The sequence below is a fragment of the Alicyclobacillus pomorum DSM 14955 genome, from assembly GCF_000472905.1.
GTDB classification, from domain to species: domain Bacteria; phylum Bacillota; class Bacilli; order Alicyclobacillales; family Alicyclobacillaceae; genus Alicyclobacillus_A; species Alicyclobacillus_A pomorum.
Genome location: NZ_AXAR01000007.1, coordinates 57672 through 173014 on the forward strand (window position 1 = coordinate 57672; position 115343 = coordinate 173014).

Annotated in this window: 103 protein-coding genes, 1 other RNA gene, 1 riboswitch and 2 other annotated features (1 of these 107 only partly in view); of the genes, 78 read left to right on the forward strand and 26 right to left on the reverse strand. The window is 56.5% G+C overall.

Features of this window, described 5'->3' with window-relative positions; all coding sequences use genetic code 11:
* The first annotated feature begins 110 nt into the window (after positions 1-110).
* A riboswitch (cyclic di-GMP riboswitch) is annotated at positions 111-203 on the forward strand.
* 241 nt (positions 204-444) lie between these two features.
* Complete coding sequence (locus tag YWK_RS20955; RefSeq protein WP_026964509.1) at positions 445-951, forward strand: DUF5317 domain-containing protein; 507 nt, start codon at positions 445-447, stop codon at positions 949-951.
* Positions 948-2651 (forward strand): PAS domain-containing sensor histidine kinase, encoded by a 1704-nt coding sequence (locus tag YWK_RS20960; RefSeq protein ID WP_051375400.1) that lies wholly within the window; start codon positions 948-950, stop codon positions 2649-2651. The genes YWK_RS20955 and YWK_RS20960 overlap by 4 nt, the downstream gene beginning before the upstream one ends.
* Here YWK_RS20960 and YWK_RS0108875 read toward each other — a convergent pair.
* Positions 2648-3130, reverse strand: a complete 483-nt coding sequence (locus tag YWK_RS0108875; protein ID WP_026964510.1) for an IDEAL domain-containing protein — start codon at positions 3128-3130, stop codon at positions 2648-2650. The genes YWK_RS20960 and YWK_RS0108875 overlap by 4 nt on opposite strands.
* A 209-nt stretch (positions 3131-3339) precedes the next feature.
* Positions 3340-3576: a binding site (T-box leader), on the forward strand.
* A gap of 71 nt (positions 3577-3647) precedes the next feature.
* Here YWK_RS0108875 and pheS point away from each other — a divergent pair.
* The 4 genes from pheS to YWK_RS19095 all read left to right on the forward strand — a co-directional run bounded on the left by pheS (position 3648) and on the right by YWK_RS19095 (position 8051).
* Positions 3648-4685 carry a phenylalanine--tRNA ligase subunit alpha gene (gene pheS / locus YWK_RS0108880; protein ID WP_026964511.1) on the forward strand — a complete coding sequence of 346 codons (1038 nt, stop codon included), beginning with the start codon at positions 3648-3650 and terminating at the stop codon, positions 4683-4685.
* A gap of 13 nt (positions 4686-4698) precedes the next feature.
* Positions 4699-7146 (forward strand): phenylalanine--tRNA ligase subunit beta, encoded by a 2448-nt coding sequence (gene pheT / locus YWK_RS0108885; RefSeq protein WP_026964512.1) that lies wholly within the window; start codon positions 4699-4701, stop codon positions 7144-7146.
* A 93-nt stretch (positions 7147-7239) separates the two neighbouring features.
* A complete protein-coding gene (locus YWK_RS0108890) occupies positions 7240-7509 on the forward strand; it encodes a cell division protein ZapA (protein ID WP_026964513.1) in 270 nt (89 codons plus the stop codon).
* A 29-nt stretch (positions 7510-7538) separates the two neighbouring features.
* On the forward strand, positions 7539-8051 hold the full coding sequence (locus YWK_RS19095) for a CvpA family protein (RefSeq protein WP_245578568.1): 513 nt from the start codon (positions 7539-7541) through the stop codon (positions 8049-8051).
* Between the two features lie 50 nt (positions 8052-8101).
* On the opposite strand, the gene YWK_RS0108900 is transcribed toward YWK_RS19095, so the two are convergent.
* Positions 8102-8446, reverse strand: coding sequence for a phage holin family protein (locus YWK_RS0108900; protein WP_026964514.1), 345 nt, complete (start codon positions 8444-8446; stop codon positions 8102-8104).
* Between the two features lie 113 nt (positions 8447-8559).
* Here YWK_RS0108900 and YWK_RS0108905 point away from each other — a divergent pair, with 113 nt between their 5' ends.
* Positions 8560-10896 carry an endonuclease MutS2 gene (locus YWK_RS0108905; RefSeq protein WP_026964515.1) on the forward strand — a complete coding sequence of 779 codons (2337 nt, stop codon included), beginning with the start codon at positions 8560-8562 and terminating at the stop codon, positions 10894-10896.
* Between the two features lie 68 nt (positions 10897-10964).
* Here YWK_RS0108905 and YWK_RS19100 read toward each other — a convergent pair whose 3' ends face one another.
* A complete protein-coding gene (locus YWK_RS19100) occupies positions 10965-13829 on the reverse strand; it encodes a transglycosylase domain-containing protein (protein ID WP_051375402.1) in 2865 nt (954 codons plus the stop codon).
* Between the two features lie 125 nt (positions 13830-13954).
* Positions 13955-14167, forward strand: a binding site (T-box leader).
* A 56-nt stretch (positions 14168-14223) separates the two neighbouring features.
* Between YWK_RS19100 and tyrS the strand changes: the two genes are divergently transcribed.
* The 19 genes from tyrS to yajC all read left to right on the forward strand — a co-directional run bounded on the left by tyrS (position 14224) and on the right by yajC (position 30936).
* Positions 14224-15480, forward strand: coding sequence for a tyrosine--tRNA ligase (tyrS, locus tag YWK_RS0108920; RefSeq protein ID WP_026964517.1), 1257 nt, complete (start codon positions 14224-14226; stop codon positions 15478-15480).
* 90 nt (positions 15481-15570) lie between these two features.
* Positions 15571-16290: a sporulation protein YunB gene (gene yunB / locus YWK_RS0108925; protein ID WP_026964518.1), complete on the forward strand. Its 720-nt coding sequence runs from the start codon at positions 15571-15573 to the stop codon at positions 16288-16290.
* Between the two features lie 124 nt (positions 16291-16414).
* A complete protein-coding gene (locus YWK_RS20965; protein ID WP_051375403.1) occupies positions 16415-17416 on the forward strand; it encodes a LysM peptidoglycan-binding domain-containing protein in 1002 nt (333 codons plus the stop codon).
* A complete protein-coding gene (locus YWK_RS0108935) occupies positions 17379-18371 on the forward strand; it encodes a phosphotransferase (RefSeq protein ID WP_169727161.1) in 993 nt (330 codons plus the stop codon). The genes YWK_RS20965 and YWK_RS0108935 overlap by 38 nt, the downstream gene beginning before the upstream one ends.
* Before the next feature lie 86 nt (positions 18372-18457).
* Positions 18458-19327 (forward strand): nitrilase-related carbon-nitrogen hydrolase, encoded by an 870-nt coding sequence (locus YWK_RS19110; RefSeq protein ID WP_051375430.1) that lies wholly within the window; start codon positions 18458-18460, stop codon positions 19325-19327.
* Entirely contained in the window at positions 19321-20175 is an 855-nt protein-coding gene (locus YWK_RS0108945; RefSeq protein ID WP_245578569.1) for an NAD+ synthase, read from the forward strand. The genes YWK_RS19110 and YWK_RS0108945 overlap by 7 nt, the downstream gene beginning before the upstream one ends.
* Positions 20176-20216: 41 nt before the next feature.
* Positions 20217-20948 (forward strand): YebC/PmpR family DNA-binding transcriptional regulator, encoded by a 732-nt coding sequence (locus tag YWK_RS0108950; protein WP_026964521.1) that lies wholly within the window; start codon positions 20217-20219, stop codon positions 20946-20948.
* A gap of 59 nt (positions 20949-21007) precedes the next feature.
* A complete protein-coding gene (locus tag YWK_RS0108955) occupies positions 21008-21385 on the forward strand; it encodes a hypothetical protein (protein ID WP_026964522.1) in 378 nt (125 codons plus the stop codon).
* A gap of 230 nt (positions 21386-21615) precedes the next feature.
* Positions 21616-22017 (forward strand): GntR family transcriptional regulator, encoded by a 402-nt coding sequence (locus tag YWK_RS0108960; protein WP_425387176.1) that lies wholly within the window; start codon positions 21616-21618, stop codon positions 22015-22017.
* A 223-nt stretch (positions 22018-22240) separates the two neighbouring features.
* Positions 22241-22522 (forward strand): DUF4162 domain-containing protein, encoded by a 282-nt coding sequence (locus tag YWK_RS0108970; RefSeq protein ID WP_084453593.1) that lies wholly within the window; start codon positions 22241-22243, stop codon positions 22520-22522.
* Positions 22523-22562: 40 nt separating this feature from the next.
* Positions 22563-23597: an ABC transporter permease gene (locus YWK_RS19115; protein WP_051375404.1), complete on the forward strand. Its 1035-nt coding sequence runs from the start codon at positions 22563-22565 to the stop codon at positions 23595-23597.
* Positions 23598-23773: 176 nt separating this feature from the next.
* Entirely contained in the window at positions 23774-24325 is a 552-nt protein-coding gene (gene ruvC / locus YWK_RS19120; protein ID WP_051375405.1) for a crossover junction endodeoxyribonuclease RuvC, read from the forward strand.
* A complete protein-coding gene (ruvA, locus tag YWK_RS0108985; RefSeq protein WP_026964526.1) occupies positions 24322-24936 on the forward strand; it encodes a Holliday junction branch migration protein RuvA in 615 nt (204 codons plus the stop codon). The genes ruvC and ruvA overlap by 4 nt, the downstream gene beginning before the upstream one ends.
* A 62-nt stretch (positions 24937-24998) precedes the next feature.
* On the forward strand, positions 24999-26015 hold the full coding sequence (ruvB, locus tag YWK_RS0108990) for a Holliday junction branch migration DNA helicase RuvB (RefSeq protein WP_026964527.1): 1017 nt from the start codon (positions 24999-25001) through the stop codon (positions 26013-26015).
* Positions 26016-26090: 75 nt separating this feature from the next.
* On the forward strand, positions 26091-26837 hold the full coding sequence (gene sigI, locus YWK_RS0108995) for an RNA polymerase sigma factor SigI (protein ID WP_035466550.1): 747 nt from the start codon (positions 26091-26093) through the stop codon (positions 26835-26837).
* A gap of 15 nt (positions 26838-26852) precedes the next feature.
* Positions 26853-28295: an anti-sigma factor domain-containing protein gene (locus tag YWK_RS0109000; RefSeq protein ID WP_026964529.1), complete on the forward strand. Its 1443-nt coding sequence runs from the start codon at positions 26853-26855 to the stop codon at positions 28293-28295.
* Positions 28296-28440: 145 nt separating this feature from the next.
* Positions 28441-29532 carry a tRNA preQ1(34) S-adenosylmethionine ribosyltransferase-isomerase QueA gene (gene queA, locus YWK_RS0109005; RefSeq protein WP_026964530.1) on the forward strand — a complete coding sequence of 364 codons (1092 nt, stop codon included), beginning with the start codon at positions 28441-28443 and terminating at the stop codon, positions 29530-29532.
* Positions 29533-29557: 25 nt separating this feature from the next.
* The gene (gene tgt / locus YWK_RS0109010) at positions 29558-30655 is read left to right on the forward strand and encodes a tRNA guanosine(34) transglycosylase Tgt (RefSeq protein WP_415782767.1); all 1098 of its coding nucleotides are present in this window, start codon (positions 29558-29560) and stop codon (positions 30653-30655) included.
* Between the two features lie 2 nt (positions 30656-30657).
* Positions 30658-30936: a preprotein translocase subunit YajC gene (gene yajC / locus YWK_RS19125; RefSeq protein WP_051375406.1), complete on the forward strand. Its 279-nt coding sequence runs from the start codon at positions 30658-30660 to the stop codon at positions 30934-30936.
* Positions 30937-31003: 67 nt separating this feature from the next.
* On the opposite strand, the gene YWK_RS0109020 is transcribed toward yajC, so the two are convergent.
* The gene (locus YWK_RS0109020; RefSeq protein ID WP_026964532.1) at positions 31004-31396 is read right to left on the reverse strand and encodes a TIGR04086 family membrane protein; all 393 of its coding nucleotides are present in this window, start codon (positions 31394-31396) and stop codon (positions 31004-31006) included.
* A 229-nt stretch (positions 31397-31625) separates the two neighbouring features.
* Between YWK_RS0109020 and YWK_RS19130 the strand changes: the two genes are divergently transcribed.
* Entirely contained in the window at positions 31626-32366 is a 741-nt protein-coding gene (locus tag YWK_RS19130) for a DUF421 domain-containing protein (RefSeq protein ID WP_245578570.1), read from the forward strand.
* On the opposite strand, the gene spoVB is transcribed toward YWK_RS19130, so the two are convergent.
* Positions 32358-33938 (reverse strand): stage V sporulation protein B, encoded by a 1581-nt coding sequence (gene spoVB, locus YWK_RS0109030; RefSeq protein WP_026964533.1) that lies wholly within the window; start codon positions 33936-33938, stop codon positions 32358-32360. The genes YWK_RS19130 and spoVB overlap by 9 nt on opposite strands.
* 158 nt (positions 33939-34096) lie before the next feature.
* Between spoVB and YWK_RS0109035 the strand changes: the two genes are divergently transcribed.
* The 9 genes from YWK_RS0109035 to YWK_RS0109070 all read left to right on the forward strand — a co-directional run bounded on the left by YWK_RS0109035 (position 34097) and on the right by YWK_RS0109070 (position 43800).
* Positions 34097-34357, forward strand: a complete 261-nt coding sequence (locus tag YWK_RS0109035) for a post-transcriptional regulator (RefSeq protein WP_245578571.1) — start codon at positions 34097-34099, stop codon at positions 34355-34357.
* Positions 34358-34479: 122 nt separating this feature from the next.
* Positions 34480-35769, forward strand: a complete 1290-nt coding sequence (gene secD / locus YWK_RS19135; RefSeq protein WP_051375407.1) for a protein translocase subunit SecD — start codon at positions 34480-34482, stop codon at positions 35767-35769.
* On the forward strand, positions 35766-36677 hold the full coding sequence (gene secF, locus YWK_RS19140; RefSeq protein WP_035466551.1) for a protein translocase subunit SecF: 912 nt from the start codon (positions 35766-35768) through the stop codon (positions 36675-36677). Before secD ends, secF begins: the two co-directional genes overlap by 4 nt.
* Before the next feature lie 99 nt (positions 36678-36776).
* A complete protein-coding gene (locus tag YWK_RS19145) occupies positions 36777-37718 on the forward strand; it encodes a cation diffusion facilitator family transporter (RefSeq protein ID WP_245578572.1) in 942 nt (313 codons plus the stop codon).
* Between the two features lie 38 nt (positions 37719-37756).
* Positions 37757-39700, forward strand: a complete 1944-nt coding sequence (recJ, locus tag YWK_RS0109050; RefSeq protein WP_169727162.1) for a single-stranded-DNA-specific exonuclease RecJ — start codon at positions 37757-37759, stop codon at positions 39698-39700.
* A 125-nt stretch (positions 39701-39825) separates the two neighbouring features.
* The gene (locus YWK_RS0109055; RefSeq protein ID WP_026964536.1) at positions 39826-40341 is read left to right on the forward strand and encodes an adenine phosphoribosyltransferase; all 516 of its coding nucleotides are present in this window, start codon (positions 39826-39828) and stop codon (positions 40339-40341) included.
* A gap of 63 nt (positions 40342-40404) precedes the next feature.
* A complete protein-coding gene (locus YWK_RS0109060; protein WP_026964537.1) occupies positions 40405-42561 on the forward strand; it encodes a RelA/SpoT family protein in 2157 nt (718 codons plus the stop codon).
* 69 nt (positions 42562-42630) lie between these two features.
* Positions 42631-43080, forward strand: coding sequence for a D-aminoacyl-tRNA deacylase (dtd, locus tag YWK_RS0109065; protein ID WP_026964538.1), 450 nt, complete (start codon positions 42631-42633; stop codon positions 43078-43080).
* Positions 43081-43170: 90 nt separating this feature from the next.
* Complete coding sequence (locus YWK_RS0109070) at positions 43171-43800, forward strand: MBL fold metallo-hydrolase (RefSeq protein WP_026964539.1); 630 nt, start codon at positions 43171-43173, stop codon at positions 43798-43800.
* A 1004-nt stretch (positions 43801-44804) separates the two neighbouring features.
* Here the strand turns inward: YWK_RS0109070 and YWK_RS0109090 are convergent.
* Positions 44805-45059: a hypothetical protein gene (locus tag YWK_RS0109090; RefSeq protein ID WP_026964540.1), complete on the reverse strand. Its 255-nt coding sequence runs from the start codon at positions 45057-45059 to the stop codon at positions 44805-44807.
* A gap of 169 nt (positions 45060-45228) precedes the next feature.
* Here YWK_RS0109090 and YWK_RS0109095 point away from each other — a divergent pair, with 169 nt between their 5' ends.
* Positions 45229-45714, forward strand: coding sequence for a hypothetical protein (locus tag YWK_RS0109095; protein WP_026964541.1), 486 nt, complete (start codon positions 45229-45231; stop codon positions 45712-45714).
* A 92-nt stretch (positions 45715-45806) separates the two neighbouring features.
* On the opposite strand, the gene YWK_RS20970 is transcribed toward YWK_RS0109095, so the two are convergent.
* Both YWK_RS20970 and YWK_RS0109105 read right to left on the reverse strand, forming a co-directional pair.
* Positions 45807-48710, reverse strand: coding sequence for a peptidase G2 autoproteolytic cleavage domain-containing protein (locus tag YWK_RS20970; protein WP_051375408.1), 2904 nt, complete (start codon positions 48708-48710; stop codon positions 45807-45809).
* A gap of 234 nt (positions 48711-48944) precedes the next feature.
* Complete coding sequence (locus YWK_RS0109105) at positions 48945-49607, reverse strand: FMN-dependent NADH-azoreductase (protein ID WP_026964542.1); 663 nt, start codon at positions 49605-49607, stop codon at positions 48945-48947.
* Positions 49608-49892: 285 nt separating this feature from the next.
* On the opposite strand from YWK_RS0109105, the gene YWK_RS19160 reads away from it, so the two are divergent.
* Entirely contained in the window at positions 49893-50135 is a 243-nt protein-coding gene (locus tag YWK_RS19160) for an aspartyl-phosphate phosphatase Spo0E family protein (protein ID WP_035466552.1), read from the forward strand.
* Positions 50136-50320: 185 nt separating this feature from the next.
* Here the strand turns inward: YWK_RS19160 and hemG are convergent, their stop codons facing one another.
* The 3 genes from hemG to hemE are packed head-to-tail and all read right to left on the reverse strand — an operon-like array spanning position 50321 to position 53747.
* Entirely contained in the window at positions 50321-51751 is a 1431-nt protein-coding gene (gene hemG, locus YWK_RS0109115; protein ID WP_026964543.1) for a protoporphyrinogen oxidase, read from the reverse strand.
* The gene (gene hemH / locus YWK_RS0109120) at positions 51748-52692 is read right to left on the reverse strand and encodes a ferrochelatase (RefSeq protein WP_026964544.1); all 945 of its coding nucleotides are present in this window, start codon (positions 52690-52692) and stop codon (positions 51748-51750) included. The genes hemG and hemH overlap by 4 nt, the downstream gene beginning before the upstream one ends.
* Complete coding sequence (hemE, locus tag YWK_RS0109125) at positions 52689-53747, reverse strand: uroporphyrinogen decarboxylase (RefSeq protein ID WP_026964545.1); 1059 nt, start codon at positions 53745-53747, stop codon at positions 52689-52691. The genes hemH and hemE overlap by 4 nt, the downstream gene beginning before the upstream one ends.
* A 309-nt stretch (positions 53748-54056) precedes the next feature.
* Between hemE and YWK_RS0109130 the strand changes: the two genes are divergently transcribed.
* Entirely contained in the window at positions 54057-54488 is a 432-nt protein-coding gene (locus YWK_RS0109130; RefSeq protein WP_026964546.1) for a BrxA/BrxB family bacilliredoxin, read from the forward strand.
* A gap of 199 nt (positions 54489-54687) precedes the next feature.
* Here the strand turns inward: YWK_RS0109130 and YWK_RS0109135 are convergent, their stop codons facing one another.
* The 4 genes from YWK_RS0109135 to YWK_RS19170 form a co-directional block, all read right to left on the reverse strand.
* Positions 54688-55383, reverse strand: coding sequence for a response regulator (locus YWK_RS0109135; protein WP_026964547.1), 696 nt, complete (start codon positions 55381-55383; stop codon positions 54688-54690).
* A 6-nt stretch (positions 55384-55389) separates the two neighbouring features.
* Complete coding sequence (locus tag YWK_RS19165) at positions 55390-57027, reverse strand: GAF domain-containing sensor histidine kinase (protein WP_051375409.1); 1638 nt, start codon at positions 57025-57027, stop codon at positions 55390-55392.
* A 108-nt stretch (positions 57028-57135) separates the two neighbouring features.
* Positions 57136-58203 (reverse strand): S-adenosylmethionine:tRNA ribosyltransferase-isomerase, encoded by a 1068-nt coding sequence (locus tag YWK_RS0109145; RefSeq protein WP_035466553.1) that lies wholly within the window; start codon positions 58201-58203, stop codon positions 57136-57138.
* A gap of 1 nt (position 58204) precedes the next feature.
* Complete coding sequence (locus tag YWK_RS19170) at positions 58205-58954, reverse strand: SDR family NAD(P)-dependent oxidoreductase (RefSeq protein WP_051375410.1); 750 nt, start codon at positions 58952-58954, stop codon at positions 58205-58207.
* A 165-nt stretch (positions 58955-59119) separates the two neighbouring features.
* Between YWK_RS19170 and YWK_RS0109155 the strand changes: the two genes are divergently transcribed.
* The 7 genes from YWK_RS0109155 to dusB all read left to right on the forward strand — a co-directional run bounded on the left by YWK_RS0109155 (position 59120) and on the right by dusB (position 65558).
* On the forward strand, positions 59120-60139 hold the full coding sequence (locus YWK_RS0109155) for an FUSC family protein (protein ID WP_026964549.1): 1020 nt from the start codon (positions 59120-59122) through the stop codon (positions 60137-60139).
* Positions 60140-60170: 31 nt separating this feature from the next.
* The gene (locus YWK_RS0109160; RefSeq protein WP_245578573.1) at positions 60171-60842 is read left to right on the forward strand and encodes a fumarylacetoacetate hydrolase family protein; all 672 of its coding nucleotides are present in this window, start codon (positions 60171-60173) and stop codon (positions 60840-60842) included.
* A gap of 17 nt (positions 60843-60859) precedes the next feature.
* Positions 60860-61546 carry a metal-dependent transcriptional regulator gene (locus YWK_RS19175; protein WP_035466555.1) on the forward strand — a complete coding sequence of 229 codons (687 nt, stop codon included), beginning with the start codon at positions 60860-60862 and terminating at the stop codon, positions 61544-61546.
* Between the two features lie 97 nt (positions 61547-61643).
* Positions 61644-62525, forward strand: coding sequence for a D-alanyl-D-alanine carboxypeptidase family protein (locus tag YWK_RS0109170; protein WP_026964551.1), 882 nt, complete (start codon positions 61644-61646; stop codon positions 62523-62525).
* Positions 62526-62692: 167 nt separating this feature from the next.
* Positions 62693-64048, forward strand: coding sequence for an amino acid permease (locus YWK_RS0109175; RefSeq protein WP_035466556.1), 1356 nt, complete (start codon positions 62693-62695; stop codon positions 64046-64048).
* A gap of 153 nt (positions 64049-64201) precedes the next feature.
* Positions 64202-64426 carry a TM2 domain-containing protein gene (locus YWK_RS0109180; RefSeq protein WP_026964553.1) on the forward strand — a complete coding sequence of 75 codons (225 nt, stop codon included), beginning with the start codon at positions 64202-64204 and terminating at the stop codon, positions 64424-64426.
* Between the two features lie 157 nt (positions 64427-64583).
* Entirely contained in the window at positions 64584-65558 is a 975-nt protein-coding gene (gene dusB / locus YWK_RS0109185) for a tRNA dihydrouridine synthase DusB (RefSeq protein WP_035466557.1), read from the forward strand.
* A gap of 111 nt (positions 65559-65669) precedes the next feature.
* Here the strand turns inward: dusB and YWK_RS0109190 are convergent, their stop codons facing one another.
* On the reverse strand, positions 65670-66896 hold the full coding sequence (locus YWK_RS0109190) for an MFS transporter (RefSeq protein ID WP_051375411.1): 1227 nt from the start codon (positions 66894-66896) through the stop codon (positions 65670-65672).
* Between the two features lie 114 nt (positions 66897-67010).
* Here YWK_RS0109190 and YWK_RS0109195 point away from each other — a divergent pair, with 114 nt between their 5' ends.
* The 9 genes from YWK_RS0109195 (at position 67011) to paaD (ending at position 82584) form a co-directional block, all read left to right on the forward strand.
* Positions 67011-68378, forward strand: coding sequence for a metallophosphoesterase family protein (locus YWK_RS0109195; RefSeq protein ID WP_026964556.1), 1368 nt, complete (start codon positions 67011-67013; stop codon positions 68376-68378).
* The gene (locus tag YWK_RS0109200) at positions 68375-71602 is read left to right on the forward strand and encodes an AAA family ATPase (RefSeq protein ID WP_026964557.1); all 3228 of its coding nucleotides are present in this window, start codon (positions 68375-68377) and stop codon (positions 71600-71602) included. The genes YWK_RS0109195 and YWK_RS0109200 overlap by 4 nt, the downstream gene beginning before the upstream one ends.
* A 2-nt stretch (positions 71603-71604) precedes the next feature.
* On the forward strand, positions 71605-75210 hold the full coding sequence (locus tag YWK_RS0109205; protein ID WP_026964558.1) for a PD-(D/E)XK nuclease family protein: 3606 nt from the start codon (positions 71605-71607) through the stop codon (positions 75208-75210).
* On the forward strand, positions 75207-79076 hold the full coding sequence (gene addA / locus YWK_RS0109210) for a helicase-exonuclease AddAB subunit AddA (protein WP_026964559.1): 3870 nt from the start codon (positions 75207-75209) through the stop codon (positions 79074-79076). Before YWK_RS0109205 ends, addA begins: the two co-directional genes overlap by 4 nt.
* A 233-nt stretch (positions 79077-79309) precedes the next feature.
* Positions 79310-79939 carry a TetR/AcrR family transcriptional regulator gene (locus tag YWK_RS0109215; protein WP_026964560.1) on the forward strand — a complete coding sequence of 210 codons (630 nt, stop codon included), beginning with the start codon at positions 79310-79312 and terminating at the stop codon, positions 79937-79939.
* The gene (gene paaA / locus YWK_RS0109220; RefSeq protein WP_026964561.1) at positions 79939-80880 is read left to right on the forward strand and encodes a 1,2-phenylacetyl-CoA epoxidase subunit PaaA; all 942 of its coding nucleotides are present in this window, start codon (positions 79939-79941) and stop codon (positions 80878-80880) included. The genes YWK_RS0109215 and paaA overlap by 1 nt, the downstream gene beginning before the upstream one ends.
* Before the next feature lie 13 nt (positions 80881-80893).
* Complete coding sequence (locus YWK_RS0109225; protein WP_026964562.1) at positions 80894-81247, forward strand: phenylacetic acid degradation protein; 354 nt, start codon at positions 80894-80896, stop codon at positions 81245-81247.
* A complete protein-coding gene (gene paaC, locus YWK_RS0109230; protein ID WP_245578574.1) occupies positions 81244-82044 on the forward strand; it encodes a 1,2-phenylacetyl-CoA epoxidase subunit PaaC in 801 nt (266 codons plus the stop codon). Before YWK_RS0109225 ends, paaC begins: the two co-directional genes overlap by 4 nt.
* Before the next feature lie 30 nt (positions 82045-82074).
* Positions 82075-82584: a 1,2-phenylacetyl-CoA epoxidase subunit PaaD gene (gene paaD / locus YWK_RS0109235; protein WP_026964564.1), complete on the forward strand. Its 510-nt coding sequence runs from the start codon at positions 82075-82077 to the stop codon at positions 82582-82584.
* Between the two features lie 51 nt (positions 82585-82635).
* Here paaD and galU read toward each other — a convergent pair whose 3' ends face one another.
* A complete protein-coding gene (gene galU, locus YWK_RS19180) occupies positions 82636-83547 on the reverse strand; it encodes a UTP--glucose-1-phosphate uridylyltransferase GalU (protein WP_281172241.1) in 912 nt (303 codons plus the stop codon).
* Positions 83548-83880: 333 nt separating this feature from the next.
* Here galU and YWK_RS19185 point away from each other — a divergent pair, with 333 nt between their 5' ends.
* A complete protein-coding gene (locus YWK_RS19185) occupies positions 83881-85116 on the forward strand; it encodes an MFS transporter (RefSeq protein WP_051375413.1) in 1236 nt (411 codons plus the stop codon).
* Between the two features lie 11 nt (positions 85117-85127).
* On the opposite strand, the gene YWK_RS20975 is transcribed toward YWK_RS19185, so the two are convergent.
* Entirely contained in the window at positions 85128-85556 is a 429-nt protein-coding gene (locus YWK_RS20975) for a DUF309 domain-containing protein (protein ID WP_051375414.1), read from the reverse strand.
* A 148-nt stretch (positions 85557-85704) separates the two neighbouring features.
* Here YWK_RS20975 and YWK_RS0109255 point away from each other — a divergent pair, with 148 nt between their 5' ends.
* From YWK_RS0109255 to YWK_RS0109270, 4 genes are all read left to right on the forward strand, one after another.
* Positions 85705-85992 (forward strand): hypothetical protein, encoded by a 288-nt coding sequence (locus YWK_RS0109255; RefSeq protein ID WP_026964565.1) that lies wholly within the window; start codon positions 85705-85707, stop codon positions 85990-85992.
* A gap of 167 nt (positions 85993-86159) precedes the next feature.
* Complete coding sequence (locus tag YWK_RS0109260; protein WP_245578575.1) at positions 86160-87647, forward strand: phosphoenolpyruvate carboxykinase (ATP); 1488 nt, start codon at positions 86160-86162, stop codon at positions 87645-87647.
* Positions 87648-87967: 320 nt separating this feature from the next.
* On the forward strand, positions 87968-88372 hold the full coding sequence (locus tag YWK_RS0109265; RefSeq protein ID WP_245578576.1) for a GntR family transcriptional regulator: 405 nt from the start codon (positions 87968-87970) through the stop codon (positions 88370-88372).
* Positions 88369-89007, forward strand: coding sequence for an ABC-2 transporter permease (locus YWK_RS0109270; RefSeq protein WP_026964568.1), 639 nt, complete (start codon positions 88369-88371; stop codon positions 89005-89007). Before YWK_RS0109265 ends, YWK_RS0109270 begins: the two co-directional genes overlap by 4 nt.
* A gap of 97 nt (positions 89008-89104) precedes the next feature.
* Here YWK_RS0109270 and YWK_RS19195 read toward each other — a convergent pair whose 3' ends face one another.
* The 4 genes from YWK_RS19195 to YWK_RS22760 all read right to left on the reverse strand — a co-directional run bounded on the left by YWK_RS19195 (position 89105) and on the right by YWK_RS22760 (position 92891).
* Entirely contained in the window at positions 89105-90052 is a 948-nt protein-coding gene (locus YWK_RS19195; protein ID WP_051375415.1) for a D-2-hydroxyacid dehydrogenase, read from the reverse strand.
* Between the two features lie 46 nt (positions 90053-90098).
* Positions 90099-91304 (reverse strand): molybdopterin molybdotransferase MoeA, encoded by a 1206-nt coding sequence (locus YWK_RS0109280; RefSeq protein WP_026964569.1) that lies wholly within the window; start codon positions 91302-91304, stop codon positions 90099-90101.
* A gap of 80 nt (positions 91305-91384) precedes the next feature.
* Positions 91385-92350, reverse strand: a complete 966-nt coding sequence (locus YWK_RS0109285) for an aldo/keto reductase family protein (protein ID WP_026964570.1) — start codon at positions 92348-92350, stop codon at positions 91385-91387.
* 82 nt (positions 92351-92432) lie between these two features.
* Positions 92433-92891, reverse strand: a complete 459-nt coding sequence (locus YWK_RS22760; protein ID WP_342664242.1) for a GNAT family N-acetyltransferase — start codon at positions 92889-92891, stop codon at positions 92433-92435.
* A gap of 365 nt (positions 92892-93256) precedes the next feature.
* Here YWK_RS22760 and YWK_RS19200 point away from each other — a divergent pair, with 365 nt between their 5' ends.
* A complete protein-coding gene (locus tag YWK_RS19200; protein WP_211231392.1) occupies positions 93257-93796 on the forward strand; it encodes a peptidylprolyl isomerase in 540 nt (179 codons plus the stop codon).
* A gap of 34 nt (positions 93797-93830) precedes the next feature.
* Here the strand turns inward: YWK_RS19200 and YWK_RS19205 are convergent, their stop codons facing one another.
* Complete coding sequence (locus tag YWK_RS19205) at positions 93831-94169, reverse strand: hypothetical protein (protein WP_051375416.1); 339 nt, start codon at positions 94167-94169, stop codon at positions 93831-93833.
* Between the two features lie 120 nt (positions 94170-94289).
* Here YWK_RS19205 and YWK_RS20980 point away from each other — a divergent pair, with 120 nt between their 5' ends.
* Genes YWK_RS20980 through YWK_RS0109315 form a run of 3 tightly spaced genes read left to right on the forward strand, consistent with a single transcriptional unit; the run spans position 94290 to position 97752 of the window.
* On the forward strand, positions 94290-95837 hold the full coding sequence (locus YWK_RS20980; protein WP_051375417.1) for a class I SAM-dependent methyltransferase: 1548 nt from the start codon (positions 94290-94292) through the stop codon (positions 95835-95837).
* Positions 95813-96580, forward strand: coding sequence for an SDR family oxidoreductase (locus YWK_RS0109310; protein WP_026964572.1), 768 nt, complete (start codon positions 95813-95815; stop codon positions 96578-96580). Before YWK_RS20980 ends, YWK_RS0109310 begins: the two co-directional genes overlap by 25 nt.
* A 14-nt stretch (positions 96581-96594) precedes the next feature.
* A complete protein-coding gene (locus tag YWK_RS0109315; protein ID WP_026964573.1) occupies positions 96595-97752 on the forward strand; it encodes an aminotransferase class V-fold PLP-dependent enzyme in 1158 nt (385 codons plus the stop codon).
* Between the two features lie 33 nt (positions 97753-97785).
* On the opposite strand, the gene YWK_RS21875 is transcribed toward YWK_RS0109315, so the two are convergent.
* The gene (locus tag YWK_RS21875) at positions 97786-97923 is read right to left on the reverse strand and encodes a hypothetical protein (RefSeq protein ID WP_156909102.1); all 138 of its coding nucleotides are present in this window, start codon (positions 97921-97923) and stop codon (positions 97786-97788) included.
* 170 nt (positions 97924-98093) lie between these two features.
* On the opposite strand from YWK_RS21875, the gene YWK_RS0109325 reads away from it, so the two are divergent.
* The gene (locus YWK_RS0109325; RefSeq protein ID WP_026964574.1) at positions 98094-99278 is read left to right on the forward strand and encodes an acetyl-CoA C-acetyltransferase; all 1185 of its coding nucleotides are present in this window, start codon (positions 98094-98096) and stop codon (positions 99276-99278) included.
* Between the two features lie 41 nt (positions 99279-99319).
* Here YWK_RS0109325 and YWK_RS0109330 read toward each other — a convergent pair whose 3' ends face one another.
* Entirely contained in the window at positions 99320-100891 is a 1572-nt protein-coding gene (locus tag YWK_RS0109330) for an RsmB/NOP family class I SAM-dependent RNA methyltransferase (RefSeq protein ID WP_051375418.1), read from the reverse strand.
* Positions 100892-100978: 87 nt separating this feature from the next.
* Between YWK_RS0109330 and queF the strand changes: the two genes are divergently transcribed.
* The 7 genes from queF (at position 100979) to trxA (ending at position 107759) form a co-directional block, all read left to right on the forward strand.
* Positions 100979-101347, forward strand: coding sequence for a preQ(1) synthase (gene queF / locus YWK_RS0109335; RefSeq protein WP_026964576.1), 369 nt, complete (start codon positions 100979-100981; stop codon positions 101345-101347).
* Positions 101348-101556: 209 nt separating this feature from the next.
* A complete protein-coding gene (locus YWK_RS0109340) occupies positions 101557-103581 on the forward strand; it encodes a hypothetical protein (protein ID WP_156909103.1) in 2025 nt (674 codons plus the stop codon).
* Positions 103578-104510, forward strand: a complete 933-nt coding sequence (locus YWK_RS0109345; RefSeq protein WP_026964578.1) for an ABC transporter ATP-binding protein — start codon at positions 103578-103580, stop codon at positions 104508-104510. The genes YWK_RS0109340 and YWK_RS0109345 overlap by 4 nt, the downstream gene beginning before the upstream one ends.
* Positions 104507-105346, forward strand: a complete 840-nt coding sequence (locus YWK_RS0109350; RefSeq protein WP_245578577.1) for an ABC transporter permease — start codon at positions 104507-104509, stop codon at positions 105344-105346. Before YWK_RS0109345 ends, YWK_RS0109350 begins: the two co-directional genes overlap by 4 nt.
* A gap of 20 nt (positions 105347-105366) precedes the next feature.
* Positions 105367-106137, forward strand: coding sequence for a hypothetical protein (locus YWK_RS0109355; RefSeq protein ID WP_026964580.1), 771 nt, complete (start codon positions 105367-105369; stop codon positions 106135-106137).
* A gap of 108 nt (positions 106138-106245) precedes the next feature.
* The gene (locus YWK_RS19215) at positions 106246-107343 is read left to right on the forward strand and encodes a sodium:calcium antiporter (RefSeq protein WP_245578578.1); all 1098 of its coding nucleotides are present in this window, start codon (positions 106246-106248) and stop codon (positions 107341-107343) included.
* A 98-nt stretch (positions 107344-107441) separates the two neighbouring features.
* Positions 107442-107759 carry a thioredoxin gene (gene trxA / locus YWK_RS0109365; protein ID WP_026964581.1) on the forward strand — a complete coding sequence of 106 codons (318 nt, stop codon included), beginning with the start codon at positions 107442-107444 and terminating at the stop codon, positions 107757-107759.
* Between the two features lie 52 nt (positions 107760-107811).
* Here the strand turns inward: trxA and YWK_RS0109370 are convergent, their stop codons facing one another.
* Positions 107812-109113, reverse strand: coding sequence for a glutamate-1-semialdehyde 2,1-aminomutase (locus YWK_RS0109370; RefSeq protein WP_026964582.1), 1302 nt, complete (start codon positions 109111-109113; stop codon positions 107812-107814).
* Between the two features lie 135 nt (positions 109114-109248).
* Between YWK_RS0109370 and YWK_RS22470 the strand changes: the two genes are divergently transcribed.
* The 6 genes from YWK_RS22470 to YWK_RS0109400 form a co-directional block, all read left to right on the forward strand.
* Positions 109249-109431, forward strand: coding sequence for a hypothetical protein (locus YWK_RS22470; RefSeq protein WP_026964583.1), 183 nt, complete (start codon positions 109249-109251; stop codon positions 109429-109431).
* A gap of 393 nt (positions 109432-109824) precedes the next feature.
* The gene (gene hisS / locus YWK_RS19220; protein WP_051375419.1) at positions 109825-111114 is read left to right on the forward strand and encodes a histidine--tRNA ligase; all 1290 of its coding nucleotides are present in this window, start codon (positions 109825-109827) and stop codon (positions 111112-111114) included.
* Between the two features lie 97 nt (positions 111115-111211).
* The gene (aspS, locus tag YWK_RS0109390; protein ID WP_026964584.1) at positions 111212-113014 is read left to right on the forward strand and encodes an aspartate--tRNA ligase; all 1803 of its coding nucleotides are present in this window, start codon (positions 111212-111214) and stop codon (positions 113012-113014) included.
* A gap of 104 nt (positions 113015-113118) precedes the next feature.
* Positions 113119-113327, forward strand: a non-coding RNA gene (gene ssrS, locus YWK_RS21465) — 6S RNA.
* 276 nt (positions 113328-113603) lie between these two features.
* Complete coding sequence (locus YWK_RS19225) at positions 113604-114962, forward strand: replication-associated recombination protein A (protein WP_084453602.1); 1359 nt, start codon at positions 113604-113606, stop codon at positions 114960-114962.
* Positions 114959-115343, forward strand: the 5' portion of a protein-coding gene (locus YWK_RS0109400) for an RrF2 family transcriptional regulator (protein WP_026964585.1). The gene runs 26 nt beyond the window's last position; the window shows 385 of its 411 coding nt (coding positions 1-385); the start codon lies at positions 114959-114961; its stop codon lies off the right edge, out of view. Before YWK_RS19225 ends, YWK_RS0109400 begins: the two co-directional genes overlap by 4 nt.

Consider the following 115343-nt stretch of genomic DNA (forward strand, 5'->3'; position numbering starts at 1 on the left):
ACAAAATTCGACATAGATCGCGAGAAACACGTGATATGATTTCTACAAAAATAGATGCATATACACCACCTAGACCAATATTCGACCGCACGAAGGTCGAATAGGAAGCTCACGCGAAAAGGCAAACTTCAGGAAACTGGAGGGCGCAAAACTACAGGGGCTAAGGTAAGTGTAGAAGCTTGCTATGCCAGCCAGCTACCGAAAGGAGGCCGTGGTCGTATGAAGAGGAACGCGCTGATGACGGCAGGGGTGATGGTCGCAATTGCCCTTGCTACCGTTGTGCAATGTCCTTGGTGGTAAAATTGTATAGGAGAACTAGGGTTGTATACCCTAGTTCTTTCTGTATGTGAGCGATTTGCAAAATGCCCCTACAGCAATTTAGTACAACTCCATGTGGCTTGCGTTTTGTAAATCGCTGGTATGTACATAGGGTGGTGACCCGCAATGATATATTTTGTTGCTTTGGGCCTCTGTTTTGCTGTCATCAGGGGAAAAGACATTCGGACGTTGTTGCAGGTCCATTTTGATTGGCCTTTCCTCTTGATAGGCAGTTTTCTCGTACAGGTTCTCCTATGGACAATGACCGTCTCCGGGAATCCTGTGCCGACATGGGTATTCGACGTAACCTTAATGGGTGTATTGGTTGGACTGTGGAGAAATCGTGGAATACCGGGGATGTGGACCATCCTGATTGGGACCTGTTTGAATTTCCTCGCGGTTGCGACGCACGGAGGATTCATGCCCGTGTCGTTGTCAGCTTGGCATGAGTCTGGCCACACCACTGTACAGTTGCAGGACTCGAGACATGTCATTGCATCTGATGGTGGGACGGATTGGTTGGGAGACTGGATCCCGCTGTTTCGTTACGTATTGAGTCCAGGTGATATTGTGGCTGGCGTTGGAATGGTGATGTTCATCCACAGAAATTCGTGTAAGAGGTATGTCGCATGAAAGACGTGAATCCCTTCACCCTGCCGTTGTTCTGCGTAGGGGTACTTTCTATTTTGAGCGCCGGGTTCTTCGTACACCACGAGAATTGGGCGGCGATTGGACTCGTGTGTGTCATTATTGTGGTGTTGGACCTTTTTCCCATTGAGCTACCGAATGGAGTGGGGTTCAGTGGCGGCATTGTAGGATTTATGTATTTGCTCTTGCAGTATGGTTTTTCAGCATCCGAACTCGGATTGATTGTCAGTACACTGGCTTCATTTATAAAACACAATCGGTGGCAGCTCGCCCGACTGAACTGGTATCGATTGATGTCGACCTTGGGCATGTTTAATCTTTGCCTCGCTGTGAGTTTCTTCGTATCACAGTACACGACGAGTGCCCCGACGATTCTCAGATCCTTGCTGGCTTTACTGAGTTTTGAAATCACAAACCTCGTGATGCTGTACGGGATTTTAAAATCGGTTAAAGATGACGCATGGGGAAAAGTACGTGATTTGGCAAGGACACAGTATTTACCGGATCTCATATTTGCTGTCATTCTGGCGAGATTCCTTAGTGTTAGCGGTAGCCATTTGTGGATTGAAGCCACGTTTAGCTTATTCTTTCTTGCCGTCATCTACATATTTTCTGTCCAGTATCGAAAGATGGCAAACAAGTACAAGGAGAGTGAAGAGAAGTATCGTCTCATTGCGGAAAATACGCTGGACGTCATTGTGGTGCTTGACGATAAAGGACGCGTCATTTATGCGTCTCCTTCTCATGTGTCCGTGTTTGGATGGGGCGGTGAAGAGTACCTGGGATCATTCCTTGTGGATTCCGTACACGAAGCGGATAGGGAAATGTTGGAGCAGCACTTCGAGGCGATGCGCAAGGAGATGACGCCGTTCCAGGTGCAGTTTCAATACAAGCATCGGGATAAGGACTGGGTTTTGGTGGAAGGCACGGGCTCACCGGTTGTGAAGGAGGCGGGTCAGCTCAACCGGGTGGTTATGGTGGTCCGCGACATCACTGAACGTGCCGAGACGGAAGAACTGTTGCGCAAGTCGGACAAACTGGCCGTCGTTGGGCAGTTAGCGGCCGGCGTGGCCCACGAGTTGCGCAATCCATTAACTGCCCTGAAGGGATTTTTGCAGTTGCTTGAGCAAAAGGCGGAGTCCGGATCTCAATACATAGACATCATGCGCAGCGAGCTGAACCGCATTGAGCTCATCATCGGGGAGTTCCTGATCTTGGCGAAACCGCACGTTGTGCAGTTTCAGCGCAGGAACCCACAGGTATTGTTGCAAAGTGTGATTGCACTCTTGGACACGCAGGCCATCCTGAATAACGTCCAGATTGTCACAACTGTGGATACGGACATCCCAGACATTCTGTGCGAAGAAAACCAATTAAAACAGGTGTTCATTAACATCCTCAAGAATGCCATCGAGGCAATGCCATCGGGCGGTCAGATTTCCATCGAGGTCAAACGAGACGCGTCACAAGGCGTTGTGATGCGCTTTCGAGATCAAGGTGTTGGCATCCCCGAAGAAAATCTCTCCAGAATCGGGGAGCCATTCTACACGACCAAGGAGTCGGGGACGGGACTTGGACTCATGATTAGTTACAGGATTATTCAGGCCCACAAGGGACACATGACGATTCACAGTCGAGTCAACCAAGGGACGACGGTTGAAATCTGCCTGCCGGAGGTGTCTTAACAGCCCTGCGGGTGACCGTCGGCGGATGAGTCGAGGTTTGTCAGGATACACTTCCGGTCAGGGTGAGACATGGTCAGTTGTCTCGGGTGCACGACCCGGTATGCGTTACGGATCTGTTCGTATTCCGGTTCATCGACGTGTACCCACATGGGCTGTGTCCGGTATCCAGCGCTGCGCAGGCGGTCGTAAAACGTGAAACCGTTTGCATCGCGCCACCCGCAGTCATCCCATTCGCCTTCAGGAATCGCAAACACGACATCTTCAGCGACCGACGGAAAGCGATAGACGGCCAAGCGATTTCCGCGCCGATCCCGGAGCACTAAATGTCTAGGGCCGCGCAGACGATTCTCGCCCCACTCATCATCCTTTGAAATCACGTAGTGCACCCAGTTTTCTGACGTCAGGTGTTGGAACATCTCTTTGTTGCGCGTGTCCAGTGCCCAGTCAATGAGTAGAGAGCGAATCAGTTCAAGTACCATCGGCGTTCACCTGCCTGTTTGGTTGTAATATTCAGATAGTTAGACACGGTGCACTGAAATTCCTTTACGCATGATTATGGTTTTTGTGATTAACATATGCAGGACAACACTGACTTGCCACTGGAGCCGGGCGGTGCCAGCGCGTTGAACAGCGCCTTGCTTGCACTCCCCGGACCGCATCCGCTATACTGTCCATACTGGGAATACTGACATCCGCAATGACGGGGAGAGTAGCCTGTCCCGCTGCTTACCAGGGAGGTCTGGCCAATGACTGAGAGCCGACCAAGGAGCGCCAGAGCGAAGTTCACCCCTGAGCCGCGCACCTGAGATGGATGGACGGTCCAGGTAGGGTGTGCCGGAGGAGCACGTTACGCTCGTAAAGTGGACAACGCCTAGCTATTGCGCGTTGTCAATAAGGGTGGTACCGCGAGCCATTCGTCCCTTGGACGAAGGCTTTTTTTGTTTTTATCGCAGGACGCGAATGGAAACAGGAGGTAGGGCAATGAACGTCGTCGACATTGAATCGACGCTGCAAACACTTCGCCACAAGGCCTTCGAAGAGCTGCGCAGCCTACAGGACGTGCGGGCGCTTGACGACTGGCGAGTGCAGTATCTGGGGAAGAAAAGCGAACTGACTCAGATCTCGCGACAAATGGGGGCTCTGAGTCCCGAAGAACGTCCAGTGGTCGGCGAGAAGGTCAATGAGGCGCGGGGCGCTTTGCAGCGTGCCTATGAGGAGATGCAAGCAGAACTAGCGCAGCGCGAGCTCAACAGGCGCTTTGCAGAGGAAACGATTGACGTGACGGTGCCAGGCCGCAGACATGCGCGTGGCTCCATGCATCCGTTGACGCAAATCATTCAGGAAATCGAGGAAGTCTTTCTGGGCATGGGCTACGAAGTCGTAGAGGGTCCAGAAATCGAGACGGACGAGTACAACTTTGAAAAGCTGAACTTGCCGAAGCACCATCCGGCACGGGACATGCAGGACACCTTCTACTTAACCGAAACACTGTTGCTGCGCACGCAGACATCGCCCATGCAGGTTCGCACGATGGAACGCATGCGGCCGCATGTGCCAGTCAAAGTGATTGTGCCCGGCAAAGTCTACCGACGAGACGAAGACGATGCCACTCACTCGCACATGTTCCACCAGATTGAAGGACTTGTTGTGGACGAAGGCGTCCGCATGAGCGACTTGAAGGGCACGCTGGAACACTTTGCGCGCGCCATTTTTGGAGCCAATCAGTCGGTGCGGCTGCGCCCTAGCTTCTTTCCGTTCACGGAGCCGAGCGCGGAGTTGGACATCCGGTGCACCAACTGTGGAGGATCTGGCTGCAGGATGTGCAAAGGTACTGGCTGGCTGGAGATTCTCGGCTGTGGGATGGTTCACCCGAAGGTGCTGGACGGTGCAGGGTACGATAGTCGCCGATACAGTGGCTTCGCATTTGGAATGGGACCGGAGCGCATTGCCATGTTGAAATATGGGATTGAAGACATCCGGCTGTTGTATCAGAACGACCTGCGGCTGTTGAGACAATTCAACAGGGTGCTGTGAGGAGGTACATCTTATGAAACTATCCTTTCAATGGATCAGCGATTATGTGGACCTCCACGACCTGACTCCGGAAACCCTCGCAGACAAGTTAACGGGCGCCGGTCTGGAAGTGGAGGCGATAACGCCGCGCAACCAAGGGGTCAGCGGCGTTGTTGTGGGGGAAGTGGTGGCCTGTGAACCCCACCCCAATGCGGATCGGCTGCGGGTGTGCCAGGTCAATGTCGGCGATGGACCACTGCGCACCATCGTCTGTGGTGCACCGAACGTGGCAGTCGGACAGAAGGTGCCGACTGCGCTGCCAGGCGCAAAGCTGCCTGGTGGATCCATTGGGGTGGCGAAGCTGCGCGGCATTGAATCATACGGCATGCTGTGTTCGGCGAAGGAAATCGGTCTGGAGACCAAGCTGTTACCCAAGGAGCAGACGGAAGGGTTGTACGTCCTGCCCGCCGACGCTCCCGTTGGCGCTGACATCGTGGAGTACCTCGGCCTGGACGATGTGGTGCTCGAAATTGGTCTCACGCCGAACCGCAGCGACTGCCTGTCCATACGCGGCTTTGCCTATGAAATTGCAGCCTTGTTAGACCGCCCCACGACGTTTCCAGAAGACGTCAGCCCGGAAACGAGCGGCGCGTCGCCCGTTCAGGTTCGGATTGATACGCCCCTGTGCCAGCGGTATGAGGCACAGGCCTTCACCGGTGTGAGAACAGGGCCTTCACCTTTATGGATGCAGATGCGTCTGATGGCCATGGGCATACGTCCCATCAGCCTGCCTGTCGACATCACGAACTATGTGATGTTGGAATGGGGGCAGCCGCTGCATGCATTTGACCTCGACGAAGCCCACGAACACACCATCGTTGTACGGCAAGGCCGTTCGGACGAAACTTTGGTGACGCTAGACGGAGAGTCGCGTGAGTTGACCGAGGACACGATTGTGATTGCGGACCCAGACCGCGCTATTGGCATCGCCGGTGTCATGGGCGGACAGAATTCAGAGATCACGGCGCAGACGAAGGCGGTGGTTCTGGAATCTGCAGCGTTTGACGCCATCTCGGTCCGCAAAACCGGGCAGCGGCTGGGGCTAAGATCCGAGGCGCAGCAGCGGTTTGAAAAAGGCATTGACCCGCAGGCGGTAACTGGGGCGATTGTCCGCGCGACGCAGTTGTTCCGGGACCTGGCGGGTGCAGAGGCGTGGGGCGGCGTGGTCCGCGCTACATTTCACGATGCCTATGCGCAGCCTACCGGCACGGTGGTTGAGTTTTCTCCGGAACGGTGTAATCGACTGCTGGGGACACAGCACAGCGAAGAGACGATGCGCGACGTGTTTCGTCGCCTCGGATTCACCGTCGAGTCCACAGAGGGGCAGGTCTGGCGGGTCCATGTTCCGCCGCGCAGGCCGGACATTTCACTGGAGGCTGACCTCGTGGAGGAGGTTGGACGTTTGGCGGGGTACGACCGTATTCCGACGACGCTGCCTGTGGGGCCAGTCACTGTGGGGGCACGCAATGCGTCGCAGACGCTTCGGAAACGCACGCGTGACGTGTTGATGAGCTGTGGCATGAGCGAAGTGGTCACGTATGCGCTCACCCATCCTTCGGATCTCGACAAGTTGCGCGTGTCCCCAGACTCACCGTATCGGCAAATGATACCGCTCCTGCATCCCATGTCGGAAGAGCGTGTGGCCCTGCGGACCCATTTGCTCCCAAGCCTGGCGCAAGTGGCAGCCTTCAACATGGCCCACGGGGTAGACGGTGGAGCCATTTTTGAAATTGGACGCGTCTACTGGCCGACGAAGTTGCCGTTGGAGGAGCAGCCCTGCGAGCGTACGCAGTGGGCAGGACTTTGGTTTGGCGAGACAGAGCCCGGCATCGGCGAGCGAGCCAGGCCGTACGACTTTTACGATGCCAAGGGCGTCGTGGAAACGTGGTTGCAGGCTTTAGGGTGGCAGGACGAAGTTCGCTTTGCGCCGGTGCAGTTGAGCTGGCTCCATCCAGGTCGCAGTGCTGAAGTGGTGCTGAACGGGCAGCGGATTGGTTCCATCGGTGAACTGCACCCTGAGACCGGGGCGGCGTTTGATCTCCATCGGGCCGTTTACGCAGAGTTTGACCTGGACGTGCTGGTTTCATTCCTCCAGACGTCGTGGAAGGTCCATCGCATGCCAAAATTCCCCGCCTCGCGCAGGGATTTGGCCGTGTTGGTCACGAAGGACGTACCGGTCCAAGCGTTACTGGACACCGCGCGCGAAGTCGCAGCCTGTGATGAGGAATCCATCCTGGAGGATTGCCGGATATTTGACATTTACACGGGGAAAGGCATTGCAGACGGGTACAAGAGTGTCGCTGTGGCGTTCCGCTATCGCGCCGACGACAGGACGCTGACGGACGACGAGGTCGTGCGGGTGGAACAGCGCATTTTGGACGCATGGACGAAGAAGTACGGAGCGGTGCTGAGGACGAACTAGGCACGCGTCCCGATTGCGAACCACGACGGTGAGGGCAGGATTTTTGGCGGCGAAGCAGAATAACCCATTGTGAGGTAAAGGGGGCTTCGCGGCATGAGCAGGGATGAAATCCACCGTGTTCGAGTGAACATTGCGGGCACGGAATACACACTGCGCGGTCGAGAGAAAGAACAGCGCCTGTTCGACATCGCCAAAATGGTGAATGACACGATGCAAACCGTGGTGCAGGCGAACCCCAATCTGGACACGAAACGGGTTGCGGTGCTGGCCGCTCTGAACCTAGCGGAAGAATTACTCAAACTTCGCGACCAGTACGACGCGCTGATGGAGCTTCTGGACGAGCAGACCAAGACGTCGTCCTAAAATGCTTGCTCCACATGGGAGTGTGACTGTTGGATTTACTGGATCTGATCTTTGTGGGCATCATCGTGCTGGGCGGTTGGAACGGGTACCGTACGGGACTGATTCGACAGATCATGCGGCTGTTCGGCGCAGTGATTGCGTACTTCCTGTCACTCTGGCTGAAGCCGTACGTTGCGCCGGCCGTGGCGACGCTTCTGCAACGTCACCAAACGGCTGTCCATACGCCAGGTGTGTTGGGGCTGTTTTTGGGGGATTTGTCGGGCGCTATCGCCTTCGGGCTTGTGTTCGTTGTGACATTTCTCCTGCTTCGGTACGCCATTGGATTGGTGGACGCACTGTTTCAATTGCCGATTTTGTCGACCGTGAACCGTTTGGCAGGATTGGTTGTTGGCTTGATTCTCGCCATCGTGTTCGTGTTCGTCGCCACGCTTGTGGCAGGGTACGTAAACAACGACTGGTTGCAGACTCAACTACATCACTCGTCCTTCGTCCATTGGCTGTCTGTACAGCAATGGTCTCAGTGGGGCGGACTATCCAAGTAAAAACACCGACAATCCGCCGTTAAAGGCGGATCGTCGGTGTTTTACTCTGTTTACCTCTGTCTCCCCCGTATTTCGGTGGGTACAAACAGGTCGATAATCCCAATAATTAGTGAAGCCAGTAATGCGCCGAGCACTGTCACGCGCATGCCTGGTACAAACAACCCAGCAACGTACAATACCACGGCCCCGGAAAGGAATCCCACGATTCCGCGACCGTAGGGAGAAATCCGAGGTCCAAACAGCGCTTCAATTGCCCATCCCAAGAGGGCAATTACGACCGCTGCGAACAGCGCTGTCCAGAATCCTGATACGCCGAAGCCGGGGACGAGGAAACCGACAAACATCAGAACCAAAGCAGACACCACGAAGCGAACGATGGTTCCCAAAATGTTCATTCTGCTCCTCCTTTCTGAGTGCTGATTGTAGCGTTACCGAAGCCGCAATGGATCATGTGGTACAATGTATGGGATTTGCACGTAGGAGCACAGGAAAAGGGTAGATGAGGTGCATGAACGCGCGCGTATTGGACGTGCTTGAATTTGACAAGGTGCAGAAACAACTGGAGAGATACGCGGCTTGTTCATTGGGTCGCGAACAAATCAGTCAATTAGCGCCATATTCTAACATGGAAGATGCCGAACGGGAACTTGAAATGGTGGATGAGGCACTTCGGTACCTTCATCGATTTGGCGGGTTGCCATTCGGCGGGATCACGGACATTCGCAACGCGCTCCACAAGGCTTCCATAGGCGGAGTCCTCGGAGCTGAGGAATTGAACGACATCGTCAACTTTATTGCAGGGGCGCGCAGAGCGCGCATGGCACTGGAAAGCGTTTCTGAAGAAGGCGAGTACCCTCGGCTCACGGAACACGTGCAGGCCATCTTCGACGCTCGACAGGTGGAAATCGAAATACGTCAGGCTGTCTCTGAAGATTCCACGATTCATGACCACGCAAGCCCGGAGTTGCGGCGAATTCGCACGTCGCTGCGCCAATTGGAAAGCCAGATGCGGCAACAGTTGGAACAGATGTTGCGAAGCCACCAACGATACTTGCAGGACCCGATTATTGCCGTGCGTGGCAACAGCCTGTGCTTGCCGGTGAAAGTCGAGTTTAAGAACCAGATTCCCGGTATCATTCACGATTATTCTGCGTCTGGTGCGACCGTCTTTATCGAACCACAGGTGGTTGTGGACAGTAGCGCCAAGGCGCGTGCCTTACGCGTGGAAGAAGAGCGGGAGATAGAGCGCATTTTGCAGCGGTTGTCCGGTCTGGTTGCAGGGGTTGCCGAGGAACTGTCGCACAATGTGACCCTGGTGAGCCACCTGGATCTTTGGTTTGCGAAAGCCGCGTATGCCAAGAACGAGCGTTGTGAACGCCCAACGCTTCGCGCCGATGGAGTCTGGTGTCTGCGGCAAGCGAGGCATCCACTCATTTCCCGAGACGTGGCGGTACCTGTGGACTTGACGCTCGGCAAAGACTTTCGAATGTTGATCATTACCGGCCCGAACACGGGCGGCAAAACGGTGACCTTAAAAACGGTCGGACTTCTCACGTTGCTGGCCATGGCGGGGTGCTTCATTCCGACTGGTCGGCCGAGTGACATCGGCTGGTGCGACAACATTTTTGCCGACATCGGTGATGAGCAGAGCATCGAACAGAGCCTGTCCACCTTTTCATCCCATATGCGCAATATCGTTGAAATGATGGAACAGGTGACGGGTGACAGTCTCGTCCTACTGGACGAATTGGGGGCGGGCACGGATCCTGCGGAAGGCGCAGCGTTGTCCATGGCAATTCTGGATCACTTAAAAGGTTGGGGCGCCAAAGTGGTGGCCACAACGCACTACGCCGAGTTAAAGGCGTACGCGTTTAAAGAACCGCAAGCGATGAATGCGAGTATGGAATTTGACGTTCAGACGTTGCGGCCGACCTACCGCTTGATGGTTGGCATCCCGGGTCGCTCGAATGCGCTCGCGATTGCTACGCGACTTGGGCTGTCTGAGCGGATTGTCCAACGCGCCAAAGCGTTGCTGACCTCGGAGGACTTACGGGTAGAGGACCTGATTGCCAAGATGGAACAGGCCCGGAGGGAAGCAGAGGAACTCCGGCAGCAAGCGCTGGAAGATCAACAGCGCGCAGAACAACTCCGCGCCAAGGTGGAGGCGGAGTGGGAGGAATTGACGCGGGAATCCGAGAAATTGCGGGAACGGGCTGTGCAAGACGCGCGCGACATTGTACGCAAAGCGGAGCGCGAGGCGGAACAGGTCATTCAGGAGCTTCGTCGGTTGCGCGATACTGCAAATGTGAAAGACCACCAGCTCGTCGAATTGCGCAAAGCACTTCACGAGGCGCTGCCGGACGATGCGCCGAAGCCACGGCGTAAGAGCTCGTCCAAGGAAGACATCCAGGTGGGGGCCGAGGTGCGCGTGCTGTCCCTCGGGCAAAAGGGAGAAGTCCTGGAGAAGAGTGACGACGGCACCGAGTACACGGTTCAGCTTGGGTTGTTGCGAATGAAGGTGGCGCGGTCCGACCTGCAACTGATTGGCCAGCCGAAGGCGAAACCAGCGACGCAGTCGTTCCGGCGCGGCATGCCGAAATCTATGCCGCTTCAGTTGGACATCCGGGGGGCGACGGTGGAAGAATCCATCCCGACCGTTGACAAGTTTCTCGACGACGCAGTGGTACATGGATTGGCTCGAGTCACGGTGATTCACGGAAAGGGTACGGGTGCTCTGAGAGACGGTATTCGCCGATACCTCGCTCGCCATCCACACGTGAAGTCGTGGTCGCCGGGAGGGCCTGGTGAAGGCGGAGACGGGGCCACAGTCGTCGAGTTAAAGTAGCACACAAAAAGGGCTGCCGCACGGCGCGGCAGCCCTTTTTGTGTGGATTCATTCACATCATACGGGAGTTATCCTCGAGCCCGCGACTGTTCTTCACTCGGCCACAGCATCTCCGGGAGACCGTTACCGTTTGCCGTTCCCGTACCGGGCGTGTTTCCGGTGCTGTTATTCGTACCACCTGGATTCCCCGGCTGGCCCGGTACTCCTGGCACACCGAACACGGTGACCGCGACGGGCTGAGAAGGCGGGGAGAATCCCGAGTTCGATGTGGCGTACACTTCGTAGTACAACGTGCTTGCTCCTGTCGGCAACTTGGAGTCTGTAAAATCCGTCTTCGCCATCGGGCCCGCGATATTCGAGAATGGGCCGTCTGGCGAGGTGGCGCGCCACACCGAATATCGTGTAGCTCCTTTCACGGCATCCCAAGACAGATGCACCTTGCCGGATGGATCCGCCATGGCCTGAATATGAGCCGGAGCTGGCAACGACTGTAACTGAGTCTTCGTCGAGGCCCGCAAAATGGTGCCACCACGTGGGTCTGGCTGTGACGGGAGATATTCTGCGCTGTCCGCCGTGACAACGCCAGGAGGCAGCGGTTCTGGAGGGACCAGGAACACCCCTTGCCGAATTTCTCCCGGCGGCGTGTTGGTTGTCGCTAGGTACTTCCTGCCGTTGACGACCGTATACAATGCGTTGACGTGCGTTTTACAGGGACTGGTTGGCTCCGTGCCCTGAATAAACAACTCAGAGTACACGTCGTTATCCGACTTGCAGAGACTCGTGGGCAGCTCCCCGGATTTGCTGCACACTGGCATGGTCGTGATACCAGGTGGCCTTTGCCAAGGCGTCGTCGGTGGATCTTTCTTGAGTATTGGATCCATCATCATGTTCCAGACTTTGAACTTGAGGTCGTACCAGTCCGGGCCGCCGTTGGATCCATTGGGGATGACTTCATTGTAGTCGTACCCCATCCACAGTCCCATCGTGTACTTCTGCGTGTACCCGATGAACCATCCGTCCCTGTGGTCGTCTGTGGTACCGGTTTTTCCGGAGATGTAATACCCCGGGAAGTGACTCCCGACAGCGGTAGCGGTGCCGTCTCTATCGTACAGCACCCCGTGTAGGATATCTGTCATGATGTATGCCGTCTGCGGCGAAAACACCTTTTGCGGCGTAACCGCCTTGTGTTGGTATAGAATCGTGCCATCCCTGTCTGTAACCTTCTGAATCATGTACGCCGGACGCCACACGCCTTGGTTTGCGAACACCGTGTAGGCGCTCGTCATCTGCTGCACTGTCAAGCCGTACGTCATACCGCCGATGGCAGCCGACAAATGCGATTCGTCATCTGGCGTCAGCGTCGTCTGCCCGCGCAGTGTCTTCGATTGTGGCGTAATGCCCATTCTGGCCATGTAGGGCCAGGCTGCTTTGGGCGTAATTTGCTGTAGCAGACGAACCGCCGGCAAGTTGCGCGACTGCACGAGAGCCCGCCGTGCTGTCATGATGCCTTCCCAGTCGGGTTCGGCGTCTCTCGGCGACCAAGCACCGCCTGCTCCAATCCACGTGTGGGGGGCGTCAAACAGCGGACTTGCAGCAGTGATATCACCCATGTCCAACGCCGGGCCGTAGTCGAGCAACGGCTTAATCGCTGACCCAGGTTTACGCGGAATATCCGAATGGTCCACGTACGCTCCGTTGTTGAAGTCGCGGCCGCCGCCGATGGCCAGAATGCCGCCTGATTGATTATCTATCAACGTGGCGCCAGCTTCGTACAAGTCCTGAAGCTGCTTGCCGTTCTTTCCTCGAATCGGTTGTCCGTTTGCCCCAACGGCGCCGACCGTACTGCCTTGAAACAGGGCGTTGTTCTTCAACACCTTGTCGATGGCATCCTGCGCTGACAAGTCGATGGTGGTGTAGATTTTGAATCCCGCCGTCGGCAGCGCTTTCTCGGCGTCGTCTACAGTGGCGTACTTACCGCTCTGCACCAGAGCCTGTGCCACCAATGGTTCCACGTTGTCCCGCATCACGTACGGATATGGAGTGGATTCAGGAGGGGGTTCCTTCAGCTCCTTGACTACGTCCACTTTCATAGCGGCATCGTACTGCGCTTTGGTGATCATTTTATCTTGCAACATCTGATCCAAGATGTAATGTTCGCGCTGGACTGTATTTTTTGGATTTAAGTACGGTGAAAACAAGGACGCGTTGTTTGGGATAGCAGCAAGAAACGCAGCTTCCGGCAGGGTAAGATACTTGACATCCTTATGGAACATAATGTCAGACGCTACTTTGACACCATACACGTTGTTGTTACCCATGCGACCCATGTAGACCCAATTCATGTAATCGGTCATGATTTCGTCCTTGGTCAGCATGTGGTTGACTTCTAGTGCCAAGGCAATTTCCTGGATTTTGCGCTTGGCCGTCCGCTCTTGTTCCGGGAACATTGCGAGTTTGACGGTTTGCTGCGTGATGGTACTGGCGCCGCTGAGAATGCGGTGGCCGAGCAGATCTTGAATCACGGCGCGTCCCATGGCCAGCGGGTTGACACCGATGTTGCTGTAAAATGTCTTGTCCTCCGCCGCAATGAACGCGTTGACAAGGAACGGAGAGACCTGCTTTACGGACTCAATCGGCTGTCGGTCACCGTTTGTGGAAAACCGCCCGATGACCTTTCCGTTCCTATCGTATACGACCGATGGTTCACTCATATTTGCAAACGTTTTGGCCGAGACCGAAGGCAGGCCTTTCAACATTGAGGTCACATAACCGACCGCTGCGCCAGCGACAACCGTAACGCACGCTCCTACACCCAGGGAGGTGTATCCAATCCAGCGCCATACAGGATGGCGGCGCTCGCGTTTTGCGTCTTTGGCACGGCGTGCATCCGCTTGCTCACCGCTGCGAGACGGCGGTTGTGTGTGGTTCCCCATTCGGTTCACTCCTCTCGAGGAAAAATTATATCATAAGGTACGATGACCAACTGCTTGTCACTTTGCGGCAACCTGGTCGTCGTTTGACGGTCAACCGTAGCGTTTGTTATACTGGCACAAATTCATACTGACCGAAGAAAAAGGTAAGTACGCGGACGGTGCGCGCATTCAGAGAGTCGGTGGTGGGTGTGAACCGACCGCGCGTCCGCGGAAGTTACGCCTTTGGAGGTGTGTCGGCGAGAGTCGGCACCGGAGGCCCCGTTATCGCCGTGAAAGTGGTTGTCGACGCTGCTCGGCAACAAGCAGGGTGGTACCGCGAGGCAAGCCTCGTCCCGCATGGGATGTGGCTTTTTTATTTGCACTTTGACGACACAAGAACAGGAGGAGATGTGACGTGGAAATTTTACAAGAACTGACATGGCGTGGGCTTGTTCATCAAGTGACAGACATGGAAGGTCTGGAGAAACAGTTGGCTAATCCGACCACGTTGTACGTTGGATTCGACCCGACCGCAGATAGCTTGCACATCGGAAGTTTGCTGCCCATCCTGACGCTGCGTCGGTTCCAACTGGCAGGACACCATCCCATCGCGCTGGTGGGCGGTGCGACAGGGTTGATTGGGGACCCGAGTGGAAAGGCGAGCGAACGGACGTTAAACGACCGGGAAACGGTGGAACAGTGGAGCCAGCGAATTCGCGAGCAACTCGAGCGCTTTCTCGACTTCGAAAACGTGCCAAATCCCGCAGTCATCGTGAACAACTACGACTGGACACACAGTCTTGACGTCATTTCCTTTTTGCGGGACATCGGGAAAAACTTTTCATTGAACTACATGCTGGCGAAGGAATCTGTGGAAACGCGCCTAGAACGCGGGATTTCGTTTACAGAATTCAGCTACATGATTCTGCAAGCGAACGACTTCTGGAATTTGTTCAAGACCAGGGGGTGTCGCCTAGAAATTGGCGGCAGTGACCAGTGGGGCAACATCACGGCAGGTCTTGAACTCGTCCGCAAGTTGTCCGGCGAAGAAGTGTACGGCCTAACGATACCTCTCGTGACGAAAGCCGATGGAACGAAGTTCGGCAAGACGGAAGGCGGCGCGATTTGGTTGGACAGGAACAAGACCACGCCGTATCAGTTTTACCAATTCTGGTTGAACGTGGACGACCGCGACGTCGTTCAGTACCTGAAGTACTTCACCTTTTTGTCTCAGGACGACATCGCCGATCTCGCGCACAAGGTCGAGACCAATCCAGGAGCCCGCGAGGCGCAGCGCACGCTGGCTCGTGAAGTCACTACACTGGTGCACGGGAAAGCAGATACAGACAGGGCGGAGCAGATTTCGAAGGCGTTGTTCAGCGGCGACATCCGCGAACTGTCGAAGGACGAAATTGCCATGGTCTTTCGGGACGTTCCCTCGACCGTCCTGGCGAAGTCCGCTGAACCGCTGTTGGTAGATCTCCTGATTCAAGTTGGCGCGTGCTCGTCCAAACGGCAGGCTCGTGAAGACATTGGCAATGGCGCCGTGTCGCTGAACGGAGTGCGCTGTACTGATGTCGAAAAAGTCGTGGGCGTGGAGGACAGAATCGAGGGAGAATACGTCGTGCTGCGGCGCGGCAAGAAAAAGTACTTCCTCGCCAAGTTCGAGTGACCGCGCTTCCTAGAGCCTTCCAAGCGTACACTCATCTCTTGTCCAGATTGTCCCCTCCTCTGCGTATACATGACAGAGGAGGGGATGTTTATGTCCGCCAAGGGATTTCAATCGGTGAGGTCTTCTCCTACGCAAGGACGGCGAAGTCCGCGTCGCCCACACTGGTCCTACGCGATTCTCCTGTCCATCCTGGCGTGCGCTTTGCTGATGCTGTACGCCCTCAATGTCAAGATTCGTCCAGCCATCGCCGCCGGTGCCAAGGCGGTGGCCACACGTGCCGCGAATGCCGCCTTGAACAAGGCAGTAACCGAGGAACTGGCGCGAAGCGCCGCGGCCGAGAACATCGTCCACTACAACATGAACCGCACTGGCGATTTGAAAGTGGCTGATTTTGATTTCGCCTACGTGACGAAAGTTCAGTCTGCCGCAACTCAATTGGCAGAAAATTACTTGGCGGATTTATCAGACGAAACACTGAGACTCCCGATTGCGCAAACGTTTGGTGGCGCCGTGTTTTCCACCCTGGGGCCTGCCATTCCCGTCCGAGTGAATCTGGTAGGTTCCGCGCATTCCTCCGTCAGCGTGGAATCCAAGTCCGTGGGTATCAATCAGACGGTGCATATCCTTTACTTGCAATTGAACGCCGAGGTGCAGGTTGTGGCTCCCCTTGTGGCGCAACCCGTATCCGTACAATCACGGGTGCCTCTGGCCTACGTGGTGTTCAACGGGCAGGTACCGAACACGTATTACGGTGGATGGTCGCAAAGTCCTACTTTGCCACCGACGTCTTCCGGGCAAGGCGGTCACTAGTATTCATGCGTGCTGACACGGTCTTGAAACGCCTATTTTTGTGCTTCAAATGGGCACTTTCTGGGCATCCGCATATACTGGCAGGGACGTTGCGCCACAGCGGGCGCCAAGGGAGGCAGGATGCATGAAGAAGTACATTGTTCGCGACGGCGATACGATGTGGACCATCAGCAAAGAGACAGGCGTGCGTTTAAACCTGTTGATGGCGGCCAATCCGCAGGTCACAGACCCGAATCGCCTGAGGCCGGGGAACGTCATTGTCATCCCGGAACTGTACAAAAAGACAGAGACCAAGCCATCCGGGGAACCTTCAAGACCTCCGACTCAACCAGCGCCGGCAGGCGCAGTGCCGCCATACTTTGGATTCGTCTGGCCTCATGTGGTCAAGGCGGGCGAGACGTGGGAATCCATCGCAGCCGGATACAACGCATCCGTAGCACAATTAAAGGAGCTCAATCCCAGTCAACCCGAGGGGCGGGTGCGCGAGGGGCAAGTCATTTACGTTCCCGGTGTCACATCACAGGGGACGCCTACTCCAGGCTCCGAGACACAAGCCATGCCTTCGCCTACGGGTCAGCCGTATGGGGCACCCGACCAGTATCCACCTGAGGACATGCAACCGTGGCCACCGGAGACATTTGGCTCGGGAGCCCAACCGTATCACCCGCCGACGGGTTACCCCCCGAATGCTATGCCGTATCCGCCTGGCGGAATGTACCCAGGACCGGGTGTCATGCCGCAACAGGGTACTGTTCCGCAACCGGGTTTCGAGCCGTACGGCCCGCATACACATTATCCGTACCGCACCCGTAAGGCGCCGAAGCTCATTCCAGGTGCGAACATGGTGAGGCCCGCGTACTCCGGCTACTGGGCATTCATTCCATACCAACCGCATCTGTACGGAATGCCCCCAGTGCCCATGGCACCCAGTCCACCGATGCACTTGCCAGCGGCTTGGTACAGCGACGGGAATGACAGTAGCTCGAGTTGGCGTGGTGGTGAAGACTCCGACTGGACTGTCATGGAGTGGGAAGAATCTGTTGCATCGCAGGAAAATCGAGCTTCCCGCTCTCATGTCGAGAAAGCGCATGATGAATCCCGAGAGACCCAACGCGACTCGGATTGACAAGCGGAAACTGGCCGCGGCACTGGAACGCTTTTACGGTCTTTCCGTCGTCCGTGTAGTCCAAATGCGCACGGTCTGCGGCGTCTTCACGACAACGGGCGAGCGGTGGATCTGGAAATGTGTTCGCCGACAGTCCGTCATTCCGCTGCGCCTACAGGTTCAGACCTCCGTCTCTGCGGCGTTGCAGGAACACGGCATTGTGGCGCCGATGCCCACGCGAAACCGTTACGGCGAATGGGTTACACAAATCGGGACTGACCTTGGCTACCTGCAGCCGTGGGTATCCGGCAGGCACGTGAATTTAGGAGACCCGTCGGAGCGGCTCAGAGCCGTAGCGACGTTAGCAGCGTTCCACAGTGTCGCAGGCCGTCTCCTGCTCCATCCGCGCCCTGAGTTGATGCGTCCACCACTGTGCGCGAAACTCGCGATGAAGCGAGATTTTCTCTACGCCAAATGGGACCAGGTCACAGTTTGTTGTCCGGAGGCGAAGAGTCAGGCAGAGGCGCTCTTCAGTGCAGCGGACCTTGCAGTGCATGCCGCCAGGCGCGTGCATATCCTTCGTTACGCACATCGCGACATGGCACCACACAACCTACTGTTGCAAGCGGACGGCAACGTGGCACTGATTGACTTCGATGAGGCAGGTTTTGACGATCCGCTCGTCGATATTTTGCAGTGTACAAATCATGGGATTCACTTCGGCGGTCTCGGTGCAGGTTACTTTTGCGACATCCTCGAAGCGTACCGGCGGAATTGCCCGATGGATGGAGAGCGCGAGCAGGCGCTGTGGGCGATGTTCGGCTTTCCTGAATTGCTGTATCGAGCAGTCTTGGAGTGGATGCGCGAAGGGCATGCCGATGGAGACCAGAGGCTGGAGGAAGCGTTGACGTTGGAGCGGATGCGGAGATTGGTGCTGACAGAGGAACGGACGCCGAACGGTGGGCACAGCCGATGACTGTGCCCATTTGCTTTCACCAAGCGGCAGGGTATACTGAGAGGCGGTGAAAATAACACGAAGAGGCCTCTGGGAGTGTGACGTACGTGACGCAGCAGGTGAGAGTGGCACTTGGACAAGTTCGGCCAGTGCTCGGCGACGTCAAGGCAAATCTGGACAAACACCTGACATGGGTCGAACAGGCTAAGGGAGAGGGCGCTTCTGTCGTCGTTTTTCCGGAGCTTGGACTGACCGGCTACCAAGTGCAGGATCTGACACTTGATGTCGCCCGTACGCTGAAAGACGCGGACATCCGCCAAATGGTGGATGCCAGCCGCGACATCGATATTACATTCAGTTTCGTGGAAGAATCGCAGGAACATCTTTTTTATGTATCCACAGTCTATGCGTCCGAGGGGGAAATTCGGCACGTGCACCGCAAGGTGTATTTGCCTACATACGGCATGTTCGATGAAGGACGTTATTTTGCGCGCGGCGACCGCTTTGACACAGTCCAGACGAAGTACGGGACAACCGGGATGTTAATCTGCGAGGACGCTTGGCACGTGTCCAGTCCGTACTTGTTGTCTTTGGCTGGATCGGACCTCTTGATTCTTCCGGCGGCCAGTCCTGCCCGCAGTGTGACCGAGCAAGACCAGTTCGGATCTCAAAAATTCTGGCAGGATTTGTTGCAGGTGTACGCGCAGCTGTTCGGCGTGTTTATTGTGTTTGTCAACCGCGTGGGGTTCGAAGACGGCATTAACTTTTTCGGGGGCTCTGGCGTAGTCAGTCCGACGGGCGAGTGGGTGGTGCACGCCCCGACTCTCGAGGAAACGCTTGTGGTGGGTGATCTGGATATGACACTCATCCGGCGCGCTCGCTTTACAACCCCGATTTTGCGGGACGAAAATAAGGACTTGGTCCTGCGTTCACTGAATCGACTGGTACATGGGCAGGAAGCGAGGGACGCGTGGTGAATACGGAGATTGCACGCCGCCTTCAGATCAATGAGAAACTGACGGCTGAAGTACTGACGGCGTTTATCCGGGAAGAGGTCGAGAAGGCAGGGTTTCAGAAGGTGGTTTTCGGCCTGTCCGGTGGCATCGACTCGGCGCTTGTGGCATATCTGGCTGTACGCGCTTTGGGATCGGAACGGTGTCACGCTGTGATGATGCCGTACACCACAAGTAACCCGAAAAGCTTATCCGACGCTCAGGCCGTGGTGGATGACTTAGGTTTGCAGGCACTGGTGGTTCCCATCAGTGCGCCTGTGGATGCGTTTTTTGCGGCGATGGACGAACGATTAGGGGTCCCGGCAACCCCTCTGCGACGAGGCAACCGCATGGCGCGCGAGCGAATGAGCACGTTGTTTGACCTGTCCGCCCACTTTTCTGCCTTGGTTCTTGGCACAAGTAACAAGACCGAGTTGTTGTTGGGGTACGGCACGCAGTTTGGCGATCTCGCGAGCGCACTCAACCCTATCGGCGACCTCTACAAGTCGCAGGTGCGACAGTTGTCGCGTTATCTGGGGGTTCCGCAGTCAATTCTCGAGAAGCCCCCAAGTGCCGACCTATGGCAAGATCAGACGGACGAAAAGGAGCTTGGTTTCACGTACGAGTTTGCCGACGAGGTGTTGTACCAACTTGTGGACCTTCGCTGCTCCGTCGACGATTTGATCCGCCAAGGGTACGACGCCGCCACGCTGCAAGCCATCGTCCGTCGCGTGGAGCGCAATCAATACAAGAGAAAGCCGCCCATTATTGCGAAGTTGTCGTCGCGTACGGTCGGCGTCGACTTTCGTTATTTACGCGACTGGGGGCAGTGAAGCGTACAGCATGGTTGATACAACACTGAGGGGGGAAATCCATGGCTGGGCATTCGAAATGGCACAACATCCAACGGCGAAAGGGAAAGCAGGACGCGATTCGCGGCCAGTTGTTCACGAAGTTGTCCCGAGATATCTACTTGGCTGCGAAGGAAGGCGGGGGGAATCCGGAGACCAACTTCCGGCTGAAGGTCGCCATTGAACGGGCAAGGCAAAACAATTTGCCTGCGGACAACATTGCTCGCACGATTGCGAAGGCGACGGGAACCCTGCAAGGTGTTTCGTACGAGGAATTGATGTACGAAGGGTACGGTCCGTACGGCGTGGCCATCATGCTGGATATTGTGACGGACAACCGCAATCGGACAGCGGCCGATGTACGTCACATTTTCTCCAAGCGGGGCGGAAACCTCGGTGAAGCCGGTTGTGTTTCGTGGATGTTCCACCGCATCGGCGCTATCACCATCCTGAAGGAAGGCTGTCCCATGAGCGGGGATGAATTGATGCTGCAGGCTTTGGAAGCCGGAGCAGATGACATCAAGGAAGACGAGGATTCCTACCTTGTCATTACGGCGCCAGAGGCATTCAAGTCAGTCCGGGACGCGTTGGAAGGTGCGGGCTTGACGTTGGAGGACGCGGAGTTGACGTACCAACCAGACAACTGGATGACGCTGGACGGCGAACAAGCAGAAGCAGTCATGGACCTGATAGAAGCGCTCGAGGCGCACGATGACGTGCAAAACGTCTATACGAACTTCGAGCCCGCAGACTGAATAACCGTAGATCCCGAGTGGCATGCTAGTCTCGACCAGGATGGAGAGGGTGAGGAAGCATGCCGAAGCGGACTCGGACATTTGCCAACTGTGCAGTAGGCGGCATAGCGACAGGGCTATTTCTTCTGTGTGGTGCACTGTTTTTGCCTCAAGTCGCATGTGCCGATACTCCGTCGGTATTCGACTTTGGCCAACCCGTCACAGCGCAGGCGTGGGCTACCGTGCAATCGCACCCTCAGCCGGCGGCGTTTGTCACGCTGTACCCGGATGGGAGAGGCAGTATTCAGGTGCGCCAGATTGCGGACGACACGCTCAACGCCTTCGCGACAGAATCCTCCAGTTGGCGGATGGACCATGGGCTGACGTGGTTTGTTCAGATGCCTGTGTATGTGAAAGAGGTCGCGCCGCTGCCGGGGTTTGGCGAAAGTTCAGTATAGCCCTACTGTGCATGTTGCGTGCCCGGATATCTTTATAGGAACAGATGTATCAAGCGATTCGTTTTGCACAATTTCATTGGAATGGTTCAGGCATTCGTTTCCGCGCGGAACGAATGCCTTTTTGGTGTGGAGGGAGAAATTTACGTGTAAGCCCTCTTGTATTAAGTGTATTACATGTTATGATACACTTAAATCACATGATACTCCTGGGTCTCTCGATGGGAGGGAGGATGTTGGATGAACGCCAAGTTGGCTCACTGCGCTTTCGCTTGGATCTCAGCCGGCCGATTTACGAGCAAATTCTGGAGCAAATGAGCAGCGCCATCGCCAGGGGAGACATTCCCCTCGGTGAAAAAATCCCGTCGGTTCGAGAAATGGCGCAAGCCCTGAGGGTAACGCCGAATACGGTCATGCACGCGTACCAGGAAATGGAACGAGAGGGCTTGACAGAGACGCGGCGAGGGCAGGGTACGTTTATCACCACGTCGCAGGAACGCGTGGAACAATTTCGGACAGAACTGGCTCACCGCGTGATGGAAGAGTTCTTGCAGAAGATGAAGAGCCTTGGCTACTCCTGGGAAGACATTCTGAAATACCTACAAGCGAAACGGGGAGGCGACAGTGACCCATGACAGACGCCGCAGTCATCTGCACGGAAGTCACGAAGCAATATGGGCAGAAATACGCCCTACAACAACTCAATCTCACCATTCCCAGCGGCCGTGACCGGTATTGTCGAACCGGACGGAGGCACGGCGCAGATGTTCGGTTTGAACGCGGCCACAGACAAAAACGTCATTCGCAGGCAAGTTGGGTACGTACCTCAGAGCATTACGTTGTACGAAAAGCTGAGCCATTGCCGAAGGGCCCTTAAAGGAGTTGCTGCAGCGCTTTGGCACCGAGTCGGTGTACGTGGAAGCCGACGGTTTCGAAACATTGCCGCCGTTTCCCGGCGCCAGAAAAACCTGTCGCCAGGGCAACGGCTGGGTGATTGAAACGGATGACGTGATGGATGCGATGCAACACATCTTGCACACAGCGTCGGAACACGGGGTGGAGATAGAAGCGCTGGAAATGGTTCGCCCCTCGCTGGAATCCGTGTTTCTCTCACTGACAGGAACAAGTTTGCGGGATTGACGTGACCGCTTTCTGGACCGAAGGAGGGTACTAAAGAGATGTGGAGCATCGTCCGCAAAGAGTTGAAATTGCTGTTGAAGGGAAAGGGAAACTTCTTTTTTCTCATCATCAGCCTATATTGTTTATCGTGTTGTTTGGCTCGGTCTTCTCCGGAGCTTCCAATTCGACGCTGACGGTCAACTATGTGGATCTGGATCAGTCCACTGTGTCCAGGAGCTTCTTGCAGGCAGTCGGCCACGTGAACGGATTCGCTTTGAAACCGGCTGCGTCGTCCTCGGTGGATGACGAGATTCAGAAGATCAAAGACGGGAAAATGGACTCGCTGGTTGTCATTCCGAAAGGCTTTGGCCAGGCCATTGCGTCCGGCCAACATCAAGCCAACATTCAATTTTACCGCGACGTCACGGCGAACACGGTATCCGGACCCATTGAATCGGTCTTGAATGCCGTCGCGAACGAATATCAGAAGCAGCACATTGCCAATGTACTGACTGCGGCGGGCAAGAGTCCGCAACAAGTACATGAGATCTTGCAACCCTCTGTGCTGATTCAGGAGATCCAGGAAAGTGGCGACAACGGGACGAAGGTGAGTATGCTGGACCAGGTCGTGCCTGGGTACACTGTGATGTTCGTCTTCTTCATTATTATGAGTATGATGCGAAGCTTTCTGGGAGAGAAAGAATCTGGAATGCTGGCGCGCTTGCGCAGTACACCGATGCGTCCCATCACGTATCTCCTCGGCATGTGGGTACCTGCCATTATCGCCGTTTTGATTCAGTGTGTCATTCTACTGGGGTTCGGACATTTTGTCTATGGGGTGAATCTCGGAGACTTGAGCGCCATCAGTCGCATCGTGCTCTGTCTGTCGATTTGCGGAACCGGCATCGGTTTGGCCGTTTCCATGTGGATACGCGGAAAAAACCAAGGCAGAGCCATCACGATGCTGATTACGTTGGGAGGCGCCGCGCTCGGCGGCGTGTGGCAGACGTCGGCTGTCCTGTTTGCGTTTGGCCTGGCTGGTCTGCTCGCCGCTTTCCTGCGCTTTCCTCATTTCCTGCGCACTGCCACCAACTGAAGTTTGCAAAATCAGCTCGCGACAAGGCATCCATTCTCCTTGGAATGGATGCTTTTGGTTTGAGAAGGGGGTTGAGCCATCCTCCACGGATGGCGCGTATGCCATTCCGTACTGGTCGTCAAGTAGGATTTCTTGATCCAAAACGCGAAGTCATATAGCCTAGGGAGGACCTACAGATGGACGAACAGCGCATCATTGGAATTGACCCTGGTATTGCACGAATGGGATACGGTATTGTTGCCGTTGCTGGAAATCACACGCAGGCTATTGATTACGGCTGTATTGAGACGCCGCCGGAATGGACGGTTGCACAGCGTCTACAAAAGATATATCAGGATTTGCGAAACATCGTGGTTGAATATCACCCGCACGTGATGGCGGTCGAAGAACTGTTTTTCAATCGAAATACAACCACGGCGTTCGTCGTCGGTCAAGCCCGAGGCGTTGCGCTGTTGGCAGGTGTAGAAGCAGGGCTGACGATGGCAGAGTACACGCCAATGCAGGTGAAAATGGCTGTAACAGGCTATGGAAAGGCGGATAAGAAACAGGTACAGGAAATGGTTCGAGTGTTACTCAACCTGGCCACCGTGCCGAAGCCGGATGACACAGCCGACGCGTTGGCCGTTGCGATAACGCATGCGCATTCGACGCCCATGTTAAACTTGGTAGAACGCGTGGCGTCTCCCCGGGCGCGCACGGTGAACTACGGAAGGGGTGTCAAGCCGTGATTGCGTTTTTGCGCGGCATCGCACATACGGTCGGGGAAGGGTACGTCGACGTCGACGTGCACGGTGTTGGCTATCGCGCCTTTGTGGCGCAAAACGTCGCAGACAGCCTGCAAAGCGGTCAGGAAGTGTTTTTGTTCACTTACCAGGCCGTGCGGGAAGACGCCATATTGCTGTACGGATTTCCCACCGAAGACGACCGGAACTGGTTTGAATTGTTGATTGGCGTATCGGGAATCGGTCCCAAAGGCGCCTTGCAAATTCTATCTGGCATCAGCGGGGCGGACTTTGCGGAAGCCATTTACGCGGAGGATGTCGACGCGCTCTGTCGATTGCCTGGCGTCGGGAAAAAGACGGCACAGCGTTTGGTCGTGGAACTCAAGGACAAATTGGAGGCTATGTGGCGCGTGTCAAGGACGACGTCTCGTAAACAGGTCGCTGCGTCCGCCGCGACGGAGGCGAGCCAGGTTGAACGAGATGTCGTTGAGGCATTGGTGAGCCTTGGCTATAATGAAAGGCAAGCTGTGGAGCAAGTGCGTCAAGTCCTCTCAGAAGCGCCATCCATCGCCGTTGAAGACGCGTTGCGACTGTGTTTACAGAGGATGTCTCGCTGACTTACACTGTCGAGAACTCACGGTTGGGATGACCCGAGGGCGCAAGATGGAGGGAATGACGTTTGACTGAACGAGTGATATCTGCGGACTGGAGTGGCGAGGACGCTGCGTTTGAATCCCTTCGGCCTCGCTTTTTGGACGATTACATCGGACAAGATAAAATCAAGGACAACTTGCGCGTCTTTATCGAGGCGGCCAAGGAGAGGTCCGAATCGCTGGACCACGTGTTACTGTACGGACCACCTGGGCTGGGCAAGACGTCGCTTTCGATGATTATTGCGAATGAACTTGGCGTACATATTCGTATTACGTCAGGGCCTGCCATTGAAAGACCGGGAGATCTTGCCGCGCTGTTGACGAACCTGCAGCCGGGCGACGTCCTGTTCATTGACGAAATTCACAGGTTGTCGCGGGCCGTGGAAGAAGTCCTGTATCCAGCCATGGAGGATTACGCCATTGATATTATGATTGGCAAGGGGCCGAGCGCGCGCTCCGTACGCTTGGACTTGCCGCCGTTTACGTTAATAGGCGCCACGACGCGAGCAGGTTTGCTGTCGGCGCCGCTGCGAGATCGGTTTGGTGTGATTGCACATTTAGACTATTACACCGTGGAAGATTTGACGAAAATTATTCGGCGCACTGGAGATATCCTGCGTCTTCCGATGGACGACGAAGCTGCGGCCGAAATTGCGCGCCGGTCGCGGGGGACGCCAAGAATTGCAAACCGCTTGCTGAAGCGCGTGCGCGACTTTGCCCAGGTGGAACGCGCCGCCGTTCTCACGAAAGAGATTGCTGCCCACGCGCTCAGCAAACTGAATGTGGACGACCTAGGACTGGATGAATTGGACTACAAAGTATTAATGACGATGATCCAGAAATTCGGAGGGGGTCCGGTGGGACTCGACACCTTGGCAGCTGCAGTCGGTGAAGAGTCTGGAACCATTGAAGATGTCTATGAACCCTATTTAATTCAAATGGGCTTGATACAGCGTACGCCGCGTGGCCGAATTGCCACCGTACGCGCCTATCAACACTTGAATTACCCTGTCCCAGAGCGGATTGGTGGAGATGTGGAATGAACATATGTCCCGCGCGGGCTGCGACCCCAAGAAACACTGCGTCGAGAACGAAAATAGTGGAGCGAGGTGGAATGCGTGCGTGGATTGCTCTTTCGCCGCAAGAACACCGAGGACAACCGTCAACTGGATAAGTTGCTTCAACGAGCGCAGGCGGGGGATGAGGACGCCCGCAACGCCTTGATTGAAACGTATTCTCCATTCGTGCTACGCATTGCCTCGCAGGCCTCGAGGCGGTACATTGAACGGGGACGGGATGACGAGTACAGTGTGGCTTTGCTTGCGATGAACGAAGCCATCGACAGGTACAATCCGGATCGGAACGTCAATTTCCTCGGATTTGCGGAAACCATCATCCGACGCCGTCTGATTGACCACTTCCGGACACAACGGACCCAGTCGAGGGCAGTGCCCTGGACCGAGTTCGATGTCGTCGACGATGAAGACAACGTGACGAACTACGTGGAAGTACAGACTTCCATCGCAGTTCACCAGCGGGCGGAAGAACAGGAGGCGCGCCGCCTGGAGATTGCGGAGTACGCGGAGCGTTTGCGAGACTACGGACTGTCGTTCAGCGAACTTGTGGATTTGTCGCCGAAACACGCCGATGCGCGTGCACACGCCATTCAGGTCGCGCGGATCGTCGCAGACGACGCAGAACTTCGTGAATACGTCCTCGAGAAAAAGGCGTTGCCCCTGAAAGCCTTGGAGGACCGCGTCGGCGTCTCGAGAAAGACGATGGAGCGCCAACGAAAGTACATCCTCGCCGTGGTCTTGCTGCTGTGCGGAGATTTTCAGCACCTGCAGTCATTCATTTCCGAGTAGAGAGGGGGGGCAAGGATGCGCCGTCGAGGGATTGTGATGGATTTGACGGTGGATTCCGCAGTCGTGTTATCTGCGGACGGAGAATTTTGCAGGTTGCCGCGCAGCGCCGACATGGCCGTGGGCAGTGAGGTTTCCTGGGAGTCCCACGATGTGGCCCCAAACCGTGGAGCGAGAGCGCGGCGCTGGGGATTTTCTGGAATCTGGTATCGCGTTGGCATCGCGGGTGCGGCAGCGTGTCTGGCGATTGCGGCCGGCGCGTGGTGGAGCGTCGGTGTGGAGCACCCGGTGGAAGCGTATGCGCGCGTTTCCATTGACATCAACCCGAGCGTCGCCGTCACCGTGAATTCGCAGATGGTGGTCATTGACGCGACGGGGATGAATGCAGATGGCCGACGATTGGTGTCCCAATTGAAATTGAAAGGTGAACCCTTAAAACGTGCTGTTTCGGACGTGCTGAATGCTGCTGCACAAGACGGCATGCTGCCGGACGCAGACACCATCCTGATTTCGGCAGCACCGGCGCAGTCGAATGCAAAGGTGGATCAGACGGCCGAGAAAATCGCGACGCAAGCCGAACAAGATGTGCAGTCGGCCATCTACAGCAATCCACTGGTGCAGAAACACCACCCGAAGGTGTATGCGCTGGGACTGTCGAGCATGATTTGGAGCGCGGCGAATCAGGCGAACATATCACCTGGGAAATTGGCCGCATACCTGATTGCGAGTACCGAAGGACAGTCGGTCAGTCTGAACCAGTTGCAGGGTGAAACACTCGGTAGCATCCTGTCGAGCACCAAGTCGAAATCAGCGATGCAGGTACTTCATGCGAACGATGTTGAACAAATTGAAAAATGGCTGAAACAACTGCCAGTTCCTACACCTTCGGTTGTCACAAGTAACGCAGTTCCGAGCCTAGGCCATGCGCCGAGCGAAAAGGTGTCCAGCAACCGACCTGCAATACCGAGCGCCTCGGAGCACAAGGGTTCATCTGCACAGACCGTCGTCGGAAATCATCTGAGCGTTGGTGGTCCATCCTCAAATCACACTGGCAAAGGTCCAGGAACTGGGACGGGCAACCAGGCTTCGAATAAGGCGCAAGACTCAGAGAACAGTGTTACCGTACATCTGGGGAACAGTGTGATCACTGTCCCCCTCGGTGTTCTCCTGCTGCCTAGCGTCAATTCACAGGCGCACGAGCAGACTGGTGGTTCGAAGAATGACGACAAGGGCAATCACCATGTCAACATGGACAGACCGTGGAATGATATCCGAGCGGACGATGAGAAAGAGACAGCAGCTTCTGCTGCCCTGGGTGGCCCAGGTTCGTCTGGAAACTCAAAGAAGCACGACAAGGAAAAGAAGTGTGGGCATTGCCACCCGTCAACAAATCACTCAAAAAGTGAATCAAAAAACGGTGGACTGCTCAGTGGACTATTCGGTTTATTACGGAATCATTAAGCTACTTATTCGATGAATACCAACGGACGCCAGCGAATGCAGGTGTCCGTTTTGCATGTGCGCACGGCACGAGCCGCTGATTTGGGACATTGTCTGTGTTCGCGTATAATAAGACCCGCACGTACAGATTGAAAGGTGAATGAGAGTGCTGGTTGAAGAATTTGATTACGACTTGCCGGAGGAATTGATTGCACAAACGCCTCTCGAACATCGAGAAGACTCGCGGTTAATGGTGGTCGATCCGGTCGCACACACCATGGTCCACAGCGAGTTTCGCCGTCTGCTGGACTACCTGCGTCCTGGAGATCTCCTTGTGTTCAACAATTCCAAGGTGATTCCCGCTCGACTTTACGGTAAAAAATCCGACACTGGAGCCAACGTAGAACTGCTGTTGACGCGCCCGCGCTCCGACGTGGAGTGGGAGGCCATGGCAAAACCTGCGAAACGCTTGAAACCGGGGACCAAGATTGTGTTCCGCAAACCTTCGGAGGACAACGTCGTGGGCGACGTTGAGTCGGAAAACGTCGCGGTGGTCACGGACGTACTCGACGGGGGATTGCGCCTTGTGCGTTTCGAAGTGTCCGGCTCCTTCGACGACTTTTTGCAAACATACGGAACCATGCCGCTTCCTCCATACATACAGACTCCCCTGAAAGAACCGTCGCGCTACCAAACGGTTTACGCGGAACCGGCTGGGTCTGTCGCCGCGCCGACCGCGGGCCTGCACTTTACCAAAGACTTATTGGCGAAAGTGCGCGAAGCAGGGGTGGAGACGCGCTTCGTGACCTTGCATGTGGGAATTGGCACGTTTCGTCCGGTGCAAGTGCAGGAAGTCGAGAAACACGTGATGCATACGGAAACCTACGAAGTGACCGAGGAGACCGCTCGTGCGGTGGCACAGGCAAAAGCGGACGGCCGTCGAGTGATAGCCGTAGGAACGACGGCGCTGCGCACGCTCGAGAGCGCCGGCCAGAGCGGTAAGGTCCTAGCGGGACGTGGCGAGACGGGGATCTTTATTTACCCTGGTTACAAGTTCAAAGTGGTGGATGCATTGATCACCAATTTTCACTTGCCGAAGTCCACGTTGATTATGTTGGTTGCCGCCATGATGGGAAAAGAATTTACGTTGGCTGCTTATCGCGAAGCAGTGGCGCAGCGTTATCGTTTCTTTAGCTTTGGAGACGCGATGTTCATCACCAGGAGGGCTGAACTTGTCACATCCGCCAGTTCGGTATGAGTTATTGCATCGATGCTCGAGAACCATGGCTCGGCGCGGACGCGTCCACACGCCGCACGGTACGATTGAAACCCCTGTATTCATGCCTGTGGGGACCCAGGCTACAGTAAAGACCATGGCACCGTGGGAGCTCGCCGAAATCGGGGCCGGCATCATCCTGTCCAACACGTACCATCTGCACTTGCGCCCGGGTGAAGAATTGGTGCGTGCAGCCGGTGGTCTGCACTCGTTTATGCAGTGGAACGGCGCCATTTTGACAGACAGCGGCGGGTTTCAGGTGTTCAGTCTGTCGGATTTGCGGAAAATTACGGACGAAGGGGTCCAGTTTCGCTCGCACCTAGACGGCAGTCCTCGTTTCTTCTCACCGGAGACGGTGATGCAAATCGAAAACGCGTTGGGCGCCGACATCATTATGGCGTTCGATGAGTGTCCACCGTATCCCGCGTCTCGAGAATACCTGGAAGTGTCGTTACGACGCACGCTCGACTGGGCAAAGCGTTGCAAGGCGGCGCATGCCCGGCCAGAGGAACAGGCGTTGTTTGGGATTGTCCAGGGCGGCGAATACCGAGATTTGCGCAAGGCGGCAGCCGAGGCGTTGGTGGACATGGACTTGCCGGGCTATGCTGTAGGAGGACTCAGCGTGGGCGAGCCCAAGCCGCTCATGTACGACATTCTCGAATTTACCACGCCGTTGCTCCCGGTTGACAAACCGCGTTACCTGATGGGGGTCGGCTCTCCCGATGACCTGTTTGAAGGCGTTGAACGGGGCATTGACATGTTCGACTGCGTGCTGCCAACTCGCATTGCACGGAACGGAACGGTGCTCACGTCACACGGCAAGCTGGTCATTCGCAACGCAACGTATGCCAACGATATGAGGCCGCTCGACGAAGACTGCGATTGCAGGGTTTGCCGGACGTTCACACGTGCGTACATCCGGCACTTAATCAAGGCTGAAGAAGTACTCGGCATCCGATTGACCACGTACCACAATTTGTACTTCTTGCTCAAGACCATGGAGCGGATTCGGGAGGCCATTGAACAGAACCGATTCCCGGAGTACAAACAGGAATTTTATGAACGGTACGGGTATAATGATAGAAACGCGGGAAAGGAAGTGTAAGTTTGGGCAACATTATACTGATTGTTGTTATGCTGGTGGTATTTTACGCGCTGCTCATTCTGCCTCAACGCAGGCAGCAGAAACAGCGTCAACAAATGATGCAAAGCATGGGCCCCGGCGCGAAAATCATGACCACCTCGGGGATTTACGGTCGCGTTGTGTCTGTGCAAGATGACATATTGCGCGTGAATGTGGCCGACGGCGTGGAATTGGAGATGGATCCGCGCGCAGTGATGCGAGTTATCGAGCCGGCTCCAGAGGCGGCCAAGTCAGAAGCGTAATTCTGAGCCCGCGCGAAGCGCGGGCCTTTTTGATGGAATGAATCGATGTGGATTGGGGCCTCGGTGCTCAGTCAGAGACGGTGTTGACGCCGATAATTCCTCCAAAACAGCCTATCAGGCACATCAGCAACAACCGAAACAGTCCACTTGGATCCATCGAGAACGTGGTAAATACGACAAGTCCGATACCAATCATGACGAGAGCGTACAACAGGCCAACCATTCCGCCGTAAAACCAGCCTCGTTCCGCAGCAGCACGGCTTCCGGAGATACCGCCGAGAAAGATGGCCAAACAGTGAATCACGTACGCCGCCACGAGTATGTGGCTGTCGCTTGGAGATCCATAATGAGCCCATACTGCGACACACAGGATGCCTACCAGAGCCAGAAACAAGCTCCAAGCCAGACCATAAAGGACGGGAAAGCGCCGGAGGACCCCCATTGTTCCGCGCAACGACATATCCAATGTACTCGCTCCTTTCACAACTGAAATCATTGAGCCCCTGCCTTTGCCTGTCTGACTTATTCATATTCTTGCATGGCCACTGCTATGAAATGATGTGATACAATGAATATACAAAACATTCCAAACATCCTATCGGAATCATGGTGCTGTATGACGCCTCAGAAGTCGTCGATGGTAAGTCAGCCCCCTTCCGGTCATACTATGGCCGGAAGGGGGCTACGTTGTGTTAAAGATACCAATCTGGGAGTTTTGCCTGCGCATTGTCATCCTCTACATCGTCGTCGGGATTGCCTTGCGCGTGATGGGAAAGCGCGAAATTGGACAACTTTCTGTATTCGACTTCGTCGTTTCGGTGATGATTGCGGAGCTGTCCACAGTACCGATGGAGGATACGGATCAACCCTTGATGCAGGCGCTGCTGTCTGTCGGCTCCCTGGTGGCCTTGCAAGTGTTGGTCGCGATAATACAGTTAAAGAGCCGCCGTTTCCGACACCTGATTGACGGTGAACCGACGATTCTTGTGGAACACGGTCAGATTCAGGACAAGGAAATGCGAAAGATGCGGTATACCGTCAACGACCTGATGATGCAACTGCGTGAAAAGGGCATCGCAAACGTAGCGGACGTGGAGTTTGCGATTCTCGAAACCTCAGGAAAACTCAGTGTGTTTCCAAAGGCGGAACGGAGACCCGTGACGCCGGCTGACCTCCACCAGAAAGTGTCTCCTGAGAGCATTCACATGCCTGTGATCAAGGACGGGCAACTGATTCAAAAGACGCTAGACCACTTGCATCGCGACAAACAGTGGCTGCTGCAAGAGTTGAATCGGCGCGGATACAAGCGCGTGGAAGACGTGTTCTTCGCATCAGTGGACCCCGATGGCACGCTGTTCATTGACGCGATGGATAACGGGGATGGGAACAGCGACAAGCGTGAAGGAAACGCCGGCGACGGGTCACATTGAAAACGGAATGGCCGACACCATGATGGACAGCCAACGGCCCACCCGTGGAATGCGGCGAACTCGTCGGGTGGTGATGACGCGTAACATGCACAGCAGGACGAAGTAGAACAACAGTCCAGCACTGATGGCAAACAATAGTTGCAGACCGGACATGTGGTCGTGCGGTGGTGTGAGGATGTGGAAAAATACGGTCATGGCTACGGTAGAAAAGAGAATTTTCGCCGTATCCACGGCGTCAATCGTCAGACCCACAATACGGTTCAAACTCCACAGGTGCAGGATGGCTGTCAGGCACACGGATATTGTCAGCGCCCAGGCGACCCCCCGAATGCTCAGGCGCGGATCGGACGCGAGGACGTAGATCAGCGCCAGCCGGACCACGCCGCCAATGACGTCGTTTCTCATGGCAATCCCCGCGCGGTTCAGCCCCTGTAAAATCGCTGACAAGGGTCCCTGTAGGTACAAGAGAAACCCGGCAGGTGCCATGATGGCCAATATCGGGCCTACCGATGGCTCCTTAAAGATGGTGCGGCACAGGGGCTCGGCGTATAGCCACAGGACGATGGACGTTGGAAGCCCAACCAGCGCTGTCGCTGTCCAACTTTGCACGACTCGTCGGCGTACGCGGTGATGGGACCGGGCCGCCACCGCTTCCGAAACGGATGGAACGAGGTTGGTCCGCAGTGAGCTTGTAAACACGGTTGGGAACACGAGCAACGGGATGGCCATGCCGCCGTACTGCCCGTACAGCATCGTCGCCGTCGCGGTCGTCAGACCCGCGGCGAGGAGCGCCCGCGTGACAAGGACGGGTTCCAGGGCGTAAATGACAGACCAGATGAGCCGGCTCAGCGTGACAGGCGCTGCGACTTCTACAATCGACTTCAAAGTCTTACTGGTACTCTCCATGCTGCGCATCGGTGCATTCGGGAGAATGAGTCTGGGGCGACCACGCCACATGTACTGTGCTGCTAGGAACAGCATGCCTGCCAACTCGCCCAGAACCATCCCCATCATCGCGGCGGCGGCGGCAAACGCCAGTGAGTATTGCATGAAGTACGTGGCCAGCGCCCACACGCTGAGAATGCGAACGGTTTGTTCCAGTATGGACGCCCAAGCCGGGGGCGCCATGTCCTGCAGGCCTTGGAAGTAACCGCGAAAGATGGCGGACACAGCGATGACGGCGACAATTGGAATCATCGCAAGATACGTTGTGTAGGCGTTTGGATCTGTCAACCAATGTTTCTGCACCTGGTGGCGTAGGAGCCACATCAGGACGGTAAACACGGCGGCCATGGTCAGAATGACAGCCGTACTCACTCGAAGGATTCGCTGGATGCGGACGCGGTCGTGTTGAACGTACGCTTCCGCAACGAGCTTGGAGATGGCAATCGGTAGACCCGCTGTCACAAAGGTCATCACGAAACCGAGCAGCGGGAACACCATTTGGAACAGGCCTATCCCTGATGCGCCTATCATACGGGTGAGCACAATTCGGTAGGCAAAGCCCATGACTCGGGTTACGAGCATGGCAACCATCAACACCATGGCTCCGTGCAGGAAAGATCTGTTCATGCCGCGTTCACCTTTCCGATAGCATGTCTCTATGACCATATGCAGTAGAAAGGACCGTTAGTCCGCAGCACTTGTCGAAACAACGCAGGAATCTTCGATGGATTTGTAGAAATAGCTCTTGTCATGAAGGATAGAAGCGTTTCGGTGGAGGGATCAATGTGGAGGACCAACCAACGACAGAGGTGTTTACTTGGGATGCCTACATCCAGGATCTCTTGCCACTTTGTGCTGTGAAAGCCGAAGAGTTCCGCCTACTCGGTTATGAAGAAGTGACCGCGTTCGACGTTCTCGAGTGTGTCCAAGGTACAATGAAGGGAAACCTTGCTTTACATCAAGTGGTTGCTGCTATATTTGGCCTTAGCCCTGGTAAATTTATGAACTATTTGACCATGAACGCGTACAAGGGAAATCTTGGATAACGCTCCGTTTGACGGTGACAAGTTTCCTTATTATACTAGGAAAAGTGTCATGGTGCTTCACGTCTTCAGCCACAGCACCCCGGATTCATTCTGAAAATACTACGCGTTAGGAGATTGTCCGCTTGAAGAACAGAAGCAGCAGGAGATGGGGCCGTTTTGGCCTGTTTTTCGTGATAATCTGTATCGTTGTTGGGCTGACGGCGGGAACGTCCATGAAACTGTGGAATTCCATTCCGCTGGGTTTGGATCTCAAGGGCGGTTTTGACCTGCTGTATCAAATTGAGCCCACCAAAGACCATCCGTTGACGAAAGAGGGCGTGCAGGCTGCGTTACAAGCCGTGCAACTACGCGTCGATTCTCTGGGCGTCTCATCGCCCATCATTGAATTGGAGGACGGAAATCGCATTCGCGTTCAAATCGCAGGCGATTTTGACCAAAATTACTATCAGCAGATTATTGGCGAGCAAGCGAATTTGGAGATTTACGGGAGCGCCACTCTGAATCCGAAGACGGGGAAATGGACGCCAGCTCCCAAGCAGAAGCCACTCGCCACCGGCGCGGACTTGAAAAGCAATTCACAATGGGCTACCGACCAAAACGGACAGAATGTCGTCACGCTGGAATTCAAAGATCCGGCCAAGTGGGAAAAGATCACCAAGGACTACCTGGGTAAGCCGATTTACGTGTTCTTGAACGGCAACCTGTTGACGAATCCGGTGATTCAATCGGTGATGTACGACGGAAAATCGGAAATCTCTGGCGGCGACTTGAATACGCCGGAGAAGTGTGAAACGCTCGCTAAGCAGCTGAACGCTGGCGCGTTGCCATATCCACTCAAGCTGGTGAGTTCGACCAACGTGGGTCCGTCACTCGGTATTGCCTCTTTGAAGGCCACGATGTGGGCCGGGCTTGCTGCAATTCTCTTGATTTTCCTGTTTATGTTGGTCCTCTACCGATTGGCCGGATTGATTGCAGACATTGCCTTGGTGGCGTACCTATACCTGATCTTGTTGACGTTTGCGGGCTTGCACGTCGTGTTGACGCTGCCTGGCTTAGCGGCTCTCGTACTCGGTGTGGGCATGGCGGTCGATGCCAACATCATCACGTACGAGCGCATCAAAGATGAGATGAGGAACGGTAAGAGCTTGCAGTCGAGCGTCATTGCCGGTAACAAGCGCGCGCTGCGCGCCATCATAGACTCCAACGCCACGACGTTCATCGCAGGCGCAGTGATGTACTGGTTCGGACAAGCTGACATTCGCGGATTCGCCATCTCACTGATGCTGAGCATTGTCATCAGTCTGTTGACAGCTGTGCTCTTGAGCCGCGCGATGTTGCTCTTGTTTACCAAGTCGAACGTGGTCAACCACCCCTGGTGGTATGGTGTCGGAAAAGGGGTGGTGCAGAAATGAAGGCGCGGTTTGATATTGTAAAGCGGAAATGGTGGTTCTTTGGCCTGTCCCTGGCTATCACCGTCGCTGGCCTGGTCATCTTCGCCTTGTTCGGATTCAACCTGGGTACGGACTTTAAGGCCGGGTCCCGGGTTCAGCTGCAGTTGAATGAGCCTGTCAACGTTGGAAAAGTCCGCAGTATGTTGAACGATATTGGTTTGAGTGTCGGTGAAGGTTCCATCACCGTTGCCGGGACGCGCGGAGACATTGCTGTGATTCGTTTCCCTACCACGCTGTCACAGGCGCAAATCGCGAAAATCGGAGCCGAGGAGAAAAAGGACTTCCCGAAGTCCACGGGAGACACGGTTGATACTGTCGATCCCATTGTCGCCCGGCAAACCTCTCAGAAGGCCGTCTGGGCCGTGCTGTTGGCCTCTCTGTTCATCGTGGTCTACATGGCGATTCGCTTTGAATACCGCTTCGCCGTGTCTGGAATCATTGCGCTGTTGCACGACGCGTTCATCGTCATGGCGGTGTTTGCGATTTTGCGCCTGGAAGTGGACCTGACGTTCGTGGCGGCGATTTTGACCATCGTCGGTTATTCTATCAACGACACCATCGTCATTTTTGACCGGATCCGAGAGAACATGAACGTGGCGAAGCCGAGGTCGCGCGGCGAACTGGAGCGGTTGGTGGACAAGAGTCTGTGGCAGACCATGTCGCGCTCCATCAATACCGTCGTTACTGTGTTGATTGCAGCGGTGATGCTCTACTTCTTCGGCGGTCAGTCGATTCACAACTTCACGTTTGCGCTGATTGTGGGGCTCGTAAGCGGTGCGTACAGTTCCATCTTTATCGCAAGTCCAATCTGGGTGACTTGGCGAAGCAGAAAGTTGCCAAAGTCCAAACCTGCCGAGTCCGTTGAGTAAATCGAACATCAAACGCGCTCCTGAGGGGGCGCGTTATTCTTCTCCAGCACGTTGGAGAATGCCATGATGCAACAGGGTACCGGGTAAGGAGGACTCCGCGTGATTGAGCAAGATGAAACCCACGTTCGCCAACCAGCCCATCGGGAAGCGGCGGTGGCAGCGTGGATTTCTGTCATTGTCAATGTTTTGTTGATGGTAGCCAAAGGTGTGGTGGGCCTGTGGACCGGGAGCCGCGCATTGTTTGCGGACGCAGCACATTCCGCGGCCGACCTGGCGGGATCCGTGGCCGTGATGATTGGCTTGCGGGTGGCTCGCAAACCACCGGATGAGGATCACCCGTATGGCCATGGCAAGGCAGAGTTGATCAGCACTGCGCTCGTTGCGTGCTTGCTGATGGCCGCCTCTCTTGATGTTGGTTACCGCTCCATTCACGCCTTTTGGTCTGAACCGTCAAAACCGCAGTGGCTTTCGGCGTATGCTGCGATGGCTGCCATTGTGATCAAGGAATTGTTGTACCGATACAACTACCGCCTGGGCAAAAAGTTGAACAGCAAGAGCCTTTTGGCGAGCGCCACGGATCACAGATCTGACGTCTATTCGTCCATTGCTGCGCTGGTGGGGATCTTGCTGTCGCTGGCGGGAGAGTGGCTCGGCGTGCGCTGGCTCCTCTACATGGATGCCGTGGCGGGTGCGTTTGTGGCTCTGCTGGTCCTGAAAATGGGATATGCCATCGCCATGGACTCCACGCAGTTGCTCATGGACCGCGCGGTTGCAGAAGAAGACCTGAAGCCTTATCATGCATTGATTCAGACCATCCCTGGCGTGATTGCGATAGATGAACTTCGCGCCAGAGACCACGGTACATATGTGATTGTGGACGTAAAAATTCAGGTGGACGCCACCATCACGGTGGCGGAAGGGCACGGCATCGCTGCCGAAGTCAAGCGTCAGATGATGCGTGACTTCCCGCGGGTTCACGACGTGTTTGTCCACGTGAATCCAAGTCATTCCAATTCTCGGCAGGAGAGTGAGTGCCCGTGACCACCCCCCTTTGGCGAACAGCACAGGTTGATGACGCTTTGGCTGAACGTATTGCGAGTCGATTTCACTTGCCACACCGGGTGGCCAAGTGGTTGTGCATCCGGAATATCCCTGAAGACAGGATTGCAGCATGGCTTCGACCGGAGTCTTCGGAGTGGCTGAGCTCTGGGGTGTTTTGGGATATGGACGCGGCGGTGAACAGACTGTTGGCAGCCGCTGAAGCCGGAGAGCGCGTCTGCATCGTCGGTGATTACGACGTCGATGGTGTCACCGCGAGCGCGATTCTCGCAACGACAGTGGAAGCCCTGGGCATCACCTGGCGTTGCTTGATCCCTCATCGCGTGGAGGATGGGTACGGTCTGTCACAACGGCTGGTGGACCAGGCCTACGCATTGGGCAGCACCGTGCTCGTGACCGTCGACAACGGGATTCGTGCGCATGAAGCTATCGATTATGCGGTGTCACTGGGCATGGACGTGGTCCTCACGGATCACCATGAACCAGGGGACACCCTGCCCGAGTCCGCGCTGGTGACGTTGCACTGGGCCCGCGCCGATGGCAGTGAGGCACGAACGTTGTCCGGCGCTGGTGTCGCCCGTAAGTTCGCAGATGCATTGTTACGGCGTGCCGTACAAAGTGCCGATGCAACACCGCTGCTGAACTGGCATACGGGACTGGCCGCGCTCGGCGCACTGGCGGACATGATGCCCATGAGCGTGGAAAACCGCAAGTTGGTGAAGGCGGGCCTTTCCTTCTTGCGCCAGTGTGATCACCCAGGTTGGCGGGCGCTTTGCCACGTTGCGAGGGTGGATGCACAGACGCTGTCTGAAACAGCGGTTCTCTGGTCCATTGCTCCGCGTTTAAACGCCGCCGGGCGGATGGGAACAGCCACGGTCGCGCTGGATCTCCTGATGTCCAAGACGGACGAAGAGGCTGCGCCGTTGGCGGAGCGCATTGAAGCGTGGAACCGGGAACGGAAGGAGGACACCGAGCGGGTCTTTCAGGAAGCGCTGGCGCAACATCAGGCACTCGATCCGCACGGCACCTCACCCGTGATTGTGGTCTCGGGACCCTGGAATCTGGGCGTGGCGGGGATTGCCGCAGCGAGACTCGTGAACGCCACGGGGCGTCCGGCGCTGGTTCTCGCGGACGACGGTACCGGACTTCTCCGTGGCTCTGGGCGGGCCTCTGACGGCTTTCCCTTGCACGAAGTCGTGACACAGTGCAAAGATTATTTGGTTCACTTTGGCGGGCACGAAGCGGCGATTGGCTGCGCAGTCGAAAAGGAACAGCTGGAGCAGTTCCGTGAGGCGGTCTGCGCCGCTGCCAAACCGTACGACAAGCGTTTCGGGGCTTCACTCGATGATGAACCCGTTGCTGACGACTACTTACCGCTTGGCGAAGTGACGCTGGAGACCTTGGAGTGGGTGGAACGGTTTGCGCCGCACGGGCCGGACAACCCGCCACTGACGTTCTACGTAGGTCCAGTGACCGTGGTTCAGGTCACGCCGATGGGCGGCGGGAAGCACGCTCGGATTCGCGTGCGAGAAGGAAAGCAGGAATGCGACTTGGTGTGGTTTCGAGCGCCCGAGGATGTGGTGCGTTGGGAACGGGGGTGGACCGTGGCCGCAGTGGTTTCACTCGAGCGCAACACCTGGAAGGGGAGAACCTCTGCACAACTGCGCGTGACGGATGCGTTTGTTCTCCGGAAGCCGTTGTTGCGGCAAGAACTTGGATACTTGTACCGCTTGTTGCACGCACGCCGCAAACTGACGCTGCAGGAGGCGGTCTCTTCGGTGCCGGAGCGCAGTGCGGAGGAGGCGCAAATCGCGCTGGAGACGTTTGTCGAACTTGGGTTTGCCGAACGGACAGAGAGCGCGTATCATGTTGTTGAACATGTTGTCCCACGCGATTTGCGAGACTCCAAACACTACCAAAGTCATCTTCGGCGCTCCGCCAGTGAGGTGCGATTCACCTCGTGACAGAGGCACTTGCCGACATGGATGGACAGTTTCGCGATTTGCAAAACGCAAGCATCTTGGCAGAGTGTTGAGCCCATTCGATGAGGCGTTTGCAAATCGCCTACAGTATGAGAAGGAGCGAGTTTATGGACTGGAAGAGCAAAATTCGGGACATCCCCGACTTTCCACAGCCCGGAATTCTGTTTCGGGATATCACGCCATTGCTTGGGGATGGGCCGATGTACCGCGCCGCCATCGAGCAGCTGGCGCGCTTCGCCAAGGCGCAGGGCGCCGAAGTTGTTGTTGGGCCAGAAGCCCGAGGCTACGTGGTAGGCGCACCACTGGCACACCACTTGGGTCTTGGATTTGTGCCAGTCCGCAAGAAAGGCAAACTGCCGGCCGAGACGGTCGCTGTAGAATATGATTTGGAATACGGGAAAGACACCTTGGAAATCCACAAGGACGCTCTACTGCCTGGACAGCGGGTGGTGGTAGCGGACGACTTGTTGGCGACGGGGGGCACCATTTCCGCCACAGTCGAGCTGGTTCGCAAGCTGGGTGGCGTTGTTGTGGGCGCCGCGTTCTTTATTGAGTTGAAAGCCCTCCAAGGCCGCAAGCGACTACAGGGTATTGCCATTGAAACCCTGGTCCAATATGAATAACATGACGATGCATCAGCGGGCTCACTCATTTTGAGGTGAGCCCCGACGAGGGGAGGTGACGCGTTGGGTATTGATCGGTTGTGTGAACTGGTTTTGACGTACGGCAAGCCGGAAGATGTGGAGCTGATTCGCCGTGCGTACAAGTATGCAGAAGAAGCGCATCGTGGGCAACTGCGCCGTTCTGGAGAACCGTACATTACCCACCCGGTTGCGGTGGCCACCATTCTCGCCGAGTTGCAGCTGGATGCCGTCACACTGGCGGCAGCGCTTCTACACGATGTGGTAGAGGACACGAAAGTCACGGACGAAGAGATTGTGCGCCAATTCGGTGCGGAAGTCGCCGCACTGGTGGACGGCGTGACGAAGTTGAAACGCATCAAGTTTGACTCTACGGAAGAGCAGCAGGCGGAAAACCTCCGAAAGATGTTCATGGCAATGGCCAAGGACATTCGCGTGTTGCTCATCAAACTTGCGGATAGACTGCACAACATGCGCACATTGAAGTTTCAACCGCCGGAGAAGCAGGCGCGAACTGCGCGCGAAACCCTGGAGATTTTTGCGCCATTGGCTCACCGACTGGGGATTTACACGGTGAAGTGGGAACTCGAAGACACTGCGCTTCGTTATCTGAATCCGCAGCAATACTATCGCATCGTCCACCTGATGGCGCAAAAACGCAAAGAACGCGAGTCATACGTCAATGAGATTATGAAATTACTCAGCGAGAAATTGAGCGCGCTGGACATTTCCGCCGAGGTGTCAGGCCGTGCCAAGCATATCTACAGCATTTATCGAAAGATGATGACACAGAATAAAGAATTCAATGAAATTTATGATCTCTTCGCCGTTCGCGTGATTGTCGACAGTGTCAAAGACTGCTATGGGGTACTCGGCGTCGTCCACACACTATGGAAGCCGATGCCCGGACGCTTCAAAGACTACATCGCGATGCCGAAGGCAAACATGTATCAGAGCCTGCACACCACTGTCATTGGCCCGCGGGGCGAGCCGCTGGAAATCCAGATTCGGACCTGGGAAATGCACCAGACTGCGGAGTACGGAATTGCTGCCCACTGGGTGTACAAAGAAGGTGGACAGAAGGCCGATGGTAAGTTTTCGCAGAAGTTGGCCTGGTTCCGTGAAGTCCTGGAGTGGCAACAGGATTTTCGCGACGCGCAGGAGTTCATGGAGACGCTGAAGCTGGACCTGTTTTCGGATGAAGTGTTCGTGTTCACACCGAAAGGCGACGTTATGGAGCTGCCCGCAGGTTCCGTTCCGATAGACTTTGCGTACCGCATTCACACGGATATTGGCAATCGGTGTATCGGCGCGAAGGTGAACGGAAAAATCGTCCCTTTGGACTACCGGCTACGAACCGGCGACATCGTCGAAGTCCTGACGTCTAAGCACAGCTACGGTCCGAGTCGAGATTGGTTGAAAATTGTCCAGTCGTCACAGGCGAAAAGCAAGATTCGGCAGTGGTTTAAGCGTGAGAAACGCGAGGAGAATGTGGCGCGCGGTCGCGAGCTGATTGAAAAGGAAATCGTGAAGCAGAAGCTCGAGCCCCATTTGCTCATGACGCCAGCTGCCATGCAGGACGTCCTTCAGAAATTCAATTTTTCGAAGGAAGAAGATATGTTCGCAGCCGTTGGGTACGGAGGACTCAGCGCGGTACAGGTCGTCACGCGACTGTTGGACAAGTTCCGGCGAGATCATGCGGGACAACCGCTCGACAAGGTTTCTCTGGAGTTGCGGGACAGAGGCAAGACGTCGTACAACGGCGTCCGCGTGCGCGGCGTTGACAACTTGTTGATCCGCTTTGCGCGCTGCTGTAACCCGGTGCCCGGCGACGAGATCATCGGTTTTATCACGCGGGGCCGCGGAGTCTCCGTCCATCGCACGGATTGCCCGAACGTTGAGGCACTGACCAGAGACGAGAACCGCGTGATTGAGGTCGAGTGGGCTGGCAGCGCCGACTCGTCGTACTTGGTAGACCTCGACATCCTTGCGTTGGACAGGCACGGATTGATCAATGAAGTCATGAACGCAGTGGCCGAGACCAAGACGGACATCACAGCAGTCAGCGGTCGCGTAGATGCGAAGAAGATTGCTCACATCTCTCTCACGGTGCGGATTCGCAATTTGGATCACTTGCGGTCCGTCGTAGAGCGCCTGAAACGCATCAAGGACGTGCATGCGGTGCGACGCCTGGTGCAATAGTCGAAGTTCCATCTCGTCGTTCCAGGTGTGAGCGGTCGTCTGGACACAAGTGGGAGTGGGGAGGATTTCATGAGAGTTGTCTTGCAGCGATGCCGCAGTGCCTCCGTGGCGGTGGCCGGCGAGGTGGTCGGGGCCATTGACAAGGGCTATGTTCTGTTGGTCGGTGTGCGGCAGGGAGATACAGAAAAAGATGCGCAGTACCTGGCTGAAAAAATTGCGCATGTACGCGTGTTTGAGGACGAAGACGGAAAGATGAACAAGGACATCCTGACCGTGGGCGGCGAAGTGCTCTCGATTTCGCAGTTCACGCTGTACGGCGACGTCCGTAAAGGTCGCCGCCCGAATTACATGGAGGCGGCACGTCCTGAACAAGCGTCCGTCTTGTATGAAGTGTTCAACGACGAATTACGGAAGTACGGGCTCCGCGTAGCGACGGGCCGATTTGGTGCCATGATGGACGTTTCTCTCGTCAACGATGGACCTGTGACAATCCTTCTGGACAGCCAAAAGACGTTCTAATCTGAGTGTCGTTCCATTCCGGGTGTGACTCCCGTAACCTTGTTTACAACCTTGCATAACCCGGAACAATACCCGCGAGGAGGGGTTCACATGCACATTCAATCGTTTGTCATCAGCCCCATCGGTTCGAACTGTTACGTGCTTGCCGAGTCTCCAGAGCCTGGGGCGCGCGCGGTACTCATTGATCCAGGGGATAGAGCGCTGACACCCGTGTTTGAGTACATTGCGGATCGGCAATTTCAGGTGGAGGCCATTTGGTGCACGCATGGCCACTTTGACCACATGCTAGGGGTGGATGTCGCGAGAGAGCAGTACAAAGTTCCCGTATATCTCCATCGAGCGGACATTCCCGTCTGGGACACTGCGCCCGTAGTGACGGCGCAGTGGCTGCGGCAAACTGTGCCACCCGTCGCGCACCCGGATATCTACTGGGAAGAGGGGACCGTGGTCACACTCGGCGACACTCGCTGGAACATCATACATACACCAGGTCATTCGCCTGGAAGTGTTTGCATTGTCGGAGACCAGGTCGCGTTTACCGGCGATACACTGTTTGCCGGGTCCATTGGTAGAACAGACTTTCCGCTGTCCAGTCCCGAAGACATGCAGGCTTCTCTGCAGCGGCTCCGAACGCTGCCCGAGGATCTCCGCATCTATCCCGGACATGGCGGCCCGAGTTCCATCGGAACCGAATGCAGGACCAATCCATTCTTCATCTGAGCGTCGTTTTTCGCCATTCTGCAAATCGCTGAACATCATCGAGCGAAAGAAAAACGTTGTCTGGTATTTCCGGATAACGTTTTTTTCGTTGTTCGGCGACGTCCGCGTTGTACCCCGAGGGTCTATTTGAACGTAGGTTTGCATACTTTCCAGTAATCTGGACAAGAGTGTAGTAAGGGGGGACAGGCATGCGAGTCAAAGTCGGAGAATGGCGCCGACTCTCTTTACTGGAGCGCTGGCTGATCCTAAATGGCGTGTACGCGTTGCAGACCGGGCGTGGGAAGCTGTAATCGATATGCGAGCTGCACTGGAAATTTGCGGGGAGCGCCGCTGCTCGTTGGCGGTGGATGAATTCGGACAGTCCATGATAGGCAGGTGCCCTCCAGGCTGCTACTGTCTTCGCATACCCTAACAGTGCAACTTGTGATACGTGGGGGTGGATGGGGGTGGCAGGGTTGTCGCCTTGGATTGTCGGATTTCTCGCGATGTTCGCCCTGTTCTTCGTTGTGATAACTGTGGTGCAGGCTCGTCCAGCAACAGAGTTGTGAACTGACAAGCGGTTCGTGCGGACTTCGCGTCAGTCCTCGCGACGGATTTCACCACGAGCGATGTACCAACATTTCAATCGACTGATTCAGTGCGTGTCCCTGTTATGCTCGTGCCTTTACATACCTCAGGTGACCTGTGGATAGACTAGGAACACCATGAGCGACGCGAGGTGGTTCCCGTTGGAAGTGCGATATGAGGCGCGGTGTCGGTACTGTGGAGATTCTTGGGAGATTGACTTGGGGTCAGATTACGTATCTGACGAAGAATTTCTGGAGGTGACGCGCAACAAACCCATGTATGTCGTATGCGAGAACTGCGAGCGGTCGTATTTGGGGTGATTCCAGAGCGCTGTCATCGGTGGCGATGTGCAAGACGCCATCGATTTTGGCGCACGCGAGTGTATCCCAGTGTAAGCCATGCCCCCAACGGTGCGTTTGGACCGTTGGGGGCATGGCTTATTTCGGATGGAACACGTTGTCGGGCAGCGACTGTTGCACGGAGAGTGTGCCCGCGGCAATCGCGTCCGAGGTGAACGGCCAACTGATGTACTTCCAGAAGGGAACCCGGACGAGGAAAGCCCGAAACTTCCGCCGTTTGGAGATAGGTTTGCGATGCTGCATGGCGAGTACGTGGCTCGGGTGTCGATGGTTCCAGGAGAGAATTCGATATTCGGGCTGTCTTGCTGGATGAAGGATGATGAACATCTTCATGTAGACCCCTCCCATCGCTACGGTATTTTACTTTTCTATGTGGAATAAAATGCCAGTCCTAGATACGAGTCACACGAATTGTCGGATGGAGTCTGATTCGAGCTTGAACGTGGATAGATAGCACGAAATGGGGGAATTTAGGGGTATCAGGCAAAAGGAGGCTTCACAAGTGGGATTTCGAACGTGGATGGCCTTGATGGTCCTAGGTTTCACGATTTCGGTCAGCGGCTGTGGGAACACAGGAGCCACAAATCATGCCGCCGGCTTTGCGGCAAACACCAACGACGCTGGCCTCATCCAAACAACAAGGATAGATCCAAAGACGAAGACGTTGTACCTCAAGATTGTGCGGAACCACAGTGTGAAAGTCGGCGGACCCCATGAGTCTCCAACGATTGAATATAAGGCGCAGGAGATTACCATTCCGACGGGGTGGACGGTGCGTGTGTCGGCTCGGGACAAAAACGGGCCTGTGGGTACTTCTATCGTTCGGTACCCGGTTTCTTCAAGCCTAGAACGCTATGGCACGTCCTTTACCGCCGTGAAACCAGGGCGCTATGTCGTGCTGCCAGATGCTTCTGGATCACATGGGTCTGTGTTGGATTACATCACGGTTTCGAACGCTGCAAAGGTTCCTTCCGTTTCTTCGAAGTGATATCAACCTCTGCAGGACGTAAGACCTGCGGCTGGCACGGCACTGCGCCCTACATACACCACGAGGGAGTGGTTGCAGCTTCAGACCGACATCTATCGAAACAGGACGAGAATCTGATTTGGTCCGGTTCGTTCCATGACCCTATAACCTGAACTCGCTGCCGTTGCAATTCCGTCTTCGTTGGGCATGCAATACTCGTCGACACGACACGTCCCATCGTCTCGAACCCGAAGTTTTCCGAGAAGCCCGACGGCAACCCATTCTGGACGCTTTGACCGGGGCAGGTAATTTGTCGTGAAGTCCCAATCCGGATGCAAGATGGGTTGCGTTTCTGTGCGCTCCGGAACGATAACCTGCCCCTCCGAATCGGTAACCGCGGGTACCACGATTTCTTGATACTGCACCCTGCCCCACTCGTCCGTCAAGAACTTGTTTTTCCATCTCAACTCACCGCCGTCAGCCAAAAATGAAGAATCTGCACTGGTAATTCCGAGGATGAACTCGTCGTGACTGTTGGCTTTGCGAATTTTCGAACCTTGCAAAGTGACAAAGTAGCCGACATCGATGGGTTGCCCGGCCACAGTTTCAAACATCTCCCCATAATCCAAGCCACGTCCAAGCCACCCCTGGTCGACGTACCCTTTCCCATCGCTCGAGATTTTTGCTGCCAGACCCTTGACGTTCGAGCTGAGTCCATTTGCCAAGAACCAGGAGTACGCCGCATCTGCATCTCCGTAGCGACCCATCACGTGTGAACCCTCGTACGCTGACGAAGTCTCGACACCCTCAACCGTGGAGGCCATTCCGAGTGCAACGGTGCGAATGCCTTCCGCATGGGAGGCACATCCGTGTGCAGCTGTACTGACTCCTTCCGTATGCGAATACGGTCCATAGGACTTTGTCTGAAGCCCTTCTGCATGAGAAGCAGGTCCGTGTGCTTCTGTTTGCTTTCCTTGTGTGTGAGAAGCTTCTCCGCTCGCGACCGTACTGTCACCGACCGCAAAGGAATTCAAACCGTCGGCAACGGTCTCCACTCCCGCTTGAAGACCACCTCGGAATACAGTGGTCCCGGTGACTGTCAGATTGCCGTTGACATGAAAGTCGCCGTGCAAGGCATTGGACGTGTCTGAGCGCAAGATTTGACTGGCAGAAAGATGGCCTAACTTGCCCGCGTTGGTTGCAAAGTCGGAAGTACTTGCATGTAAGGCGGTATCGGCTACCTTGGTATGTTCCGCGTTCACTGCCGTCTCGGCTCGATTCGCATGGACTGCTGAACCTGCTTTGATGGCTGTGTCGGCATGGACCGCCGTATCTGCATGGACAGTATGCTTCGCTTTTTCAGCCGTTTCCGCACGTACAGCCGTCATGGCTGTATCTGCCGTCGTGGCGGAGTCAGCTTGGACGGCGTGGTCTGCGTGACCTGCATGGTCCGCGTTGTCCGCTGTATTGGCATGATTGGCACCATCTGCTGTCGTTGCGTGATCTGCCGTCTTGGCTTTGTCTGCGGACATCGACGCGTCCGCGTGCAGCGCGTGGTCCGCCCTTGCCGCATGCGCTGCGTTCGTTGCCGTCTCTGCCTCGATGGCAGAATCGGCACGCAATGCATGGGCTGCCGTCCCTGCTTTGTCCGCTTGCGTTGCGGTGTCTGCGTGAACCGCACGGTCCGCCACGCCTGCACGCTCTGCGTCGGTCGCTGTGTCGGTTGTTTTCGCATGGTCTGCCTGCGCAGCGTGGTGGGCCGTTATCGCTTGGTCGGCCTGCTTTGCGTGAGACGCTTGCTCTGCGGTATCGGCTTGTAATGCATGGTCGGCATGTTTGGCACCCTCCGCATGTGCAGCAGTGTTCGCGCGGAGGGAGTGGTCTGACTTTGTCGCGTGATCGGCCTGGTAGGCTGTGTCCGCCACTGTCGCGATATCTGCATGGTCGGCATGGCTCGCTTTGTCCGCTTCCGTCGCGATATCTGCGCGCTTGGCGTGACTGGCCTTGTCCGCCGCTGTCGCGGCATCTGCGTGTTCGGCATGATCAGCGCTTGCTGCGTGATCTGCATGTGCAGCCGTGTCTGCGTGACCCGCAATCGTCGCCGCTCCTGCTTTCACCGCGGTATCCGCGCGCAACGCATTGTCTGCTTCTTTCGCGTGGTCAGCCCTTTTTGCCGCGTCGGCATTTCGGGCGCTGTCTGTGTGCTTCGCATGAGCGGCATCGGTTGCCGTCTCCGCAGTCTTGGCCGCATCCGCCTCCAAAGCGTGGTTAGCGGTCTTCGCGTGGTCTGCCTGCGTCGCCGCATCTGCACGTTCCGCCGTCTTCGCTGTCACCGCTTTAGCGGCGACATCCGCACGTAACGCGTTGTCTGCATTGGTCGCACTGTCGGACGTGGTTGCTGAATCGGCGTGGAGGGCAGTGTCCGCAGTCGCTGCATGATTGGCTGTGGTTGCACTCTGGGCGGTGTCAGCACCCACTGCCCGCACGGCGAGGTCCGCCACCTTGGCGCGGTCCGCGCTCGCAGCGGATTCTGCACGATCCGCATTCGTCGCACAGTCTGCCTTGGATGCTTCCTCCGCGTGAAGGGCATTCAGCGCACGTTCTGCATTTGTGGCCGACTCTGCACGCTCTGTATTCATTGCACGCTCTGCGGTCGCCGCTGAATCCGCACTTCTGGCACGGTCTGCCGTGGTAGCGTGTGATGCCGTCGCGGCGGTGTCCGCAGTCCGAGCCGTCTCGGCTCGCTCAGCGCGCTCTGCGTTTTTTGCGTGTTCAGCTGTATCCGCATGGGTCGCGTTTTCAGCAATGCGCACCCATTCTTCGCCGGTATCACGATATACGTTTCCCGACCGGTTATCTACAAACAGCCTGCCAGCCACCCCAGCTGGGGGCCTGTCTCGTGAACGTGACTCCTGAATCGAAGCGGACGTTCTGTTGTTGAACACGAAGATGCAAGAGTGATTGTTTTTGTTGCTCTTCGGTTTTTTCCCTTTTTCCTTTTTATCTGACTTCTTCATTGTTCTCACTCTCCCCAAGCAGCTTCGGCATCATATGCCTGGGCTTCGCACCAGGGGCACGGCAAAAGCCTGCACATTGGGCACTAGCGACATGAGCGATGTGCTAAATGCTACGACAGTAGGGCAGCACGACTTTGACATCATTGCAACGAAAAAATCCGGGCCTTCGAGGACCCGGATTGTGATCAGATCTCCTGGGTGTACTTCGCCAGAGGTGAGGAAGCGTCGCCCCGTTCAGGATTCGACCGGTGCTGTGTCCTTTGCAAACCTTTTGGCGACTTCCTTCGCCTGCACAATCGCCTTTTCTTGAATTTCCTGGGCTTTTTCAGGCATGAAAGCCATTCCTTCAACAGCGATGGTCTCCACATCGGTGATACCGATGAACGCTAAGACAGCTCGAAGATAGCGGTCACCAAACTCCATGTCCACACCAGGACCTTCGGAATAGATTCCGCCTCGTGCCTGAATGTGTACGGCTTTTCGACCCATCAGGAGTCCAACAGGGCCGTTTTCGGTGTATTTGAACGTCTTGCCCGCAATCATGATGGTATCGATAAATGCTTTGAGTCTTGGAGGGATGCTGAGGTTCCACATGGGGCTGACGAATACGTACTTGTCGGCACCCACGAATTGCTCAGTCAGTTCGTTGATGCGCGTGATTTTGTCTTGCTCAGCCAAATTTAACGATTCAAAAGGGGTACCTTGTCGAAGCTTGTCCCAGCCACTCAGGACATCGCCATCGATTTCTGGAATGTTCATTTGGAAGAGATTGAGTTCCACAATTTCATCCTTAGGGTTTTCTTCACGGTATGCTTCTAAGAAAGCTTGTCCGACCTTCAATCCAAAGGATGCTTCCACAGGTTTTGGATTCGCCGTAATGTAGAGCAATTTCGCCATGACTACCATCCCTTCGTTGTTTGCATGTCATACGATGCATTTATAAGCTACTATAATAAAATAAGTTAGTCAACTTGAAATAAGTGACAACCGTTGAGAACGTCTCGACACTTTCCGGTATGTGTTCACATCTGCCATGAGAACTCGGATACCCGCCAAGAAATTTGGAAGAGAAAGCGCATACAATTTGAACGATTTGTGAAACGACGGCGTTCGTCAATTTTCGCGATGAGATCGTGGTATCCTGTGCCATGTGTTGGATGAACAGCGGAAGGGTGTCGATGAATGGTTGCGGCCGACAAAATCGTGGAGTTTTTGCGGAGAAAAATGGTTAAGATGGCCGAAAAAAAGGGGAGCTTGACGCACCCTGAAGTTCTCGCCATCAGTCAACAGCTAGATCGGTTTATTGTGAAGATGCAGCGGCGTGGAATGCAGCCCACCGGCGTTCGCCGTGGTTATTCACATCGACGGTTCTGGACCCCGCAGTTATCGCCATCTTCCCGGTCTGGCCAGCGGGCCAACGCGTAAGACTCGTACCAAACACACGATGATCTCGAAATCCGGTGATATGGCTGCCAACCAAGGCCCGTAGGCTGGACGTGGCCGTTCGTCACCTCATCATCAGATATAACCCGTATGAAACGACCACATCGCAGAGAACGAATGTACAACCTTTATCAAACACGAATCCTTCATAGAGAACCAGGCTGTGTTCAATGTTCAAACCCGACAAACTGCAGCGCGCGTTCGGCAGCAGATTCTCCGTCTGCGATGCAATCGGGAATGCCGACCGCATGGTATCCGGCACCGGCCAAAAAGAGGCCAGGCGCCAAAGTACGCAGCTTCTCCTGAACGTTTTCCACTTTTTCTCGATGGTGTACCAGGTACTGCGGCATCCCCGCGTTCCAGCGCACGACACGGGTGAACCAGGGCTTCGACGTGAGCCCGACAATATCCTCGAGTTCGGCACGCACCATGGCCACCATGTCTTCGTCGCTTTGTTGTAGCGGTTCCTGTTGTCCGGCCCGCCCTACGTAGCAACGCAGAAGCGCTTGACCGGATGGCGCCGTATGTGGCCACTTGCTGGACGTCCAGGTGCAGGCCGTGATCCCGCGACCTTCGGCACGCGGAACGACAAAGCCAGACCCCTCCAGAGAAACGTTGAGGGTGTCTTGATGATATCCCAGGAGCACAGCTGCGGTGGACACGTAGGGAATGTGCCCAAGTGTCTCGGCCTGCGGGCACAGTGGTCTCAACAAGTGGGCGGCCACGGGTGCTTGGGCCGTCATCACAACGGCGTCGGCTGTGAGCGTAAAAGTGCCGTTCGGACGCGTCGCAGTCAACCTGTATTGACCGCCCTCTGTCCGGTGGATGGCAGTCACCGCGGTGTTGATGTGCAGATCAGCCCAGGTGTGCAGTTCGTCATGCAGTCGTTCCACAATGGTTTGCAAGCCGCTCCTCAGTGTGATAAACACGCTTCGACCGTGGTTGGCTGTCAATGTGGGGACCTTCTGTCGTTGTCGGAGAGAGCCTCGAATGAGTGATCCATATTCTTGCTCCAACTGCAGAAACTGCGGGAACGTCGCTTTGAGGCTCAACTCGTCCACGCTACCTGCGTAGATCCCCGCGAGCAGCGGTTCAATGATGTTGTTTACGACTTCGTCGCCGAGACGTCGGCGTAAAAACGGACCCAGTGCAACGTCGGATTCAACAGTGGACTTCGGTATCACCAAGTCCAATAGGGCGCGCGCTTTGCCCGGCAAGGACAGAAGCTTAGTGGTGGCAAAAGGACGAAATTGCATGGGAACGCCCATGTTGGTCCCGGGCGGGATGCTCTCCAGCTTTCCTCGGTGCAGAATGTACGTCTTCATTCCCTTTGGGTTACTGCCCACAATCTCCGACTCAATCCCAAGTTCGCGGATGAGTTCTACACCTGCAGGTTTGCGGGCCAAGATGGAATCCGGACCTTCTTCCATCACAAACCCATTCTCGCGGTGCGTTCTGATTTTGCCGCCGAGGCGGTTGTCTTTTTCCAGGACGGTGCAGGTCAGATTGAGTTTGTCCCGCTTGGCGCGTTTGAGCAGCGCGTACGCGGCGGACAGACCAGTGATGCCACCTCCAACGATGACAACGTGTTTCTTCATACGCGACCTCCTGTGGCTTGCTGCTCGCGCTCGCGTACGACTTCGGCCAGCGCGTGGAGAAATGCCGGATCTGCGTTCAGCGACTTGGTTCGCGTCAGGTGAATGCCGAGATGGCGTGCGACGGCCTGGGCTTCGATGTCGATGTCGTAGAGTACTTCCAGGTGATCCGACACGAAGCCCGCAGCGCAGATGACGATGCTGGTTTGGCCACTTTCGCGAAGCTGGCGCAACTTGTCCAAGATATCGGGACCCAGCCAAGCCTCCTCTGTGCGCCCCGCGCTTTGCCAGGCAAACGTAAAGTTCTGAAGGCCAAGTTTGGCGGCCACGGCTTCACCCGTTTCACGCAGTTGCTGTGGGTAAGGGTCACCCGCGGCGAGGATGCGCTCCGGCAAACTGTGCGCGGAGAAAACGACAGTGACATCATACGGGTGCTCGTAGTGCGAGAGCGCCTCCTGTACCCTGCCTGCGAGCACATCCAGAAATCTCGGCTGCAAATGCCAATCGTTAACGTGCCACAGGACAGGGCCTCCGTGTCGTTCGGCAGCCTCGTCAGCAGCTCGTTGATAGGCCGCAATGCTCAAGGTGGAGTAATGCGGCGCGAGCACCAAAGTGACAGCTTCGCGGATTCCGTCCGCGGCCATTTGTGCGACAGCATCCGCAATAAACGGGGAGGTATGCTTCATCCCGAAGTAGACCTTGCACGGCCGCCCCCCGTCGCGGTTCAACCATTCTTCTATCCCGAGGCCTTGGGCGGTCGTAATTTCGTTTAGAGGCGAGACGCCGCCGATGGCTTGATAGCGAGAAACAAGTTCTTGCAACAACGCTGGGGTTGGCCTACGACCGCGCCGGATATGCGTGTAATACGCCTCGACTTCCTCCAGATTCTTCGGCGTGCCGTACGCCATCACCAAGACGCCGAGTGTGTCCTTCACTTCGCTCACCCTCTTTGTGCGCGAAGCAATTCCGCGCTGTATTCGTGTACAAACGCTGTCAACCGCTGCAGGGTCGCTGTTTCAACCGGCGGGTTGTGGTGCGTCACACCGTGGCCCAGGTTGAAGACGAAGCCGGAGTGTTGAATCCCAGCTTCGACAATCGCTCGAGCGCGCCGCTCAATGACATCCCATGGTGCGAAGAGGAGCACCGGGTCCAGGTTGCCTTGTACGGCGAAGTTCCGGCCGACGCGCCTGCAAGCTTCGGCGAGCGGGATTTTCCAGTCCACACCAATGACGGTGGCCCCCGTTCGTGTGAAGTCGACCAACAGTTCAGCGGTATCCTTTCCGAAGTAAATCATTGGCACGTCCAGATCTGCTAAAGCGCCGAAGATCTTCTGCATGGTGGGGAATACATACGCAAGGTAGTCTTCCTTGGACAGGCTGCCCACCCACGAGTCAAACAACTGCACTGCAGCAGCGCCCGCAGCGACCTGTGCTCTGAGATAGACAATGGTGGCGTCTGCCAGCTTGTCCATGAGTTTTCGCCAGATGTCCGGGGCACTCCACATCAACTGCTTGGTCTTGACGTAGTCTCGCGACGGGCGACCTTCCACCATGTAACTGGCCAGCGTAAACGGAGCGCCCGAAAATCCTATCAATGGCACGTTCAAGTTTTGCTTCAGCAGTTGAATACTTTCCAGCACAAATGGGAGGCTTTCTTCTGGATGAAATACGCGAAGCCTATCCACATCGGCTGCAGTCCGGATGGGATTCTCAATCACGGGGCCCACATGTTCCTTGATCTCAAACGCGAGACCCATGGCACCCACGGGAACCATGATGTCGGAAAAGAGAATGGCGGCGTCAACCCCCAACTGGTCTACCGGCAGTTTCGTGACTTGTACGCAGAGTTCAGGGATCTGGCAAATTTCAATGAGTGAGTATTTCTCTCGGATTTTACGGTACTCCGGTTGATATCTTCCGGCCTGACGCATATACCACACCGGCGTGTGCGTCACCGGCTGTCTGCGGCAGGCGTTGAGGAAGTTGGATGTGATAGGCATGCGGATCCTCTTTTCTCTCGGCGTGACAGAAACGTCCGTAAAGGTTTTCCTGCTTGTCGCGTAGAATACTTCTTATTAAGATACTTCCCCATCGAGCGACGCGAAAACGTCCGTTCGGACTATTTCTACGGGATGATTTGAATACGTTTCTAAAAGTACATTTCAAGTTATACCCGTACATAGATCCCTGATGCAACCGCAGAGGACCCGAAATTGCGGACGTTTCGAAAACTGTCAATGGCGGGGCGGAAGCGATATAATGAATTGTAGGTAATCCAGCGTCTTCAACTCATAAAGGAGGTCTGGCCCATGAGCCTGGAACTCGACTTTTATCAAATGATGGTTCAACCCATGCGCGATGAATTGACCGGCATCGGTTTCCGCGAACTACGTACGCCAGAAGAGGTGGATGAAGTTCTCCAAGATAAGACCGGAACCACACTGGTGGTGGTGAACTCCGTCTGTGGATGCGCGGGTGGTATTGCTCGTCCCGGCGTGGCCATGGCTCTCCAAGGCGATAAGAAGCCGGACAAACTGGTGACGGTCTTCGCAGGTCAGGACAAAGAAGCCACCGCGCGAGCGCGCGAGTACTTCGAGAACAATCCACCATCCTCACCGTCCATGTGGCTGTTCAAAGACGGCAAACTGGTCGATATGTTGCACCGCAGCGACATCGAAGGGACGAGTGCAGAACATGTCGCAGACCGTTTGAAGAAGATGTTTGAAACGTATTGCGCGTAAGCGCGGAGCCCACGGATTTGCGGTAGGGTACACGGTGCATTTTCAGGTAGGAAAACTCCGGTGAGGAGTCCCATGCGTCGAAAGCCGGTATCCCTCTACCTGTGGGACAATGAGAAGGCGGCTGTGTTTGGACAGCCGCCTTTTTGCTCAGCGCATGGCGAAAGCACTGACTTGGCTATGCAGAACTCAACTTGTCGCCTCATTGAAGTTGGATCAAGCCGCGTCGCGATGCGGCAAGCAGGGCCTGGGTGCGGTCATATACACCCAGTTTGCCGAGAATGTGGCTGATGTGCACCTTCACCGTCTTCTCTGCGATGCCCAGCTCGGCGGCGATTTCCTTGTTCGACATGCCTTGTGCGAGCGCTTCCAGCACGTCCTGTTCGCGCTGCGTAAGGGCTTCTTGTCGTCCGGCGGACGACGTGTTTCTCGCGTGGTGAACAGGGGTTCCCGAGGATCCAGACTCGTTCTGAAGGCTCCGAAGTGCGTCGAGAGCGGCTGGGTCCAGTACTGTTCGACCCACCGCAGCCTGTCGGATGGCAGTCAGTAAGTCCTCAGGACTCACGTCTTTCTGAAGATAGCTGATGGCGCCAGCTTGGATGGCTCCCACCATCCGGTCTTTTTCCTGATACGACGTGAGCGCAATGATGTGGATGTCGGGGTGAGACTCGGCAATGCTCCGAATGGCGGCGACGCCATCGTACTTGCCTGGCATGACTAAATCCATCAACATCACGTCAATCGCTTCGCTTTCCGCAAGTTCCACGGCCTCCGCTCCGGTGCCGACTTCCGCCACGATGTCTATGTCGCTCGACAACTGCAGAAAGGCGCGCAGTCCCTCGCGGACCATGGGGTGGTCATCGACAATCGCGATTCGGATGGTGTCCTGTTGGCTCACGACGGTTCACTCCTTCCTCGAGTCTTCGCGGTCCAGTGCGTTTCGGCCGCAACGCAGCGGCAATTCACACACCACTTCGGTGCCTTTCCCGGGTTGACTCAAGAGCCGCAAGGATCCACCGATGTGGTGCATGCGCTCGTACATCGTAGTGGTTCCGAGGCCGTGTGAGACGGTGGTCTCGTCGAAACCCACACCGTCGTCGCGGATGGAGATGGCGAGTCGGTGCGCCTCGTGCAAGATGTGGATGTATGCGTTCTTGGCTTGGGCGTGTTTCAAGGTGTTGTGGAGGGCTTCGTCCACCACCTTGAGCAGCGCCTCACGTTGTTCAAAGCTGAGAGCGATGTCCTCTGCGCCTTCCGCCGTCAGGTGGATCCGGGTTTGTCCATGCAGTTGCAGCGGAGCCACCCGCTCGCGGACGAGCGCGAAAAAACTTCGGTCGTCGGGCGGCCTCAATGTGTGGATGAGGTCTCGCATCTCTTGCTGGCTGTCGGCAATCAGTCGCTCCACTTTGGCTACGGCTTCGGTGACTTCTGACGCTGTGGGCGAGGACTGCAACAACAGCTTTGCAGTCCGCGTCAATAACAGCGCGGAAAACAGCCGCTGACTGACGGCGTCGTGCAGATCTGCAGCCAGTTTCCGGCGCTCCGCCCACTTGGCGTCGTCCAATGACTGTTGGTACAAGCGTGCGTTTTCCAGCGCAGCCGCCAGATGCCAGGCAAAGGCGGACAGCAAGTCTTCGTCCGTCTCGCGGTAGCTGTTTGGACACTGGCTTTCGAGTCGAATGAAGTAGTCGCTGTGCGGAATTTGTCGTACGAGGACACTTCTTGTATTAGAAAGTAGAATTCGCTCGTGTTCAGGCAACAGTGGCGTCTCGTCAAAATTCTTGTACGAGTAGCTGTGTTGTCTTTCCGCATCCAATCGGTGCGCGGCAGCTACGAGGCGAGGTTTGTTCCGTTGGCCATCCGGACTTCCCACAGTGATTCCGCAAGACTCGTACCCCAGATGTTCGACAAAGCGCGTAACGGCAAATTGTAGAATCGCACGCGGTTGCACGAAGCTTACAAGTTCGGCAGCCATCTCCGACATCGCTTTCAACTGTTTGGCGCGGTGGCGTTCATCGGCCAGAATGCCTGCTCTGTCAACCGCCACGGCCACGTTGTGACCAATCGTACTCAGCAACTGAAGTGCAGGTTCTGTAAAGACACTGTGACCCGAAGCGGCGACGTTCAAGATGCCAAGCGGCTTGCCTTTGCTGCGCAGAGGGATACTCGCGTGATAAACCAGTCCCGCCTTATCGCCTGCGGCGTCCCGCAGGCGGCTGCAGCGGACGATGTTGACAGCCTTGTTCAGACGCCCCGCGACAAACTGTTCTTGGCACTCGCACCACCCATCTTTGAGTGCGGCCGCGTCGTTGCAGGCGAGCGCCGGCGGTAGACCACTGGCGCCGACTTCGACGAAGCTGCTGCGGTCTGGGTCGTAGCGGAACGCCCATGCCGTGGATAGCCCCAACACGTTGCTGAGCCGAGGCAGAATGGCTGCCATCGCTTCCGAAACATCGGTCGCTTCATTCAACGCTTCTGCCAAATCTTTGAGGATTTGCAGCCGTTGCGTATCCGTTGTGAGTTGGTTGTCAGAGGATGTCACCCTGCGTCCTTCCTATACTGCGTTTTGAGTAGATAGTATCACAGAAAGTAGAGAGTGTTGCGAGAATTTGCACGTATATGCATTTGGTGTTTGAAGATAACGCCTCATTCACAGAATGAGGCTGACGTCCCCGAACTCATGCCACAGGTAGCCACGCTCGACTGCGTCTTGATAGGCTTTCTGCAAATAAACCGGCCGGGTGAACGCGTACATCATCGCGAGGTGGCTGGTCTGGCTCTCGTGCAAACCCGTGACAATACCTGTCACGACTTTTGGCGGGGTGTCGGGTGTCACCAGATGTGTGGTCCAAGCGGAGGTCGGCGCCACGCAGCCGTCTGTGTCTGCGGCGCTCTCCAACGCGCGTACCACAGTGGTTCCGACGGCAATCACACGTCGCCCTTCCCTCGTCGCCTGATTCACTGCGGCTGCGGTTCCTTCGGGAACCGAATACCACTCAGGCAACACCGGGTACTGACTAAGATCCGTCTCCACTTCATGGCTGGAGACCCCGGTATGCAGCACCAACGAGCGCACTTTGATGCCTTTGAGGGTCAGATTGCGCAGCACGTCATGTGTAAATGGCCGACCCGCGGACGGCATTTCCGCCGAGCCGGGATGGTGGGCGAAGACGGTCTGGTACATGGATGTGTCGTAGTGGCCATCCACGTAGTTGTAGCGAATGGGTGCTCCAACCCTCGCGGCGAGCGCGAACAAGTCGCGGTCACAGGTTACTTCCCACAGCCGGCTGTTTGGGTGAAAGCGCTGCTCGACCACCAGCGTTGCAACCACCTGCTCCGTCAAAGGGTGGAGAATGTCAATGGTTTCGTGGGCGGCAAACGCCTGCCGGTCGGGCCCGCCACCGGCCGTCCGGCGCTCGACGATGTACCGATGTGCATCGAGTTTGGTGGCCAAATGAATGTACAATGTCTGACCTCGGACTCGCGCCTTCAAACGCCCCGGAATAGTAGCTGACGTGTTGACCACGACGACGTCACCGGCTGCGAGGTAGTCCGGCAGCTCGTAAAATCGCGCATGACTGCGTGCTCCGGTGTGCTTGTCGATGACGAGCAGTCGCACCTCGTCGCGTCTCAATCCGCGGTATTCTGGAGGCCGCGATGCAGGGGCAGGCACTTGCGACAGATGTAAATGGAGGTCGAGAGGGCTCGCCGCAGTCATGTCATCGTTCCTCCTTCAGTACTAGGTTTTGACCGCTCACTTGCATGCGAGAACCGCTGGGATACGGGAACTCGGAGCCGTCTAGCAAGGGATGAAACAGGCGTGAGATGACCTTCGCCACGTCGGCTGGATCTGCCAAGCCTTCGTCGCCCGGGCTGGCCGCTTCGTGCATGTCGGTCTGCATGTCGCTCGGATCGACCGAGTAGAACACAACAGGGCCTGCGGGGCGTTCGGCTGCCCAGGTCTTGGTGAGCAAATCAAGGGCAGCTTTGGAACTTCCGTACACGCCCCAACCAGGGTAGCCGCCCACCGCAGCGTCGCTGGACAATGACAGGACGATGGCCTTCTTCTGTCGCTCAAGGTAAGGGCTGGCCTCCTGAATCAACATCATCGGGGCGAACGTATTGACCTCGAACACGTTGCGGAAGTTGGCCGCGGAGGTGTTGCTCAGTTGTGGAAGCGGCAGGTCTCCTAGTGTGGAAGCATTGTTGACGATGCCGTCCAACCTGCCGAAACGTTCGAGGGTCTGCTTCACGAAATGACCGCGAAAGTAGGGGGCTGCCACATCCCCAGTGAATCCGACCACGTTGCCAAGGGGCGCGAGTGATTGCAGTGCCTGCTTGAGCTGCTGTGTCCGCCGGGCGCAAATCGAAACCGATATCCCAAGCTGAAGAAGTTCTTTGGCCAGAGCGTAGCCCAGTCCCATACTGGCCCCCGTGATTGCGATGACAGGTTGCGGTGTTGGCGTCATATTGTTGTCCTCCTCGTCGTCGGCCTGCAGCCGACTGTGTGTGAACACAGCGTACGACGTGAAGGGGGCGCCGGACATCCAGCGCGCGGGTTAGGACGGTACGCCATCAGGATTAAGACTTTCGGCCTTCACAATCCTGTGAGGGAAGCTGGGCATACTCCCGATATGGGACATTCAATATGGAAGTGGTTCATCAACATCAGTCCAATTTGGAAGACGGCGTTGGCGGCAGGCGTGGCGTGGGAAGTCGCGCAGTGGACCGGATCAGAGCGCCCGTACTTCGCCCCGTTGGCCGCGATTTTATGTCTGCAGGTGACGGTGGAAGAGTCCATTTGGCGGGGGTATCAGCGGGTCATTGGGATTGTCGTCGGCGTTTTATTGGCCACAGGTATCGTGCGGTGGATTGGCCTGCACGGCTGGAGCATTGCTCTGATTGTGCTTATCGGCACGGGACTGGCGACCTGGCTCCGCCTTGGCTCGCAGGCGATTCCCCAGGTCGGTGTCAGTGCGATGATGGTCATGACCGTGGGCGGCCACCACTACACGTACTATGCGTACGAGAGGGTAGTAGATACCGTACTCGGTGCTGTCATTGCTGTCTTGGTGAATATGTTTATTGTTCCGCCGGACTATACACCGACCGCAAGAGCCGCTGTGACGCAGGCCGGTGAGCGGCTTGCCAGCCGTTTTCGGGAAATGGGTGAATGGGCCTTGCAAGGTGCAGATTTGTCTGCCGGGGTGAAACTACAGAAGGAGACGCGAGGTTACATTGAAGAATTGCACCGCGCTTCCGACGATGTGCAGAAAGCCATCCGCGCTGTTCGATTCAGTCCATTGGTTGTGCACCGCAGCAACATCCTCATGAAACTGGAGAAAGACCTGTTTCACTTGCGGCAAGGATATGCGCACGCCGCCGGTTTGCTGCGAACGCTGATGGAATGGAAGGAAAGTGGGGCATTGGGAGACGATGCGTTGCGTGGATGGGGGCAGCGGATGATGGACGTGGGTCATGTTGTCTCTGCGTGGTCACAAACCGTGAGCGGATTGGACACCAGGACAGAAGCTGAGACGGCGGATGCAGCGGCAACATCCATGAAGGAAAGCCTCGGGGATATATATGCGTACGAGGCTGCGCTGTGGAACGACCTGCGCCAAGTCATGCACGATTTTCGTGTGATAGAATAGGAGCGAATGGATTCGTGGGGGGAGTAGACTGGTGCAGGGACGCGTGTTTGGGGAAGTGTTTCTATCCGCCGCGAAGGCGCGCGAGGCGGTTCGCAACATCTTTTGCGTAGGACGGAATTACCAAGACCACGCCTTGGAACTGGGCAACGCAGTTCCAGAGGCGCCGTTGATTTTTGGCAAGCCGACACATGCCATTGCAGTGGCGGCTGGAGACCTGGTCCTTCCCGAGGCGAGGGCCAATATTCATCATGAACTGGAGATTGTCTTATATATGCAGGACCGTCATCGTCCAGGCCGCGCTTACACGGAGAGTGTAGGTGGGATAGCGCTCGGCTTGGACTTGACGGACCGGGATGCGCAGAATCGGCTGAAGGCCGCTGGGCAGCCGTGGGAATTCGCGAAGGGATTCCGGAACTCCGCGGTGCTCACCGATTTCCGCAGGGTAAAAGACTGGGACTTGTTGGTGGAAACGCCGTTTACTCTTGAGAAAAATGGGACTATCGTCCAAAAAGGCGTTGCTCGCGACATGTTGTTTTCGTGGCAGGCGCTGCTGGACTACATTGCGACACACTTTGACTTGGCAGCGGGTGACATTGTGTATACCGGGACACCCGCTGGGGTTGGTCCGCTGGACCACGACGACCATGTAACCCTCGCTTTCGCGGGAGAGCCGTGGGGACACTGTCGGGTCCTGCGAGGATAAGAGAGGAGGACGCAGTGGTGCCACGCACACACGGACTGGAACAGTACCTCGAGGCCATCTACGTACTAGACACGGAAGGTGAGACGGTGCTGGCCTCCGTACTGGCTGATTACTTACATGTTGCGCGGCCGACCGTGACACAGACCGTGCAGCGAATGACGGCAGCAGGATACGTCACATCGGGCGAAGGGCGTGAAATCGTGCTGACGCCGGAGGGTCGCAAGAAAGCGGAGGTGATTGTCCGGCGCCACCGGCTCTTGGAGCGCTGGCTGAGCGATGAACTCGGGCTGGACTGGGCGGACGCCCACGTGGAGGCGGGGCGCTTGGAACACGCCGTGTCGCCGCTGGTGGAAGAGAGGTTGTACGAGAAACTCGGGCACCCGACCACATGCCCCCACGGCAACGTGATTCCTGGGTCAGGCGCACGCCAAACCAAGGGCACTCCATTAACGGACATTGCGGCACCGGCCACGGTCAAGGTCATCCGCATTTACGAGCAGGCGGAGGAAGACCTTGATCTATTGCGCTTTCTCCACACGGCCGGCATCGTACCGGGAGCCATTTTGGACGTGCCCGATGGGCGGAGCCCGTATGAGGTGGGTGTACCCATTCGCGTCGGAGACCAGTCGTACGCATTAGACGAGCAGGTGGCGCGTCGAATTCTCGTGGCGCCTGAAAACCCGGCGCCGTCAGAGGAGACGTAAGCGCAGTCGGTCACCAAAGCGCAGAATGTCGAACATCCGGCATAAAACCGAAAACCTTCGCTCATTTTATAGGGGAAGCGAGCGAAGGAGTGTTCGGATGAACGGGCTACGTGAACGAATTCGAAGACACAAATGCAAACGGTTGACGTCCAAATTCGCGACATTCGCGTTGACAATCCTCTTTGGCATGGCTGCGTGCTTGGTTCAAGGATCAAGTGTTGACGCTGCGGAGCGGGTTTTCATCAACGCGAAGTCGGCGATTGTCATGGACGCGGATTCAGGAAAAGTAATGTACAGCAAGAACGTGGATACTCCGATGTATCCAGCCAGTACCACCAAACTGATGACCGCCATCTTGTTAGTGACCCACTTACAACCGACAGATCCCGTGTACGTCAGCGCCACGGCCACGAGCCAGCCCCGAGTCCGTCTCGGCTTGAAGCCGGATACCACCATCACAGCCGAAGACGCGCTGCACGCCATTCTGCTGAAGAGCGCGAACGACGTCGCTTACGCCGTAGCTGAGACGGTGGGCGGCTCTCAAGAAGGATTTGCGCGGATGATGAACCTCAAGGCGCGACTGATTGGCTGCACGCACACCAACTTCATTACCCCCAACGGCTTGCATGACGACGACCACATGTCCACTGCGCGCGATATCGCGCTGATTCTCAAAGAAGCCATCAAATATCCGCGCATTGTGGCTGCGATGCAGACCAAGGATTACACGGTGGCGTCCAAGAAGATTCGCAACGGAAACCGACTCATGTACCTGGAAAACACCACTTTCGGAGACGTCATTGGGGGAAAGACCGGGTATACCTCCAAAGCCATGTATTGTCTGGCGTTTGCTGCGAAGCAAGGAGACCATGTTCGCATTTCGGTGGTTCTCGGCGCGCCGCGCAAGAGCCACATGTACCGGGAAACACGGCGGCTCCTGGAGTTTGCTGAGAAAGGTCGGTCGGTGAAACTGGTCTGAGCGAGACGGCCCCATTGTCAACTCGCCTCCGCATGTGATATGTATTAACAAACGCTATTGAAAGCGTCGCGGAAATCCGGGATGCAGTAGTGTCCGGCGTAAAGTCTGCACGGACCACGTTTCGCGACGCGAGTTGAGCTGAGCGCATCGGGAGAAGGAGAGTTAGCATGAGTACAGGTCAGGAAGAGCAGAGTTTACAAAGGAGTCTCAAGGCGCGCCACATTATGATGATGGCCCTCGGCGGCGTCATCGGCGCGGGGTTGTTCCGGGGATCAGCGGACACCATCAGTGAGGCTGGACCCTCGGTGATTTTGGCATATCTGGTCGGCGGACTGATTCTCTTATTTGTTATGCAGGGACTGGCGGACATGACCGTGAAACACCCGGCGGCCAGGACATTTCGCGATTTGATTGAAACCGCCCTCGGGCGCTTCCCAGCCCACGTGGCAGCCTGGATGTACTGGCTGGATTGGGTGCTCGTGATGGCGGTGGAGACGTTTACTGCAGCTGCTCTGCTGCAGCGCTGGTTTCCTGGTGTTCCTCTGTGGTGCCTGTCCCTGATTGTTTCGGTTGCCATCACCTTGGTCAATCTATACCAGGTTGGCGTGTACGGCGAGACAGAGTATTGGCTGGCGGGCATCAAGATTGCCGTTTTGATTTTATTTATCTTCCTCGGCGGCGCCCTGTTGTTCACGGGATTCAACCACCACCCCGCCGTTGGGTTTTCAAACGTCCTGAGCCACGGGGGACTGTTCCCGAAGGGGATTGCCGGATGGTTTTCGGCGATGGTCGTGGTCATGTTTTCATTTGGCGGCACAGAGATGGTCGGCATGGCCATTGGCGAGACGGAACACCCTGAGCGCGTCATTCCGCGGGCCGCGCGCGGTGTGATCTTCCGTATCTTGTTGTTTTACGTGCTGCCTTTGTTCGTCATCATCAGCCTGGTGCCGTGGAATCAGGTGAGTGCGGTAGGCAGTCCGTTTGTGACCGTCTTCGAGGCGATTGGCGTACCCGCTGTGCCGGATATCATGAACTTCGTCATACTGACAGCAGTACTGTCTACGGCCAATTCCGGGATGTTTGCAGCGTCTCGCGTGCTGTACTCCCAAGCGCTGGAAGGCCAGGCGCCGCGGTGGTTCGCACGCCTGTCCAAGCGAGGGGTCCCCGTACGCGCCCTCCTCGTGAGCACATCGTTTCTCTACGTGGGTGTCATTGTCGCTATCTTCGCCGGCGCTGACACGTTCAACTATCTTATGGTCATCCCAGGGTATTCTGTCGTACTGGTGTGGATGATGTTGGCGCTCGCTCACATTCGAAGCCGGGCGCGGGATGCTGAGCGTGGGTTTCCGTTCGGTTCTCTCGTTGCGCTGCTGGCTTTGGCAGTCATTTTCGTCGGCATTGTTGCGACCTCGCCGTTGTATGGAACGTTGCTGACCGCCGGCGCGGTAATCATCGTCTGTGTACTGTACGTGTTCACGAGCGGTGCATCCAATGGAAACACATCCTCATCAAAATTGATGTAAGCTGCTCACAAAGGCCTCCGTGTGCATCTCGCGCGGAGGCCTTTGTGGTTTGGTCTACATTCAGACAGGCTCTCCCAGCATATGGTAAGTTGAAGGCGCTGATCCATTGAAGTCCAGATCCGTTGGGCATGTCGCGCTGGTGGGGGAGTGAGTATGGGAAAATCGGTGGCACTTGCTTATGTACTCTGGTTCTTTCTCGGCTACTTGGGCATTCATCGAATGTACTGTGGCAAGGTTCCCAGCGGTGTCGCCATGTTGGCGTGCACTGTGATTGGGGGGCTCACGTTCCCAATTGTCATCGGGCACCTCTTGCTGTTCATCGTCGGCGTGTGGTGGCTCGTCGACCTTTTCCTTACCGCAGGTATGGCCATGCACTAATCCTGCATATCGGGGATGACGACGCTGCTTTGGAAATGAAAATGGTTTGCACAGGCACTCCCGATTCTGGTACCTTATGTGAGTGACGTTTTGCAAAACACAGGAATGGTGCGGTGTTCAAAACGGCGTTCACATGAATGACGGAGGAGGGGATTGCATGCAAATCGGCAACGTCGTGATTGACAATCCCGTGATCCTGGCGCCTATGGCTGGCGTGTGCAACCCACCGTTTCGGAAGATTGCCAAACACCTCGGCGCGGGCATGGTCTGCGCGGAGATGGTCAGTGATAAAGCGCTGGTGAACGGGAGCAAAAAGAGCCAGCATATGTTAACGATACTCCCCGACGAGCATCCTGTGAGTTTGCAGCTTGTCGGCTACGATAAGGAATCCATGGTGATGGCCGCCGAGATGGTCGGCGAGACCAATGCGGACATTATCGATATCAATATGGGCTGTCCGGTCTTGAAAATCTACAAGAACGGTTCCGGAGCAGCACTCGCACGCGATCCAAAATATGCTGCGGAGATTGTCCGCGCGGTCGTCAAACGGGTCAATAAACCTGTCACTGTCAAGTTCCGCAAAGGTTGGGACGACAATCACGTCAACGCTGTGGAAGTGGCCAAGGCGGTGGAAGATGCGGGCGCCCAGGCGGTGGCCGTGCATGGTCGGACGGCGAAGCAAATGTACAGCGGGCGCGCCGACTGGTCTATTATTCGCCAAGTCAAAGAGGCGGTGAGCATTCCCGTCATCGGGAACGGCGACGTGGCGGAGCCGGAAGACGCGCTGCGACTGCTGAATGAGACTGGGTGCGACGGCGTCATGGTAGGCCGTGCGGCACTCGGCAATCCATGGATTTTCCGCGAAATCACTCACTTCCTGAAAACCGGTCAACGGCTTCCACGGCCGAGTTTTGAAGAGCGCATCGAGGTGGCTATCAAGCACCTGCGCCTGTTGGTCGAGGATAAAGGGGAAGTTATCGGTGTTCGCGAGATGCGGAAGCACGCGGCGTGGTACATCAAGGGCATGCCAGGAGCCGCTCAGCTTCGAGAGGAGATCAACAAGCAAACCACACAGGACGGCATGGAGGAACTACTCCGTGGGTACCTCGAGAGCTTGCTGGTCGCAGTGTAAGTTTGCCGTCGCCATACAAGTGAACTGCGCACAACGCAGTTGCGAAGATTCAAAATCCAAACGACCTGCCACCCGTTGGCAGGTCGTTTGGTTATGTGAGGCTTCAGAACTTTACCCGATGTTTTCGCCTTTCGTCTCGCGTCCAAATCCGGATACCACGAGGAATCCCATGATGAGTACAACGAAGAAGACGGTGAAAATGGTGCCGAACCCAACATGCGCCTCTATCAACGCACCGACCATCCACGGTGCTAGGATGGAGCCAATGCGTCCAAATCCTGCCGCCCATCCAATGCCAGACGCGCGGGCGTGTGTGGGAAATTGCTCGACAGTAAAAATGTACGTGCAAGCCCACGCACCGAGCATAAAGAAGTTCAGCAACAGGCCAAACGCGAGTACCCACGCAGTCCCGTATGCGAAGCCCAAGCCCAGCGTTGAGACCGCAGCGAGGAACATGAACGGAACCAGGGTGCGTTTGCGTCCCCACTTCTCCACGAGCCAAGCCGCTGCGAGATAACCCGGAATTTGAGCAATGTCCATAATCAGTACGTAGCTCAGGCTGTTGACGACCGAGTACCCTTTTTGGGCGAGGATGGAAGGTAGCCACAGAGCCACGCCGTAAAACGCAAAGTTCATGGCAAACCACAGCAGCCACGTGACAACCGTTCCCCGAATCACGCCTGGTTGCCACAGGGTGGAAAACGTCTTCGCAATGGACTGCCTCGTCAACGCCTGAAACTTCGGCGACTCCGGCAGTTGTCGCCGCAGCACGAGGACGTACAGTGCGGGCAGCGCTCCAATCAAGAAAACCATGCGCCAACCGATGGATGGAATCACCAACCGCGAGATGATGGCCGCGGCCAGGGAGCCAAACGCGTAGAACATTTCGAGCAGGACGACGCGGCGGCCACGCTCCGAATCTTCCGAGGACTCCAGAACATACGTCGTGGCAATCGGCAGTTCGCCGCCAAGGCCAAATCCAACCAAGAACCGCAGGACCATGAAAATGCCGATGCCCCAGGCAAACGCCGTCAAGCCGGTGGCAACGCTGTAAATGAGCAGCGTCCACATGAACATCGTTTTTCGCCCGAATCGGTCCGCAAGCAACCCTGCCAAAGCGGATCCGACCGCCATGCCGAGAAATCCAAGACTGCCGAGCAGCCCCGCAACGCTTTGATGCAGGTGCCATTGCTTTGACAGCACAACCAGAACAAATGAGAACAGCCCAACGTCCATCGAGTCAAACAAGAGCCCAACACCAGATACCATCAACAGGCGCGTTTTCGAGACCGATTTGGACGGTGGCCGTATCTCCAGCGACGCCTCGTGCGTGGACATGGCAACGTGTCACTCCTTCCAAGATTCGTGACGATGCTAGGTGCTATATCTATCGACATATGCCTACGCGCGACAATGTGTGCGAGAGGATCCGTGCTGCGTATGTGGATGGGGATGGAAATTGAATCCGAGGCGAGGATGGGCTACAGTGTAGGGATGAAAGGACAGTTCGGAGGGGTTATCGTGCTGCGTCCGTTTCGATTTTTACATACAGCGGACATTCATCTCGGTACACCGTTTGTCGGGGCCAACCAGCGCGTGTCGGAGGCGTGGTTGGAGCGGTTGAAAGACGCGTCGTACCGCGTGTTTGAACGCATTGTCCGGGCGGCGCTGGACCACGACGTGCAGTTTGTCACCATCGCTGGGGACTTGTTTGACTCCGCGTCCGTTCCGATGAGTGTCTTCTTTGAACTGCGGCGTGGTTTTGAGACCTTGCAGCGCGCCGGAATCAAAGTTTTTCTGTGTCACGGCAATCACGATCCGCTCGATGCCACGCACCCGTTCACTTGGCCAGACAACGTGGTGACCTTTCCTCCAATTCCTGCATCGTTGTCGGATGATGATGTCGTGGCCTCCCATGTATTTGAAACGGCAGGACAAACTCGAGTCCAGGTCAGCGGATTCAGCTATCGCAGCCCGCAACTGTTTGCCTCGTTGGCCGCACAGTTTGTGCGCCGACCGGATGTGGACTACGCGATTGGACTGTACCACGGCGTGGTCGGATCCGCATCCGGACATGCCAACTACGCGGCCACGTCCCTTGCAGAGTTGGAGAAACGGAATTTCGACTTTTGGGGACTTGGCCACATTCATCAGGCGGGCGTGTTAAAGCCGCAAAACCCGGTTGTCTTGTACCCGGGAAATCCTCAAGGACGACACATCAAGGAGAGCGGTGCTCACGGCGTGTACCTCGTCGACGTCCTGGAGGACGGCCGGACGAAGCTGCAGTTTGTGCCCACCGATACCGTTCGTTTTGCCACCGTGAAGCTGGCATTGGATGATATCGAAGATCTTGCCGAGGTGCGAGAACAGCTTCGCGACGAGATTGCACACGTCATGCAACGGAACGCACAGCACGGTGGAGGTGTGGTCCTTCGCATTCAGTTGTCGGGACGGACGCGTCTGCACAACGTACTGTCCGGTCAAGAGGTGGACATGGCCGAAGCGCTCCAAGCGGATCTGGAACATCTCCAGTGGCCTGTCTGCATTGAACGAGTCGACGTGGAAACGGAACCTCCGCTGGATCGCGCGGCGTTAGCACACAGTCGGACCTTTGTGGGTGAAGTCCTGCGGCTGTGCGACGACTATCGACAGGACGCCGAGGCTACCCGTTCGGCATTGCGGCGGTTGTTGCAAGATCTCTTTCACCCTGGCACAGGCCTTTCCGTTGACAACTGGTCCGACGAAGACGTGCTCCAATTGCTCCGCGATGCTGAGATGAAAATTCTCTCGCAGGTGGAAAAGGCGGTCGATGCCACATGATGTTTCACTCACTGTCTTTGTACGGAGTTGGCCGCCACAACGGAACGGTCCTAGACGACCTCGGGCCGGGACTGACCGTCGTGTACGGCGCGAATGAATCGGGCAAGAGCACGGTTCTCGCCGGAATTCGCGGCATCCTGTTCGGGCGCCTGACGATGGCGGAACGCGCCATCCACCCAGGACGCGGTGCCTCGGGCAGCCTGGTGGTCTCGAATGCGGATGGAACGATGTACCATCTGGAACGGGCGTTGAGCCGCAAGAGTCCGCTAAAAATCACGTCTGACACTGGGATTGTTGGGGCCGGTCAGGATGTGCTGAAGGAGCACTTCCCGGAGTTGTCTGAAGTGGAAGATGCGGTGTACAGAACCGTGTTTAGTTTTCAATTGGCAGAACTGACCGACCTTCAGCGGTCGGACGCCGTGCTTGCCAGACGAATGTTTTCGCTGGGCGCGACGGGTGGGGTGTCGCCGGTAGAGTTGGAAGCTTTTCTCGGTCAGGCTGCGAAGAGCCTATTTAACCCGGACAGGCGCGCACGCAACGCCCGACTGAACCAATGTCTTTCAGAACTCGAAGCGGTGAAACGGGCCTGGTTAGACAAACGCGACGGTGTGGAATCGTATGAGCGGCTGCAAGCGCAGGTGGAGAAGCTGCGGCGAGAGCGGCTACGGGCGGAGGAGCAGTGGCACGAAACGCTGCAGGCCAAGCAACGTGTACAAAAGAGACTGGAGGCACTCCCTCTGCATCAGGCGCTGGTCCAACGGATGGAAGCGCTCCGCCAGGTGACGCCTCACACGCCGGTGACGGAAGAGGCGGTCTCCGCACTCGCTGTGTGCAAAGAGCGAATCGCGGGCGCACAACAGCGCGTCGAAGCCCTGGTGAAACAACAGGCAGAGTTGGAAAAGCGCGTGGCCGAAATGCCTGCCGTGCACCTGGATGCCGAAGATGTGGTGCGCGTACACCAGCTGGTGATGCAGTCTTCCGGCGTGTTGCAACAGGAACAAGCCTTGGCCGAGAAAATGGACGAATTGCGTGAAACGGAGCGACAGCGCGTCGAACTGCGCAAGCACATGTCACCGCTGTGGACGGACGAGGCGCTGGAAGGCGCAGAGACCGGTTCCGAAGCCGTGGCATCTGTCCAACATTGGCATGGGCAATGGGAGCACTGGGAGCGCGCGGTCGACGCGCTCGAACGGCAACTGGCTGCCCAGGACCGACTCCATCGCGAACAACTGCAGGCGTACGAGGCAGCTTGCCGCGAGCGTCTCGGCACGGTGCCTTCCGTTCAGCAACTGCGTGCAGAGGAGGCAGCGGTGTCACACGTTCTGGAGCGGTTGGCCGAGGATGAATGGGTGTGGTCTGACGGGGAACGCGAAGTAGAGCAGCTGCGGCGGATGGATGCAGAATGGGTCGTCCTGCAAGACGAGATGCGACCCGCGCAAGCGGGGGCATCCATACCGCTGGCAGGGGTGTTTACCGCGGCCGCAGCTGTGATGGCGATGATAGGGGCGACGCCGACGTGGCTCGCGACCCATTCATTCCTCGACGTCGGTGTGTCTGTGGTCGGCATCGGGGCGTTGGTGTTCGGCTTGTGGTGGACGGTACGGCGCCGCGTGAAAGCCAGTGACGATTCGTCGTCAGCGCACACCCGACAACTGCGCGCACAACGAGAGGCCGTTCGTCGGGCGTTGACAGACCGGATGAACCAATTGCGCTCGTTTACGCAGGAGGAGAAAACACGCCTGAAACCCGAAGAGGTGCGGAGTACGCTGCGGGACAAACGACGTGTGTACGAGGCCGACAAAGAAAGGTTTGCCGAACTGGTGGCGCTCGGTCTACGAGCGCAGGAAACGAAGGCCGAGCGTGAGCGACAGGCGAGAGAGCTCGCTGACGCCAGAGCACAGCAGGCGCAAGTGCGCGAGGCGTGGGCACAGTGGCTTCGCCGTTACGGGCTGGAACAGTCTGAACAAACACCGGCGAGTTTTCACATGGAATTGGAACGGGTCCGCCAGTACAAAGCACTCACGTCGCGACTGCGTGAGCAACGCCAAGTGGTGGAAACCTTGCAGCGGCAGGTGGAATCGTTTTGCCGCGAAGCGGAGCACGTCCTGTCGCGCGGGATGGAATCAGTGCTGCAGGGAGAAGTGGCAGTGACCGTGGAATCGGGCTCCGCAGACTGGATACCGCCTGCGGTTTCGGTACTGTGCGAGCGTCTGCGCCGTGCAGAAGCCGCGATTGCGGACGTAGAACGACGGAATGCAGAGCGACAACGCATGGCTGACCGCCTGAAGCAGGTGCGCGAGGCATTGACTGTGGCCGAGCGCGAGCTGCGGGAAAGAACGGACGAAAAGTCGAAGTGGTACAAGGACTTCGGCGTCGCAACGGACGAACAGTACGCCGCTTTGTTGGATACACACGCGAAGGTGAAACGGCAGGAGGACGAAGTGCGGGAGTTGCAGTACCAGCTGTACGGCATGTTCGGCAGCCAGGCAGCGTATGAAGCGGAAGTTTCGGGTCTCAATGAGGCCACACGCGATGGATTGGAACAGGAACTGGAGGCATGTGAAGCGGCTGTGCGGGAGGCCAAGCAGCAGTTCGACACCGTGACGCGGACGCTCAACCAGTTGGAACAAACACTGGCCACTTGGGAGGACGGCCCATCTGCGTTGGACCTGTACTGGAGAGTCCATCAGTTGGAAGATGAGAAACGAGCACTGGCGCGCGAGTACGCCGTGCACCTTCTCGCCCTGCACCTCGTGAAGGAGGCACGGCACCGCTTTGAACAGGCGCACCGGCCGAAGGTGCTGGAACTTGCAAGCCGCTGGTTTGCCACCATGACCCACGGGAAGTACGTCCAACTGAACGTGCACACCGGGGAACGGGGTGCGACGGATTTGACAGCGGTAGATGCGCAGGGCCGCGCATGGCCCGTGTTGGAACTGTCGCGCGGCACACAGGAACAAGTGTATCTCGCGCTACGCCTGGCTGTCGTAGGCGAATACGCGGAGCAGGGTGTGGTGTTGCCTGTCATACTGGATGATCCCCTCGTCAACTTTGACCCGCACCGCCTATCCGCCGCGCTCTCTACGCTGCGCGACTTTGCAGAGCACCTGCAGGTGGTGTACTTGACTTGCCACCGCGACGTGCTGGCGTTTGCAGAGGCAGATCCCTGTGTGCAACTGCGCTATCTCGACGACAATGACCGTGTGAGTTCTGGGAGGGTATGACATTGGGGAGAATTCAGTTGGTACTGGGGAGAACGGGCGCTGGAAAGTCCCGCTGGATCCGGTCGCAGATCCAAGCTGAGCTGGCACAGTCGCCGCTTGGCAGCAAGCTGTTCTGGGTAGTGCCGGATGCGTTGTCATACGCGACGGAGCGCCACTTATTGCAGGCCGTGCCAACCGCCATCCGAGCAGAGGTCGTCCACATGTACCGCCTCGCGGAGCGCGCGCACGCCGAGATGGCAAAAGGGCCACAGCACCCTGTGAACACCACTGGACGCCGACTGTTGCTGTCTCACGTGTTTCGGGAATCTCGCGCCCATCTCCAGGTGCTGTTCAAAGATCAGCCGTCCGTGGCCTTCTTGGACGCAGTGCTTGAGGCGTTTGACGAACTGTCGGCAGCAGGCGTGCGCGTGGAACAACTGCAAGCTTTGCTGGACGACGCAGATGCGGCCCTCTCCGAGTCCGGAGAAGGTTTTGCACTGACGACGTCGACGATGATGGGCAAGCTGCAGGACCTCAGTTTGCTCTACCTTCGTTGGCAGGAGGCACTGGCTGCCGCGAATCTTTACAATCCCGCCAATTTGTACGACATTGTCCGACCCTACCTTCCGTCGTGGAGTGATTTGCAGGGTGCGAAGCTGTACATTGACGGATATTCGGATCTCACGGCCAGTGAGCTCGCGTTTGTCCTGGATCTCGCCGCTGTTGCCGAGGAGACGGTCATCACCTTGTGCGTGGACCCTGCCTGGATACAGGAGTTGAATGGCAAGGGCCTGCGGACAGCAAGAGCAGGTGCAATCGATGCACAGCTGTGCACATTGATGGACATTCTCTCCACCCTGGACAGACCCGAAGCTGTATTCGCACCACAAACGGTCAGGCTGTATCAGCGCATCGTCGAGGCGTGTGCAGAGCGCAATCTGCCGATGTCCGAGCCTGTGCTGCTGCACAGTCCGAAAAACACGATGCCAAGAGGACTGGAGCTATTGGAGGAACGGATATTCGGGCCGCGTCAGGTGCTTCAGGAGACCGGTTCTGGCATTGGTTTGGCCGCCGCTCAGAACATCCATGTGGAGGCGGACGGGGTGGCACGGGAACTGTTACGTTTCCACAACGAGCAAAACGTGCCCTACGAGCGGATGACGGTGCTGGTTCCCGATGGAGAGCTCTACTTTCCTTATCTGCGAGAGGCGTTCCGGCGGCATGGCATTCCGGTCGCACTCGACGATTTTCCCTCGCTCGCGAATCATCCATTGGCCAAGTTTCTGTTGGCCGCCGTGCAGTGCGTGGAAGAGGCATTTTCACTGTCGGCGGTCTTGAGACTGCTGAAAACCGACTTCTGCCAACTGTCGGAAGACGATGCGGATTGGCTGGAGACGTACATCAGACAGTACGAGGTGGAGGGTGAGCACGTCTGGCTGCAAGACGAGCCCTGGGATTTTGCATGGCAGAACCGGGAGAGCGACGCAGTCGAGGAATCCGTGCAGCGCGATGACGCCAGAGCGGACTGCTTGCGCAGGTGCATGATGGAGTACATGCATCCGCTGTGGAACGATTTGGAATCCGAAGCGTGCCCGCCGCGGGCGTTTGCAGCGGCCTTGTGGAATCTGCTGCAGCGCGTGGATGCAAAAAAAGCGGTGGCGGAGTGGATGGTCGGCGAAGACGCAGAAAGATCCCCACTGGAAGCGAGCCTGCACGAACAAGCCTGGCAAAAAATCATGGGGCTGCTGGGGGATCTTTGGGAAACGTTACCGGAGACACCCGTAAACCGCAGCTTCCTGTTGCAGGTGGTGAAGAGTGATATCATCGGGCAGCGTATGACCAGCATCCCGGCTGGACTCGGCCAAGTCCTTGTGAGTGACTACCGTCGAGCACAAGGATTTTTCGCCGACATTGTCTTCGTCATGGGGGCGGCGGATGGCGCTTTGCCGAGGCGTTGGCGCGCGAGCGGGTTGTGGACGGACGATGAGCGCGCGCAGTTTTGCCAACTCGTGGGCCAGCGGCTCGGTGACACGGCCGAGGAGCGCCAACTGGCCGAGCGTTTCACCGTTTATACGACGTTGACGAGAGCGAGACGGCGGCTATTCTTGACGTACCCCTTGGCGGACGCACAGGGCAAGGAAATCCGCCCTGCTGCGCTCGTCCAGTCCGTGCGCGAGATGTTCGCCGCCGGGCTCGAAGAAGACGCCCTGTGGACGGAACAGGGAGAGGGACTCATCAGTGACTGGAAGTGGTGGACAGAGTCGTCCGCGTTGGACAGGCTCTTGGACGATTTGCGCGACGGTACGGAAAGTCGTTTGCAGCCCACGCACCGCGCCACGATGTACCGCTGGTTTACTCAGAATGACCAACGGCGCAAGCGGTTGCGAAAGGCGTTGGCTGGCGTGGTCCACAAAACGGGAGCGCCTCCACTGTCCAGCGCCACGGCCCGGGCACTGTACGGCACGCCACTGCGCTTGAACGTGTACCAATTGGAATCGTTCTTTGCATGTCCGTTTCAGCACTTCGCGAAATACGGGCTGCGGCTGCAAGAGGATGTGGCACCGGACGTGACAGCTGCGGCACGTGGGACCATTCTGCACGACGCGTTGGACCTGTTTCTCGACAGACTGCGCCAGGATGTAGACGCCTGGCGCGCGCTCGCGGACGATGAGGCGGTGGCCGTGATGCACAGCGTGTTTGAGGAAGTGCTGGCCTCGCCAAAAGCGGCACTGTGGGGAAGAAAGGCGCTTCGCCGCTTTCAGGCGTCCGAGGTGTGGAGTGTCTTAGAGCGCGCTGCCGTCGTGTTGACACGTCACGCTCGGTATGGATTGTTCACTCCAGCTGCGATGGAAGTGTCTTTCGGTGTTGGGGAAGGCAGCGATTTACCCGGCTTCGAGGTATCTCTAGACAACGGTGTCACCGTGGTATTGCGTGGGCGCATTGACCGGATTGACGCCGTCAAGACCGAGTCTGGGCACGTCTTCCGCATCGTCGATTACAAGAGCAGCGCGTTGGACATTGATTTGTCTTCGGTAGAGTACGGTATGCAACTTCAGCTGCCTGTCTACGCGGCGGTGGTTGAGCGGCACAGCGAAGCGCTGTTCGGGGAGCGTTCGACACCAGGTGGCTTGATTTACATCCCCATTCTGCGCAAGATGACGCTTCGCCGTGCGCCGCTGGACAACGATGCCGCACGCGAGGAAAGCCTCAAACAAATGCGCACGCGTGGCTTCATGGTGCACCAGAGCCACGTCGTGGAGTCAATGGACACGAGGTTGGCGAAGGGCGAAGCCAGCGACTTGTTCAAGCAGGTCTACAAGAAGGACGGATCGCTCATGAAAACCGCGCCAGCGCTGCCTCCTGAGGACTGGCAGCGACTGCTCGAGACGGCGATGCAGCGCGTCCAAGAAGCCGCGCACCAGATTAGCCAAGGGAACATTTCGGTGGCCCCGTACATGCTGTCTCCGCAGGACACGGCGTGTCGATTCTGCGCGTACAGCCGCCTGTGTCACATTGACAGGCGGTGGGACGCGAGTCCGTATCGGCGGTTGGCACGGCTTTCGAAAGACGAAGTGCTTCACCGCTGGAGAGAAGCCGCTGCAGTCCATGAAGGAGGAGAAGAACGTTGAAGCTGGATCTGTCTCGGTGGTCGGCGGAACAGAGGTTGGCCATAGAAACCCGTGGCCAGAACGTACTGGTATCCGCAGGCGCCGGCTCTGGGAAGACGTCGGTGCTCGTGGAGCGCGTGGTTCACTGCGTGGTTGGCAGCGACGGAACAGACTTGCAGCGCTTGCTCGTGGTGACGTTTACAGAGGCGGCTGCGGCGGAAATGCGAAAGCGGATCAACGACAGGTTGGAGAAGCTGTACCAGCAAGCCCAGAAAGACGGGGACAGCGAAGCCGCACGGCGGCTTTCCCAACAGCTCGCCCAGGTGGAGCAGGCCCAGATTTCGACGCTACACAGCTTTTGCATGCAGGTGGTGCGAAACAACTTTCTCTTTCTCGGACTGGAACCTGTGTTTTCGTTGATGGCCGAAGACGACGTTGTCCTGTTGAAAGCAGAAGTTCTGGAGTCGCTGGTGGAGCAGGTGCTGGCAGGTCCGGAGCGCGATGCGCTGGCCCGCGTGATCACGCGGTTCGCCGGCAGCAATCCGCAGCGCTTTTCGAAGCTGGTGTTCCGCCTGCATACGTTCGCCGTCAGCCAGCCGCACCCGCTCGAATGGCTGCAAGGGATGGCCGACCGGTTTGCGGACGCGGTGGGTGCGGCGCCCGGGGATTTACCGTGGATGCCGCAGTTTCTGGCGTGGGTTCGTCGTCAGGTGGCTGCTTCCATGCGAGATTTCGCTGCGGCTCGGGACGTTGCCGTCGAGTACGAAGAACTGGCGTCCTACGCGGAAAACCTCGTGCAGTTGGTGAACTTGTGCGAGGCGGGGTACGCTGCATTGGCTACCGCCGAAGGCTTGGATACAGCCGCACTGTCGCTGCGCGCTGCACTGGGACTGAAATCACCGCGTGCGAAGGACCATCCCGCCAAGGAACTGGTCACGGGTAAGCGGACAGCCGGCATCAAGCGGTTGCAAAGCCTGGTCCCCCTCCTGGAACGGGGACTGGCCGCGCTGCACCAAGACGTGATTCATTTGCAACCGGACGTGGCCACGCTCGTTCGGTTTGTCAAATCCTTTCACGAGCGCTACCAACAAGCGAAGCGGGAGCGTGGACAACTGGATTTCAACGACCTCGAGCATTACGCGCTGCAGGCCCTCCAAGATCCGGCGAGCGGCGAAGCGAAGCGGTTGCAGGAGCACTTTGTCGAGGTGTTTGTCGACGAGTACCAGGATACCAGCCCGATTCAGGACGCCATCGTGTCCCTCATCACCCGGCCAGAGGGCAATCAGTTTGTGGTCGGCGACGTCAAGCAGAGCATCTACCGTTTCCGCATGGCGGAACCGAACCTCTTCCTCCACAAGTACGAGACGCTCGGTGACACAGCGCCGGGACGGGTCATTGACCTGTCCGCGAACTATCGGAGCCGTGCCGAAGTTGTGAATGCCGTCAACTTCCTGTTTGAACAGCTGTTTTCGCTAGACTTTGGCGGCATTGTGTACGACGAGCGCGCCAAAATGCGCGTTGGCGCAACCTATCCAGATGATAGCGACGCCAGCCTCGCTGGACCGGTCGAATTTCATTTGATAGCCCGGGATGGCGGAGCGGCAGAATCCGAGGTCGACGCAGAATCCGGGACAGAAGTGTCGTTGTCGGGGGAGGCGGGCGAAGAGCTGGCGCCGGAGGACCTGTCCGCCATCGAACGGGAAGCGACCGTGATAGCCGGACGGATCCTGGAGTTGATGGGGCAAGCCCCGAACAGCGTCCACCGCACCGTGTGGGACGCCAAGCTCGGTGCGTATCGACCATTGCAATACAGGGACATTGTCATCTTGCTCCGCTCTGTGAAGACGCGGATGACACCCGTGCTGGAAGTCTTGCGCAGGTTTGGAATTCCCGCGTACGGTGCGACGTCAACCGGCTTTTACGGGTCTTTGGAGGTCGGTTGGCTGCTGTCGGCGCTGTCTGCCATCGACAACCCACGGCGCGAACTGGACTTTGCAACGTTGCTGCGCTCGCCCATCGGAGGGTTTCAGGACGAGGACCTGGCCCGCATCCGCGCCGTACAAAAGAGAAACTTTTTCGACGCCTGGAAGGCGGTTCTTCGCGTATCCTCTGCAGATCTGGCAGCGCGCTGGGAGACGTCGGAGGCGGCTGCGCGGGCACTCCAGGCAAAGGTGCAGGCGTTCATGCACCGCTTCTCGACGTGGCGATCCAAAGCCCGCAAAGCGTCTACGGAAGATGTGTTGCGGCAGATCCTGGACGACACCGAGCTGGAACGTTACGTGGCGGGCATGAAGGGTGGAGATGTCCGCCGGGCCAATATTCAGGTCCTGTTGGAAAAGGCAAGGTCGTTTGACCGCGCATCGACCGACGGTGTGTACGGGTTTGTCAACTTTGCAGCCGCCGCCTTGAAACACGACGTGGATGTGGGCGAAGCCCGTACGCTCGGAGAGAATGAAGACGTCGTGCGGGTGATGACCATCCATCAGAGCAAAGGGTTGGAATTCCCGGTGGTGTTTGTTGCGGATTTGGGGAAACAGTTTTACCGCGATCCGCTCGAGGCCTCGTTCCCGCTGCACCGCGAACTCGGCTTTGGTCCACAATGCGTAGACCCCGAAGGTGACCAAAAATGGCCCACCATCGCCTCACTGGCGATTGAGGACCTGGAACATACGGAGTTTCTTGCGGAGGAGGCGCGCGTGCTGTACGTGGCGTTGACGCGCGCACGCGAGAAGCTGATCTTGGTTGGCTCGGCGCGGAATTTAGACAAATTAGTAGATAAGGCCGTGGACAGGGCATCTCCGCAGGAACACACATTGCCGGCAGATGCGTTGCTCGAGGCGAAGTCATGCCTCGACTGGCTGCTGCCCGCCTTGTGTCGGCACCGCGACGGAGGCGCCATTCGCTCGTTGGCAACGGATGACACAGTGAACGCTCGAGTCGTCGGGCCATATTGGGATCATCCCGCTCGGTTTCATGTGCAGTTGTGGGATGTACCGATGCATCCACGCGTCTCCCTCGGAGAAGTGGAAGCGGCAGCCACAACGACGAAGGACAAGCTGCGCTGGACCGCTCGAACGGTGGATGACGTTCTTCGCTTTCTCGACAACGAATCGAGATCCGTCTCGGAAGCGGCGGATTGGGTGCTGACGTCAGAAGACGACGCGTCCCCTGAGATGGTGGTACCAGGGAAAGTCTCTGCCACAGACTTGCGCCGATTGTGGGTCGCCAAACAGGTGAAAGGTCGGAAATCCAAACCCCTCTTCCAAGGTGCGGCCGAGCGCATGTTGGAGGACCCAAGGTTTGTACAGGAGGTAGCGTCGCCCAGGGAAAGCGGCATTGCCTTCCACGCCGTCATGCAATATCTCGATTTCTCGACCGCACCGGACGTCGGCGCAGTGACGGAGGCCATCGATGCTTTGGTAAGAACCGGGAGGTTGCATGCAGACGTCGCGGCGGCCGTTCATGTGGAAGACGTGGTGGCGTTTCTTGCGTCTCCCATCGGTCAGCGACTGGCCCGTGCGAAGCGTGTGATGCGCGAGCAACCGTTCTTTCAGCGTCTGGACACGCCCGCAGCGAAGAGGTCCAGAGCAACGGATAACGATGTCACTTCCTTTGCCGTTGCGCAAGGTGTCATTGACTGCCTGGCACAGGACGACCAAGGCTGGATACTCGTGGATTACAAGACGGACAACATCGGTCCTGAGCTTGCCGACGCGAAAGCGGAAGAATACGCAGCACAGGTGGCGGTGTACCTGGATGCAGCTTCCGCGTTGACGAAGGGTGAGCCGATTTCCGCATATCTCTACTTCGTGCGTCCGAGAGTGTTTGTGGAAATGGGACGTATGAATCTGTCCGTGCTGTTTGAGTCCTACCCAGAGCCGAAGTGAGACGTGTCCCGTTTGACCAAGGCTGCTGAGAGTGGGAACGAGGCGGGCGCCACACTTGACCAAGTTTAAATCGAAAAACTCCCTTCTGCATGCAAGGGAGTTTTTCTCTTCACTCTATTTGTCCAGTGGATAAGCAGCTCCGTGGCTCAACCACACCTGTTCAGAATATTGACAGAATCGTATGAAACCGCATACAATGTTACCAAGCAAGCGCTTGGTTTGGAGGCTGGGACATGGCCGAACGCAACCGTCGCGAGCAGATATTACAGGCGGCGAAAGCACTGTTTAAAGAAAAAGGCTATCACGGCACAACCATCCGCGACATTGCGGAACAAAGTGGAGTGCTGTCGGGAAGCTTGTACGCACATATCAAAACCAAGGAAGATTTGCTGTTCGAGATAACCAACGAAGTCGCGGATCACTTTGTTCAGCGTTTGGAGAAGGTTGTGGCATCACAAAGGACACCGCCGGACAAGTTCCGCGCCGCGTTGGCAGTCCACATTCAGGTGGTGGCGGAACACCTCGACGCGGCTTCCGTGTTCTCACATGAATGGAAAGCGCTTTCGTACGAACGGCGCGCCATCATCCAGGAGAAACGCGACCAGTACGAGGCACTCTGGGCGCGCATTCTCGAGGAAGGTGTCAACTCGGGGCACTTTTACCCCGAACACCTGCGGTTTTCGCGAATTGTGACCTTGTCGGTGGCCAACTGGCTGTATCAGTGGTTCCAACCGGGTGGGAAGCTTTCCGCCAAGCAAGTCGCTGACGAACTTGCGACGGTGCTTCTACGCGGTGTGCAGATGAGCGCATCACCGGCATCGGACAGCACGAAACCAGGATCGGTGCGAGAGGAGGAAACGTAATGGATTCGGAACGGTTGCACGAGCAGTTTATGGAACGAATTCGACGCGGTGAGAAGATTGAGGCGACAGATTGGATGCCGGACGACTACCGCAAGTTGTTGCTCAAGTTCATTCAGATGCACGGTGTCAGCGAAATCATGGGTGCCTTCCCCGAGAAGGAGTGGGTTCCGAAGGCGCCGACGCTCCGCCGCAAATTGGGGATTATGTCAAAAGTGCAGGACGAAATGGGGCACGGTCAACTATTGCTCCGCGTCGCGGAAGAGCTGGGTGCTCCGCTGGGCGTGACGCGTGAACAGCTGATTACGGATATCTTCACCGGCCGAACCAAATTTCACAACGTGTTCCACATGGCATCGCCGACGTGGGCGGACGCCGGTGTCATCGGGTGGTTGGTGGATGGTGCTGCCATCGTCTCACAAGCAGCATTGCTGGATACCTCGTACGCACCGTACGCACGCGTGCTGAAGCGCATCTGCGCGGAAGAGAGCTTCCATATGCAACACGGCGAATCCATTATCTTGTCGCTGGCAGAAGGAACCCAGGCACAGCGGCAAATGCTACAGGACGCGCTGAACCGGTGGTGGGACTCGCTCATCTTCTTCTTTGGTCCGCCGGAAATTTCGGAATCGGCACGGCGCATGATGGAGTACCGGATTCGGGAGAAGACCAACGAAGAGCTGCGGCAGAAATTTTTGTCGCGGTATGTACCACGCATCCGCTCGCTCGGTTTGACGGTTCCAGATCCGAACCTCCACTTCGATGAATCCACGGGCAAGTGGGTGTATACGCAGCCGGATTGGGAAAAGTTCGGACGAATGGTGCGCGACAACACGGGACCGAAGTCGCAGGAGAGAATTGCGCTGCGCAGGCAAGCGCACGAGGGCCAAGCGTGGGTGCGGGAAGCGATGACAAGGTCCACTGCCGTTCCAGTGGGTGTGTGAGGAGGGACGCTTGATGCAACTCAAAGAAGCAGAGGGACTCTATCATCCCTACGAAGTTTTTGTTCAGTACGACCACTTGGCACACCATCAACATGTGGGTAGTGTTCTGGCTGCATCACCGGACATCGCTCTCCAACTGGCGCGCGAAAACTTTCTTCGACGCGACAAGGCGGTCAACATCTGGGTGGTTCGCAAGGACCACATTCACGCGACACCGTACGACGTGCCCGAGTTTTTCGCCAACGAGTTTGACAAGGACTATCGCCGCGTCGATGGATACGCTGACAACGCACGGCGCTGGAAGGCGTTCAAACAGAAGGCTTTGCATATCGAGGACATTGTGAACGATTTGGAGAAGGGAGGTTGACAGTCCCGATGGTGATGGAGAATGTGCAAGCGGTGATTTCAAATCCAGAAGTGCTCACGGCACTGAAAGACCTCTTATACCAACTGGCGGATGACGACCTGGTCATCGGCCACAGGGCGTCCGAATGGCTGGGCCTGGCGCCGGAGATTGAGGAGGACGTGGCGTTCAGTTCCATCTCGCAAGACGAAGTCGGGCATGCGGTGTTCTATTACAACTTGTTGGCGGAACTCGGAGAGGATGTGGCGGATAAACTTGCGTTTGAGCGGTCGCCGCACGCGCGTCGGAATGCCGTCATGCTGGAGCGAGAGAATGGAGATTGGGCGCATACGATTGTTCGCCACTGGTTCTACGACAGCTTCGAAGATCTCCGGTTGCAAGCACTGGAGACATCGGCGTACGTTCCACTTCGACAGGGTGCCGTCAAAATCCGCAGGGAAGAGTTTTACCACAACCTGCACCACGACCTGTGGTTCAGGCGACTCATCCGTGCGGGGGGAGAAGCGCGCCATCGGATGGAGGCGGCCATTGCACAGTTGTGGAGCGATGTGCCAAGTTTGTTTGATCTCGGTCCACATGCGGACATGTTGCGGGAATCGGGTATCCTGCCGGTTACGTCGGTAGAGCTGCAGAAGGCATGGCGCGACAAGGTAGCGGGTGTGATGCGTGAGCTGGATGTTCAGGTGCCCACCCAGTGGTGCGATGCATCCGATGGACGCCGACGGCACACGGATGCCCTCAGCGAGTTGTTGCAGACCATGGGTGAAGTGTACTTCATCGACAAAGCTGCGGTGTGGTGAGTGCATGTGAGCCGGGAAGGAGGGGGCTGTATGGCCACTGAAGAACAGGACGTGACGACCCGTGACCTGGAGTTGGAAAGTGCGGTGCGCGATGCACTGCAAACCGTATACGATCCGGAACTGCCCACCCTCACAGTGCTCGACCTAGGCATGGTTCGCGACGTGCGCTGCCAAGACGGCACAGTCGAAGTATCCATGATGCCGACGTTTGTCGGGTGTCCCGCGATTCCCATGCTGCGCAAAAATGTGGAGCAGGCCCTCATGCAAGTACCTGGTGTGGAGCGGGTCTCGGTCCAATTCGTGTTCGACGAGACGTGGACGACAGAACGCATCAGTGAAGAGGGAAAACGCAAGTTGCAGGCGTTTGGGATTGCTCCCCCGGCCTGTTCCTTGTTACAGATGAAGCAGTTGACGGCGGATTGTCCATATTGTGGGTCTAACAACACCAGGCTCGACAACCTGTTTGGGCCAACGGCGTGCCGCTCGGTGTTCTTCTGCAACCATTGCAAGCAACCGTTTGAAGCGATGAAACCCGTATGATGCGCATCCGAAATGGAACGAGTGAGGCGCATGGCCTCACCCGTTTTGCTGTTAGCGGGTGGACGCCTTTGCCTGTAATGCCAGCATCGCGCGCTCATCGCTGCTGATTTGGCGGAGTACCGCTTCTGCTAACTGCGGATCTGCCATCGCAAAGGAGATGTTCGCGTTCAGCCAGCCCTTGAGGTTCCCAATGTCGTGCCGGATGCCTTCGAATTGATACGCCTGAAGCTTCCCGGCCACAGCAAACTTTTGAATGGCGTCTGTCAATTGCAATTCACCGCCGTGGCCAATGGGCGTATTCTCCAATGCCTCGAAGATTTCAGGCGGAAGTATGTAGCGACCGAGTACAGCCAGCGTTGACGGCGCTTTTGCCGGGGTTGGCTTTTCCACGATGTTCCGGATCTCCAACGTTCCATTTGTGGAAGTAGAAACGGGCTCGACAATGCCGTACTTGGACACATCTGCCTCTGGTACGCGCTGTACACCAACCAAGACTTTGGATTCGTCCGTGTATTGGCGCATCAGTTGTTGCGTCACCGGAGTCGAGGATTGAATGATGTCGTCGCCGAGCAAGACAGCGAATGGCTCGTTCCCCACGAACGACTTTGCGCAGAGGATGGCGTGTCCCAGACCAAGGGGGCTCTTCTGCCGTACGTAGTGAATGTCCACCAAGTCGGAGATGGCTTTGACCTCCGTCAACATGGATGCCTTGCGGCTTTGCTCCAAGTGAAACTCGAGTTCTGGCGACCGGTCAAAGTGGTCTTCAATCGCTTTTTTCGTCCGACCTGTAATAATCAGAATTTCCTCGATTCCAGCGTATACCGCTTCTTCTACGATATATTGAATGCATGGTTTGTTTAGAATGGGCAGCATTTCTTTGGGGACTGCTTTGGTCGCAGGCAACATGCGCGTGCCGAACCCTGCTGCCGGAATTACCGCTTTGCGGACTTTCAATAGAAACACCTTCTCAGACGTAATGGATTGTCAGTTTCAGTTCCACTTCAGCATTTTGCACTTGCAAGGTGCATTTTGCAAAATACAAGCGACACCTCGTCCTCGCTGAACCACGGCCAAGAATCGTTGCAACGCACCAGCTTGCAAAAGACGTTCACTGTACAGTATACACCGGAATTGGGACATGTGGTAACACGCCCACGGGAATGGGCGAATGTCGGGCAGAGTGCGTCGTAAGCCATGGTTTCGAGTCATTTTGAAGGAATTCACGCCAAATTACCGATTCCTTCGAAGGTCGAAATAGCATACAATCTGTGCATACACAAGATGAGGGGGTTTGCGATGGTGCACGAAAGTTGGCGAAGAAATCTCTTCATCCTGTGGTGTGGCGTACTCATCACTTCATCCAGTTTCTCCATGGTCATTCCGTTCCTCCCGCTGTTTCTCCTGAAAATTGGTGTCCACCAACACGTTGAACTCTGGTCCGGCCTTCTGTTCAGCGTGGCGTTTTTATTTAGTGCCATGATGTCGCCGTATTGGGGATCGCTCGCGGACAAGTACGGGCGCAAACCGATGATTTTACGGTCCGGATTTGTCCTTTGTCTGGTATACCTGCTCGATGCGTTCGTCACAAACCCGTACCAACTCCTGTTCCTGCGGGCCTTGCAAGGTCTCCTGTCCGGGTATATCCCGAGCGCCATCGCGCTGGTCGCGACGAATACGCCGGAGGACAAGGTCGGGTATGCGTTGGCGATGATTTCCACATCCACATCGACAGGGAGCATCGTGGGTCCCTTGCTCGGTGGAGGGCTTGCGCGCCTGTTCAACTATCGGGTGGCATTTGGCAGCGCTGGTGCCATCATGCTGATTGCCACCACCCTCGTCTGGCTATGGGTGCGGGAAGACCGGTTCGTTCCCGCAAAGACGCGGAGTTCCGTGCTGGACGCATGGAAGATTGCAGGCTCCAACAAGCCGCTGCTGATTACGTTGGTCATCACGTGGTTGACCTCAATTTCCGTGATGACCATCGAGCCCGTGTTGCCGCTGTACATTGCGCAAATCGGGGGATCGCTCAATAATGCCAGTTTGCTCGCTGGGATCACCTTTTCCATCGCTGGCGTGGCGAGCGTTTTGTTTGCCGCGCGGTGGGGCAAATTTGCGGATAAAATTGGCTTTCGTACGGTGCTGTTGATTGGCCTCGTGGGCGGAGGTCTAGGTAACCTGGCGCAGATTCCCTTTCATGAGATCTGGGGGTTCTCCGTCGTTCGCTTCGTCTACGGAGCGTTCTTTTGCGCCGTTTTCCCGGCACTCAACGGGATGGTGGTCCAACACACAGACCCAGAGTTCCGTGGACGTGCGTTCGGGTTGAATCAGACAGCCAACCAGGTAGGAACCTTGCTCGGTCCCCTGATGGGCGGATTCCTAGGTGGGACCTGCGGTGTGCACAGCGTGTTCCTGTTGACTGGAGCCTTGTTATTGGTCACGGCTGGCGTGACGTACATCGGTCAACGGTTGGGTCCAAACCGAAGCCGTGTTGCTGGTTGCGAAACACCCAAGTCGCCCCATTCGTTGCCGTGACGTGGTGAGCTCTAATTCTCTTCGAGAGGAACAGGGTGCCACGTCGGCAGCGCTTGTTCCAGGTCTTTTTGGACGATGCGGATTTTGACCGTTGGCAAGTGAAGTTTTTCGATGTCTTTTGACGACACCACTTTGCTGTACCACTCGCTTGGAACCAGTGCAAAAACGGCGTCGATGTCATCCGTTAACTGCTGCAGATCTATGTTCTGGTAAACGGGACAGGCGTCTGCCATGTATCGCCTGGCCCTCTGCCACATCTTCCACCCGCCTTTGACGTTTCCGTTGCGCAGGTGGTACAAGCAGACGGCCGCCTGGATGAGGCCTTTCAGCACCACGGGGCGTCCGGTTTCCAGCCATAAGTGTTCTCCATATTCATGACATTCGTAGTAGTCTTGCTCTATGTTGAAGTAGTACAGGTAAGAGATCAGGCGCGCGTCCATTTGTCAACCGCCTCACGGAATTGGAAGATGGCTGGGTGAGGAGGCACGGATAGCCCAATCCACTCCAGCCCACATCTACATCATATCATGGGGGGCAGAGAGACGTGGCATAATGGATTTGGTCCTTGCAATGGGAGGGATGTATTTAGTGGGAGAATGGACATGGTTGTTCACAAGGTTTCCTCTCGCCGACATCGAGTTAATGAGTCCACCGATTGAACCCCAGGTGGCCAATGTGCTGGTGAGAACCTTCCGTGCTGTGCCAGGGATGGCACAGACCTACGAGGTACGAGTGGCTCCGCACAACGTCGCTCCATTTCGGGCGGGCCCCTGGATCAAACGGTTCTCAGAAGCGGAGTTGGAGTCACCCGGAGATGCCGTCGCTCAGTTTCGGACCGAGATCTGGGAAGGCGTCAGGCAGGTTCGCCACAAATAGACCAGCTGTCCGTAAAACGTATGCTGATGTCGGGGTTCGTCGTGATTTTGCAACGGATTGATCACAATTAGGTCAAAAAACGATAAAAAGTATGTCAAAATAGGTACACAGAACGTATATAGTATGTCATAATGGATTTCGTAAGAAATACGTGAGGAGTGAAGCTCGTGACGTCGAACCCATGGCAGCGCCTGACGCCTGTAGAACTGATTGAGGTTGCAATACAAAGGAAGGAAGGAGTCCTACTTGCCAACGGTGCGTTCTGTGCACACACAGGCAAGTTCACCGGAAGGTCTCCGAAGGACAAGTACTTCGTCGCTTATCCGGGATGCTCCCTGCCGAGGGAACAACATCAATGGCTGAGCGAGTCACAGTTTGAAAACCTGTTTCGGAAAGTGGTAAACCACCTCAAAACGACAGGCGGCTATGTGTTTGATGGAGCTGTCAATCAGCATCCTCGCTATAAAGTGCCTGTTCGCTTTTACACAGAGTACGCATGGCACAACTTGTTCGTGCAGCGACTGTTTATGTCGGGGTCGGAACATGTGGAACCCCGTTACGCAGTGTACAGTGCACCGACGTTGAAGGCCAATCCAGACACCGATGGTACGCGAAGTGAGACGTTCATCGTCTTGCACCCAGAGCGGGGCATTGTGCTCGTCGGTGGTACGGAATACGCCGGAGAACTGAAGAAGTCCATCTTTACGTTGATGCACCACCATCTCGCCGAACAGAATGTGATGCCGATGCACTGCTCGGCTTCTCTTGGCGAACGTGGGGATGTCGCCCTGTTCTTCGGACTGTCCGGCACGGGGAAAACCACACTGTCGGCAGATCCGAAGCGAAAATTGATTGGCGACGACGAACACGGCTGGGGTGAAGACGGCGTCTTCAATATGGAGAACGGATGCTACGCGAAGTGCATCAACTTGTCCAAGGAGAAGGAACCGGATATTTACAACGCCATTCAGTTTGGCGCGGTGTTGGAAAACGTGGTCTACGACGAACGTCGTGAACCGTTGTACGACGACAAGAGTCTGACGGAAAACACGCGCGCCGCTTATCCGCTGTCATTCATCCGCAACCGTGAACCGGCAGCGCGCGGTGGTCATCCGAACGTCATCGTGTTCCTCTCTGCTGACGCATCCGGGGTATTGCCTGCAGTGGCGAAGTTGACGCCAGAAGACGCGAAAAAGCACTATCTGCTCGGATACACCAGCAAACTGGCCGGCACGGAACGCGGGGTTGTCAATCCGGAGCCTACGTTCTCGGCTTGCTTCGGACAGCCCTTTTTGACGGACCACCCGGTTCGGTACGCTGATATGTTGATGGAACGCGTGAGACAGCACGATGTATCGGTCTACCTGCTCTCTACAGGTTGGGTTGGCGGCGGCTACGGCAACACAGACAGAATGCCGCTCCGTCTGACGAGAGAATTGGTGAACATGGTAATTCGCGGCGAGTTGGACGCGTTGGAGACGCGTCGCGACGACGACCTGTTCTTAAACGTGCCACTCCACGTCCCAGGTATTCCGGAACAATATTTGCGTCCGGAACTGGGCTTCCACGACCCTGTGGAGTATCAGACGCGTCGTCAGGAACTTGTGTCGTCTTTCCAGAAGGTGTTGAATCGATTTCAAGAATTGACGGTGTGAAGCACTTTTCCAATAGGTGCAAGGTTCGTCTAACCGAACGGAATCATGACGCACAATGATATACGGTGTTACAGGACTTCGCGATATGGGACAGGGTACTTGCCCGTCCCTCGCGAAGTCTTTTTTATGTCGCACGTCTACTGGCCGTCCGGTGGCTGTTGACACGTATGTTCAGGTTGGATGGCTGCCCGTCGATGGATGTGAAGTGTACGTGGCGATTTCCCCTTTACAAACCAATCGGTGTCCATGTATTGTCTGTGTGTACTAGGTGAACTGGTACACTAGTACAAGTAGGATACATCCGAAAGAGAGACGGGTAGGTGCTGCACGTGTGGCTGCATATAGACCCTCGCTCTTCCGTTCCGATGTACCAACAAGTCGTCGAAGGAGTGAAGGAAGCGGTGGCGCGAGGTGTCCTGAATCCGGGAGATAAATTGCCTTCGGTGCGAGAGTTGGCGATGGAGCTGACGATAAACCACAACACTGTGGCAAAGGCGTACCAAGAGTTGGAGCGCGAGCACGTCATTGAAGTCATCCGCGGCCGAGGAACATTTATCGCCACTGAACCAGACATTCCAGATTTGTCGGTGCGAGTTCGCGAACTGAAGGAGGAGATGGTCCGGTGGATTGTCGAAGCTCATCACTTGCACTTGAGTGATGAGGAGTTAGTGGAGTTGTTTCAAACGGTGCTTCGCGAGTGGCGCGAAGGGAGGGAAACATTGTGACCAACGCCATCGAGACGGCGAGTGTGAGGAAGGTGTTTGACGGGAAATTGGCTGTGGATGGTGTCACGGTCTGTTGCTTGGAACGCTGGTCTCGGCAGGTTTTCACAGGAGTCAAACGGCTCAACGACGGCATTTCTCACTACATACGTCCTCTCGACGGCCGTTTGCTGGTTTGTCATCCGATGGCTGATCCGACTGTACCGGAAAAAATTCTTGGAGGCGTGATGCATGTCTGTACCATGCTCGTTGCCCATTACGACCACGCCGCCGTCATGGCACAGGGGCAGTTCCTGTTCACGGGGTTCTTCTACACAGCGCTTGCCATGATGGTGGTGGCAACCATCGCAATGCTGTGCTCCACAATATTCAAATCGGCCATGGTGAGTACGGCGGCCGCAATGGGTTCCGTCATTGTAGGTTTTATCGTCGTGCAGATGGCCAGACATGAATCGTGGGTCAATTGGCTCTTCCCGACGCACCTCAACCTGATGGGGAACTGGTCCGGAGATCTCTCTCAACAGCTCGAACAGCACGTTGGACTGGCCAGCGTCGTCGTCGTTCTCCTCGCGTGGGCGATCGTATCGTTGGTCGTTTCTCTCGTTCAGTTCACCAGGCGCGACGTGCTCAATGCGTAATCAAGGGAGTGGAGGCGTAGTACCGCGTCCATCCGATACGGGAATACACCGCCACGAGTGCATTGTGTGGCGGTTCTATTTTCGCGACACGGCAGACCTAGTACCCTTTCTTTAAGTTCACAGCCGTCGGCAACGGCTTGCCTTCGCGGTACGCCCGGTAGTTCTCCAGGATGATGGGAATGAGCCGCTTATCGTGATGCGGTGTCCATCCTCCGTTGTGCGGCGAAATCAACACATTGTTCATGGTCCACAACGGACTGTCGGCAGGGAGCGGCTCCTCATGGAACACATCGAGCGCCGCACCTGCGATGGTTCGGGATTGCAATGCGGCGATTAAAGCCTTCTCATCGACCACGTCGCCGCGGGCAAAGTTCAGGAACACGGCTGTCGACTTCATGGACCGAAATGCCGCCGCGTCAAACAAATGGTACGTCTCCGCCGTCAAAGGTGTCAGGGCCATCACGAAATCACTGACCTCGAGTACCTGATGCAGTTCTGAGAATTCGACCACTTCGTCGTGGTTCGGCAGTGGCAATGGCGTTCTTTTGACGCCAATGACTCGCATGTCGAACGCCTTTGCTTTGCGCGCGACCTCCAGCCCGATGGTGCCGGACCCAACAATACACAGCGTCTGGTCGGTTAACTCTGTCAAGGGATACTCGCGTTCCCAGCGGTGTTCCCTCTGGTTGAGCAGGTTGATGTGCAGCCCGCGCGTAAAGGAAATCATCATGCCAAGCGCTTGCTCAGCAATCGACTTGGCGTGAATTCCGCGTGAGTTCGACAAGAGGATCCCGCGCTGTTCAAGCAGTCGAAAAGGAACCTTGTCGACGCCCGCGGAAACGGAATGGTACCAGCGAGCGTTGGCGCAGTGGTCGACAAGGTCTTCCGAGATTTCGGACCCTGGGCAGACGATGATTTCAGCCTCTCTTAAAGCAGCTGCCCACTGGCCGTCCACGCGCAATGGACCTGCAATCACTTCCTCGTCGACAGCGTTCATGAATGTCTTCAGATCTTGTGCTTGCATGCGATGAGCAAAGTAGATCAACCCTTCGTGCCTCCTTCCTGAGTCTAGGTGGGACGCTATGTGTTGTTCAAGCACGTAGCCAACGCAGGGGCACCACAGTGCCTGGCAATGCATCGCTTTCGTCCATGCGAATCAAACAGTTCGCGGAGGCTAGGCTAGAGAGGACGCCTGGAGATTGCGAGACACCCGGATGTACGCGAACTTGTCCGTCCTCGATTGCGGCAGTCGCGCGCAGAATCCGCACATGCTTGATGGGTTTCAGGTGCAGTTCTTCTTCTAGAATGCCGGAGGCTGGAAATACCTGAGGGTCACGTCCGAAACATCCATCGAAATAAGCGCGAACCAACGTTTCAAACTGCACGGTGCACGCGGCCGGATTGCCCGACAAGCCGAAGACAACCGTGTCGCCCAGTGTCGCTGCAACAAATGGCGATCCCGGGCGCATCCACACTTTCTCGATATGCAGTTGGGCGCCGAGCTGCCTGAGGGCTTCTGGCACGAAGTCGCAGTCACCCGCGGAGACACCTCCGGTGGTGATGACGCAGTTCACTTGATTCACGTATCTCTCCAGCGCCTGTCCGATGAGCCGCGGATTGTCGGTAACGTATTCGATTTGGAGTACGGTTCCACCGAGAGCCGCGACGCCGCCAGCAACGAGCAGGTCGTCACATCCGTAGATCTGACCGGCGCGTAGGGAGCGCGACGGGTCGTGGCAGAGCTCTGAACCGGTGACGAGAATGGCGACGGTCGGCTTCTGAAACACCGAGGCGTAAGAGATGCCGCACGTCTTGAGCAAGGCGGCGTGCGCAGAGGTCAAGCGCGTTCCGCGTTCGACCACGACTTGTCCTTGCTGACAGTCCTGCCCCGCGGGTTGGATGGATTCTCCTGGCGCAACCGGATGAAGCACGACGACTGTGCCGGGGGTCGGCTGGTCGCACCACTCGAACCTCGCCACAGCGTCGGCGCCCGCTGGCACTGGGGCGCCAGTCATAATGCGTAGGGCCTGACCAGGTTGCAGTGAATCGGGGTAGCGTTGGCCTGCTGGCAAAGTACCAATGACCTTCAATTCACGGGAAGGTACCGCGTCATTCGAGCGGATGGCGAAACCATCCATCATCGCGCGGTCAAACGGTGGGACGTCGACAGCAGCGAAGGCATCTTGCGCCATCACTCTATCCACAGCGCCATCCACCGGAACTTGTTGAACATCGAGCGGGCTGGCGAGGGTGTGTACCTTTGCCACCGCTTCGTCAAATGGCCAGAACCGGCTCATCGTTGGCACGTCTCCTCGACTTGACGTCAAAAAGGGAGAACCGCTGCGCGTTCCTCCCTCTCCACAGCAATGCATGACGTTTACTTCGTGTTGCCGTTCAATACGTCCTCAATCGCCGCTAGTGTCTCGTCGTCCAGACGGACGCCGGACGCTTTGACGTTTTCAACGACCTGTTCCGGACGGCTGGCTCCAATGAGTGCGCTGCTGATACTGGGCAAGCGCAGTACCCAGGCTAGTGCCAACTGGGACAACGTGAGGTCGAGGTTCTTCGCAATGTTGGCGAGCGCGTCGACCTTATCTAGGAAGTCGTCTTGCAAAAAGCGCTCGACAAAGCGACTCACCTTGGGCGTTGCGGCACGAGAACCCTCCGGCGCTGGTTGGCCTTTCTTGTATTTTCCTGTCAAGACACCCTGTGCGAGCGGCGAAAATACAACCTGACCAATCCCCGCGGCATCGCAAATCGGGATGACGGCATTTTCAATGTAGCGGTTGAACATGTTGTACACCGGCTGGCTGGCTGCCAACTTGCGCAACCCGAGTTGCTTTTGCAGTTGTACCGCTTCGGCAATTTTTTCCGCTGGCCACTCGCTGATTCCGCCATAGAGGATTTTGCCCTGTGCAATGAGGTCGTCGATAGCGCGCAAGGTTTCTTCCAGGTCTGTGTCGGGATCAAAGCGGTGGCAGTAGAAAATGTCTATGTAATCCACGCCGAGAGACGAGAGACTCTTCTCCACTTCCTGGACAATGTGTTTGCGACTGAGGCCGCGGTCATTTGGACCGTCACCGACAGGCCAAAATGCTTTCGTGGTGACGACGTAACTTTCCCGCGGATATGCGGCCAACGCTTCCCCGAGTACTCGTTCCGCCGCGTGCGGCTCTGCACCATAGACATTCGCGCAGTCAAAATGGTTGACGCCAAGGTCGTACGCCTGTTTGATACAAGCAACGGCCTGTTCGCGTTCGGTCACGGTGCCGTATGTGAGCCAACTGCCCAGTGCGATTTCCGAGACTTTCAAACCACTTTTGCCCAATCTGCGATATTCCATTCGCCGGGTCACCTCCACGTCCATTGTAGGGGTTTCGGCGGATTTGTTGCAAATACTTTCTAGCGGAACCAATTGCACGGTTTTAGTGGAAGTATCCCATTCGTTTGAACGTGAAAGCATCGTGCCGGCTGAACCCGAGGTCTCTCCAAAATTCCACCTCGTTTGGCTCCGGCGCACAACTCACCCAGCCATAGCAGCCCATGGAGATGCTTTCGTCCATGGCCGCCTCGAGGAGACGCTGTGTAATCCTGTGTGAGGCTGTCTCGTTGGCAGCGTACAGCGGGTGAATGGCCATCGACTGAACAAAAAAGTCTTTGTGACCATACCGGCGAAATCCCGACATAACGCCGAGGACCTGTTTATCACGTTTGGATGGAACCAAACAGATATCTGGTTCGGGACATGCCCCATGTTGCGCTACCCAGAGTTCGTGCTGTATGGACGCGAATGATTCCAGGGTTCCGGTGCCACTGCTTTGTTGCCAGCTCTGGTACACTGCCTTCAGGGTCGGGCGAACTTCCCTGCTGGATAGCCATCGCACAGGCCCCAGTGAAGGAACCGGGGATGAGAACGTTAAACCCGATTCCGGGTGCGATAGTGAAAGGTGATGGTCGTGCAAATCTGTCAACCCTCTCCAACAACCTTATCGAGAGGCACTGCGCTTCCCAGACAACCCGGGTAAACGCAGTGCCCACGCTGTGTGTATTCTCATCTGTGTGACTGCAACAAGTCTATCCAAAACAGACGAAGTACAAACAAGGCATCTGGATAGCGGGCGAGAAGTGTACATGAACACGATTCAACCGTCGCCGTGCCTGCGCCGGGCTTTGAATTCTCCAAGTACGTATGGTAACATGTGGTAAGTTATCGCGATGAATAGACGACATAGAGAGGACGACGCATGTGATGAAACAGTACAAACAGCCACCAGCCATGAACCTCAAGGACAATGTGACCTATCAAGCAGTGATTCGAACCAATAAAGGCGATTTCACAATTGAACTGTTGAGCCGACAAGCGCCGAAAACGGTCAACAACTTCGTGGCGCTCGCTCGTGATGGATACTTCGACGGCATCGTGTTTCATCGGATCATTGAGGAATTCATGGTGCAGACAGGGGACCCAACGGGTACGGGTATGGGAGGCCCCGGATACCGATTTGAAGACGAACTGCCACCCGCATTGCCGTATGAGCCTGGGATTGTAGCGATGGCAAACGCCGGACCAAACACGAATGGATCACAATTTTTCATCTGCACAGGGGAACAGTGCAGGCATCTCAACAATTACCCCAACTACACAGTGTTTGGCAAAGTCACAGATGGGATGGACACGGTTCGTAAGATTGCAGCTACGCCTGTGACGACATCAGGTATGGGTGAACGCAGTCGGCCGCTAGAAGAGGTTCGTATGGAGTCGGTTGAGATTGTGGAAATCGGTGAGTAAGGACTTCGTCTCAGGGTAGCCGGTTACACCGCGCTCACTTCTCGCGGTCTCGGTGTTCGGCAGCCGTTTCCAGGACCTGTACTGAAAGCGAGGGATCTACGCGCTGCCACGTGTTCAGGTCGTGGATTCGGCTGGCGTAGTCCGCAATTTGGTCAAAGTAGCTGGCGATGACATCCCAATTCTCTTCGTGGTGAATCGCTTCCAGATACGTTTCAATGACGCGTTCAAAACGCATGATTTGATCTGGAATGGAGGAGCGGATGTTCTCCCACTCCACGAGTACCTGTTCCTGCACGTCGGCCGGTAGATCATCGTAGGAGACGGGAAAATCCGGCAGGGAAATTCCGAGACGCGGATTGTGCTTAAAGTACACGGGGCCACCTCCTGAATGGTCGTAGGCAGTACAGTGTATGGCGTTACCTGCGGTTACTTTCATAATAGAAGAGGAATTGCGAGAAAACAACTGGGGATGTGGGCTGACGGAGGTGGTTGTGTGGATACAGCGCGAATCGTTCACAACGTAAAGACGATGCTCGACCACGACATCTTCATCGATCCGCTGCTCGTCAACACGCACTTTCGGGATCAGGCGCATCCACTGTACGCGAAGACGGAGGCGCTGGTTGAAGACATCTACCAACGGTGCGTGCGAGTGGAGGAATTCGGGCATCAATTGGAGGACGTTCCGTTTTCGCCCACCTTGATGCGCTACTGCTTGATGGACACCTTGTTGTCTACTGCCATGTCGCGGACGTTCGAAGCCATCGGGTCCGTTGTTCCATCCGAGGCGGATTTGGAACTGGCGAGCCGCGCGCTGCACGACTTGATAGACAAGGTGGGCGTGGACGGACTGTACATCCTGTACTTCGTCATCGTCGGAAAGGATATTGTGCAGCCGGTCTTCTACTACAACGGCATCCGAGAAGCCGACTTTCTCGACGCCAGCCACCATCATCCCTACCGTCCGGAACAAATGGACCTATTTTTGATGATGGGCGTTGCGAGGCGTTCGTTTCGGGTGAAGACAGTGGGAGATCAGCGCTACGTTCAACTCACCCGGCTCGGTCACGAGCGATTCCGCTGGACGGTGGATGTGTTGGAGAAATCCGGATACGATGCGAAACGGGTTCCGCTGTCTTACGTGTACCAGTTTGACTCTGTTGCAGACTGGGATCACATCTACGACGTCGTGTGGCCGGATCACCTGGACGCGCGGAGGCAGTTTGTTCGATGGTTGAACGTCTCGGCAGGGAGTCGCGTTCTGGAAGTGGGATGTGGGACAGGACCGCTCACGTGGGAAGCGGGGCTTGTGGATGCTGAGGGATCCAAGGGCCAGTGGATTGCAGTCGACGTATCCACAGGAAAGCTGAAGCAGGCGGAGCCAAAGGGAGATCCACTGGGTGATGGCCGACGCGTTTCGTTACAGCACGCGTCCCTGGAACACTTGCCGTTCAGGGATGACACGTTTGACATGTGTGTAGGGAGCGCATTCCTGCAATTCACGAATCCGACGAAGGCGCTCTGCGAAATGACTCGCGTGGTGGTTCCTGGCGGCACTGTAGGTCTCCTGCAAGCGCTCGCGTGTACGCTAGACAAGCCGTTTTTCCTGGAGTGGTTCCATCCGGTTTTCCAGCTTGCGCGCAAGCGCAGCGCCGGCATGCAGCACCATGGTCTGCCGGACCACGACGAAGTGTTGCAATGGTTTCATGCAGCGGGGCTGACCCAGGTGGAAAGTGAGTTGGTTCATATCGCCTGGCTGTTTGACAACCCAGACATGGTCGTGCAGCATCTGCTGCGAGGCGTGAGTTCCTTTGACACGGAAATGCGTAAGTTGCCCTGGGATTACCGGCGCACGTTGATCAACGAGTTGATTGACCGTGGCCGTGATGTGTGTCGAAAGTATCCGCTGTCTGAGCGAACGGTCGACCTGCCGTGCCTGATGGTGAAAGGTCGCGTTCTTCCGAAAAACCATGAAACGCGTGATATGATGGAAGGAAGACGGAAGGGAGCGAAATCATGGCAGACCGCATCGCCTTCGTGACCAGCGGCGCGACGGGGTTGGGATACGCCACCGTGCGGGCGCTGTTGGAAGCTGGGTGGGACGTGTTTTTCACCTATCGAAATAACGCCGCAAACGCGGACACCCTGGTCAAGTACGGACAAAATCTCGGCCGCCGGGTGACATGTGCGCAGGCCGACTTGTTGGACAAATCCGAGGCGGTGGCTGCTGCAGAGCAATGCCTTGAGACATTTGGACGAGTCGATGCATTTGTGCACAACTTCGGTCCATTTGTCTTTGAACACATGGCTGTCGCCGACTATCCCACGGACCTGTGGGTCAAAATGTTGGATGGAAACTTGACCAACTTTTTGTGGCTGTATCCCTTGTTCGCAGGCGGGATGCGGAAGAATCGGTTCGGCAGAATCGTCACGGTTGGCTTTGCGGGCGCCGGTGACGCGGCCGGATGGCGGTACCGCGGTCCCTACGCAGCAGCGAAGTCGGCGTTGGCTTCTTTAACCCGCACTATCGCGCGGGAAGAGCGAACCAACGGGATCACAGCAAACATGGTTTGCCCCGGCGATATTCAGGGCGCACACAAGATGGAACGCATTGAAGATGTCTTGCCGACTTCGGACCCCGTTCACCGCCCACCTGTGGGGGAAGACGTTGCGCGTTTGATTGTCTTTCTTTGCCATCCGCTCAGTTCGCAAGTGAACGGAACCGTGACGGAGATTACCGGAGGATATGACATTCTGCACACAAACTGGAAGAACGAACGATAAGGGGGGATGGCGGCATGGCGCACGCGGACAATCTTCGCAGGCATTTTCCAGCCGTTCGAACCGTGGCATACCTGAACACAGGGACATTCGGGCCGTTGCCAGACAGCGCCATTACTGCCATGAAGGCCGCCTTGGATGCGCAGTTACAGCAAGGTCGGTTCGCCCATGAAACCCATGCTACGTTCGCTCAGGTGCGAAGAGAGATTCGTGAACAGTTAGCGGCGTTGTTTCATGTGAAGCCGGAGCACTTTGCGCTCGTGGATAGCACGACGCACGCGATGAACATTGTGCTTTGGGGACTGCCGCTTGACCGGGGCGACGAAATCATTTACACGAACGTGGAACACCCGGGTTCACTATTACCGGTCTACATTCAGAAGCAGCGCCGAGGCGTCGTCCTGAAGCGATTGGACGTTTCACTTTCCGAGGACGAGCTGATTTCAAATTTGCAAGCGTTGCTCACCAGTCGGACGCGGGTGATTGTGGTATCCCACGTGTCCTATCAGACTGGGCAACGACTACCCATTGAGAAGATTGCGCAGTTGGCCCACCGTGAAGGCGCGTACTGCCTCGTTGACGGCGCGCAAGGCGCGGGGGCGGAACCGCTGTCCCTCGGGGGGAGTGACATTGATTTTTACGCTTTTCCCGGGCAGAAGTGGTTGTGCGGACCAGACGGAACGGGCGCACTGTACATCGCTCCGCGACTTTTGCACGTATTGGATCCGACTTACGTAGGTGCTTCGACGCTGGAAGAACCGCACTTGTACAATTTTTCGGGCGATTACCTCGGTGCAGAGACTGCACGCCGATATGAACACACGCACGCCAGCCTCGTAAACTGGGTTGGTTTTCTCGAGAGCCTGAAGTTTTTGCGCGTACAGGTCGGGTGGGATTACGCGTTCACGCGCATTCACGGGCTATCCGGGAGTTTGCTGGACCAGTTGCTCGATGTCAAGGATGTCCGGCTGGTGACGCCCCGAGAGGCACGTGTCGGCATTGTCAGCTTCCAGGTGCAAGGGATGGCTGCCGACCGATTTGTCGAAGAGGCAAAGTCGCGCGCAATCGACATCCGGTACATCCGCGAACGGGATCTGGTACGCGTGTGTTGCGGCTTTTACAACAACGAAAATGACTTACAACGACTTGTCAATCTCTTGAAGGTTCCGCGGTGACGGTGGAGCCAGTACGACAGGGATCTCGACGAATCAGTGGTCGTCGCTTGTTGAATGGTCGACCGCGCTCGATTGCTTGACCCCGGAGCGCAACTTCCAGAGCAGCAACAGTTGAATGACAACTGCGACGAGCAGTGCCATGGCGATGTACAGGGGATGACCTCGATGCATGGACTCACCTCCTTCCATGGTTACTGTTCCGTTTTTTGTATCCGCGTATACCTGGCGACATCCGCCGGGCCTCGAATGGTTTACGCTACTTCATATCCAGGCTGTACAAAAAGATTCTTCCAGTCTCTACTCGCATCGTGTCATAATGGAGATGGGAAGGAGGAGTCGGTGTGGTACAGCAAACTGTATACATTTTGGACGGCGCCAGGACGGCGTTTGGAGCCTATGGAGGCGCTTTCGTCCAGGAGACTGCGACTCGGTTGGGAACGATTGCCGCAAAGGCGGCGCTGGAGAGAGCTGGTGTAGAGGTAACGGACGTAGATAACGTCGTGTTTGGAAACGTGATTCAGTCGCACAACGGCGCCGCGTATTTGGCGCGGCACATCGCCCTTGACACTGGGATTCCCATTGAGGTGTCGGCGTTGACCGTCAACCGCCTGTGCGGGTCGGGGTTGCAGGCGGTGGTCACCGCTGCAAAGGACATTGCATTGGGAGATAGTCGGGTGTCTCTCGTCGGAGGCGCAGAGTCTATGAGTATGACACCGTACTTGTTGCGGGGGGTACGCTTTGGTCTACGAATGGGAGATGGCCAGGCTATCGACATGCTGGGTGAAGTTCTGACGGACTGCCGCGGCAATATTGCCATGGGCGTGACTGCAGAGAACCTAGCCAAAAAGTACGAGATTTCCCGAGAAGAACAGGACGAGTTCGCGGTATTGAGCCATCAGCGGGCGGCAGCGGCACAGTCCTCTGGGCGCTTTGCAGAGGAAATCGTGGCAGTGGAGGTCAAGAGTAAACGAGGAACCACGCTGGTGAAGTTGGATGAACACATTCGACCGGGCACCTCCGTGGCGAGCCTCGCCAAGCTGCGACCGGCGTTTGTGTCGGACGGAACCGTGACAGCAGGAAATGCCAGCGGCATCAACGACGGCGCGGCTGCCTTGGTGATTGCCGGCGAAGACGCTGTGCGGAGTCACGGATGGACGCCAAAGGCGAAAATCGTGAGTTACGGGGTCGCCGGCGTGGACCCTGCGCACATGGGCATTGGTCCTGTGCCCGCAATCCGGAAAGCGCTTCAGGCGGCAGGACTGCGTAAGGAAGACATCGCGCTATGGGAAGTGAACGAGGCGTTTGCAGCCCAATATCTGAGTGTTGAAAAAGAACTCGGTTTGCCACGGGATAGGACGAACGTCAACGGCGGCGCCATCGCGCTCGGACACCCGGTTGGCGCGAGTGGCGCGCGTCTGCTGTTGTCACTCGTCTACGAGCTGAAGAAGCGAGGAGACCGATACGGTGTCGCCTCCTTATGTATCGGTGGCGGCCAGGGCATCGCCATGGTTGTGGAAGCGGTATAACGGATGCGGTCAAGCATTGAATTGACCTGAACTGTACATCCCTATGCCTCGAATCCTGTCCACAAACAACCGAATTTTCGTAGACCTTTTGGATACAGGTTGTTGACGCGGCCTGTCACAGCCTTTCCAAAGCCGAGCGGCAATTCGGCGGTTTCCACGTGGACGTATCCCGCAGCCATGCTTGTTGGTGGAGACAGTGTGGCGCCGGACAGATAGGCGCTTGCGGCTTCAGGGGACACGTCCATTCTCTGCCGAAAGTGGCGGCCGTCCATTACCATCGCAAGGTGGTGGTGTGGCTGCATGCGGCCTCGTGAGGCGGTCGCCAGGCAGATTCCCGGGCGTAGGACCTTGAGCCGTCGTTCACCGAGTCTTCCGGACAAGGGAGACCTGGCAAACAGGACATCTCCACGAACCTCCGGATACCGCCAGGTGTCTGGAACATCCAGTACTGTCAAGGTTCTGAGAAACTCCTCCCACTCTGTGGCTCGGACAGGTAAACGGGTGGATGGAGCGGATCGAGTCGGTTGGGACGTGCCTTCAGCGCTCGACTGTACCACCCGAAGGAGGGCGATGAAGTGCCCTTCGCCTCGGCCCCGATGCGGCCACATGCGGCGCGTGTGGAGCAGACGTGGATTGTCCCCGGCCCAGTCGGGACGCCCGGTTTCCCAGCCTGGCCACTCGGGAAGCTCGACCACCTCTACGGGTAGGTGTTCCAGTGCCCATGCGACAACCTGCTCGTTTTCTAGTGGATTGAAGGTGCATGTGGAATACACGATTCGGCCGCCTGCCCGCACCATCTTGACCGCTTCTGTAAGGATGTCGCACTGTCTAGCCGCGCACACCTCTGGCGCGGTGGGCGTCCATTCAGCGACCGCGCCAGGGTCTTTGCGGAACATGCCTTCACCAGAACAAGGGGCGTCCACGAGCACGGCGTCAAACTGTCCTGGGAATGCATCCGCGAGGTTTTGCGGGGTTTCGTTGGTAACGACGGCCGGCACGCCCAACCGTTCGAGATTTTGTGCCAGCACCAGCACGCGAGACGGGTGGATTTCATTGGCCACGAGGAGGCCTTCCCCGCGCATGAGTTTTCCAATGCCCGTCGTCTTGCCGCCGGGCGCCGCGCATAAGTCCAAAATCGACTCACCGGGTTTGGGCGACAGGGCGGCGACAGCCGCCATGGCGGAGGGCTCTTGCATGTAGAATGCACCGCACTCATGATAGATGCTTTTGCCGAGTTGACTATCTTCAGCAATGTAATACGCATTTGGAAACCAGGGCACAGGTTCCCGCAGGGACTCGGCGACCGTTGTAGGTGCGGGTACGGACGACGCGACAGCAAACAGGCTGTTGGCGACATTGTGCATGTTGGCTCCAACGTGAAGGCGGTGCAATCGCACCGCTCGATGCGCGGGGCCGTCCAATGCATCTCGTAATTGAGGCCACTCGTCGCCCAGCCACTGTTGCATGTGCGTTTGAAATTCAATCGGCAGTTCCAATGTCAATCCAGCCTTTCCTTCCGAACGTGGCGGATGGTTTGCCATCCGCCGAGCTATCGGAAACATCATACCACGGCGTGGGCCAATTCCTTGCGTCTCGGTTCTCTCGCGCCTCACTTGGCGCACACCGAACGTCATGCGTTGCGCATAGGCAGGCGGGCAGGTATAGTATTCAAGTGAAACATCATTGGGGAGGGCAAGCCCATGCCGACGCAACCTTCAAAGGAACTGGTCGTCGTACCAAATCCGCACCCGGATAAGGTCTATCAAGTCGAGATGAGTACGTCGGAGTTTACGACACTGTGTCCGATGACGGGTCAGCCGGATTTTGCGACCATCACGATACAATACGAACCAGGTCCACATCTGGTGGAACTGAAGTCGCTGAAGCTGTACCTCTGGAGCTTTCGCAACGAGGGACATTTCCATGAGGATGTGACAAACATCATCCTGAACGACTTTGTCGAGGCGGCCAAGCCCCGCTACGCCAAGGTTATCAGCGACTTCACGATTCGCGGCGGCATTCATACCAAAGTGACCGTCGAATATCGAGATCCGAACTACTCTGCATAAGGAATCTTGCCACAAAGGGGAGGACACCGTCCTCCCCTTTGTTGTTCGAGGTGCCATGCGGTTCAGCCCCGCATTGGCTTTGACGGGCCTGAACGAGTACAATCTAGGTGGAAATTGCAAAGGAATGAGTATACGATTTGCATCCTCATCTTACAACGAGGCTTTCGGCGTGGACGCGGCAACGCGTTCTCGAGAGGCGGTTGAGATATATGACTGTGCAGCGCCAACAACGGTGCGCTGAAAACATTCGGAATCGCAGCGGCAAGTGGTGGCGTCGAGCGTCACTGGCTCTGTTCGTTGCTATGGTGCCGTGGAGTCTACTAGGAAGCCCGCTCGTGTCCGCCCAACCGAGCATTCATATGTCGTCTGTAGTCGGATTCAACGGTTTTTATTCAAAAAACCAGTGGGTTCCCGTGACCATGACGATTGTCAACAACGGGCCTGCCACCAATGCCGAACTCGACTCGTACGTCGACTTTGGCGTCGGGGACAGAATGGCGCAAGGTACCCTGCGTTGGCAAGTGCGACTTCCGGCGTATCAGACCGTGACCAAACAAATCGCGGTACCGGGGCCCATGGTGGACAGAGAGACCGTGGAGTGCGTCGTGAACGGACAACCTGTGGCGAGCTCAAAGTTGAGCGGGACGGCGCTGGGTTCCGTGTCGCTGGTTGGCGTGCTGTCCAAGGACGCGCAACTCGCGCGCGTCTTGACGGGATTGACGGACGGCGAGGGCGGGAATCCCGTCTTGCCCGTCACTTTGTTTCCAGCCAACCTTCCAGATGCAGCGAATTTGTTATCGGGATTGACGGCCATCACACTGAAGCCGGATACGATAACAGACACCCTGACCCCCCAGCAGCGCAACGCACTGCTGACCTGGGTGAAGTTGGGTGGCATGTTGATTGTCACAGGCGCCGACACGGTACCTGGCTGGACCAACTACCTGCCCATCCTGCCCGGCCCTGAAAAAGTGGTCAAGGGCGACAAGCTGGCATCGTTTCTGTCTGGCTCAGTGACGCCGCCACAGGATTTTGAGATGTACGGGAAAGGCGTTCTGTCGAGTGCCACGGTCTGGGCAGGGACTTCGGACGAGCCGTATATTGCTGCCCTCAAATTGGGGCGCGGCACCATTGTACAAACGTCGTTCAACCCAACCCAGCCGTCGCTGGTATCGTGGTCCAGCAATGCGGCGCTCTGGACGAAGTTACTCCAGCAAGGAAATCCGCAGGGCGCGAGCGCGATACCGGATCTGTTGTCTTCCAGCGGAGCCTTGCAATTGGTCTCCGCCAGTGACGCATTGTCGCCACTCAAAATTCCATCGTTGTCATTTTGGGCCTCCGTGTTTTTGGTCTATGCAGTGTGTGCAGGTCCTGTTTTGTTCCTTGTCTTGCGCAAATGGAAGTCTGAGCCGTTGGCTTGGTTCATCCTGCCATCCATCAGTGTGGTGACCACCATTGGGATTTACCTGTTCGGTGCCAACCAGCGTCCACCCGGCATGCTCACCGAAGGCGTCGGGGTACTCGACCTGGTAGGCGACGGGACAGCAGAGTCGTACGGAATTCGGGGCTTTATGTCGCCTGCTGTCACGTCCGGGTTTGCCACGACGGAACAGCCCATGCTTGCGCTTCCTTTGGAGCAACACAACGTCCGAGAGTTGGGTTATGCGTCGACGTGGTTCCGAAATAACACAACGGTCGCGTTTGACAACGTCGGGCGGTGGGGCGTGCGCTACATCTACACCGCAGGCGCTGTACAGCACCAGGGTGAGCTGGATGCTGAACTGTGGGCGGATCACAATACACTCATCGGTCGCATTACCAACCATACGAAATATCCGTTACACGACCTCGCTGTATTCTGGGGAGGACGCATGCTCGCGGTGGGGGATCTGAAGCCTGGTGAATCCACCGTGCTGAATCGCCAAACCAGCGTACAAGTCGTCGCCACGAATGGAAACCTCTCGTCGTATAGTTCGTACAATCGGGACATTGTCCATGGTATCGGACGGCCGCTCGGGACGTTGGCCGCCAACGAGCATCTGTTTGAGCCCTACTCAGGTTCTTCTGACACGATGGTGAACACGGCCATGCTGATTGCCACCACGCCGAGCGCTACGCCCGGCCTGCCTGACGTCGTGACCGGACAAGCTGTTGCACAGTCGCAAGCCGTTGTGTTGGTGCGGCAGTTCACGCCAGTTTCCATCTACCCCAACACCGAGGTGACGGCAGAGTGATCTATACGCAGAACCTATGCAAACGGTACGGGAAATTCACAGCGGTGGATCACCTCAATCTGCACGTCCGGCGTGGCACCGTGTTTGGGATTGTCGGCGAAAACGGCGCTGGCAAGACGACGACGTTGTCGATGTTGGCAACGCTTACGTCACCGACGTCGGGTCGTGCGTATATCAACGGATTTGAGGTGAGTAAGAACCCTCAGGACGTGCGCCGATGCATCGGGTACATGCCCGATTCGTTCGGCGTATACGATGACATCACGGCCGAGGAATATCTGCAATTTTACGCAGACTGTTATCGAGTGCCGAAGGCGTTAGCCGCACAACGTGCCAAAGAGTATCTCTCGTGGGTTGGCCTGGAGGACAAGCGCGAGACCTACGTCAATGCATTGTCGCGCGGCATGCAGCAGCGGTTGGAGATTGCGCGATGCTTAATTCATGATCCACCTGTGCTCATTCTGGACGAGCCCGCCTCGGGTTTGGACCCGCGGTCGCGCATAGAGATGCGCGGCGTCCTAAACCGCCTGCGGACATTGGGAAAGACCATCGTCATCAGTTCTCACATTCTGCAGGAATTGTGTGAGGTGTCGGATGAAATTGGCATTATGCGCGAAGGGCAGCTCGCGGCTGTCGCGGCGGTCAGTGTCATGCTGAATCACTCGACCGCCTATCGAACGCTTCACATCGTGGCGGATGCAAAGCCTGTAGTCTGGGAGAAGGCCGTTCGTCCCCTGGAACACGTTGTGGATCTACGCTTCAAGCCCGATGGCGTCGAAGTGGTGTTCGCGGGGACGCTCCAGCAGCAGGCGGAACTGTTGCAATATTTACTGGACCACGGTGTGACTGTGTATCAGTTTCGTGAACGGCCAACGGATATTGAAGAGCTGTTTCTGCGGCTGACGGAAGGGACGGTGGATCAGTCGTGATACACAATCCTTTGTTGCTGAAGGAATTTAGACAGCGGATGCGCACCGTGCGCGCACCCATCGTGGTGACCGGATACTTTGTGGGGATGGCGCTGATCACCTTTTTCCTCCTGTACGAAAACGTCCAAGGGCAACTCTCGTTGTTTTTGCCAGCTCGAAGTGAACAGGTGTTTGTCACATTGAGCCTGCTGCAAACCATTGTAGCGGCGTTTCTCACGCCGGCGTTCGCCGCCGGATCCATCAGTGGCGAGCGCGAGCGCCGCACGCTGGCCGTCCTGCTGACAACACCGCTGCCGCCCGGGGGCATTCTGTTGGGCAAGGTGCTCTCTTCATCCGCACTGCTCACGCTACTGCTGGTGGTCACACTACCTTTGTACAGTCTGGTCTTCCTCTTTGGCGGCGCCGTTCCACAGGAAGTCATCGCGGTGTTTGCGTTTCAATTATTCACCGTTGTGCTGATTGCGGCCATCAGCGTCATGTGGTCGACCATCTCGCTGAGATCCGGTTGGAGCACTGTACTCTCGTACGCAACGGTGACCTGGATGGTGTTCGTGACAGGCGCACTCGGATACGGGTTACACATGATTGCACAGCGGTTCCCCATGGAGTACTTCGTGTCCGAGTGGGGGGACGTGCTATTAAACCTGAATCCTTTGTGGATTCTCGCGTGCATTGAAGATCCCGGGTTGGGTAGGCCCTTGGGTTGGTTGTGGTTTGTGGGTGTGTATGTGGGATTTTGTCTCCTGCTCACAATTCCCAGTGTGTGGCGGCTGAGACCGCAGGCGTTTCGGTTTGTTCCCGGTGCTTTGCGTGCAGAGGAAAAAGATTATCAATAGTGTCCAAAGGGGGGTGTCCGGTGTCTGGAAACACAGCTGTGGTTGGATTTTCCGTCGCTTTGCTTGCGCTGATTATCATTTGGCTTTGGCTGAACGTGATGTTGATTCGGCGGATGCGCACGAAGAAAGCCCAAGCAACACCGGTTACCGATTTGGCAGCAGACACCAGAGAGGTGTCGACATCTGAACCGCGCGGACGCGTGTCGGGGACAGTGACGGACATCGCTCCCGGCCCAGACGAAGCGGATGCGGTGGTTGGACAAGCACTGCAGGACGCGCGGTCGCCGCGTGCTGAGATGGTTCCAGGCAACGCACCGGACACCGTTTCGGATGCGGATGACACGTTTCACAGTCCGGAAGTCTCAATACAGGAGACGCCTGAAGGACGTTCTGTGTTCAACTCGAAACAGGTGCCGTTTTATGTAAGAAACACGCCCGATTCCCCGTTTCTGTCCGGTGCGTGGATGACGGCTTTACAGAAACTGAGTCAGGATTCAAACATTCTTGGCTGGATTGCGTTTCATGGGAACACGGTCGGCGCTTCAGACCATCGCTACGACGACGCGTTGACAGAGGTCCTCAAGTCGTACCGGTCGATGTTGGAACGCTTGCGGCAGGAGGTCGGTTTGACGCAGGTGCTAGAGACGTCCATCGTCGGAGTGGAAGGAAAAATTTGGATGTTGTCGGCGCGGGATGATGTCTGGCTCTCTCTTTTCCTCGACCATACCGTGAACGCGCAAGAGGTTGTCAAAGAACTGCTCCCACCGGAATTGTCCGCAACCACTCGGTGATCCCATCCTGTTCCGCGCGCCCAAGTTGGGTGCGCGTTTTGCATATCTGGACAGACTCCCGCGTAAGTGTGAAAGGAGGAGTATTGTCCACCTGTGGGAGGGACGAGTGTGAGAGTCGCTGCATCCATGGTACTGTCACTGGCCATGATTTTGTTTGGCGCCGAGTTGTTTACCAACGCTGTCGAATGGCTGGGGCGCAAGTTACATCTCGGTGAAGGTGCGGTGGGAAGCGTACTGGCTGCACTGGGTACCGCTCTCCCGGAGACGGCTGTACCCATCACCGCGATTGCCTTTGGCCACGGTGCGAAAGCTGCAGAGGATGTTGGTATCGGTGGCATTCTCGGCGCGCCATTTCTGCTGGTGACCCTTGGTTCTGCGATTGTTGCGTGTTCCCTCTGGATGTTCAGAAAAGGCGGACCCACTGGATACATGGTAAAATTGCGCCTGAGTGCGTACCGTCGGGATATGTCGTTTTTCCTCATTGCGTACGCTTTGGCCATCGCGGTTGGGTGTTTTCCCGAGGAAGACTTGCACCAGTTCACCTCCTGGGTATTGGTGGGACTGTACCTCGTATTCATTGTTTTGACCTTCCGAGATAAAAGTCAGAGCGCGATGCCCGGAGAACTGCACGTGCTATATCTACAGTGGAACCAACCTGGAGAGCCCCGAATGGGCGCGGTCCAATTGCAACTGGTCTGTGCACTCGGTCTCATTGTTGGAGGGGCTCACCTACTCACTGGTGCGGTGGAACAGGTTGCGCTGTGGTGGAACATTCCGCCATTTGTGTTGTCGGCCATTTTGATTCCCCTCGCGACAGAACTGCCGGAGACGCTGAACAGTGTGGTCTGGATTCGACAGGGGAAAGACGCCCTTGCCATCCGCAATATTACTGGTGCGATGGTGTTTCAAAGCACGCTGGTTCCAGCATTGGGCATTGCACTCACGAAGTGGGACCTCCACGCAGAAGCTTTGCTGACGGGAGGACTGACACTGGCGGCTGGGGCGATGTTGTTCGGCGTGTTCCAACTGAGGGGACAGATTGTTCCAGGCATCCTGATGGCTGTTTCGATGTTGTACTGGGTGTTGCCGCTGCAAACGGTGGCCACCCGTTATCATTTGTTGCACCTCTATTGGATGGGATATGCCATCCTCGGTCTGTTGTTTTTTTGGTTCCTGAGACGGGGACTGCACACGAACAACGCGTGACCATCGGAAGGTGGGCGGTGTTCCATTGCAGGCAAAAATGGGTATGCTACAATAGGAAGTGCGGTGACCATTTATACATAGCGAGGAGGATATAACACATGGCGAAAGAGGTAACGGATGCGACGTTTTCCGAATTCCTTTCATCCGATAAACCGGTACTCATTGATTTCTGGGCGACGTGGTGCGGACCTTGTAAGATGATGGCACCCGTGATTGAAGAAGTATCGGAAGAATACGCAGACAAACTGAAGGTCGGTAAGCTGGATGTTGACCAGAATCCGGAAACCGCTCAAAAGTACGGAATCATGAGCATCCCAACGCTTCTCGTCTTCAAGAACGGCCAAGTTGTGAAGCAACTCATCGGGTATCGTTCCAAGAACGACCTGGTCAGCCAATTGGCGGACGTTCTGCAATGACAGACTGCGTTGATGACACAAAGTGCCGGGCATCCTTGCCCGGCACTTTGTTTTACCGTGATGTACGCATCGCGTGAAAGCTGTCGCGCACGGCACGCAGCGTGACTTCTACATCTTCCTCCGTATGCGCCGCGGATACGAACCACGCTTCGTATTTTGATGGCGCGATAAAGACACCCCGCTTCAGCAGTTCGTGGAACCAGCGACCAAATCGTTCGCCGTCCGTCGCTTGTGCATCATCGTAATTGCGCACACGCTGACTGCCGAAATAGACTGTGAATGCACCACCGACGCGGTTGATAGTGATGGTTTCCCCGAACTCTTCTGCCGCTTGCAGGATCCCCTGCTCCAGGAGGGCGCCCAAGCGTGCCATCTCGTCGTAAACCCCCGGTTGCTTGAGTACGTCGAGGCAAGCGATGCCCGCGCGCATGGAGGCGGGATTGCCCGCCATGGTGCCAGCTTGGTAGACCGGGCCGAGCGGAGCCACAGACTCCATGATGTCCTTCCGCCCACCGTACGCGCCAATAGGAAGTCCACCGCCAATGATTTTACCAAGCGCGTACAAGTCTGGATGCACTCCGTACAGTTGCGCCGCGCTGCCGTAGTGGAATCGGAATGCTGTGATGACTTCGTCAAAAATCACCAATGCACCGGCTTCGTGCGCGAGATCAATGACATTTCGAAGGTAGTCGTCTGAATCAGGTGCGACGATGCCAAAGTTCCCCACAATGGGCTCGACGAGGACTGCGGCAACATCGTCGCCGTGAACAGCCAACGCTTCCTGAAGTGCGGGGATGTCGTTGAACGGAACCGTGATGACTTCCGCCGCGATGGCTTGTGTGATCCCTGCACTGTCCGGAATGCCGATGGAGGACGGACCCGAGCCGGCTGCGACGAGCATCGGATCTGAGTGGCCGTGGTAACAACCCGCGAACTTGATCAGCTTGTTTCGTCCTGTGACGCCACGAGCCACGCGAATGGTGGTCATGACCGCTTCTGTTCCGGAGTTGACAAACCGAATCCGCTCCAAATCTGGGATGGCGGCTCTCAGCATGTCAGCAAACTGGACCTCCCAAACGGTCGGTGTTCCATAGAGAATTCCGTCCTCGGTTGCCTGCCGCAGCGCACTCATGACGTGAGGATGTGCGTGTCCGAGGACCAGGGGACCGTACGCACCGAGGTAATCGACGTACTCGTTCCCGTCCACGTCAATAAATCTTGATCCCCGACCTTTCGCCATCACAATCGGCGTACCGCCGCCCACCGATTTAAAAGAGCGAGAGGGACTGTTGACACCGCCCAATATCACTTCCTGTGCACGCTTGTACCAAAGGTGTGACTGTGCCCAGTTCACCGAATCAACCTCCTCACCAGTGTCCGCAGAACATGTTACCACAACCTTGTCTCGGCGTATGCCTCTGTCACGAGGTCGCCACACTAGGGGAAGCCAAGACCGACGTGTCGGTCCAACGAATGGGAGGGCAGGGCGATGCACCTTCGCGAATTGGATGGGTACACGCTTCAGGTGCTGCCTGGAGCGTTGAATCGCGGAATGATGAATGGAGAACGCCGCTTGCTCGAGATCAGCGAGCAGGACAGGAATTCGCTCGGCGAGTACGAGCGTGGACGTCAGTCCATCGTGTGGATGATTGCGCAATTGCGCCGGAATTGACATGTGGATGTCGGCTCAGTATACTCCAAGTTATATATTTTCCATATTGGATTCGATGATGAGGAAGAGTACCGCCGCACTCGGCGCCCAGAGAGACCTGCCACTGGCTGGAAGCAGGTTCGCTGATCGGAGTTGGGAAAGACACCTCGAAGAACTTGCGCAACCGAAACGTTCGTTTCCAAAGCGCACAGCGTCACGCGCACGTTACGCGCCAAAGTGGAACGACGGGTGAGTCCGTCGTTCAAACAGGGTGGCACCGCGGAACCACGCCCTTTCGTCCCTGTCGAGTAGCGACAGTGGAGAAAGGGCGTTTTTTTCTACGTGTCACCACGGCTGTGCGAGGTGCTGTGCGCTGTCAAATACCTAGGTGCAATGGTAAAGGAGGTCATCCCTGTGCTCACTCAAAGGCCACGCGGGACGGCAGACTTACTGCCCGGAGAAGTGGAGCAGTGGAAGCGTCTCGAGGATATCTTTCGGGCGGTCTCCCGGACGTACCACTACCAGGAAATTCGGACGCCCGTGTTCGAACACACGGAGTTATTCGCCCGCGGCGTCGGTGAAACGACAGACATCGTGGAGAAAGAGATGTACACGTTCGAAGACCGCGGCAACCGCAGCTTAACCCTTCGGCCGGAAGGGACAGCTGGCGTGGTGAGAGCGTACGTGGAAAACAAACTGTACGGACTGCCGGATCTGGCGAAGCTGTACTACGTGGGACCGATGTTCCGCTACGAAAAGCCACAAAAGGGCCGGTGGCGTCAGTTTCACCAGTACGGCGTGGAAGTCCTCGGATCCGAGGCGCCGGAAGTCGACGTGGAAGTGATTGCGTTTGGTGCCGAATTCCTCACGAAGCTCGGACTCAAGGACGTGCAGGCGGAGGTCAATAGTGTGGGCTGCAGCGAGTGTCGCCCACGGCACCGGGAAGCTATGGTGGAAAAACTGCGGCCGGTGGCCGATAGGCTGTGCAAGGATTGCCAAAGCCGATTGGACCGCAACCCGCTGCGCATCTTCGACTGTAAAAACGAGTCTTGTCAGGCCATTTTGCGTGAAGTGGAAGCACCGACGGTGTTGCAGTGTCTGTGCGATGCGTGCCAGAGCCACTTTTCTGCGGTTACCGAACTCCTGCAGGAGGTCGGCGTTCGATTCGTCATCAACGACCGACTGGTGCGGGGCTTGGACTATTACACGCGCACAGCGTGGGAGTTCACGGTGCCGGGGTACAGCACAGTCGCTGGCGGTGGACGGTATAACGGTCTGGTCGCTCAAATCGGGGGGCCAGAGACGCCTGGCGTTGGCTTTGCAGGCGGCATCGAGCGCGCCCTCCTCGTGCTGCAGGAACAGGGGGCTGCCGTGACCGAGCGAAGTCCATTGACTGCCTACGTGGCGGTAGCCGATGCGCAAGCGTCGCAAACGGCGACGAAGTTGTTGCAGGAATTGCGTTGTGCAGGCATATCTGCAGACAGAGACTACCAAGGCAAGGGCCTGAAGGCACAGTTGAAAGCAGCCGACCGAGTACAAGCGAAGTACGTGCTGATACTCGGTGAGGAAGAGCTGAAGAGCGGCACCGTGTCAGTCAAGGATTTGGCGACCGGGGAACAGGTCACTGTTGCCCGCAATGAGATTGTTTCATATCTGAGCGATTTGCAAAATTCCTCTGGAGTGGTTGAGCACGACCAGATGTAGTGCTTTCCTAATGCCGAAAACATCGTATACTGTGCTGCACCAGTTGTTCGTCGTGATTTTGAAAATTGCCGATCTGACAGAAAGGGTGTGATGCAGCGTGACGCAGCAGTATCGTACGCATGCCGTGGCAGAAACCGCACACGTCGAAGAAAACACCACCGTTACGTTGTCCGGTTGGGTACAGCGACGGCGCGACCTCGGTTCGCTGATGTTTGTGGATCTCCGAGATAGGAGCGGTATTGTGCAGTTGGTGTTTGACCCCGAACGCGGAACGCCGGACGACGTCATGCAACGGGCGGATCAGTTGCGCAACGAGTACGTGATTACGGTCGGAGGACAGGTGGTCCGGCGCGACCCAGGTGCTGTCAATCCGAAGATTGCCACGGGCCACATTGAAGTGGTGGTTTCGACACTGACTATCCTGAACGCAGCGAAGACGCCGCCGTTCTACATCCAGGACAACATCGACGTGGATGAGTCACTGCGTCTGAAGTACCGCTATCTGGACCTGCGGCGGCCAGTCATGCAGAACATGTTGATGGTCCGCCACAAGGCAGTCAAGGTATTTCGCGATTTTCTGGACAAGCACGGATTCATCGAAGTGGAGACGCCGATGCTGACGCGCAGCACGCCGGAAGGCGCACGGGACTACCTCGTGCCGAGTCGTGTACACCCAGGCGAATTCTACGCTTTACCGCAGTCGCCTCAGTTGTTCAAGCAGCTGCTGATGGTCTCTGGTCTCGAGCGGTACTTCCAATTCGCGCGGTGTTTCCGTGACGAGGACTTGCGTGCAGACAGACAACCGGAATTCACACAGCTAGACATTGAGCAGTCGTTCATCCCGCTCGACGAGTTCCAGGCCATGATGGAAGAGATGATGCAGACGGCGTTCCGCGAAGTGCTGGGCGTAGAAATCCCCGCTCCTTTTCAGCGAATGCCATACCGAGAGGCCATGGAGACCTACGGATCTGACAAACCGGACCTGCGCTTTGGCTTGCCGCTTGTGGACATCAGTGAGTATGTCAGGGACGCAGACTTCCGCGTATTCCGTGAGGTGCTGGATAACGGCGGTGTGGTGAAAGCCATTTCCGCTCCAGGGTGTGCAAAGTACTCGCGCAAACAGACGGACGAACTCGTCAAATTTGTCCAGGCGTACGGACTCAAGGGTCTGGCCACCATTGCGGTGCAGGGTGAAGAACTGAAGTCCTCCATCGCAAAGTTCTTCTCGGAAGATCAGCTGCGCGCGGTCGTGGCAGCAGTCGGAGCAGCGGACGGAGACTTGGTGCTCATTGCTGCGGCGGATAGGCCCACGGTGAACCAGGCGCTGGGCGCACTGCGGCAACATTTGGCGCGGACATTGAACCTGATTCCGGAAGGTCAGTTCAAGTTTGTGTGGATCACGGACTTCCCGCTGCTCTCCTACGACGAAGAACAGGGGCGCTATGTCGCGGAACACCATCCGTTTACCATGCCAAACTTGGAAGATCTTCCGTTATTGGACACAGATCCGGGCGCGGTGCGAGCGCAGGCTTACGACTTGGTGCTCAACGGCTTTGAGCTGGGTGGCGGCAGTATGCGCATCTACCAGCGCGAGATTCAGGAAAAAATGTTCTCGGTGCTTGGCTTCACCAAGGAGCAAGCGTATCAGCAATTCGGCTTCCTGCTTGACGCGTTTGAGTATGGAACGCCGCCGCACGGCGGCATTGCCTTCGGTATTGACCGTTTGATTATGATTATGGGAAATGCCAAGTCACTGCGCGACTGCATTGCGTTTCCGAAAACATCGAGTGGCACCGACTTGTTGACCGACGCGCCGTCCACCGTCACGGAGGCGCAGTTGGAGACGCTGCACCTCGAACTCCGGACCTCCGCGTCTCATGCGCCCGTCGGTTCGAACTGATGGTGCAATGCTTTTGTGGCACCCGGTTTCACTTGCATGAGAAACGGTCGCGGTGGTAACATAAGACCACGAGTTTCAACGACAGTTTCAACGACGCGTTGACGCGTTCCCTGCGCTGTTGGTGTAAACCTAAGGTGTTTTGAGCCAACACCCGACCATAGGGAGCCCGGCGTCTTGACTGTGAGCACATGCCTCAACGACACTTCTGTTTGCGAAGTGTTCGTACGTGGACTTGCGAGCAGGGCAAGCAGGGCACCCACCTGCTGAGAGCAGGCTTCAAAACGGTGGGTTTCACGGCAGCCGCGGGGCAATCGTATACTTACTCAGTGACCTCCCTCTCGGAGGTCACTTTATTTGTGCAGCGAGCCCACTAAAGATATGCCGAACGGTGGATATCGGCATGTTGCAAATCGCTGGTATAATAAAGTCGACTGCAATACTGGGAAATGAGGAACCGACATGCGAGACATCATGGACTTACACAGCAACACCGTGACAAAACCGGCACCCAAGACACGGTGGGCAGGGGCCGAGGCAGCAGTCGGAGACGACGGTCATTGCGAATTCCGTAGGTGGAGGCGTATTCAACGTGGACTTGTTTGACTTTGCAGGTGAGGCTGAGCAATCGGCAACGGCGCCGCTGGCGCATCGCATGCGTCCGCAGACACTGGACGACATCGTCGGGCAAACGTCAGTGGTTGGGCCGGGGAGCCCGCTTCGCAAGGCGATTGAACGCGACCTCTTGATGTCGGTCATTCTGTACGGCCCGCCGGGGACGGGGAAGACCAGTTTGGCCCAGGTTATCGCCCACGCCACGAAGGCGCGATTCGAGACCTTGAACGCGGTGACAGCCGGCGTCGCTGACATTCGCCAAGTGGTGCAGCGAGCGACCGATGAGCGGTCCCTGTACCGCAGAAAAACGGTAGTTTTCATCGACGAGATTCACCGCTTCAACAAAGCCCAGCAAGATGCTCTGCTGCCTTACGTGGAGCAAGGGACCATTGTGCTGATTGGGGCGACCACGGAAAATCCATACTTTCAAGTCAACCCGGCACTTGTATCGAGATCTCACGTATACCGTCTCGATCCGCTCTCCGACGAAGATATTCGCACCTTGCTGGAGCGCGCGCTGCGGGACGAAGCGAACGGTCTCGGCCGCCACCAGGCCGAAGTCTCAGAGGAGGCTTTGGATGCACTCGTCAAGTACAGTGGCGGTGATGCACGACGTGCCTTGAATGCACTGGAAATGGCTGTGCTCACTGCGCCTGTGCAGTCGGATGGCCGAGTGACCGTCGACCTCGAACATGTGCGCGAATCTGTGCAAGGTCGGCAAGTTCTCTACGACACCCGGGGAGATGAGCACTATGACACCATCTCCGCGTTTATCAAGTCGGTGCGGGGCTCCGACCCGGATGCGGCCATCCTGTGGCTTGCCAAGATGCTGGCAGCTGGCGAAGACCCGAGGTTCATCGCGCGCCGCCTGGTGATTCTCGCAGCAGAAGACGTCGGCAACGCGGATCCGCAAGGCTTGCAAATGGCCACGGCAGCATTACATGCGGTGCAGGCGATTGGCATGCCGGAGGCGAGAATTGTCCTGAGTCAGGTGACGACCTATCTGGCGTGCGCGCCGAAGTCGAACGCGGCGTACGTCGCCATCAACAAAGCCTTGGCGGATGTAGAATCTGGGATTCGGTTGCAGGTACCACCTCATTTGAGAGGGTCGGGCTATTCTGGCGCGAAGGAGCTAGGCAGTGGTGTCGGATACATTTATCCACACGACCACCCAGAGGAAGCCAAGGCACAAAGTTACTGGCCATTAGGTACGGAGCCGAGAGTGTACTACGTACCGACAGCGTTCGAAAAGGTTCAGCGCCCATCTTGGAGACCGGTATCGGGCGCGATGGTGGGCGATGGGGAGATTGATACTGAAGGGAAGTTGAATCTGTGAAAATATCCACCAAAGGACGTTACGGATTGATGTTGTTGGTCGATTTGGCGATGAATCAGGCGGGGGCGCCGGTGTCGCTCAAATCGATTGCGGATAGGCAAGGGTTGTCGGAACACTACCTGGAGCAGCTGATTGCGCCGCTGCGCAACGCTGGCATTGTGCGAAGTATCCGGGGCGCCTACGGAGGTTACGTGCTTGCGAAGCCGACCACGGAGATACGCGTATCGGATATCATTCTCACCTTGGAAGGGCCGATTTCGATTGTGGACGAGGACGTCCACGATGGATTGGAAGAACTGTGGGAGCGCTTGCGACAGGCCATCGTTTCAGTACTCGAATCGCTGACCCTGCAAGATCTGGTGGATATGAAACACCAAGGCG

Coding starts and splice junctions, on each gene's coding strand:
- YWK_RS20955 (WP_026964509.1), top strand. CDS start 445: ATGATATATTTTGTTGCTTTGGGCCTCTGTTTTGCTGTCATCAGGGGA.
- YWK_RS20960 (WP_051375400.1), top strand. CDS start 948: ATGAAAGACGTGAATCCCTTCACCCTGCCGTTGTTCTGCGTAGGGGTA.
- YWK_RS0108875 (WP_026964510.1), bottom strand. CDS start 3,130: ATGGTACTTGAACTGATTCGCTCTCTACTCATTGACTGGGCACTGGAC.
- pheT (WP_026964512.1), top strand. CDS start 4,699: ATGAAACTATCCTTTCAATGGATCAGCGATTATGTGGACCTCCACGAC.
- YWK_RS0108890 (WP_026964513.1), top strand. CDS start 7,240: ATGAGCAGGGATGAAATCCACCGTGTTCGAGTGAACATTGCGGGCACG.
- YWK_RS0108900 (WP_026964514.1), bottom strand. CDS start 8,446: ATGAACATTTTGGGAACCATCGTTCGCTTCGTGGTGTCTGCTTTGGTT.
- YWK_RS0108905 (WP_026964515.1), top strand. CDS start 8,560: ATGAACGCGCGCGTATTGGACGTGCTTGAATTTGACAAGGTGCAGAAA.
- YWK_RS19100 (WP_051375402.1), bottom strand. CDS start 13,829: ATGGGGAACCACACACAACCGCCGTCTCGCAGCGGTGAGCAAGCGGAT.
- yunB (WP_026964518.1), top strand. CDS start 15,571: ATGTCCGCCAAGGGATTTCAATCGGTGAGGTCTTCTCCTACGCAAGGA.
- YWK_RS20965 (WP_051375403.1), top strand. CDS start 16,415: ATGAAGAAGTACATTGTTCGCGACGGCGATACGATGTGGACCATCAGC.
- YWK_RS0108935 (WP_169727161.1), top strand. CDS start 17,379: ATGATGAATCCCGAGAGACCCAACGCGACTCGGATTGACAAGCGGAAA.
- YWK_RS0108950 (WP_026964521.1), top strand. CDS start 20,217: ATGGCTGGGCATTCGAAATGGCACAACATCCAACGGCGAAAGGGAAAG.
- YWK_RS0108955 (WP_026964522.1), top strand. CDS start 21,008: ATGCCGAAGCGGACTCGGACATTTGCCAACTGTGCAGTAGGCGGCATA.
- YWK_RS0108960 (WP_425387176.1), top strand. CDS start 21,616: ATGTTGGATGAACGCCAAGTTGGCTCACTGCGCTTTCGCTTGGATCTC.
- ruvC (WP_051375405.1), top strand. CDS start 23,774: ATGGACGAACAGCGCATCATTGGAATTGACCCTGGTATTGCACGAATG.
- YWK_RS0109000 (WP_026964529.1), top strand. CDS start 26,853: ATGCGCCGTCGAGGGATTGTGATGGATTTGACGGTGGATTCCGCAGTC.
- tgt (WP_415782767.1), top strand. CDS start 29,558: ATGGCTCGGCGCGGACGCGTCCACACGCCGCACGGTACGATTGAAACC.
- YWK_RS0109020 (WP_026964532.1), bottom strand. CDS start 31,396: ATGTCGTTGCGCGGAACAATGGGGGTCCTCCGGCGCTTTCCCGTCCTT.
- spoVB (WP_026964533.1), bottom strand. CDS start 33,938: ATGAACAGATCTTTCCTGCACGGAGCCATGGTGTTGATGGTTGCCATG.
- secF (WP_035466551.1), top strand. CDS start 35,766: ATGAAGGCGCGGTTTGATATTGTAAAGCGGAAATGGTGGTTCTTTGGC.
- YWK_RS0109055 (WP_026964536.1), top strand. CDS start 39,826: ATGGACTGGAAGAGCAAAATTCGGGACATCCCCGACTTTCCACAGCCC.
- dtd (WP_026964538.1), top strand. CDS start 42,631: ATGAGAGTTGTCTTGCAGCGATGCCGCAGTGCCTCCGTGGCGGTGGCC.
- YWK_RS0109070 (WP_026964539.1), top strand. CDS start 43,171: ATGCACATTCAATCGTTTGTCATCAGCCCCATCGGTTCGAACTGTTAC.
- YWK_RS0109090 (WP_026964540.1), bottom strand. CDS start 45,059: ATGAAGATGTTCATCATCCTTCATCCAGCAAGACAGCCCGAATATCGA.
- YWK_RS20970 (WP_051375408.1), bottom strand. CDS start 48,710: ATGAAGAAGTCAGATAAAAAGGAAAAAGGGAAAAAACCGAAGAGCAAC.
- YWK_RS0109105 (WP_026964542.1), bottom strand. CDS start 49,607: ATGGCGAAATTGCTCTACATTACGGCGAATCCAAAACCTGTGGAAGCA.
- YWK_RS19160 (WP_035466552.1), top strand. CDS start 49,893: ATGGTTGCGGCCGACAAAATCGTGGAGTTTTTGCGGAGAAAAATGGTT.
- hemG (WP_026964543.1), bottom strand. CDS start 51,751: ATGAAGAAACACGTTGTCATCGTTGGAGGTGGCATCACTGGTCTGTCC.
- hemE (WP_026964545.1), bottom strand. CDS start 53,747: ATGCCTATCACATCCAACTTCCTCAACGCCTGCCGCAGACAGCCGGTG.
- YWK_RS0109130 (WP_026964546.1), top strand. CDS start 54,057: ATGAGCCTGGAACTCGACTTTTATCAAATGATGGTTCAACCCATGCGC.
- YWK_RS0109145 (WP_035466553.1), bottom strand. CDS start 58,203: ATGACTGCGGCGAGCCCTCTCGACCTCCATTTACATCTGTCGCAAGTG.
- YWK_RS19170 (WP_051375410.1), bottom strand. CDS start 58,954: ATGACGCCAACACCGCAACCTGTCATCGCAATCACGGGGGCCAGTATG.
- YWK_RS0109155 (WP_026964549.1), top strand. CDS start 59,120: ATGGGACATTCAATATGGAAGTGGTTCATCAACATCAGTCCAATTTGG.
- YWK_RS0109170 (WP_026964551.1), top strand. CDS start 61,644: ATGAACGGGCTACGTGAACGAATTCGAAGACACAAATGCAAACGGTTG.
- YWK_RS0109175 (WP_035466556.1), top strand. CDS start 62,693: ATGAGTACAGGTCAGGAAGAGCAGAGTTTACAAAGGAGTCTCAAGGCG.
- YWK_RS0109180 (WP_026964553.1), top strand. CDS start 64,202: ATGGGAAAATCGGTGGCACTTGCTTATGTACTCTGGTTCTTTCTCGGC.
- dusB (WP_035466557.1), top strand. CDS start 64,584: ATGCAAATCGGCAACGTCGTGATTGACAATCCCGTGATCCTGGCGCCT.
- YWK_RS0109190 (WP_051375411.1), bottom strand. CDS start 66,896: ATGTCCACGCACGAGGCGTCGCTGGAGATACGGCCACCGTCCAAATCG.
- YWK_RS0109195 (WP_026964556.1), top strand. CDS start 67,011: ATGGAAATTGAATCCGAGGCGAGGATGGGCTACAGTGTAGGGATGAAA.
- YWK_RS0109200 (WP_026964557.1), top strand. CDS start 68,375: ATGATGTTTCACTCACTGTCTTTGTACGGAGTTGGCCGCCACAACGGA.
- YWK_RS0109215 (WP_026964560.1), top strand. CDS start 79,310: ATGGCCGAACGCAACCGTCGCGAGCAGATATTACAGGCGGCGAAAGCA.
- paaA (WP_026964561.1), top strand. CDS start 79,939: ATGGATTCGGAACGGTTGCACGAGCAGTTTATGGAACGAATTCGACGC.
- YWK_RS0109225 (WP_026964562.1), top strand. CDS start 80,894: ATGCAACTCAAAGAAGCAGAGGGACTCTATCATCCCTACGAAGTTTTT.
- paaD (WP_026964564.1), top strand. CDS start 82,075: ATGGCCACTGAAGAACAGGACGTGACGACCCGTGACCTGGAGTTGGAA.
- YWK_RS19185 (WP_051375413.1), top strand. CDS start 83,881: ATGGTGCACGAAAGTTGGCGAAGAAATCTCTTCATCCTGTGGTGTGGC.
- YWK_RS20975 (WP_051375414.1), bottom strand. CDS start 85,556: ATGGACGCGCGCCTGATCTCTTACCTGTACTACTTCAACATAGAGCAA.
- YWK_RS0109280 (WP_026964569.1), bottom strand. CDS start 91,304: ATGAGCCGGTTCTGGCCATTTGACGAAGCGGTGGCAAAGGTACACACC.
- YWK_RS0109285 (WP_026964570.1), bottom strand. CDS start 92,350: ATGGAATATCGCAGATTGGGCAAAAGTGGTTTGAAAGTCTCGGAAATC.
- YWK_RS19200 (WP_211231392.1), top strand. CDS start 93,257: ATGAAACAGTACAAACAGCCACCAGCCATGAACCTCAAGGACAATGTG.
- YWK_RS0109310 (WP_026964572.1), top strand. CDS start 95,813: ATGGCAGACCGCATCGCCTTCGTGACCAGCGGCGCGACGGGGTTGGGA.
- YWK_RS0109315 (WP_026964573.1), top strand. CDS start 96,595: ATGGCGCACGCGGACAATCTTCGCAGGCATTTTCCAGCCGTTCGAACC.
- YWK_RS21875 (WP_156909102.1), bottom strand. CDS start 97,923: ATGCATCGAGGTCATCCCCTGTACATCGCCATGGCACTGCTCGTCGCA.
- queF (WP_026964576.1), top strand. CDS start 100,979: ATGCCGACGCAACCTTCAAAGGAACTGGTCGTCGTACCAAATCCGCAC.
- YWK_RS0109340 (WP_156909103.1), top strand. CDS start 101,557: ATGACTGTGCAGCGCCAACAACGGTGCGCTGAAAACATTCGGAATCGC.
- trxA (WP_026964581.1), top strand. CDS start 107,442: ATGGCGAAAGAGGTAACGGATGCGACGTTTTCCGAATTCCTTTCATCC.
- YWK_RS22470 (WP_026964583.1), top strand. CDS start 109,249: ATGCACCTTCGCGAATTGGATGGGTACACGCTTCAGGTGCTGCCTGGA.